Source organism: Neisseria sp. HMSC068C04, from assembly GCF_001810105.1.
Taxonomy (GTDB): domain Bacteria; phylum Pseudomonadota; class Gammaproteobacteria; order Burkholderiales; family Neisseriaceae; genus Neisseria; species Neisseria flavescens_B.
The window spans coordinates 46,602-136,366 of record NZ_KV799980.1 but is presented as its reverse complement, the minus strand read 5'-3'; the positions used below and the strand labels follow the sequence as shown (position 1 = coordinate 136,366).

Below are 89,765 nucleotides of genomic sequence, written 5' to 3'. Positions count from 1 at the left end.
TGACGGTAAAACGGCTGAATCACTTGGTCGGCCAGTTGTTTCAGACGGCCGTCGTTCAACAGCGGAGCCGCAATCTCCGCACCGAAACGCGTAGGCGACAGATTCACAATCGCGTTCAAACTGCTGATGGCTTTGACCACTTCCGGCGCGACGACGATGATGCCGGTGAGCACGCCAGGCAGGCCGATTTTAGACAGGCTGAAGCAGAGGATGATGTTTTCGTGCCAGTTAAGCGTCACATCGCTGTAAATAATATTTGGAAACGGCATTCCGTAAGCGTTGTCGATAATCAGCGGAATCCCGTGTTCTTGCGCCAAAGCGTCCAAACGCGCCATCTCGCCGTCGGTCAACACATTGCCGGTCGGGTTGGTCGGGCGCGAACAGCAAATCGCACCGATTTTGCCCTCTTTCAATTCGGGCAGACTCTCCGGCGCGTCAAAGTCCACGCGGTATTTGAAGAAGCCTGCTTCGCCTTAAAAAAGGCCGTCTGAAACTTTATTTTATGTTTCAGACGGCCTTACGTTTAGTCAGAACAAAGGATTATTTATCCAGTTTGGCTTTGCGTTCTTCCAACCAATGTTCCAAGTAGTGGATGCTGACGCCACCTTTTTGGAAGCCTTGATCACTGAACAAGTCGCGGTGCAGCGGTGTATTGGTTTTGATACCGGTAATCGCCAGCTCGGCAAGGGCTACGTGCATTTTTGCCATGGCTTGGTCGCGGTCTTTACCGACGACGCAGATTTTGCCGATCAGGCTGTCGTAGTAAGGAGGGATGCGGTAGCCTTGGTAGATGTGGCTGTCGACGCGGATGCCGAAGCCGCCGGGCAGGTGGCAGCTTTCAATCAGGCCCGGGCTTGGAATGAAGTTGTACGGGTCTTCGGCATTGATACGGCACTCAAACGCGTGGCCTTCGACTTGAATGTCTTCCTGTTTGTATTGCAAAGGCAGGCCGGATGCGATGCGTAATTGCTCTTGGACGATGTCCACGCCGGTGATGAGCTCGGTAACCGGATGCTCAACCTGAACGCGAGTGTTCATCTCGATAAAGAAGAATTCGCCGTCTTCGTACAGGAATTCAAACGTACCTGCGCCGCGATAGCCGATGCGTTTGCAAGCGTCGGCACAGGCTTTGCCGATTTTGGCGCGTTCTTCTTCAGTGATGAACGGAGCAGGTGCTTCTTCGATGACTTTTTGGTGGCGGCGCTGCATGGAGCAGTCGCGCTCGGCGAGGTAGATGGCGTTGCCGTATTCGTCGGCAATCACTTGGATTTCGACGTGGCGCGGACGTTGCAGGTAGCGCTCCATGTAAACCATCGGGTTGCCGAATGCCGCACCTGCTTCGGCTTTGGTCATCTCGACAGACTGGAGGAGGTCTTCTTTTTTCTCGACGACGCGCATACCGCGACCGCCACCGCCGCCGGAGGCTTTGATAATGACGGGATAACCGACTTTATCGGCGATTTTGAGGATTTCTTCGCCGTCGTCTGGCAATGCGCCTTCAGAGCCGGGAACGCAAGGCACGCCGGCTTCGATCATGGCATGTTTGGCGGATACTTTGTCGCCCATCAGACGGATGGTATCGGCTTTCGGGCCGATGAAGACAAAGCCGGATTGTTCGACTTGTTCGGCAAAATTGGCGTTTTCGGCGAGGAAGCCGTAGCCCGGGTGGATGCCGTCGGCTTCGGTTACTTCGGCGGCTGCGATGATGGCCGGGATGTTGAGGTAGCTTTGTGCGGATGCGGCAGGGCCGATGCACACGGATTCGTCGGCGAGTTTGACGTGCAGGCTGTCTTTGTCGGCTTCGGAATGGACGGCGACGGTGGCGATGCCCATTTCACGGCAGGCTCGCAGGACGCGCAGGGCGATTTCGCCCCGGTTGGCGATCAATACTTTTTTCAGCATGATAATCTTTCCGGATGGTTCAGACGGCCTCAGCGGCCGCCTAATGCGTTGCGGATTTTTTGGTCGGTTTTGTATTGGCTCAAGGCGTAAACCGACCACATGGCTGCCGGTATCCAGCCAACCAGCGTACATTGCAGAATCAGACAGATGATGCCTGCAAACGGACGGCCGATGGTGAAAAACTGCAACCAAGGCAAGAAAATAGCCAAAATCAGACGCATGGTTTGTCCTTAATGAACAGAAAAAGGAATTTCAGACGGCCTCGAAACTGAAGGCCGTCTGAAAAAACGGATTATTCAATGATGAAAAGCGGCTCGCCGTATTCGACCGGAGTACCGTTTTCAACCAGAATTTCTTTAACGACACCGGATTTCTCGGCTTCGATTTCATTCATCAGCTTCATGGCTTCGATGATGCACAAAGTATCGCCGACTTTAACCTGTTGGCCGACTTCGACAAAAGCGGCGGCGTTCGGGCCGGGAGCGCGATAGAACGTACCGACCATAGGTGATTTTTGCGCGTTGGACAAATCGCGAGCGGCAGGGGTGGCGGCTGGAGCGGCTGCGGCCGGAGCAGCAGCAGGGGCGGCAACCGGAGCGGTTGTGGCAGGTGCCGGAGCGGCATAAACAGGAGCTGCGGCGGCAGTGGTACGCGTAATGCGGACTTTTTCTTCGCCTTCGGTAACTTCAATTTCTGCAATGCCTGATTCTTCGACCAAATCAATCAGTTTTTTTAATTTACGCAAATCCATTGCTTTTCCTTTTTAGCGCGGCATAAAGTGCATATTGGGTATGCGCCGCTGTGGTTTTAGATGATTTCCTGAGACGTCGGAAGGCAGGTTTGCCATCCGGCGTTTAAATAATGTCGGAACAGGGCGGAGCCTGAGAAATGAATCTGGTTATTTTCCCGAACTTGTCGGTAAATGTCCAGTAAAAGATAGAAAAAAGGCGTTTTTCGGCGAAAAAAGAAAGGAACGCTGATTTTCGTTAAAAAGTGATTTCCCCAAGAGCGTTTATTCTAATTTATTGGTTTTTCGACAAAACATGCCGTCTGAAAACCCACTTTGCGCGTATAATGGCGCCTGTTTTTTTTAAATTATGCACGACAATGGATATTTCCGATTTTGATTTTGAATTGCCCGAAAAACTGATTGCCCAGCATCCTCCGGAAGTGCGCGGCAGCAGCAGGCTTCTGGTTGCCTTGCCGACATTGCCGATTGAAGACAAACATTTCGGCGATTTACCCGATTATGTCGCACCGGGCGATGTGCTGGTGTTTAACAATACCAAAGTGATGAAGGCACGCCTGTTCGGCCAAAAAGCCAGCGGTGGCAAAATCGAAGCCCTGATTGAGCGGGTATTGGACGCGCATACTGCATTGGCGCATATCCGCTCGTCCAAATCGCCGAAACCGGGTACGGAATTGATTTTTGAAGGCGATATCCGTGCCATCATGATGGAGCGCGCGGAGGAATTGTTTTGCTTGAAATTTGAAGGCGAGCAAACCGTTTACGAACTTTTGGAGCAAAACGGCCATCTGCCCTTGCCGCCTTATATCGAACGCGCGGCCGATGACGAAGACGACAGCCGCTATCAGACCGTGTACGCCAAGTATCAAGGCGCAGTGGCCGCACCGACAGCAGGTTTGCACTTTACCGATGAGTTATTGGGCTGTCTGAAAGCCAAAGGCGTAGAAACTGCGGAAGTGACCCTGCACGTCGGCGCCGGCACATTCCAACCCGTGCGCGTCGATAAAATTGAAGAACACAAAATGCACAGCGAGTGGTTTGACGTACCGGCCGAGACCGTTGCCGCCGTTGAAGCCGCCAAAGCGCGCGGCAATAAAGTGTGGGCAGTGGGCACAACTTCCATGCGCGCCTTGGAATCCGCCGCACGCGAAACAGGCCGTCTGAAAGCCGGTCGCGGCGATACCGATATTTTCATTACGCCGGGTTACCGCTTCAATGTTGCCGACCGATTGATTACCAACTTCCACCTGCCTAAATCAACCTTGCTGATGCTCGTCAGTGCGTTTTCGGGCATGGAGCATATCCGCAGCGTTTACCGTCATGCGGTGGAACAGGAATACCGCTTTTTCAGCTATGGCGATGCGATGATTTTGGGAAAAGCGGAATAAAGCGGAAGCGGATTGGAGCGTTTCAAACTGGTTATTTGGGTTGTCCCGAATCTGAATCAGTTGGAATGCTCTATTAAAATATGCGAATTAAAATAAATGATTAAAGCAAACGCGCGAAGTGGTTGGAATTTGAGTTGTAAGAAATAAAGCACAAAAACAAAAAGGCCGTCTGAAAATCGTTTTTCAGACGGCCTTTTATCTTTCCATGCTTAGGCGTCGATGTTTTGTGCCAGCAGGGCGTTGTTTTCGATGAAGGCACGGCGCGGTTCGACTTCGTCGCCCATCAGGGTGACGAACACTTCGTCGGCGGCGATGGCGTCTTCGATGCGGACTTTCAGGAGACGGCGGACGGTAGGATCCATCGTGGTTTCCCAAAGTTGTTCCGGGTTCATCTCGCCCAAGCCTTTGTATCGTTGGATGGACATGCCTTTTTGGGCAACGCTCATCAAGATGTCTAAAGCGCCTTCAAAGCTGTCGATGTCGTATTCGTTGTCGCCTTTGTAGAGCTTCGCCCCTTTGCCGACCATGCCTTTGAGTGCGGCGGCGGTTTGGGTAAGGGTTTGATAGGCTTTGCTGTTGAGGAACTTAGGCTCGAGGTAGCTCACCATCACATTGCCGTGCAGCTTGCGTATGATTTTGATGAACTGGTGTCCTTCGTGGCCTTCGATACGTTCGAGTGCGACTTCTTTTTCGTCCAAGAGGCCGCTCAATTCGGCAACGGCGCGGTCTGCGCTTTCTGCCGTGCTGAGATCGACCGGTGAAGCGTGCAGCATGGCATGTAGGACGAGTTCGTCAATGATGCGGCTTTCTTGCTCGATGACGGTTTTGGCCAACAGGAATTGTTTGGCGGTATTGGCAAGCTCTTCGCCTTCGATGGTGCGGCCGTCTGAAACGATTTTGGCTTTTTCCAAGGCCAAACCGAGCAGCCATTGGTCTTTTTCCAATTCGTCTTTGAGATAGCGCTCTTGTTTGCCGTATTTGGCTTTGTACAAAGGCGGCTGGGCGATGTAGATGTAGCCGCGTTCGACCAGCTCGGGCATTTGGCGGTAGAAAAAGGTCAGGAGCAGGGTGCGGATGTGCGCGCCGTCCACATCGGCATCGGTCATGATGATGATGCGGTGGTAGCGCAGTTTTTCAGCATTGAATTCTTCTTTGCCGATACCCGCGCCTAGAGCGGTAATCAGCGTGGCGACTTCTTGGCTGGCCAGCATTTTTTCAAAACGTGCTTTTTCGACGTTCAAAATTTTACCTTTGAGCGGCAAAATCGCTTGGAATTTGCGGTCGCGGCCTTGCATGGCGGAGCCGCCTGCGGAGTCGCCCTCGACGAGGTAGAGTTCGGACAGGGCAGGGTCTTTTTCTTGGCAGTCGGCAAGTTTGCCCGGCAGGCCCAAACCGTCCATCACGCCTTTGCGGCGGGTAATTTCACGTGCTTTGCGGGCAGCTTCGCGCGCGCGGGCGGCATCGACGATTTTGCTGGTGATGATTTTGGCTTCGGTCGGGTTTTCTTCAAGGAAGTCGGTCAGTGCTTGGTTAATGACTTCGTTGACGACGGGGCCGATTTCGCTGGAAACCAGTTTGTCTTTGGTTTGCGATGAGAATTTAGGGTCGGGCAGTTTGACGGACAAAACGCAGGTCAGGCCTTCACGCATATCGTCGCCGGCGGTTTCCACTTTGGCTTTTTTAGCCACTTCGTTGGCTTCGATATAGTTGTTGATGGTGCGGGTCATCACTTGGCGCAGCGCGGTCAGATGGGTGCCGCCGTCGCGTTGCGGAATGTTGTTGGTGAAACATTGCACGCTTTCTTGGTAGCTGTCGTTCCATTGCATCGCGCATTCGACGCTCATGCCGTCTTTTTCGCCGAACGCGTAGAAGATTTTTTCGTGTAACGGCGTTTTTTTGCGGTTCATGTATTGCACGAAGCCGGCCACGCCGCCGGAGAGGGCGAAGCTTTCGTGTCTGCCGTCGCGTTCGTCGATCAGCTCGATGTCTACGCCGTTATTGAGGAAGGAAAGTTCGCGGATACGTTTGGCGAGGGTATCGAAGCTGTATTCGACGTTGCCGAAGGTTTCGCTGCTGGCGAGGAAGCGTACGGTCGTGCCTTTTTTGTCGGAATCGCCGACAACCTTCAACGGCTCTTCGGCTTCGCCGCGTACGAAACGGACGAAGTGTTCTTTACCGTCGCGGTAGATGGTCAGCGTTACCCAGTCGGACAGTGCGTTGACGACGGATACGCCTACGCCGTGCAGGCCGCCGGAGATTTTGTAGCTGTTGTTGTCGAATTTGCCGCCTGCGTGCAAGACGGTCATGATGACTTCGGCGGCGGATCGTCCTTCTTTCGGGTGGATGCCGGTCGGCATGCCGCGGCCGTTGTCGGCCACGCTGACGGAATTGTCGGCATGGATGGTTACGGTGATTTTGTTGCAATGTCCGGCGAGCGCTTCGTCAATGGCGTTGTCGAGCACCTCGAACACCATGTGATGCAGGCCGCTGCCGTCCTGCGTGTCGCCGATATACATACCGGGGCGTTTGCGTACCGCTTCCAAGCCTTCCAGCACTTGTATGCTGTCGGCGCCGTATTCTTCGTGTTTTTGGTCAGTCATGGTCTTTTCTTGCTGAATTTCAAGGAATTTTTCCGTGCGCGCAATGAAATGTCAAACGGGCGCGGCGGATGTGTTCCGAAAGGTCAAAATAATAGGCAATTATACCTGATTTTGCTGGAATATTCAGCGTTTTAAGTGCAAAAAGGCCGTCTGAAAGATTAAATTTCAGACGGCCTTTGTATCGGAAAACAGGTTTAGCGTTTGACGCCGCTCAATCGCGCCCAGCCTTCTTCGATTTCGGCAGGCTCGATGTCGAACCATTGGTTGTAAATACCGCTGAGTTCTTCAACTTGTTCGTCCAAAAGGCCGGACAAAACAATGCGGCCGCCTTGTTTGGTACGCGCGGCAAGCATTTCGCCGAGCATACGCAGTGGGTTGGCCAGAATGTTGGCGACAACGACATCAAATTGACCTTGCGGCAGGCCGTCCGGCAGGTAGAACTGCGCGTCGACTTTGTTTTGCGCGGCATTGTCTTTGCTGGCGCGGATGGCTTGTTCGTCAATATCTACGCCAGTGGCCGAGCCTGCGCCGAGTTTGAGGGCGGCAATGGCCAAAATGCCTGAGCCGCAGCCGTAGTCCAATACGCTTTCGCCGCCTTTGAGCTGCGTGTCCAGCCATTTGAGGCAGAGGCGGGTGGTCGGATGGCTGCCTGTGCCGAAGGCAAGGCCCGGGTCGAGTTGCAGGTTGACGGCGTTGCCGTCGGGCGCTTCGTGCCAAGACGGAGTAATCCACAGGCGGTCGGAAATTTGAATCGGGTCGAATTGAGCTTGGGTCAGACGTACCCAGTCTTGATCTTCAAGGATTTCGCCGGTGTATTTCAAATCGTTCAAACCGCATTCCTGCGCGGCGGTTTCGATAATGGAAGCGGCGTCGTCGCTTTCGCCGAAAAGGGCGATGACTTTGCTTTGTTGCCAGATTTGCTCGGTCGGCATGCCCGGCTCGCCGAAAATGGCCTGCTCGTTTTCTGTACCGGCGTAGGCATCTTCAATGGCGGCAGACAATGCGCCGTGTTCCATCAGCGCGTCGGCAAGGCGTTCGGCGACGGCATCGTTGACGTTGATGGTGATTTGTTGATAGGACATGGTGGGGCTTTCTTTTTAATAAGGCCGTCTGAAAATCGACGTTGTGCTTTCAGACGGCCTTGTAAGGTATGAAACCTGATGATGCGGGTTTATCGGTTTTTCAAACCCAGTACGTCTTGCATATCGTACAGGCCTTTTTTGCCGTTTGCCCAAACTGCGGCGCGTACGGCACCGGCGGCAAAAGTCATGCGGCTGCTGGCCTTGTGGGTAATTTCCACGCGCTCGCCGTCAGTGGCGAAGAGGGCTGTGTGGTCGCCGACGATGTCGCCTGCGCGGACGGTGGCAAAACCGATGGTGGATGGATCGCGCGGGCCGGTGTGGCCTTCGCGGCCGTAAACGGCGCATTCTTTGAGGTCGCGGCCGAGGGCGTCGGCAATGACTTCACCCATGCGTAACGCGGTGCCGCTTGGGGCATCGACTTTGTGGCGGTGGTGGCCTTCGATGATTTCGATGTCGTAGCCTTCGTTTAACACGCGGGCGACGGTGTCGAGGATATGGAAGGTCAGGTTGACACCGACGCTGAAGTTGGCTGCGAAGACAACGCCTGTTTTTTCGCCTGCGGCTTGGATGGCGGCTTTGCCTGCGTCGTCAAAACCGGTCGTGCCGATGATGATGTTGACGCCTTTTTCCACGCATTTTTGCAGGTGTTTCAGGGTTGGCTCGGGACGGGTAAAGTCGATGAGGACATCGCTTTGAGCCAGTACGGCATCCACGTCGTCTGAAATGGTGACGCCGGTTTTGAGGCCGGAGGCGAAGCCTGCATCCAACCCCAATACTTCCGAACCGGAATGCTCGAGTGCGCCGGAAAGGACGGCATCGGGATGGTTGTTGACCGCTTCAACCAAAACGCGACCCATGCGGCCGTTGACGCCGGCAATGGCGATTTTCAATGCGCTCATGGGACTTCCTTATTTCGCGTTGGTTTCGGTAGTCGGAACGACGTTTTGTCCGGCTTGAACGGCTTCGATGGATTTTTGAATGGCATCGCCTTCGGCGCGTGCGAGGACGTCGTTTTCAAAGTACAGGGTCAGGTTGCTTTGTTCTTTGATGATGCCGTTGCGGCTGGTGTTGAAAGTGTAATCCCAGCGGTCGGCATGGAAGGCGTCGCGCAGGAGCGGCGTACCGAGCAGCAGTTGGACTTGGTCGCGGGTCATACCTTGGCGCAGGGAAACCACGGCGCGGGGATTGAGCTCGTTACCTTGAATGATTTTGAGTTTGTAGGATGGAAAGTTGGATACGCGCTCGGCACTGCATGAGGCCAGACCTAAAATAGCGGCGATGGCAAGGCATAAGGCTTTATTCACGGGCTTACCTTTCTGTGTCATTTCGGGAAAGATGTTTATCATCGCTTGAATATTTTTAAAAAGCAAACGATAATCATCTTCTTAATTTTTCTTTTCGCCGATTTTCAATTGCAAGACCGGCGGCAGATTGCCGCCCTTTAACGGCCCAATAGTGGGCAAACGGGCGGAAAGTGCGTATTATAACGGTTATTACCTTACAGGGATATTGAATATTATGGAAAAATTCAGCAACATTGCGCAATTGAAAGACAGCGGTTTGAAAGTTACGGGCCCACGTTTGAAAATTTTGGACTTGTTCGAGACTCATGCCGAGGAGCATTTGAGTGCGGAAGATGTGTACCGTATCCTGTTGGAAGAGGGCGTGGAAATCGGCGTGGCGACGATTTACCGTGTGTTGACCCAGTTTGAACAGGCCGGCATTTTGCAACGCCACCATTTTGAAACCGGCAAAGCGGTTTACGAATTGGACAAAGGCGATCACCACGACCACATCGTCTGCGTGAAATGCGGCGAAGTAACCGAATTCCACAATCCGGAAATCGAAGCGCTGCAAGACAAAATCGCCGAAGAAAACGGCTACCGCATCGTCGATCACGCGCTGTATATGTACGGCGTATGCGGCGAATGCCAAACCAAAACCAAACGTTAATCAGTTTGTATGTTGATTTTTCAGACGGCCTTGGGCATTTTCAGCTTGAGGCCGTCTGAAACTTTATGGGCTTTACGATGAAGATTCCTTTTCTTGCGCCACGGGATTATCGTTTCCCCGACCCATCTTACGCTTTGGCAGTGTGTGATGGCTTGGTCGGCGTCAGCGGCGATTTGGATACGGGGCGGCTGTTGTCGGCGTATGGGCAGGGGATTTTTCCGTGGTTTAGCCGCGAGGGTTGGTTTTTCTGGTATGCGGTTGCGCCGCGAGCCGTGATTGTGCCGGAAAACCTGCATATCAGCCGCTCTTTGGCAAAAACTTTGCGCCACAAGCCGTATCGGGTAACGGTCAACCGCTGTTTTGAAAAAGTAATTACCCATTGCGCCAATGTGCCGCGTCCGGAACAGGACGGAACGTGGATAGAACCAGCGTTTCAGACGGCCTATTTGAAGCTGCACCATCAGGGGCATGCGCATTCGTTTGAATGCTGGCTGCCGGACGAACAAGGCGAAATGCAGTTGGCAGGCGGGTTTTACGGCGTGCAAATCGGCTGCGTGTTTTATGGCGAGTCGATGTTTGCTTTGCGTCCCGATGCGTCAAAGATTGCGTTTACCTGCGCCGTCCCGTTTTTGTCGGATTTGGGCGTTGCGCTGATAGACTGTCAGCAGGATACGGAACATATGCGCCGTTTCGGTTCGCAGTTGATGGATTTTGCCGACTTTCAGACGGCCTTGAAGGATTTGAACGCGAAACCGTTAAAGCGGAATATCGAAGGCGGCATGGTGGCTGAAAATCTTCTGCAAAAGATTGGCGGCGAAGATTGATTTATAGACACGGGGTGTCGGCAGAATCGACAGCCTGCATATTGTGATTGGGAAACCGGTTGGAAAATAAATACGATTCAACTCTCTTGAACAGGCCGTCTGAAAATCTTGGCTTAGCCGAAATCCAGCCGTGTAACGCTTAGTGCTAATCATGTTAATAGCTGACGAAATCGCTTTTACATGGCAAAATAACGAGTTAAATATTTGTAATAGGGCGGCCTGAATAGGTTTCAGGCGGCCCTGATCTCTTGAAGGAAGCAACATGTCTTTGCAAAACATCATTGAAACGGCTTTTGAAAACCGTGCCGAAATCAATCCGAATACCGTTACCCCGGAAGTGCGTGAAGCGGTTTTGGAAACCATCCTCCAACTCGATTCCGGCAAACTGCGCGTTGCCGAGCGTTTGGGTGTGGGCGAATGGAAAGTCAACGAATGGGCGAAAAAAGCCGTATTGCTGTCTTTCCGCATTCAGGACAATGAAATCCTTAACGACGGTGTGAACAAATACTTCGACAAAGTGCCGACTAAATTTGCCGATTGGTCTGAAGACGAATTCCGCAGCGCAGGTTTCCGCGCAGTTCCGGGTGCGGTTGCCCGCCGCGGCAGCTTTGTAGCGAAAAATGTCGTGTTGATGCCTTCTTATGTCAATATCGGCGCATACGTTGACGAAGGTGCGATGGTCGATACTTGGGCGACTGTCGGCTCTTGTGCGCAAATCGGTAAAAATGTGCACTTGAGCGGCGGCGTCGGCATCGGCGGCGTACTCGAGCCTCTGCAAGCCAGCCCGACCATTATTGAAGACAACTGCTTCATCGGTGCGCGTTCTGAAATTGTTGAGGGCGTGATTGTCGAAGAAGGCAGCGTGATTTCTATGGGCGTGTTCATCGGTCAATCCACTAAAATCTTTGACCGTACTACCGGCGAAATCTATCAAGGCCGCGTACCGGCCGGTTCGGTTGTCGTATCCGGCAGCATGCCTTCCAAAGACGGCAGCCACAGCCTCTACTGTGCGGTTATCGTTAAACGCGTGGACGCGCAAACCCGTGCGAAAACCAGCGTGAACGAATTGTTGCGCGGTATCTAATCGGATAACGATGACGCCGACCGAGGATGAGTGGCAAAGCCTGCTTTACGGTCGGGTTTGAACACAAAACAGGCAGAATGTTCTGCCTGTTTTTTATGGCTTAAAGGCCGTCTGAAATTGTTTCAGACGGCCTTTTGTTTTTGATGATGGGTTGTTTAAAGATAATTGAAAGGAACGAAAATCCCTGTCTGAAATTATGCTTTCGGCCAGTCGGCGCAATAGTATTGCCAATAGATTTCGATAAAAGGAATCTCGCCGTAATCGCACAACCACGGTTTGGCGCGTGTGGTGTAGTGGATAACGGGTGGGACGGTGTCGGGTTTGGGGAATACTTCGTTGAGGTTTCGTTTTTGGAAGTATTCGACTGCGCCGGTTTGGAAGTTCCAAGATTCTTCTAATTGCAGCCAGTTTTTTTGAAATACGGTGTTTAGAAAGCATTGGTCGCCATAGGGTACGGCTTCGTTGAGGCAGGCAGCGGTTTTCAGCAGTTGCGCCGCGATATTGTGTTCCCGCCATTGCGCCAAGTCGGCCAACAGCATGCCTGAATTGAAATAGGGCGTGGTGTGCAGGCCGGTCGGGTGATTCCATTCGGTACGGGCAAAAAAGGAATCTTGTACCGCCGCAACGGGATAGCCGCGCATATCGAGGTTGAACAAATCGTGTAAGGATTGGGTAACCACCATATCGCTGTCAAGATACAGGGCGCGGTCGACAGGTAGATGTTGCATCATCAGGCGGAAAAATGCGGCATCTGAAATATGGGACAAGCGGCGATATTGGCTGAAATCGACTTCGATTTTGACATCATTCAGGCGGTTGCCGCTGGCCGCGAGCTTTTGGTTGGTATAGTCGATCCATTCCCGCCTGAAGGTATTGTGCATGAGGTAGAAATCGACATTTGTGTTGTGGGTACAGATGGATTTCATCAGGGTATGAACCTGCTCGGCATAGCCGGTATCGGCGGCAAGGACGATAGTGATGTTGCTCATTGGTTAAATTCCCTTTATTTGCAATGTCTTAAATTTTGTCAGGCATTTTCTTGGTCTTGTGCGGTCGGTAAGGTGGCGTGATCTTCGTTTTCTGATACGGCTTTTTCTAATAAATCCCGTTGCAGCTGTTTACCGGCTTTGATGCCCAATTTGCGCAGTTTTTCGGTGCTGCTGATGAGGTTGCCCCTGCCGGAAACCAAGCGGCCATAGGCCGTCTGAAACTGGGATTGTGCCTGACCAAGCGCTTTATTAATGCCGTCCATGCTTTCGACAAAGCCGACAAATTTGTCATAAAGTTTGCTGCCTGCCTCGGCAATGGCCAGCGCGTTTTGGTTTTGCTGCTCATTGCGCCAGATGTTGGCAACGGTGCGCAGGGTAGCGAGCAGGGTACTGGGGCCGGTCAGCATGATGCGTTTGTCGAAACACTCTTGGAAGAGGTTTGGATCGTGTTGCAGGGCGAGGAGGTAGGCCGGTTCGACAGGAACGAACATAAAGACGAAGTCCAACGTTTTGACGCCCTCAAGGTCGGTGTAATCCTTCGCAGCCAAGCTTTTGATGTGGGCGCGGATACTGGCGACGTGGTTGGCAAGCTCGCGTTCTGCTTCTGCGCCGGTGCTTTGCGTATAGCGGACGTAGGCAGTCAGCGATACTTTGGAGTCGATGACGATTTGTTTGTTGTCGGGCAGATTGATGAGGACGTCGGGCTGGAGGCGGCGTTGGGTACCGTCTGCTTCGTGGCGGACGCTGGAAGCTTGAACGATGTATTCGCGGCCTTTTTGCAGGCCGGAGTTTTCCAATACGCTTTCCAAAATCATCTCGCCCCAGTTGCCTTGGGTTTTGTTTTGCGTGCCGGTCAGTGCGGTGGTCAGTGCTTTGGCATCGTGGTGGAGCTGGGTGTTGAGCGTTTGCAGGCGTTTGAGCTCGTTTTCAATGGTCAGGCGTTCTTTGGCTTCTTTTTCATAAGTCTGCTGAACCAGCTCGCTGAAGCCGTGTATGCGTTCGTTGAGCGGATTGAGCAGTTGCTGGAGATGGTCGTGGTTTTGTTCGGTAAAGCGGCGGCTTTTCTCTTCCAGAATAGTGTTGGCGAGGTTTTGGAACTGGTCGCTCAGGTTTTTACGCGCATCTGCCAGCAGGGCCAGCTTTTCTTCGGCAGCCTGACGGTCTTTTTCCGATTGGGTGTTGAGGCGCTCGTTTTGGACTTGAAGCGCGTGGTTTTGCTCCAAAAGGGTGGCGTATTCTTGTTTCAGACGGCCTTTTTCGGCTTCCTGTTGCTGTAAAAGGCTGTTTTTGTCATCGATATTGGCTTTTTCTTGGGTCAGTTGTGTGGAGAGGCGTTCGTTTTGGACTTGCAGCGCATGGTTTTGCTCCAACAGCGTGTCGTAGTCTTGTTTCAGACGGCCTTTTTCCGTTTCCTGTTGTTGCAAAAGCGTATTTTTATCCGCACTCAATGCCTGTTCTTGAACCAGCTGCGTGTTTAGGCGTTCGTTGTTGATTTGCAGGTTTTGCGCGCTTTGCTGCCATTTTGCACATTCGTGTTTTAAAGCTTCGGCTTCGGCCTCGCAATCTTGCAGATAGGCAATCTGTTTTTCGGCTGCGGCAAAGCGGTTGCCCGTTTCCTGCAATTCGTCTTGCAATTCCTGCACGGTATGGCGGCTTTGCGCCAAATCCGCCGCAGTTTGAGCCTGCACCTGTTCGGCAAACTCATGCAGGCGGCGGCTTTCGGCCAATTCTTGCAAAACAATAAAGTGTCGGCTTTGGGCTTGGTAGCGTGTTATCAGCCAAGCAAACAGCGCGCCGATAAAAAATGCGGCCGCGCCGGTCAGGATTAGGGTGTTGTTCATGCTGGAAATAGTCAATACGCAGAATGTTTCACTATATCATATATTTGCAGCGCATTTTATGGTCGGATATGCGCTAGAAACGCGTATTTTCTTTAAAAGAAGCTATCAAAGATATTGATTTTGACTAATCAAAGCTTTGGTTTGCGAAAAAGATAGGTTTATAACATTTTGAATTTAAAATAATATTTAATTTAGAGTGCAATTTTGCAACAAAAAAAGGAGGGATTTTATGGACGCAGCAAGATACGTTTGTAGTGTGTATGTAATTAAGACATCGGTGTCATTGAAAAAGACATCGGTGTCATTTTCAAAAAAAAATATAAATTAACTAAAATCTTTATTATGTATGTTTTTAGTATTTTATCTTTACGAAAAAGTTGTATTAATTAACGATTAACACGGTATGATTCGTCCTGTCGGCAGCGTAGATGCCGGCGAAAAAAATGTGTATGTTGTTAAATAACATTTTGTATCTATGAAAAAGGACTACTTAAAATGGCACATTTAATAACGCTTGCCGCCGCTTATTTAATCGGCATGTCGGGGATACCGGCCTCCGCCCTCGGCGTCGCCTATAATATTGAAACGGTAGTACACAAATAATTCAATTATAAACGAATTGATTACAATACTTCAGAAAACGCAACTTAGGCCGTTTTTCGGCCGACAAACAAGAAAGTGAGATAAACAATGAAAACTTTAATCAAACTGGCAGCAGCCTCTTTAATCGGTATGTCCGGCCTGACTGTTGGCGCAACCAATATCGCCCACAATATGGCTGATGCCGACAAATAAAAATACACAACACACCCTTAAATACACAGAAAAGAGTTAAAATGAAAACATTAATCAAATTGGCCGCGGCTTCTTTGATCGGCATGTCCGGTTTGACAGTTGGTGCAACCAAAATCGCAAAAAATATGGCAGAAGCTGCCAATAAATAAACGCAAGTGAAATTAAGCTTGTTTTGGTGATAAAAAAGGCCGTCTGAACATTCAGACGGCCTTTGTATTTGATGGCAAACCGTTTTATTTGCCGATACAGAAGCGCGAGAAAATCACGCCCAGTAAATCGTCGGCGGTGAATTCGCCGGTGATTTCGCTGCAGGCGTTTTGGGCGAGGCGCAGGTGTTCGGCGAAAAGCTCGATTTGGTTGTTGTTGCAGAGGGCGGCATTTTCCAGCTCGGCTTCGGCTTCGTGCAGGGCGTTGAGGTGGCGGCTGCGGGCGAGGAACAGGCTTTCGCTTTCGCCCTGCCAGCCGACTTCCTGCAACAGCGCGTGTTTGAGCAAATCGAGACCCGCGCCGGTTTTGGCGGACAGGCTGATGACGGTGTCCGCACCGGTTTGCGCGAGGCTGTCTGAACGGACGACGACGGGTTCGCCGGTCAGGTCGGCTTTGTTGTGGATTTCGATTTTTTTCAAACCTTCGGGCAGGCTGTTCAAAATGGCTTGGGTTTTGGCGTTCACGCCTTCGCGCGGGTCAATCAGAATCAGGGTGACATCGGCTTCGGAGACGGCTTTGCGGCTGCGTTCGATGCCGATTTGTTCGACCACGTCGTCGGTTTCGCGCAGGCCGGCGGTGTCGATAATGTGGACGGGCACGCCGTCGAGGGTGATTTGTTCGCGTACGGTGTCGCGGGTGGTACCGGCGATGTCGGTTACGATGGCGATGTCGTCGCCCGCCAAGGCGTTGAGCAGGCTGGATTTGCCGACGTTGGGCGCACCAACGAGGACGACGTTCATGCCTTCGCGCAAAATTGCGCCTTGTTCCGCACTGGCGAGGACGGTTTTCAGACGGCCTTGCAGGGCTTGGAGCTTGCCGCGCGCGTCGGCGGCTTCGAGAAAGTCGATGTCTTCTTCGGGAAAGTCCAGCGTGGCTTCGACCAGCATCCGCAAAGTAATAAGGTCGTCCACCAGCTCGTGTATGTGTTGGGAAAACGCGCCTTTGAGCGAGCGCAACGCCATGCGCGCGGCGGACTTGCTGGAGGCGTCGATGAGGTCGGCGACGCTTTCGGCTTGGGCAAGGTCGAGTTTGTTGTTGAGGAAGGCGCGTTTGGTAAATTCGCCCGGCTCCGCCATGCGCGCACCCAGTTCGAGGCAGCGCGAGAGCAGCATGTCCATCACGACTGGGCCGCCGTGTCCCTGCAATTCAATCACGTCTTCGCCGGTGAAGCTGGCGGGGGCGGCGAAGTAGAGCAGGATGCCGTTGTCTATCGGCTGCCCGTCGCCGCCGAGAAAGTCAGTGTAAAGCGCGGTGCGCGGTTTGGGCGTTTTGCCGCCGCTGAGGGTTTGCGCCAAAGGCAGCAGGTTTTTGCCGGAAAGACGGATCACGCCGACGCCGCCGCGTCCGGGTGCGGTAGCGATGGCGGCGATGGTGGGTTGGGTTGCGGACATGAGAACTCGCGTATAGATAAATTTAATGTGCGTATTATAGCAAAAGGCCGTCTGAAACTTTGGGTTTCAGACGGCCTTTAAATTAAGACGATTAAACAGCGGCGACGGTAAAGCGTTCAAACAAATGCGCTTTGTTTTCCACATCGTCGGCGATGGCGACTGCCAAATCTGCCACGCTGATGCCTGCCGGAATTTCACCGTCCATCAGCAAATCGTCTTTGCCCAAGCGGTATTTGCCGGTTTTGTCTTCGCTGAAACCGCCGGTAACACCCAGTCGTGCCGGAGGGGAAACGAAAGACCAGTTCACGTCGCGGCGCGGCAGGAGTTCTGCCAAAAGATGGCGTGCGGCATTGGCGCCGTCGAAAATTTCTTTCGGGAAGTCAGGCGTATCGATAAGTTGCAAACCGGGTGCCACATACAGGCTGCCTGCGCCGCCGACGATTAAGAGATATGGCACTTGCGCTGCTTTTGCCGCTTCGACAATATTGTTTGCGCCGCGTGTGAAATCCGCGCCGATGTTGGGATTGTTCCAACCCGGGTTGAAGGCGCTGACTACGGCATCAAAACCGGCCAGTTTGTCGGCAAAATCTGCCGCGTTGACATCTGCGGAGACAGCGGCAACATTTTGCGCTTGGAAAACTTTGTCCGTATTGCGGGCGAAAGCAGTTACTTCATGACCGCGACCTGCCAATTCTTGAACGACTGCGTTGCCGACATAACCTGTTGAACCGATAACTGCGATTTTCATGTTTGACTCCTTAGTGGAGTGTGATTGATTTGATGAGTGCATTGTAAGGCCGTCTGAAACGTTTGATAATCCCTGATTTACTGTTATTATTGTGAAGTTGAGCTAAACAATCGAAACAGAATGCAAGACATCAAACCCCTGCTTGTTTTCGCCGCCGTCCTCGAACACGGCAGCATGAACGCCGCTGCGGCCGCGCTGTGCATGACGCCGTCGGCGGTCAGCCAGCACATCAACCGCCTTGAAACCCTGCACGGCATCAAGCTGTTAAATCGCAGCACGCGCAGCCTTGCGCCTACTGATGCCGGCCGCGCATTGGGCGAATACTGCCGCCGCCTCGCCGCCACGCTTGCCGATACGCGTACCGTTATTGACAATCTGAAAACCGAACCCGTCGGCGAATTGCGTATTTCCCTGACTTCTACGGTCATTGAATCCCGCGCTTTTCAGACGGCGTTTTCGCGATTGCAAACCGAGTTCCCTAAAATCCGTCCCATCCTCAATTTCAGCGATACTTTGGACGACCTGCAACACAATCAGACCGACATCGCCATACGCGGCGGCGACCGGGCTTTGGATGATCCCAACTTGGTTGCGCGCCATCTCGTGACTTGGCCGTACATCATTTGCGCCGCGCCCGATTATCTCGACCGGCATCCGCCCATTACCCATCCATCGCAGCTTCATGCACACCGCTGGCTGCATTTTTTACCTGTCCGCACGACCTTGCAAAATGGTGAAGAAAGCTATTTCCTCGACGTCGCCGACAGCATTGCCTGTACGCATCTTGCCGCCGTGTGTAGCCTGACCGAAAGCGGTTTCGGTTTGTCTTTGCAAGTGGGCGGCGAAGTGAAGGAGAAAATTGCACAAGGCCGTCTGAAAGCGGTTTTGCCTGAATGGACATTGCCGCCGGTCAGCCTTTATTTGGTAACGCCTTATCGTGTGCAGTCTGCCAAAACCGAGGTTGCCGTGCGCATTTTTACCGAGAGTTTTGCCAAGGAAGGGGATTTATGAACGCGGAAAATTGGAGCGTTTACCTGATTTTGTGCGAAAACGGCGCGTTTTATTGCGGCATCAGCAACCGTCCGCAAGAGCGATTTGCGGCGCACTTGTCAGGAAAAGGCGCGAAATACACGCGTTTGAACAAGCCTGTCGAGATGCGCATCGTTTTAGACGGCCTGAACAAGAGTGAAGCGCTGAAACAGGAAATCGGCATTAAGAAATTGACGGCAGAGCAGAAGCGGGGATTGTGGGCTGAAGCTGAAACATTGGCAAAAGACTAATGGCGGGACTGAATTAAATTGTAGTCGGGATATGAAAAACTCTATAAACAAGTAGGCCTGCCGGTGTCTTTTGCATGGCCAAGCGGCAAATGTTTATTAACATGATTCAAAAAGGCCGTCTGAAACCTGATTGGGATTCAGACGGCCTTTTTGGGATGGGGATGGCTTTCAGGTTGACGCTACTAATGGAGAAGTCGGTAAAAGTTGAATTCTAAAGGAAACTTTGAAAATAAAATGAGTAACTGCTTGAACAATAAAATGAAAGTTATCGCGCTTCATGACAAATGGGGTGAACTTCTATCCGAGTAGAGAGGTGGTGTCAATATATTTTTCCTGTTTTTGAGACAAAATCTGATTTATACCAATATTTATTATAGTGTAGGTCGAAAGTATTAGTTTCTATGCTAGAATTTTTAAGCTGTTTATATAAAACAGTGATTTAAACTAAAACTAAGGAAAGACCGAACATGAACAAATTACTGATTGCCGTAATGATGATGGCTGGTTTGACAGCTTGTTCCCAAGAGGCTAAACAGGAGACTCAAGAGGCTGCTCAAGCCGTTGCATCTGAAGTTAAAAACGAAGTTGCTTCTGCTGCCGATGCGACTGCGTCTGCCGCTCAAGAAGCTGCCGATAAGGTTGAAGCTGCCGCCAGCAAAGCAGAGGAAGCCGCTAAACCTGAAGAAGCCGCCAAGCCTGAAGAAAAAACTGAAGCGCCTGCTGCTGAAGCCAAACCTGCAGAATCCGCCAAAGTGGACGGCAAAGCTGTTTATGAAGCGAACTGTAAAGCATGTCACAGCGGCTTGATTCCCGGCGCTCCTGCCGTAGGCAAAAAAGAAGACTGGGCGCCTCGCATTAAACAAGGCAAAGACACCTTGCACAAACATGCCCTCGAAGGCTTCCAAGCCATGCCTGCCAAAGGCGGCAACGGCAGCTTGAGCGATGATGAAGTGAAAGCCGCAGTTGACTACATGGCCAACGAATCCGGCGCTAAATTCTAAATCGTACCGATTGAAACGCACCTTGCAACAAGGTGCGTTTTTTATGGGCGGGCGGATGAAAGTTGAAATAGGGCCGATAAACAGGCAAAGGCCGTCTGAAACATTTTATTTTGAAGCGCAATCGGCTAAAATCAGGCGAATTATTTTATGCAGGAGCAAACCATGAGCAATCAACACGACAACGTAGATGCCGGCGAAATCGCCAAGTTCAGCCAAATCGCCGACAAATGGTGGGATAAAAACGGCGAATTCAAGCCCCTGCATGACATCAACCCCTTGCGCCTCGACTATATCGACGGCTATGCCGGATTGGCAGGCAAACGCGTGTTGGATGTAGGCTGCGGCGGCGGTATTTTGTCGGAAAGCATGGCCAAACGCGGCGCAGAACACGTGACCGGCATCGATATGGCGGAAAAATCCCTGCAAACCGCCGCTGCCCATGCGGCCAGCCAACACGTTGCCAATATCGATTACCGCTGCATCCGCGTTGAAGACCTCGCCGCCGAGCAGCCGCACAGCTTCGACGTGGTAACGTGTATGGAAATGATGGAACACGTTCCCGATCCAGCCGCCATCGTTCAAGCCTGTGCGAAACTGGTCAAACCCGACGGCATGGTGTTTTTCTCCACCATCAACCGCAATCCCAAATCTTATCTGCATCTGATTGTCGGTGCGGAATATCTGTTGAAATTCGTCCCCAAAGGCACGCACGACTGGAAAAAATTCATCACGCCGGCAGAACTCGCGCGTATGTGCCGCCAAGCCGGATTGGATACCGTCGGCAGCAAGGGCATGACCTACAATTTGTTGAGCGGCCGTTATTCCTTGTGCGACTCGACCGAGGTCAACTACATGGTGGCCTGCCGTCCGGCGTAAGGTTACACGGATAAAACACACGGGCTTGCCCGATATTTGAAACAGTATGTCAAAAGCAGCTCGATACAAATATCGGTAAGGCAAATCAGGCTGTCTGAAAAGAAAAAAGGCATATGCGATACATGCCTTTTTTGTATGTGTAGAGAGGTTGTCGCCCTTATTCCGTCCAAGACGAATACGGATGTTTGCTTAAATACGCATTGGTGAATTTTCCGTCTGCCGTGATTTCCTTGCCCAGCCAAGACGGTTTGGGAAACTCAGTATCTTCAGACGGCAATTCGATTTCCGCCACAATCAAGGGCGCATTGTCGCCGAAATATTCGTCGATTTCATACACAAAGCCTTCAAATTCGACACGATAGCGGTATTTTTCCATTTTAAACGGGCACATATCCGCCATCATCGCTTGCGCGTGCGCCAGCGGGATTTCGTATTCAAACTCGCTGCGCGTCATGTCGGAAATATAGCCTTTCAGGGTCAGCCATGCTTGCGAATCGATAATCCGCACGCGGATGGTGCGCTCTTTTTCCACGCTCAAATAGCCCTGTTGCAACACCAGCGGCTCGCTTGCGGCTTCGCGCCAACTGTCATCCGCCAGCAAAAAGCGGCGTTCGATTTCGACCGTCATGAATTTTTTCCTTATTTACCAAACAGGCCGTCTGAAGATTAAAACGGCTTGAAAACCACCATATAAAGCGCGGCCACCATCATCAATACGGGGAGTTCGTTGAATACCCGATACCAGCGGTGCGAATACACATTGCTGCCATTTTGAAAACGGCGCAGCAGCAGACCGCAATAAAGCTGGTAAGCCAAGAGCAGCAAGCCGCACAATAATTTAACCGCCAGCCAGCCGTTGCCCCACCAATTGTTTACAAACCCGATGGCCGCGCCGAATATCAGCGTTCCCCAGCCCAAAGGCGACATAAAGCGGTACAGCCGCCGCGACATATCCGTCAGCCGTACATATTCCACGCTGCCGGGCTCTAATTGCGCCAGATTCACATAAATCCGCGGCAGATAAAACAGTCCGGCAAACCAAGAAATTACAAAAAACACATGCAGCAGCTTAAACCACAAATACATTTCAGACGGCCTCAAAACCTAAAACCATTATTTTATCCGCAATACGGCCCGAGCCAAAACAAAATAGTCAAAACAATCCGATTTAGTGCGCCGCAACAATGTGTTGCAGGCATGATTTTACCCAAAAACCAAATTGTAAATTTCGCAACAATATGCAAGTTGAGATATGCACGATGCAAAAAACTTGTTAGAATCCTATGCTATTTAATTATAAAAACATTATGGACGGAAAACATGAAACAATTTGAAATCAGCAACAGCGTCAGGAAAGAGCTTAGCAACTACCTGAATACGCGCAATCTAAACCTCAAAGCCGCCATGGACAATGAAACAACCAATGGCGAAGTCGCGGCCATCGTTCATGCAGGATTGCCGGCGATGATTCGGAAAATCTATTCTTTGGAAAAAATGAAAACCTTTTTCTGGACGAAAAAAGATTTGATGATGGAATTTATCAATATGCGCTTGGATGCCGGCGATAAAAAGGGCAAAAACTAAATTTAGCGTTGAGCAGGGGGAGATAGGGTTTGAAATGCGGACTTCTGTTTTTCTCGAAGTCTTGTTAGGGACAGGGCTTACTCATTGTTCCTAATCAGTTTTGACAACCGAAAGGCCGTCTGAAATTCAAATGATAGGGCATGGGGAACATGCCCTGTTTTTATGAGTGGCTTGTCTGTCTTTGGAAATAAAAGAACTATCTCTTAACTAATCCTTGATAGAATAAGATTATGTTCAAGGTTTGGAATTCTTTTTATCTTGCGCTTCTGCGGCGTTTCTTGCATTTTCGGGCATCAGCTGATAAAGCTCATCTAGTTCTTTCGGTTCGGTAATCGCTTTCTTCACAATGAAATTAATTAAGTCGAACATTTTGGCAGCAGCCCTATCAAAATCTACATCTGAAATTTGACCTGGATGAACGGCATTATTGCCGGTAATCCGCAAAGTATCGGCAACTTGGATGACTTGACCTGAGAATACACCTTTGTTTACTAGTGACCTGATGTCGGCATTGATATTTTTCCCTTCTTCTCCCAAATGAATACACAATTTTTGCAAGCCCAACCGCAATAATGCCGCTGCTCCTCTGGGCGATTGGATGAAAATTCGGGCGGCTTCTTCGTAGTCATTTTTGACATCTTCGGGCATATCTTTGATTGGAAGTGGAGCAGATCCGCAATTTGGGTAGAGCATTTCGCCTTCAGTCGGAAAAGTAAAATGATCATGATCAGTCGCTGTTTGGGTTACTCTCCAAAGGCTATATTTTGAGCAATAAGCACAAGTAGCTTGGAAATAAACAAGATCGTCTCTAGACAACCATTTCATATGAGCAAATGCTCCGCAGTGCGGGCAATTAAAAGCCCCTTTCTTAAACTTAGGTGCTATGTATTCTGTCATTTCTAACATCTCCCTCTCAATGCTAACAAAACAATATTTATTGGTTTCGATAAAGGCCGTCTGAAAAATTTTCAGACGGCCTTTTTATTACGTCAATCTTCCAGTTAAGCTGCGTTGTCGAAACCGCTGTGGCGGAGCAGGGCATCCAGGCTTGGTTCGCGGCCGCGGAAGGCTTTGAAGGATTCGGCTGCGCTGCGCGAACCGCCGACTGCCAGTATTTCTTTCCAGAAGCGGCGGCCGGTTTCGGCAACGTCGTCGCTTTCTTCAAAAGCGGCGTAAGCGTCTGCACTCAAAACTTCCGCCCATGCGTAGCTGTAATAGCCTGCGGCGTAGCCGCCGGCGAAGATGTGGCTGAAGCTCAAGGCAAAGCGGTTGTATGCCGGCGGCTGGGTAACGGCGACTTCTTGACGCACTTTGTCCAAGATTTGCGGCCATTCTTTCAGACGGCCTTCATCTTCCTGATGGTAGATTTCCATGTCGAAGAGGGCAAATTCCATTTGACGGACGAGGAACATACCGCGTTGGAAGTTTTTGGCCGCGTGCATTTTGTCGAACAGCTCTTTCGGCAATACCGCGCCGGTTTCTTCGTGCGAGGACATTTGTGCCAATACGTCGTATTCCCAAACGAAGTTTTCCATGAATTGGCTAGGCAGTTCGACCGCGTCCCATTCGACGCCGTTGATGCCGGATACGCCCACTTCGTCAACTTGGGTCAACAAGTGGTGCAGGCCGTGGCCGGTTTCATGGAAGAGGGTGATGATTTCGTCGTGGCTCAAACGCGCCTCTTTGTCGCCGACCGGAGGGGTGAAGTTGCAGACGAGGTAGGCGGTCGGCAGTTGCAGCGTACCGTCGGCAAAACGGCGGCGACTTTTATAGCCGTCCATCCATGCGCCGCCGCGTTTGCCTTCGCGTGCGTACAAGTCCATGTAAACGCCGCCGATGGTTTGGCCGTCTTGCTTCAGCTCGAAATAGCGCACGTCTTTGTGCCAAACGGGGACGGTTTTTTCAGCCAGCTCGATGCCGTAGAGTTTTTTGATTTGGGCAAATAGGCCAGCCAATACTTTGCTGATAGGGAAGTATTTTTTCACTTCGGTTTCGCTGAAGGCATATTTGGCTTGGCGCAGTTTTTCGGCGGCGTAGCTCAAATCCCAAGATTGCGGATCTTCGATATTCAGGCTCTCGCGTGCAAAGGCTTTGATTTCGGCAAAGTCTTTTTCGGCAAACGGTTTGGCGCGGCGGGCAAGGTCGTGCAGGAAATTCAGAACCTGTTCGGGCGTATCCGCCATTTTGGTTGCCAGCGACAGCTCGGCGTAGGTTTTGAAGCCAAGCAGTTTGGCGGTTTTCAACGCGTTTGCAAGCGTTTGTTCGACGTTGGCCGTGTTGTCGAATTTGCCTTCGTCAGACAATTCGCTGGCACGGGTAACATAGGCGCGGTAGATTTGTTCGCGCAGTTCGCGGTTGTCGGCGTATTGGATAACGGCAAGGTAGTGCGGAATCTGCAGGCCGATTTTGTAGCCTGTTTTGCCTTCGCTTTGCGCGGCGGCGGCAAACATGGCGAGGGAGTCTTCGGGGATGCCGGCAAGCGGCGCGGCATCGTCAAAGTAAATGCCGAAAGCGTCGGTCGCGTCTTGGACGTTTTGTGCGAATTTGGCACCCAGTTGCGCGCCTTCGGTTTGCAGTTGCGCCAGTTCTGCCTGCTGTTCGGGCGGTAATTCGGCACCGCTGAGGACGAAATCGCGCAAGTCGTGGTTGAGCTTGGTTTGCTGCGCAGGGGAGAGGGTGTTGAATTCGGCAGAATTTTTGATGATTTTGAAGCGGTTGTACAACTCGATGTCTTGACCGATTTCGGTGAAGAAAATGGTGATTTCAGGCATCAATTCGTTGTATACGGCACGCAGCTCGGGCGTATCGACCACGGAGTTGAGATGGGAAACCACGCTCCAAATGCGGCCGACGCGTTCGGTAATGTCGGTTAGTTTTTCGACGGTGTTGGCCCAGTCGGTGTGCGTTTGCGCTTTGATGGCGGCGATTTGCTCGCGCGCTTCGGCGATGGCGGTTTGCAGGGCGGGTTTGATGTCTTCGGTTTTGATTTGGTCGAAACGGGGTTCTTCGCCCAAGTGGAGCAGGACGTTGTCGTTCATATGGTTTCTCCTGAATAAGATGGATTCAGACGGCCTTGTGGCCGTCTGAAAAGAAAACGATAGGCGTTATATGGTGGCAGACAGGCAGAATTAAAGTATTCCGCCTGCCTGTCGGCCAATCTTATTCTGCGCCGCGCGGATTGGCGTGCAATGGCGCAGCCAGCTCGAGGCGCATGGTGGTGCCTTCTGGGGCATAAACCGCATTGGCAACATTGGTTTGCAGGGATTCGGCAAACGAGCCGCGATACACTTTTGCGCCTTGGTGGGTCAGGTTGGATTGTACGTCGACGTACACTTCGCCGCCGATTTGACGCCAGAGGTGGCAGAAGGTGTAGTCTTCGGACAGGTAGCGTTTGCTTTCAGGATCGACCATGCAGTCGAAGAAGCGGTAGTGCAGGCCTTTGTTTTCCGGGCTGTAGTCGCTGTCGGAGACGTAGTTCAACTCGGGGTAGGCCTCTATCATTTTTTCAAATACGCTACGTTTGATAACCATGAAGCCGGTTGGCGCGTCATGAACTTTCATGAAGCCTTCTTCATCCACTTTCAGGACGATTTCACCGTTTTCGTTTTTGTCGTTGGTGTTGACGGTGTAAGAAGTGTACATGCGCTCGAAGTCGGCTTGGGTCATGCCGGCCGGAAGGCCTGCTTCAGGCCAATTCTCGCGTTTGAGCGGATAAACGCCGGCTACAACGTCTTTGTCGGCCAAAAGCAGGCGGTAGAATGAATCGGGAGAGAAGCCGATGTCGGAGTCAATCCAAAATAAATGCGTCCATTCTTTGTTTTCCAAAAATCTGGCCACGCAGTTGTTGCGCGCGCGCGTAATCAGGCTTTCGCCGCGCTGCATCATCACTTGAAGCGGCAGGCCGAGGGAGGCGTTGGTGTGGACGATGTTTAGAAGTGAGAGGGTATAGTTGTGGAAATATTTGCCGTCATGGCTGGGGGTCATGATTACAGGGTACATTTCGGCAAGGGCTGATTCGGGCAACATGAGTTTTCCTTATTGTTGATTGTGAATTTGGGTATTGTAAGGGATTTGATAGTATATATAAACTGGGCTATTTTAATTTATTGATTAATCGGCATTGCGTGCGCAAGAATTCGTCCAAAATCGCCTGTTGGATTTCCAAGCGTTTGGCCACGGGCGAGGCAAAGCGCACGATGATGTTGTACACCTTGTCATCATGTGGCACGCGGGATACACGCGGTTGTGCGGCGGGCGTGATAAACAACTTTTGGGTTTGCACGTTTTCCAAATGCTGCTTGATGGCAGGGACATAAGGCTCGCACAAGGGCTCAAGAACGTCTTTCAGACGGCCGATGATTTCGTCCGAATCCAAATGAATCGGCACGGGGATTTCCACTGTATGAATTACATAATCGCCCAAAATATTGTCGCGGCGCACGGGGTGGCTTAGAAGTAAGCTGTTGGGAAACGAGAGCGTTTTGCCGGAAAGCTGGCCAACCAACGGATTTGGGCCTATTTGCATCATCAGCGTGTTCAGCATATTGATATCGACCACCCGTCCGCGCAGGCCGTTGATTTCGATATAATCGCCGATGGAATATTGTTTAGTCACCGAGCGCAGGATGCTGCCGGACAAACACATAATCAATTCTTTGGTTGCCACCACAATCGCTGCGGCTACCGCAAACATCGACAACGCCAACGTTTGAATCTGCGCCGCCCAAATCATCGCCAGCCCGAACAAGAGCAGCAGCATGGTGATGTTGCGGCTGACCACCAGCGAACGGCGTTTGTTTTCAATGCTTAAATCCGGATGGCTGCGAAAATGAGCCGAGAGTAAAATGCTGCGCCCGGCAATGATGGCCACAATCATCAAAGCCGATTTGATGATTTCTTCACTGACAGGCAAAGCGTTTAGCCATTCCTGTATGGTGTTCCACATAATACTGTTTCCTTTCCCTTTTTAAGCCGTCTGAAAACCCACGCGTTCAAAAATTTCTGCCGCACACGCTTCCGATACCGCAAACAAAGTTGCCACACTGCCCAAAGCCCGTTGTGCTGCCACGCTCAAATCGTCGCGACATACTTCGCCCAGCCACTCAACCGGCCGCACCAGCGACATTTTCTCATCGTCCCATTGCGGACAATGTACTGCGCCGCCTGTAATCCTGCCGATCCGATAACGGCGCAGGGCAGGCGAGTAGGTCAGTACGGCATCTCCATCGGCCAACTCGTTGGCAAACCGCCACATCTGAGCCGCACCCGATTGCGCTGTTCTCAATTTCACATCCGGCACGGCCGAACGGTAAATATCCGTCAGTTTCTCACGGCCAAAACCCTTGGCCGCCGCTTCGGCCAGCATGGGCCAGGCCAACGCCGCCACGCCGCGCTCGAAAAATACATCATAAAGCGCACCTTGCGTGCTGCGAACCATATAAAGTCTGGCTTGTTTTCCCATTGCAGTACCTGTTTGTTTGAAGAATCCATCCCTTTGTTTCCATGTTACCTGTTACGGCTGAAAAATTCGATATTTTACATTGCCGGAAGGGTTTGAAGTTCTCGCTGAAAATAAATGAATTATAGATGAAAGGCCGTCTGAAAAATAAAATAGGCTTATATATCAACAGATGATATATCGTAACAATATATTAATAACTGTAAAATTTTTTACGTTTGTATCAAAAAAAAGATAAAATGAAAGAATCAATCGCGAAAGATTGCTATTCACTGAACATTAGGAGAGAAAAAATGACCTGTAAAACCCACGAACATCATGACCACGTCCACGGCGCAAACTGCGGCCACACTGCCATCAAACACGAAGACCACGTCGATTATCTGCACGACGGCCACCTGCACCATGAACACAACGGCCACTACGATGAACACGCCCTGAGCGTCAATGAAACCAATCCTGACGGCTGCCATCCGGTTGACACCTGTCACGGCCACGTTCACGGCGAAGGTTGCGGCCACGAAGCCGTACCGCACGGTGATCACGTTGACTACATTGTCAACGGCCGTTTGCATCACCAACACGGCGACCACTGCGACGACCACGGCCCGGTTGAAATCGTTAAATAAAACTGTTTTTCAGACGGCCTTTGATATGGGGCATCTGTAGGAAAAGGGGGTGTATTTTCACCCCCTTTTCATATATATTGTCGTACCCTACACTAAAACAGCCATTATTATGTTTGACATCATATTTGTATTGGTATTCGGCAGGCTCCAAGCCTCCGGAACACTGAATTTCCCCGATAGGCTTTATCCCATCTGGAAATGGGCGCTAGGCGCAGGCATGCTTTATGCCGCGATAGGGACAATGCTGGAATACGCTTTCTCCGGTTCCTTCTCCCTCGTCAGCTTTTTACTGATTATTGCCTTGTCATCCACCTGGTTCTCCTTGTATTTCAAACTGCTGCGGCTTACCTCCTCAAAAACTGTACTGAATCAATGTATTTACTGGGTGCTTGGCATTGTTTCGGCATTGTCGCTCCCCTTTGTTGTGGGTTATCTTTCCTTCAGATTTGCAGGGTTGTTGAGTTGGCTTTTGGGTAACCCATCAGATTGGGCAGAGGGTTGGACGGCAATATCATGCCGTAGACGAATTGAAGCAGTCCGCCCGCTACCATAGGCCATGTAAATGCCGGAAATATCAGGCTGATGGCGGCAAGTACGATGCTGATTCTGAACATCCATATCGCCGGATAATGCCCTTTTTCGGCATCATTGCACCGCTTTTCAAGCCAAGTGCTTTGATAGTGCAGTAGGCCGTAAAAGGCGATAGCAAAGACATACACGGAGCCTCCGACCTGACGGCTGAGGCTGCATTGATCCAAGCATGATTGGTTTATCCATAGCAATAGTGCGGACACTACACCTATGCCCAGCAAAATAGGCAGGTTTACTGCGGCAAAATGCGTACGGTTGACTCTGCGGTTGTCGAAGGGATCGGGTCTTTCGTCGTACAGGATGAAGCCGTCAGGATCTTCGGGGTATGTGCTCATGATGTGGTGAGTGATGATTTAGTTGTAATGCGGTGTTGTTTTGTGTTTTCAGACGACGTCTTTGAATTGTTTATCAAACGTTGTCTGAAAAACAAAGGTACAGCTTTGCATCTTATTGGCGATGCAGTTTAAGCAGCAGCTTTCCGTCGCTGTTTCAGACGGCCTTTAGTCTTACCAATTCACACGAACAGCCCTACTGCCGAGCAATGTTTCCAGTTCGTCAAACAAGGTGGTGCTTGGCGTTACCATCCATTTTGGCGCAATTTTCAATTTGCCTGATGCTTTGCCGTTGCTGTACGACAGTTGCAGCGGGATGTGCGACGTGTCGGGTAGGCGGTGGGCGGTGAGGATAGCGGCGAGGCGTTCGATGTCGTGGCCGGGGGCGAGGGCGAGACTGAGGCTGCGGGCGTAACGTTCGCGCGCCATTTGCAGGGTCATGACTTGGTTTGCCATGATGCGCAGTCCGTCGCCGCCGCCGTAGTCGTCGCGGCTGACTTTGGATTCGATAATCAGCACTTGGTCGGATTTGAGGTAGTCGGCGCAGTTTTCCAGCGTCTGTCCGCTGACCATGATTTCAATCTGCCCGCTCAAATCTTCGAGGCTGACGAAGGCGATTTTGCCGCGCTTGCCCATCATGGTTCGCACGGCGGTCACGAATCCGGCGAGGCGCACGCTGTCTTGCGGTTTCAGACGGCCTAATTTGGTCGGGGCGATTTGGCGGACTTCTTGCGCATACGGGCCGAAGGGGTGGCCGGACAGGTAAAAACCAATGACGGTTTTTTCTTCGGCGAGTTTTTCCGATTCGCTCCACATGGGTGCATCGATGAGCTGCACCGGTTCGATGGCGTCTTCCATCATGTCAAACAGCCCGCCCTGATTGGCGTTGGCGGCTTTTTGGTCGGCGTTGTTCATGGCGAGGTCGATGTTCGCCAAGAGCATGGCGCGGTTGGGTTCGATACTGTCGAACGCGCCGCCGCGTATCAGGGCTTCGAGGGTGCGGCGGTTCATGTGCTCTTTGCCGACGCGCTCGCAGAAGTCCAAGAGGCCGGTAAATTTGCCGCCGCTTTGCCGCGCGGCGATGATGGATTCGACGGCGGCTTCGCCCGTGCCTTTAATCGCGCCGAGTGCGTAGCGGATTTTCATGTTCGGATACGGCGTGAAGCGGTAGTCGGATTCGTTGATGTCGGGCGGCAGGAACTCGATACCGTTGGCGCGGCAGTCGTCGTAGAAATGCTTGAGCTGGTCGGTGTTGTCCAATTCAGACGACATGGTCGCCGCCATGAATTCGGCGGGATAGTGGGCTTTAAGCCATGCGGTCTGGTAGGAAATCAGGGCGTAGGCGGCGGCGTGGGATTTGTTGAAACCGTAGCCGGCGAATTTTTCCATGTAGTTGAAGATTTCGTCGGATTTTTCGCGCGAAATGCCTTGTTTTGCCGCGCCTTCGGCGAAGATTTCTCGGTGTTTCACCATTTCTTCGGGCTTTTTCTTACCCATGGCGCGACGCAGCAGGTCCGCGCCGCCGAGCGAGTAGCCGCCGATAATCTGCGCCGCCTGCATCACTTGTTCCTGATACACCATAATGCCGTAGGTCGGCGCAAGGATGCCTTCGAGCAGTGGATGGATGTATTGGAATTCCTGTCCCTTCATGCGCGCGACGAAGTCGGGGATGTTGTCCATCGGGCCGGGGCGGTAGAGCGATACGAAGGCGATGAGTTCTTCAAACTTGGTCGTGTGCGCCGTTTTCAGCATTTTTTTCATGCCGGTCGACTCGAACTGGAAGACGGCGGTGGTGTTCGCGTCGCGGAAGATTTGGTAGGTGGCTTGGTCGTCGAGCGGGATTGTGCCGACATCGACAATATCGCCGGTGGTGTTTTTGATGTTGTTCTGCGCCATTTCGATAATGGTCAGGTTGCGCAGCCCCAAAAAGTCGAACTTCACCAAACCCACGTCTTCTACGTCGCCCTTGTCGTACATGGATACGGGCGAGGCGGATTCGTCCGCCTGATACACGGGGCTGTAATCGGAAATCTTGCCCGGCGCAATCAACACGCCGCCTGCGTGCATACCCAAACCGCGCGTCAGGTCTTCCAGCTTTTTCGCCAGCGTAATCAGTTCGTCCGCTTCTTCCGCTTCAATCAATTCCTGAATCTGCGGCTCGGCTTCCATGGCTTTTTCCAAACTCAGGGGTTTGTTGGCTTCCAACGGAATCAGCTTGGACAGTTTGTCGCACAGCATGAACGGCAGTTCCAGCACGCGTCCCACGTCGCGGATCACTGCTTTGGACGACATCGTGCCGAAGGTGACAATCTGGCTGACCGCTTCCGCACCGTATTTCTCGCGCACATATTCAATCACGCGGCCGCGGTTTGCCTGACAGAAGTCCACGTCGAAGTCAGGCATGGAAACGCGTTCAGGGTTTAAGAAACGCTCGAACAGCAGCGCGTATTTCAGCGGATCAAGGTCGGTAATCTTCAATGAATACGCCACCAGCGAACCTGCGCCCGAGCCGCGTCCCGGTCCGACCGGACAGCCGTGCGTTTTCGCCCAGTTGATAAAGTCTTGTACGATAAGGAAATAGCCGGGGAATTTCATCTGGATGATGATGTTCAACTCAAAATCCAAACGTTCCTGATATTCCGGCATTTTTGCCGCACGCTCCGCCTCGTCGGGATAAAGCTGAACCATGCGTTCCTGCAAACCCTCGTTGGACAGTTTCACCAAATAATCATCCAGCGACAGGCCGTCTGGAGTTGGGAATAGCGGCAGGAAGTTTTTGCCCAATGTGATGTGCAGATTGCAGCGTTTGGCAATTTCTACCGTGTTTTCCAAGGCTTCAGGTAAATCGGAGAAACGTTCGGCCATTGTTTCCGGTGGAATGAAAAACTGGCTCGGCGTGAAATCGCGCGGACGTTTTTTGTCTGTCAGTACCCAGCCGCCAGCGATGCATACCCTTGCCTCATGTGCATTGAAATCATCGCTGCTCATAAACTGCGTCGGATGCGTCGCTACCGCCGGCAAACTCAATTCCTCTGCCAGTTTCACGCTGCCGGAAACGCAAGCCTCCCATTCAGGGCGTTCGGGCAGGCGTTGCAGCTCTAAATAAAACGCATCGGGGAACCACGCCGCATATTTCAACGCCGCCGCACGCGCCGCGTCTTCATTGCCGTTCAACAGATTCACGCCCACTTCGCCGTAATGCGCGCCGCTCAAACAAATCAAGCCACTGTTGTCGCCGTTTTCCAGCCATTCGGGATTGAGTTCTGCATGATGGATATTGCGGTCTTTGCCGACATAGGCCTCCGTCAAAAGCTCGCTCAAGCGCAGATAGCCCGCATCGTTGCGGATAATCAGCATGGCACGAAACGGCTTGTCGGGCGCATTCGGATTGCCTATCCACACGTCCGCTGCGCCGATGGGCTTAATCCCTGCACCGCGGCAGGCTTTATAGAATTTCACCAAGCCGAATTCGTTCATCAAATCGCTGATGCCCAAAGCAGGCAAACCGTATTCCTGCGCTTTGGCAATCAGTTTTTTAATCCGCACCATACCGTCGGTAATCGAGAATTCGGTATGCAGGCGCAGGGGGATGTAGGTCGGCTCGGTCATGGCAAAATCGGCGTGAACAATAAAAGGCGTATTGTAGCAGGGTTGGCAGCTAAAGGCCGTCTGAAAACCAAATGTAATGGGTTTGGATAAAGCAAATAAAACAGAAGGGGGCTTTCTTTCAGACGGCCATGTTAAAATATCGCCATTATTGAAAAGGATTAAATGATGGAAGCAACAGTCTATCTTGAAGACAATGAATACATCGCTTTATGCGATCTGTTGAAACTGGCCGGCCTAGCTGAAAGCGGCGGACAGGCAAAAGCATTTATCGCCGAAGGGCTGGTGTTGCGCAACGGCGAAACCGAAACCCGTAAAACCGCCAAAATACGCGGTGGCGAAGTGATTGAATTTGACGGCGCACGCTTGGAAATTGCCGATGGATACGACCCTGAAGAATAAAGCCGAAGCCATCTTGGGCGAATCGCTTTTAGACGAACCTGTCCGTCCCGAATCGTGGGAATGTTGTGGCAGCGAATGCGGCGATGCCTGTATTCAGACAATGTATTGGGTGGAAAAAGCACGCTATGACGCGCAACAGCGGAAGTTGAAAGAAGCTGGTTGGACTGATGGTGAAGATGAGGCAAAGTCCGTCTGAAAAAGGTTTGGTTGAATAAAACCATGTTTTTTAAGAATTTTCACTGATACGTCGTTGTTTTTAGTTTGCGATAAGAAAATAAAAGGCGCAATAAAAAAGGCATGTGCATACATACCCTTTGGAAAAGAGATAGAAAACGGCATTGTGGAAAACAAATGACGGAATAAGATTTGCGGTTGGTCAACTTATCTTATTCCGCCTTGTTTTACAATCACTCAGGCGATGTTTCACCTGCAAGATTCTCGATTTCTTCGCGATGCGCGTCAAACCATGAGCCGACCACTTGATTGACTTCGTCCATGCCTTGTTTTTTCAGGCTGGAGAACAGTTGAACGCTGATTTTTTGACGCTCGGTGTAGGGTTTGAGTGATTTTTTTACCGCCGCCAAAGTTTTAATCTGGTCGTTTTTAGACAGCTTGTCTGCTTTTGACAGCAGGATATGCACAGGACGGCCGGTGATGTGGAAAAAGTCCAGCATTTGAATGTCTAAAGCTTTGAGCGGATGGCGCGAGTCCATAATCAAAATCAGGCCGATCAGTTGGCGGCGTTGTTGCAGGTAGTCGCCCAAGAGTTTGACCCAGTGCGCACGGATGGCCTCCGGTACTTGCGCGTAGCCGTAGCCGGGCAAGTCGACCATGAAATTGCCGTTTTCCAGTTCAAAGAAATTGATGTGTTGGGTGCGGCCCGGTGTTTTGGAAACGTAGGCAAGGCGCACGTGATTGGTTAAGGTATTGATGGCGCTGGATTTGCCGGCATTGCTTCGGCCGACAAAGGCAATCTCGGCCGGCGTGTCGGGCAGGTCTTTCAAATGGTTGACCGTTGTAAAGAATTTGGCGTTTTGAAAAAGGTTCATCAGTATTTCCTTGCATGGAAACAAAACTGCAACATCATAATTTGTATCGGGCATTTATGTTGCAGCAGTTTGGTAATTTGAGTAGTAATTTAATGTAAACTTGGTATAGAATAGCACGTTTATAGAATTATCGGTTTTAATCGGGAAAATTCCCCGGTATTTGAGTATAAAAAAGGCATTGACGCGGTACGCAATGCTGTAATCAGGAGCACTCCATGAAACGATTGACTTTATTGGCCTTGGTATTGGCTGCCGGTGCGGTTTCCGCTGCCCCTAAAGCAGATGCTGAAAAAGGCAAACAGGTAGCGACTACTATCTGTGCGGCGTGTCACGCAGCCGATGGTAACAGCGGTATCGCAACTTATCCTAAACTGGCAGGTCAGGCCGCGGCCTACACCTACGGTCAAACCATGGCCATTAAAGACGGTACCCGTACACACGGTGCTGCCGGCGTGATGAAACCGATGGTGATGAACTTGTCCGAACAAGACATCCGCGACGCTGCCGCCTACTACGCCAAACAACAAGGCAAACCGGGCGAAGCCAATCCTAAAGAAAACCCAGAGCTGGGTGCGAAAATCTATCGCGGCGGCCTGAGCGCTAAAAAACTGCCGGCATGTATGTCTTGCCACGGTCCTAGCGGCGCAGGTATCCCTGGCGGCGGTACTGAAATCCAAGCCTATCCTCGTCTGGGCGGCCAACACAAAGCTTACGTTGTCGAGCAAATGAAAGCTTACCAATCCGGCCAACGCAAAAACGCCATCATGGCCGATATTGCCAACCGCCTGAGCGAAGAAGAGTTGAATGCAGTAGCCAACTTCATCCAAGGTTTGCACTAATTTCGTTTTAAAACGAGCTTATTGATACAGGCCGTCTGAAAGCCCTTCAGACGGCCTTAGCCAATATATGCCGATAAGCCTGATTGTTTTTTTCAAATAGCGACAGCAAGATTTTTACTACAATATGCAGTATTCTTCCTTTCGCATCACACGTCATTGCAGTCCGTTCCATCGATCGGGTTGCCCCAAGCCGACATTTGAGACATGAGTAAATCTTCATCATCCGTCCCACTTATCCGCAGACCATGGTTTGCCTTTTTCAGCTCCATGCGTTTTGCCGTTGCCCTGCTCAGCCTGTTGGGCGTGGCTTCGATTATCGGTACAGTCTTGCAGCAAAACCAGCCACAAGTCGATTATTTGGTGAAATTCGGCCCGTTTTGGTCGCAGATTTTCGGCTTTTTGGGCCTGTACGACGTGTACGCCTCGGCGTGGTTCGTTGTCATCATGATGTTTTTGGTGATTTCCACCGGATTGTGCCTGATTCGCAATGTTCCGCCGTTTTTGCGCGAGATTCGTTCGTTCCGTGAAAACGCGAAGGAAAAATCGCTGGCGGCAATGCGCCATTCCATTGTTTTAGACGGACAGGTGACGCCCGAAGTCGCGCAACGTTATTTGGAAGTGCAGGGCTATGGCTGCAAAACCGTTACGCGTGAAGACGGTTCGGTTTTGGTGGCGGCAAAAAAAGGTGCGATGAACAAATGGGGCTATATCTTTGCCCATGCCGCGCTGATTGTGATTTGTTTGGGCGGTTTGATAGACAGCAATATCCTGCTGAAAATCGGTATGCTTACCGGCCGGATCGTGCCGGACAATACGGCGGTTTACGCCAAAGACTTTAAGCCCGAAAGCGTGTTGGGTGAATCCAACCTGTCGTTTAGGGGCAATGTCAATATTGCGGAAGGGCAGAGCGCGGACGTGGTGTTTCTGAATGCGGATAACGGCATGCTGGTGCAAGACCTGCCGTTTTCGGTCAAATTAAAGAAATTCCATATCGACTTTTACGATACCGGTATGCCGCGTGATTTTGCCAGTGACTTGGAAGTAACGGACAAGGCAACCGGCAAAGTCAGCGAACACACTATCCGCGTCAACCATCCTTTGACGCTGCACGGTATTACGGTTTATCAGGCAAGTTTTGCCGACGGTGGCTCTGACTTGACGTTTAAAGCGTGGAATCTGGCTGATGCCGACCGTACTCCGGTCAAGCTCAAAGCGACTTCCATGCGCGAGTTTCCGCTGGATTTGGGCAAAGCTTCTTATAAACTGGAATTTGACCAGTTTACTTCGATGAACGTCGAAGACATGAGCGAGCCGTCTGAAAAAGAGCAAAACTTGAAATCCGCCATCAATGATGTTCGCTCCGTCCGTCAAGAAGGCAAAAAATACACCAACATCGGCCCGTCTATCGTTTACCGCATCCGCGACAAAGCAGGGCAGGCTGTCGAATATAAAAACTATATGTTGCCGGTAAAACAAGATGAAGACTATTTCTTCATTACCGGCACACGCAGCGGCTTGGCGCAGCAATACCGCTGGTTGCGCATTCCGATGGATAAAAATGGCCAAATCGACACCTTTATGGCTTTGCGTCAATATCTGAAAGACGATGCGGCACGCCGTAAAACCGTTGCCAATGCCGTTAAAGGTGCGCCTGCCGAAATCCGTGAGCAATTCATGGCGGCGGCGGAAAATACCTTGTCGATTTTTGCCAAAGGCGGCTATTTGGCTTTGGACGAATTTGTCACCACCAACATTCCGAAAGAGCAGCAGGAAAAAATGCAGGGCTATTTCTATGAGATGCTCTATGGCGTGATGAATGCCGCTCTGGAAGATACGATCAGCACATACAATCTGCCGGCTTGGCCGCAAGACGAAAAGCGCAACCGCTTCCTGCTGCATGCAATGGACGCGTACACCGGTTTGACCGAATATCCCGCGCCGATGCTGCTGCAACTGGAAAGTTTTACCGAAGTGCGCTCTTCCGGCCTGCAGATGACCCGTTCTCCGGGTGCATTCTTGGTGTATTTGGGTTCGGTATTGCTGGTGTTGGGTACAGTGTTTATGTTCTATATTCGTGAAAAACGTGCTTGGCTGCTGTTTTCAGACGGCCGTATCCGTTTTGCCATGTCTTCCAGCCGCAACGAACGCGACTTGCAGAAAGAATTTCCGCAACACACACGGCAATTGCAGCAGCTTGCCAAGGATTTGAACCATGAATAACAAACATCAGGCCTTGCCCGAGCATGAGCTTCTGACACACAAATCATTTATCCGAAACCTCAACCTTTTCGACTGGGCATTTGCGCTGCTGATTGCAGTCGGTGCGTTTATTGCCCAAACCCAGGCCGGTCTGCACATGGACATCTACGAAATGGTGATTTTGTGGGTGAGTGGCGGTATTGCCGTTTTTCTGGGGTGGTTTTTCAAACCGATGCGCTGGTTTATCCCTTTGGGCGTGTGCTTGGCGTATTTTGCCGTTGATTTGTATGGCGGCGACATCAAACGCGCAGACGGCTTCCTGCTCAAATACCTGTTAAGCAGCCAGTCGGCGATTATGTGGCAATGCGCGTTTGTGTTCTTTGCCTTGTTTGCCTATATCGTCGGCGCGATAGCGGCGGTGCGCAAAAATGTGCAGACCAATACGCTTTTGGGTATGGGTACCGTGTTTGCGTGGATTTCCGCGATGGCGGGCTTTGTCGGTTTGCTGGTACGCTGGCATGAAAGCTATCTGCTGCGTCCCGATGCCGGCCATATTCCGGTTTCCAACCTTTACGAAGTATTCATCTTGTTCTTGGTCATTACGGCGCTGATGTACCTCTATTACGAAGGCCGTTTTGCCGTACAAAAACTGGGCGGCTTCGTCTTCAGCTTTATGGCGATTGTGGTCGGATTTGTCTTGTGGTACAGCGTTTCACGCGAGGCGCATGCCATTCAGCCGCTGATTCCTGCTTTGCAGTCTTGGTGGATGAAAATCCACGTTCCGGCCAACTTTATCGGCTACGGCGCATTTTGTATCGCCGCCATGCTGGGTATTGCCGAACTGCTGGCACTCAGAAAAGAAGATGCGGGCAAAAAATCATGGCTGCCGCAATCTCAAGTCATTGAAGAAGTCATGTATAAAGCGATTGCCGTCGGTTTCCTGTTCTTCACGATTGCCACCATTCTCGGCGCATTGTGGGCGGCCGAAGCGTGGGGCCGCTATTGGAGCTGGGACCCGAAAGAAACTTGGGCATTCATCGTTTGGCTGAATTACGCTATCTGGTTGCATTTGCGGCTGGTGGCAGGCTGGCGCGGCAGGGTATTGGCCTGGTGGGCAGTCATCGGCTTAATCATTACCGCCTTTGCCTTTATCGGCGTGAATATGTTCTTGAGCGGCCTGCATTCTTACGGCACTTTGTAAGCAGTCTATCCCGCACTTTATTTCAGACGGCCTTTTTCCGTTTTCGGAGAAAACGCCGTCTGAATCGTTTTTAATCATTTTTTCAGACGGCCTCAAACCATGTTGGTATTAGGAATTGAATCATCTTGCGACGAAACCGGCGTTGCGCTCTACGATACCGAGCGCGGCCTGTTGGCGCATCATTTGCACACACAAATGGCGATGCACGCCGAGTACGGCGGCGTTGTCCCCGAATTGGCCAGCCGCGACCATATCCGCCGTGTCGTACCGTTGACGCAAGGTTGCTTGAAAGAAGCAGGCGTAGGCTATGCCGACATTGACGCGGTTGCCTTTACGCAAGGCCCGGGTTTGGGCGGCGCATTGCTGGCCGGTTCAGGCTTTGCCAATGCATTGGCGTTTGCCATCGGCAAGCCCGTTATCCCCGTCCACCATCTTGAAGGTCATTTGCTCTCGCCTTTGTTGGCAGACGATAAGCCTGAATTTCCATTTGTTGCTTTGCTGGTGTCGGGAGGACATACGCAATTTATGGCTGTACGCGGTATCGGCGATTACACCTTGCTGGGTGAAAGCGTCGATGATGCGGCAGGCGAGGCGTTCGATAAAACGGCCAAACTTTTAGGTTTGCCTTATCCCGGCGGTGCCAAATTATCCGAGTTGGCCAAACTCGGCACGCCTGATGCTTTCACATTTCCACGCCCCATGCTCCATTCGCACGATTTACAGATGAGCTTTTCCGGTTTGAAAACCGCCGTTTTGACCGCTGTCGAAAAAGTCCGTGCCGAAACCGGCAGCGATGAAATTCCCGAACAAACACGCAACGACATTTGCCGCGCTTTCCAAGATGCGGTAGTTGATGTATTGGCGACCAAAGCCAAAAAAGCGTTGTTGGATACCGGCTTCAGAACTTTGGTGGTTGCCGGCGGTGTGGGTGCAAACTGGAAACTGCGTGATGAGTTTTCACGTTTAACTGTCAAAATGCCGTCTGAAAAAGGCAAACCCAAACCGCAGGAAGAAAAAATCAACGTCTATTTCCCGCCGATGGCATACTGTACCGACAACGGCGCAATGATTGCCTTTGCCGGCGCGATGCGTCTTGCCGAGCGTCAGGCTGTCGGCGCATTCAATGTCAAGCCGCGCTGGCCGCTGTCGGATATTGTGAAACAGGGCTGATGTATTAGACTGCTTCGATGCAATGAAAGGCCGTCTGAAATGACGAATTTATCCAAAGGTTTGCTGGCGGCCATAACGTCCAATGCATTGTTTGCCATGCTGTTTTTGTACGGCATATGGATGCAGTCGATGAGCGGCACGGAAATTTTTGCGTGGCGTATGGTGGCGATGCTGTCGGCTTTATGCGTGCTGATGACGATGGTCAACGGTTGGCAGGCAGCGGCGCGGTTTGCGAACAATATCGGCCGCGATTGGAAGCGGTGGCTGTTGATTGTATTGCCGACGCCGATATTTGCCAGCCAGTTGTGGCTGTTTGTCTGGGGGCCGGTCAACGGGGAAGGGGTAAACATCGCCATGGGTTATTTCCTGTTTCCTTTGGCGATGATACTGGGTGGACGGATTTGGTTTAAAGAGCGTTTAAACCGATTGCAGACGGTTGCCGTTGTGTTGGCCTGTGCAGGCGTGGCATGTGAATTGGTACGGTCGGGTGCGTTTTCGTGGACGACTGTATGGGTGTTCGGTACTTATCCGTTTTATTATCTACTACGCCGAAAACTGGGCGTGCCTTCTTTAATCGGTCTGACCTTTGATTTAATAATGATTACGCCGTTTGCGTTGGCGTATATTTTGCTGGCAACGGATACGCCGGCGATGATTGCGGCCAAACCGGCATTAATCTTTTTTATTGTGTTGCTAGGCTTCAATAGCGCAATATCCATGCATTTGAATTTGAAGGCGAATCAGTTACTTCCGGTTGCGGTGTTCGGTATGTTGAGCTATTTGGAACCTGTATTGCTTTTTATTGTGTCGATTGTGTGGCTGGGCGAGCCGGTGCAAAAAGGCGCATTGATCGGCTATGGTCTGATTTGGTTGGGATTGTGCGTGATGATCGTCAATGGCTTGTTGGGAATGAAGAAAGAAAAGAAATTGGCCAAAGCTTGATGATAAATTAAGGCCGTCTGAAAAATAGGTTGCCCAATATTTTCAGACGGCCTTTGATATTGCAAGGGACGTATCGGATACGCCCCTTTTGTTTTACCAGCTTTGGGCGATACGGTCGGCTTCTTGCAGGCGTTCGACTGTACCGACGTCCAACCAAAGGCCGTTGTGATGTTCGCCGCTGATTTGGCTTTGACTCATGGCTTGACGTAACAGTGGGGCAAGTTTGGCAGCCTGGTGCGCCGGGGTATCTTTAAAAAGCGCAGGATGATAAACGCCCACGCCGCTGAAAGTCAGGGCTTGGCCGTCTGTGGATGACGCGGAAACCAGGCCGTCTGAAAGCAGGCCGAAGTCGCCTTCGGGATGGTGTGGCGGATTGTCCACCAGCCACAAATGGGCGAGAAGATTGTGTTCCTGCATACGCTTGGCAGCCAGCCGTGCAGCTTGGAAATCAATGTCGGTCAATACGTCGCCATTGACGACCAAAAACGGTTCGTCGCCCAAAAGAGGCAGGGCAGTGGCAATGCCGCCGGCGGTTTCCAGGCCTCCGGCGCGCTCTGGAGAATAGGTAATGCGCACGCCGTAGTCCGAACCGTCTTTCAAGGTATCTTCGATTTGTTGACCAAGCCAGGCATGATTGATGACGATTTCAGTGAAACCGGCCTGTTGCAGGCGGCGCAAGTGCCAGCCGATAAGCGGCGTGCCTGCTACTTCGAGTAAGGGTTTGGGCGTGTGGTCGGTTAGGGGGCGCATGCGTTCGCCGCGACCAGCGGCCAGTATCATTGCTTTCATGGGTGTGCCTATAATGTGTGAAACAGAAAAGGTCTCAGGCCGTCTGAAACATCAGTTTCATTTTTCAGACGGTCTGAGACCTTTATTTATGCCAAAGATTTGAATTGCCTACGGAAATACAGCAATGCCGGTGCTTGCGTGTCGGTATTGCGGATTTCGTTGAGCTGAACGAAAAAGACGTAATGCGTGCCGATTTCGCGCTGATCGACAATACTGCCGTGCAGGTGCGCCAGCGCGCCTTCGACTTCGAGCTGCCCGGTTTGCCCTCTATGCCAAATATGGTATTCGAAGCGTTCTTCGGGCGAGAGGTCGGTCAGTCCGGCAAAGTGTTCGGCGACATCCTGCTGGCTGTCGTTGAGCGTGTTGATGCACAAATCACGGTTGCCTTGCAAGATGGGAATGATGGCGGATTGGCGGTTGATGCACAGCATGACCGTCGGCGGCTCGTCGGTAACGGCAGTGACGGCAGTCATAGTAATGCCATAGCGTCCCGCTTCGCCGTCTGTCGTGATAACGTGCACGCCGGCGGCACAGGAGGCCATGGCATCTCGAAATGGTCTCTTGAATGTGTGTGTTGAGTCTGTCATCCGGCTTTCTTTATTTTAATGCCTGTTCGATTTTTGCCAGCTCTGCCAAGAGTTCTTTGAGTTGTGCCATTTTTTCTTTGGACAGAACTTTTTCAATCGCATCGTAGCGTTCGTCAACCAATGCACCGATGGATTCATAGAGTTTCTCACCTTCGGGCGTCAGTTTCAGATAAACACGGCGTTGGTCGTTGGAAGGCTTCAGGCGAACGGCCAAACCTGCTTTTTCCAGGCGGGTCAGAATGCCTGTCAGGCTGGGGCGAAGGATGCAGGCCTGATTGGCCAAATCTTGAAAGTCGAGTGTGCCGTTTTCCGCTAAGAGCCGGATGATACGCCATTGCTGGTCAGTAATATTGGCTTGGTTCAGAATAGGGCGGAATTGGGTCATCAATGCTTCCCGTGCCTGAATCAGACCGATATTGATAGATGCATGTTTAGATTGGTTGGGCATTACTAAGTCTCCGGTGTTATCAAAAATCAAACCGTTGAAGCGTGAGGTAGATTGATAAAGGCGAATATTGCTGTTTTAAGGCTGCCGTCGGCAGCCGGGTTTATGGGAACAAAAGCATCACTGCCACAATATTAGATGAGAATCTCTAACAGTTTGTTTTGATAATAATGTTTCCAATTGTTCTTATGGTTATATCTTAGTCTATTTTCCTTATAATCTCAACAAAATCATATGTTATTGGGAAAGAGATAGTTTATTTATTTATGAAATCGAATTGGTTGAATATATTCAGGTGAAATTGTTCTTTAGATTTTCTATTTTTAGTGGATTTTCAATGAATTTAGCTGAAGATATTTGCCAAGTAAATCCTGATTTTTAATCCGATATAACTGGAAAGTCCGGATGTGTGATGAATCATTTTGCCATCTTTTAATATGATAATGGTTGGTGTGACGGCTATATTCCATTTTTGAGCCATCAGGCCGTCTGAATCGTTGAAGTTTGGAAAGGATAGATTGTTTTGTTGCATATGGTGGGCAATGTCCGTGTCGCTTCCGGAGCGCAAGGCTACGCCCAGTGTTGGGATATTGTCTTGGTGCAGCTTTTCTATGGTTGATGATGTGTATGAACAAATACGACACCAGCTGCCCCAAAAATAAACGACGGCAACCCGATTTTGGCTGAAGGATTGAAGGGAAGTGGTTTGATCATCGGTTAAGGTCAGGGTTTGTGCTGCTGATTGTAAGGGTTGGTCAGGCTTGCGAACCCAGTCGACAATCAGGGATAAGAAGATGAAGATAATCACAGCCTGAAGCAATGATTTGGTGTAGTGGAGTAGGGTTTTCATCATATATTGCGTGGTATTGGATTATTGTTTTATAAATGAAAAAAGCCTTGCAGAGCAAGGCTTTTTGATTCGATTCTGAAAACGTATTAACGTTTGGAGAATTGTTTTGCGCGACGTGCTTTGCGCAAACCTGGTTTTTTACGTTCAACTTCACGAGCATCGCGAGTAACGAAGCCTGCTTGAGACAGAGCTGGTTTCAGGGCTGCGTCGAAGTCGATCAGGGCACGGGTGATGCCGTGACGGATGGCGCCGGATTGGCCGGTTTCGCCACCACCGGTTACGTTAACTTTGATGTCGAAAGATTCGGCATTTTCAGTCAGAACCAGAGGTTGACGTACAACCATGCGGCTGGTTTCACGTGCGAAAAATTCGTCAACGGGACGGCCGTTTACGATGATTTGGCCGGTACCTTTAGTCAAGAATACACGAGCCACTGAACTTTTGCGGCGGCCTGTGCCGTAGTAGTATTTACCGTTCATGTCGTGTCCTTATTATTTCAGTTCCAAAACTTTAGGTTGTTGTGCAGCGTGGCCGTGTTCGGCGCCGGCGTACACTTTCAGTTTTTTGATCATGGCGTAGCCCAGAGGACCTTTAGGCAACATGCCTTTTACGGCTTGTTCCAAAGCGCGGCCTGGGAATTGCTCTTGCATTTCGCGGAAAGTACGCTCGTAGATGCCGCCTGGGAAACCAGAGTGACGGAAGTATTTTTTGTCTTCGAATTTAGCACCGGTCACGCGCAGTTTGTCTGCGTTGATAACGATGATGTAGTCGCCGGTATCAACGTGAGGGGTGTATTCGGGTTTGTGTTTGCCGCGCAGACGGTGTGCGACTTCGGCTGCGACACGACCCAGAACTTTGTCTTCTGCGTCAATGACGAACCATTCGCGCTTCACCTCGTGGGGTTTTGCAGAGAAGGTTTTCATGGTTGGAATCCAGATATATATAGAAAGTTATGGATTTTAAAGAGGAGATTGGCTTTTGTCAATCTTAATTGAGTGTGTTTGATGCATGAATATGCGGTTTTTTCAGACGACCGGAAATCTTTACGAAAGTCTTTACTTAGAAAGGGGAAAGCCACACCTGTCGGTATGGCTTTTTTAGGGAATCCCCACGAGTGCCGTTTAGGCTGAATCCGCTTGAACCTTGCTGACAAGGCGGTCACCTCGGGTAGTTTCGGGTGCGTCCGATAAACGGACGCTCGCGCCCACTACAGCTCCCGGCAACCTAAAGCGAACGTATTGGTTCAAAGGAATATATGCCTTCGCGAACACCGCAGGGAAAAGGGGAAATCAGTTTTGTTCCAAGCGCGCCAGTGCTTTTTGGCACGCGTTGTTCATGTCGGTTATTTTACGCTCAAATTCACCGATTGCCAAATCGTCGTTGAGGGTGGTTTTCAAGAGGTCGTGTACGACGTTGAGGGCTGCCATGACAACGATTTTGTCCGTGCCGACGATGCGGCCGCTTTCTTTAATTGCATCGCTTTTTTTGTTGAGCATTTCAACGGCTTGCAGGAGGGTAGCTTTTTCTTCACTCGGCGTGTTGATGGTGAAGTTGACATTCATGATGTCGAGATTGACTTGTTCGATACTCACGGGGCGTCCTTTTATTGTTGTGTTTCTTGGGGCAATCGGGCAATGAGGCTGCGGATTTGGTCTGCACTTTGAGCCAGCGCGTTGCGGTAGTTTTCTTTTTCGGCAGTCAGGTTGTCAATTTTGCTTTGCAGGTCTTCTTTGAGTTTGCCTACTTGAACCAACAATGCTTCGCTGAGTTCATCAATGGCCGCGTCGTGTTGGCGTTTTTGTTGCTCTTGCTCGAGTTTGAGTCTGTCGATTTCTTCGTTGAGGCGGCGGTTTTCTGAAACCAGCGTTTCAAATTTTTGGACAAGTTGGTAAACGTTGATTTCCAGATTGTTCAGTGATTGGTTCATGTGTTTCCCTTCAGACGGCCTTATGGCCGTCATATTGTGCGTCAGACCGTCTGAATGGTAGACGGCGCAACCGTTTATTCGAAGCGCGCGCTTCGTTCCATCAGTCGTTCAACGACTTGCTGCGGGGTCATTTCTTTGCGGATGAGTTGCAGCAGGGTTTGAGTGATGGGCATATCGATTTGGTATTTGGCGGCGGTGTTGAAGACTTCTTCAATGGTGCTGACGCCTTCGGAAACGTGGCCGATTTCGACAAGCACTTGATGCAACTCTTTGCCTTCTGCGAGACCGAGGCCGACACGGCGGTTGCGCGAGAGTGCGCCGGTACAGGTTAGGATAAGGTCGCCGATGCCTGCCAAGCCCATCATGGTTTTGGGTTGAGCGCCCATGGCGATGGCAAGGCGGGTGATTTCGGCAAGGCCGCGTGTTACTAAGGCTGCGCGTGCATTGAGGCCGTATTCGAGGCCGTCTGAAAGGCCAGTGGCAATCGCCATGACGTTTTTAACGGCACCGCCCACAGCGACACCGATGACATCGGTGCTGCCGTACAGGCGCATCACGGTGGTGTTCAGTTGGGCAGTGGTTTCTTCTACCCAGTCTTTGTTTTCGGAGGCAAGCACGACGGCGCAAGGCAGTTGTGCTGCAAGTTCTTGGGCAAAGCTCGGTCCTGAGAGAACGCCGATTTTTTTATTGTTAGGCAGGACTTCTTTCAGTACTTGGAAAGTCAGGAGGCCGGTATCTTGTTCAAAACCTTTGCAGGCGGCGAGAACAGGAATATCGGCGGCGTTATGCTGTTTGAGCAGTTCGGCGCTGCTTCTGAGGCCGGCTACGGAGGTAACGATCAGGGCAAGTTGGCTGTCTTTCAGCGCTTCGCCCAAATCGGCGTGAACAGTCAGGGACTCAGGGAAAGGGAAGCCGGGCAGGCCGCGTTTGTTTTCGCGATCTGCTTGCAGGGTGCGGATTTGGTCGGGATTGCGTGTCCAAAGGGCAACTTCATTGTTGTGGTGCGCAAAGTGCAACGCGAGAGCTGTACCCCACGAACCTGCGCCGATGACGGTAATTTTCATGTTTCTCTTCCATATGGGAACGGGGCTTACTTTAAAACAAACGGCTTTGGGGTGCAAGGGCGGCGTTTGTGAAAAGTATTTTGTGCCGTTTAAAAAGCCTTAGGCCGTCTGAAAGTTCAGACGGCCTGCTTCGGTTTATGATTTATTGTTACTGGAATGGTAGGCATCGTAGGCGTAGTAGTCGTAGCTGTTGTTGGCTTCGCGCTTCATGCCGTTGAGAACGACACCTTTGATGTTGATGTGGTTTTGTTTGAGGCGTTCGACGCTAGCCTCAAGCTCTCGTGCACGCGTATGTGCATAACGGCTGATCATCAGGACGGTGCCTGCATGTTGGCCGATGATGACGGCGTCGGTCACGGCCAATACGGGCGGCGTGTCCAAGATGACGTAGTCGTAGCGTTGGCTGGCGTGGGCAAGCAACTCGTTGAAACGGTTGTCCATCAAAAGCTCGGACGGATTGCTAGGATAGCTGCCGCTGCTGATGAGGTGGAGGTTTTCAATGCCGGTCTCTTGTACGGCTTTGGCCGGAGCAGCTTTGCCGTTGAGGATGTCAGACAAGCCGAACTCGGGGGTAAGGCCGAAGAGTCGGTCGAGGTAGCCTTTGCGCATATCGGTATCGATAAGCAGAACGCGTTTGCCTGACTGCGCCATTACGGTGGCGAGGTTGGCGGAGATAAAGGATTTACCTGCTTCAGGCGCGGCACCGGTAATCATGAGGACGTTGTTAGGCGCATCCAGCATGGAGAAGTAGATATTGGTGCGCAGGGCGCGGATGGCTTCGACGGCCGTGTCGGCGCGGTCTTCGCTGGCCAGCAGATAGTTGGAACGGCCGCCGGTTTTTTTGAATTTGTTTTTGAAGAAGTCGCGTTTTTGCTGGGTTTTGGAATGCGGAACAAGAGCGACGACTTCCAAATTGAGGTTTTCGATTTCTTCGGATGAAGTAATGCCGTTTTTCATGCGGTTGCGAATCATCAGCCACAAAGCGGTCAATGAACCTGCGGCAAGTGCGCTCAGGAGTGTGATGACGGTTTTACGCGGGGCAACGGGGTTTTCTGGGACATAGGCATAATCGACGATGCGGACATTACCTTGCGCACTGGCTTTCATGATGTTGAGTTCTTGTTGTTTGTTCAACAGTTGGACGTAGGTTGCTTGGTTGGTTTCTACGTCGCGGGTCAGGCGGATAACTTCTTGTTGGGTATTCGGCAACTCGGCAATTTGTTGGTTGATTTTGTTTTTAGCGCGCTCGAGAACGGCAAGTTTGTCCAATACGGCTTTATAGGAAGGGTGTTCCGGCGTGTACAGCTCGGCCAGGCCTGCTTCTTCGGTTTTGAGCAGGGTAATTTGGGTTTCGATGCCGGTCAGGCTTTCCAATGCACCTTTGGACTCGAGCGGAATGTCGAGGGAGCCTGATTGTTGGCGGTAGGCATTGAGTTTGTTTTCAGCGTCTTGCAAGGTTTCTTTCAAGCGTGGCAATTCTTCGCTGATGAAGGCCAAACCGCTGGATGCGACTTGGACGTCGCGTTCGCGGTTTTGCGCAACGTAGTTGTCGGCAATGCTGTTGAGGATGACGCTGGTACGTTTAGGGTCGGTGCCTGTAAAGGTAAGGTTGATGATGGGGCTGGTTTTACCTTTGCTGATGACCGCCAGTTTGTTTTGGATGTTTTCGATGGCGCTGATGCGCGAGAACTTGGTCAACGCAAATTCTTGACCCGGATTGGCCAAGATTTGATCGATTTTGAGGGTGGTTTGATTGTTGATTTTCAGAGGCACGCCGACCTTGCCTTCTACGACGCGTTTGTCAGGCAGGGTAAGGGTATAGGCCTTGTTGCTCTTGGCGGTCAGCGTAAAGGTTTTGTTGAACCATTCGTCTTGTACGGTAAAGCTGCCGACGGTCAGTTTGGGATCGGGGTCGCCGCTGATGTTGTGCATCAGGCTGCCGATAACGGGTGTATATTTGGCTTTGACTTCTTGGTCCAGCTGAAGGTCGTCAACGGTTTTACCCAGCACCAAGCGTGATTGAACCAGCTCGACTTCTGCTTCAGACGGCGTGGTTTGGTTGTTGAAGATGCTGTTGATTTCGGTCAGGATTTGGTTTTGTCGCGTTTCAATTTCCAGCATGGCGTCGGCACGGTATTGCGGAGTGGACGCCAGGCTGAAGGTTGCGCCAAGAATGCCGCCTGCAAGCAGGGCGGCGAGGATTTTGTATTTATTTGTCCAAATTACGCGCAGCTGTTGGCCGAAGTCAATTTCGTCGTTGTCTGCGCTGTAAGGTGTGTAGGTCGTTTTTTTCATTGCTTGCTTTCTTGTTCATGCCGGTTTTATACCGGTTGAGTTTTTCCGTTTAGTTTGGTTTTCCAAGTGTCTGCGGCAGCATTGAGCTGTTCAAAAACGGCTTCAAACATTTCGCTGCTTTGTTTGTATGGGTCAGGTACGGTTTTTTTAGGCAACCATTGGGCAAACAGCATGGTTTTGCTGCGTGCCGGCGGATGGATGTCGGCCACCATGTCGATTTGACTGGGCTCCATGACGAGAATCAAATCGGCCTGTTCGCACATCGGGGCGGTCAGTTGGCGTGCCGTATGGCCTGCAACGATAACGCCGTGTTTGAGTGCGGTTTTAATGGCTTGGAAATCGGCATCCTTACCTGCCAGTGCTTTTATGCCGGCGCTGCTGATTTGATGGCCGGGTAGTTTTTTCTGCATGATCCGCTCTGCTGTGGGGGAGCGGCAGATGTTGCCTAGGCAGACGATGAGTATGTTGTGGTACATGATATTGTTTTCGGTTTATGGTCTGAAAAAAAGCGTGAGTCAGACGATAAGGTACTGCTTTTCCGTTTGTGCGGTGTTTACGGCTTTTGTATGCCGTTTATGTAATTGGTTTGGATTGTGCGTGATTTTGTATCCTGCTGTCAAACAAGGGTCTGACAGCAGGAACCACTGTTTATTTAAACGTATTGTCGAGGGTGTTGACGTTGCTGATGGAGTTGGTAATTTGTGACATTACGCGGTTCCAACGGGTAACCGGGGCGGCGGTAACGTAAACGGTGTCTTCCGAACGCAGTTTGAATTCGCTGCCCAGTGCGTAAGAAGTCGCATCTTTCAGGTTGAGCTGATAGATGTGGATAGGTTTGGCCGCGTCTTCTGGTGCGCGGCGGATCACGAATACGCCGGTTGCATCGGCATAGTTTTGGTTCATGCCGCCGACTTCGCCGAGCGCTTGGGTCAGGTTGAGGCCGTGATTGCCGATTGGCAGGGTGGCTTGTTTGCCGACTTCGCCCATGATGTAGATTTTGTTGTTGCTGCTGTTAGGAACGTAAACGATGTCGCCATGGCTGAGGAGGTGGTTTTGCGACATATCGCCGTATTGCAACATATCTTGCAGGGAGATGGTGCGGTCGACGCCGTTGTGCGTCCATTTGATGTGTTGGGTGTCGGCACTTTGGGTAACGCCGCCTGCTTGGTTGATGGCATCCAAAATGGTCATCGGGATATTGGTAATCGGCAACTGACCTGCTTGGTTGATGGCACCGGATACTGAAATGCGTTGCGAACGGAATTCGGTAACGTTGATGGCTACTTGAGGGTTTTTGATGTAGCGTTTCAGAAGGTTGGTCAGGGTGTTTTGCAATTCATCCAAAGTTTTGCCTTTGGCTTGAATTTTGCCTGCCAGCGGGTAAGTAATATAACCGGCCTCATCTACCCAGGCACCGCGGCTGACTTGGTTGGTTTGCGGGTTGCTTTGCTGGATAGGGGAGTTGAGGTCGGAGTGCGCCCAAACCATGATATTGAGGACGTCGCCGCTGCCGATGCGGTAGCGGTAAGCGCTTTTGCTTTGCTCCAAACCTTGGTTGTTTTGGGAAAGTACAGGCGGCTTGCGCATTTTTTCAATCAGGTTGGGCGTGATGGGGTAAACGGCAACGCGGCTGTCGAGGTTGATATCGGCTGCGGTGTCGGTATCGGTGTAAACAATGGTTTTGGTCCTGGTTTTGATGGTTGAACCAGGAATGACTGTCGTGCTGTTACAGGCAGTCAGTGCGAATAGAGTAAGCAGGGAGAGCGTTTTTTTCATGTAGTAGTCCTTGCGGGATGGTGTCCGGGCCGTCTGAAAATGTTCAGACGGCCTTATTGTTTTGTTGCCAAACCAAGTCACAGATACCGTCTTTGGGTACGAAGCCTGTCGGTGCGCGCAACAGAAGCTGGCGCAGGCTGTCTTGGTCGCTTTTTAGGCAGGCAGTATGGAGTTCCGACAGTATGTCAGATAATTGCGCCCATGGAAGCATTACTTCACTGGCGGTCATAATACGGGGATGAGTGGTTTTTTGTACCTCGTCGCCAATGAGCAGTTCTTCATAAAGTTTCTCACCCGGGCGCAGGCCGGTAATCTTGATTTCGATATCGCCGTGGGGGTGTTGCTCGTCTTTCACTTTGAGGCCGCTGAGGACAATCATTTGACGGGCAAGGTCGATGATTTTGACGGATTCGCCCATGTCGAGGACGAATACGTCGCCACCTTTACCCATTGCGCCGGCTTGGATAACCAGTTGCGCCGCTTCGGGAATGGTCATGAAGTAGCGGGTAATGTCTTGGTGGGTCAGGGTAATCGGGCCGCCTTCGGCAATTTGTTTTTCAAATACAGGGACAACGGAGCCGGACGAACCCAATACATTGCCGAAACGTACCATGCAGAAGCGTGTTTTTTGTTCCGGCTCGGCGGCAAGGGCTTGCAGGCAGAGTTCGGCCATACGTTTACTGGCGCCCATGGTGTTGGTCGGACGGACGGCTTTGTCGGTGGAAATCAAAACAAAGGTGGAAACGCCCGCATCTACGGCGGCCTGTGCGCAGCAGAGTGTGCCGAACACGTTGTTTTGAATGCCTTCGATGGTGTTGAACTCGACCATAGGGACGTGTTTGTAGGCCGCGGCATGATAAACGGTGTCGACGTGATAGGCCTTCATGATGCTGCTAAGGCGTTCTTTGTTTTGCACCGAGCCCAAAAGCGGTACGACTTCGACTTGGCTGCCTTGCGCGGCTTGGGTTTCGCGCAATTCTTTGTCTATGCTGTACAGGGCAAATTCGGACAATTCAAACAACAGCAGTTTGGTCGGACGGCAGTTGAGAATCTGACGGCAAAGTTCGGAGCCGATAGAGCCGCCTGCGCCGGTCACCATCACGACTTTGTCGCTGATGTCGGCGCTCATCAATTCAGGGCGCGGTGCCACAGGGGCGCGGCCGAGCAAATCGACCACAGAGATTTTTTTCAATGAGCTGACATTGATTTTCCCGTCGACCAAATCTTTCATGCCCGGAATGGTCAGGACTTCGCATTTGTATGCTTCGAGGCGGCGGATGATGTCTTTGCGTTCTTCCGGCGTAGAACTTGGAATCGCCAGCAGAATTTTGCGGACGCCGTAGCGGCTGATCAGCATCGGGATTTCATTGGGGTTGTAGACGGCAAGATCATAGATGACGGTACGTTGGATTTTCGGGTTGTCATCGACAAAGGCAATGGCCGAGTATTCGTTAACCTGTTTGATGGCTTCCAACAACTGGCGGCCGGATTGGCCTGCGCCGTAGATGATGACGGGTGTCATCTGTTTGCGGTGATGGTCGGTCAGAATCGCGCGCAGGATCATGCGCGAGCTGGTGACACCGACCACTAAGACCAAGAAATAGACGATGGGCAGGGCAAGGTGCAGTTTTTGTTCAAAAATCAGGGTGGTTAGGCAGAACAAGACCGCTGAAATGATGCTGCCGAATGCGGCGGCGGTCAGGACGCGGATGCTGACGAAGCGCGTAACGGCGCGATAGAGGCCGATACGGATGAAAAGGATGATGGTCAGCACAGCGGTGCTGCCGAAAGCCAGCCAGTTGGCGATACTCAACCATTCGTCGGAATATTGCACTTTGAGGCTTTGAGCAAACCAAAACGCCACAAATATCATCAAGATATCGTGGATGACGAAGAAGGTTTTTTTAAGGTTGCGCGGCAGAGCCAGCAGGGTTTCCAAGTTCATTTTATATTTCTTGTGTCTGAGTGTTGTAATGTGGCTTGGTACGGATTGTTTGAAGCAGGCTGTTTTATTTTTTCAGACGGCCTGAAGTTGCAGGCCGTCTGAAAATGATTATGCCGTGGCTTCAGTCAATACGGCTTCGATGTTTTCTTTGCAGAACGCAATTTCTTCATCGGTCAGGGTTGGGTGCACCAAGAACATCAGGCTGGTGTCGCCCAACTCGACAGCGTTTTTCAAACGCTCTTTCGGACGCCAAGGCGTGTTGTCGAAAGCTTTTTCCAAATATACTTCGGAGCAGCTGCCTTGATAGCATGGGACTTTGCGTGCGTTCAGTTCGTTGACGATGCGGTCGCGCGTCCAGCCGTTTTTTAGGTGTTCGGGTTTGACGAAAACATAGAACTTGTATTGCGCGTGTTCGATGTAGTCGGCAACTTCAACCAAACGGATGCTGGCAAATTTGCCCAAGCTTTCAGCCAGTTTGGCGGCGTGCGCTTGACGGCGGGCAGTCCATTCGGGCATACGTTTGAGCTGGATGCGGCCGATGACAGCCTGCATTTCCATCATGCGCCAGTTGGTGCCGAAACTTTCGTGCAGCCAGCGGAAACCGGGTGCATGTTCGCGGTGGTACACGGCATCGTAGCTTTTGCCGTGGTCTTTGTACGACCACATTTTGCTCCACAGCTCTTTGTCGTTGGTGGTTACCATGCCGCCTTCGCCGCCGGTGGTCATGATTTTGTCTTGGCAGAACGACCAAGCGCCGACGTGGCCGATGGAGCCGACGGATTTGCCTTTGTATTTCGCACCGTGCGCTTGGGCGCAGTCTTCGATAACCCACAAGTTATGTTCTTTGGCCAAAGCCATGATGTCGTCCATTTCGGCAGGCATACCGGCAAGGTGAACCACGATGATGGCTTTTGTGTTTGGCGTCAAAGCGGCTTTGATGGTTTCGGCGCTGATGTTTTGGCTGTTCAAATCGACATCGGCGAAAACCGGATTTGCACCGGCGGTCACGATACATGACGCGGAAGCCAAGAAAGTGCGCGAAGTGACAATCACATCATCGCCTTGGCCGATGCCCATTGCTTTGAGGGCTACGTCCAAAGCCAACGTACCGTTGGAAAGGGCGACGGCGTATTGTGTGCCGACAAAGGCAGCAAATTCTTTTTCAAATTCGCGACATTCCGTACCTGTCCAGTAGTTGACTTTGTTGGACAGCAGGACTTTGGAAACGGCATCGGCTTCTTCTTGAGTAAAGCTTGGCCATGGGGAGAGTGATGTATTAAGCATTTGTTTTTCCTGCGAAAAGACTGGTTGAGCCTTTGGGGGCGATTTCTTCCAGCAGTTGGCGGTTGATCAGGGTGTATTTCTGACCGTTGATTTCGACGTATGCGCCGTCGTAAGGAGGGAACCAGAAGGCGCGGATTTTCTTCTCGATATTGTCGCCGTCGCGGATTTGCTTCATGGCTTCCATTTCGTCACGGCTGACATAGCGGCCACCGATGTTTGGTGTGGTCGGCAATTTGGTTTTTGACTCGATGGCGCGGGTGATGATGCGTCGTGCGAAATCTTCCAATGCCTGCATGGTTTTGCGTTCGAGCGATTGGGCGGTTTCTGTTTCAGCGTCGATAGGGAAGCGGTCCACTTCGATGATTTCGCCGGTATCGATGGAAGCATCGACGTAGTGGGCGGTATTGCCCCATTCGTTCAGCTCGTCCATGATGGCCAGGTTGTAGCCGCCAGTGCCTTTGTATTCGGGCAACAGCGCAGGGTGGAAGTTGATCGTGCCTAAAGTCGGAATGCTCAGGAATTTATCACGCAGCTTGCGCCAGTAAAGGACGGACAAGCCCAAATCGTATTTCAGACGGCCTTCTCGCATTGCTTCCAAAGCCGTATCGAAGGTGTACAGGGGCAAGCCCAATTCCTGCGCGGCGGCCGTGGTCGGCGAGCCTTGCAGATGGCTGTCGGTCAAGACACCGACGATTTCGATATGGTCTTGTTTGGTCAAAAAACGAAGCAGGTTGGCGGAAACCTGTTTGCGACCCATAAATAAGATTTTCATGGAGAAATGTCCCTTATGCATTTGCTTTTTCGGTGGCGGAAGTTGTCAGTGTAGTCAGTTCTTCCAGGGTGTTTATCCAAAGGGTGGGCTGGTATTCACGACCGTATTGCTCGGGCTCGGCTTGATGAATATTGTGCGGCTTAGGCATGATGCCTATGGAGAGCCAACCCAGTTTGTTGGGTGCGACAAAATCTTTTTTGATGTTGTCGCCGATGTAGATGAAACGTTTTGCAGCCGGATATTTGTTTTGCAGGAAGACAAAACGCTTATCGTCGGGTTTTTCCGATTGCATGGCTTCCGAAATCAAAATGTCGTCAAACAAATCGGTCAAACCCAAGGCCTGTATTTTCAAACGCTGTGTCAGACTGCGGCCGTCTGTAATCAGGGCGCGTGCGGCAAAAGGGCGCATCAGCTTCCGTAAAAAAGACGGTTCGACATAGGGTCGGATAACAGGCCTATGTAGTCGATATTGCCACAAAAGTGATTGTTTCTCTAGTTCGTTTAATTTGCAATGATGACACAAATTGTTGAGCCAGTCTTTACTTTTATTGTCTGCAATTTCATTTAGTACGCTGGCATCGTATTGCGGGTAAAGTGACGTAATTATCCCTACAACTGCCTGTATTCCGGAGCATTTGTAGTCATACTCAGAGTAAAGCGTATCGTCAAGATCGAAGACGATGACGGATTCTTCCGGCTTAATCATGTTCTCTTACCAAAACCTTAGCATCGTAACGAAGCATGATTAAATTGTTTTCCCAGTCGTCGGAGAAAGGGACGTCTTGGCCGCCGATGTATTCTTGAATCAGCCAGCCCGGATAGTTGCCGCCTGCGGCGTAAGTCAGTGGGAAACCGCCGCCGAAACGCGGGTTGATTTCCACGCCGTAGGTCGTGCTGTCGGTTTTGCTGACGAAGAATTGCGCGGTAATGCAGCCGCGTGCGCCTTCCAATACGGCCATTTTTTCAACCAGCTCTTCATACAGGGCATTGCGTCGGGTTGCGCCTTTGCTGACTTCGCCGGTGCGCACTTCCAAACGTTCGCGAGGGATGGCGCATTTCAGACGGCCTTGACGGTCGTAATACATATCGACGGTAAACTCGGAGAAAGTATTCTCAATATCGATGTATTGGGCGAACATCATTTTCGGGTCTTCGGTAATGTCGACAGTCAAATCAGCCGGTGTGTTGATTTTTTTCGCACCGATGGCGCGGCTGCCGTCATAAGGCTTGGCAAAACATGGGAAAACCAAGCGGTCACGTTCGTAAATTTCAGGCGAACGGATGCCGTATTGTGCAAACAGGCCAGCGGTCAGGCGCTTGTCGCGGCACAGGGTAATCAGTTTTGCATCGGAAATGACAATATGTATTCCTTCAGCTTCAAAACGGTCACGTGCTTCGGCCAGTTTGAGCAGCTCGGTATCGATGGTTGGCACAATCAGACCGATGTCGTGTTGTTTGGCCAGCTCTAAAATGCTGTCAATGTATTCGGCTGCATCGATGCGCGGCACGCTGAAAGCGCGGTCGGCAACATGGCAGGCAGAAGACATGTGGGGGTTGAGGTCAGTGGCAAAAACGCCGATGCCGTCTGAAAAACGTGTGGCTTCGGTTTGGAAGTCCTGCACCAATTCGACACGGCGACCTGCCGACAGAATCAGTATGTTATTTTTTTTCATCAGTTTTATTACCCGTGAAATAAGGCATGGTGGCTTCTCCTTCGGCTGAGATGCCTTCTTTGACGAAGACTTTTTTAACCGTCAGGAACAAAATTTTGATATCCAGCCAAAAGCTGAAGTTGTCGATGTACCAAACATCGTGGGCGAATTTTTCATCCCATGAAATGGCGTTGCGGCCATTGACTTGCGCCCAACCGGTCACGCCCGGTTTCATTTCGTGGCGGCGGTTTTGGAAGTCGTTGTACAACGGTAGGTAGTGCATCAGCAGCGGACGAGGGCCAACTAGACTCATCTCGCCTTTTAAGACATTCCATAATTCAGGAAGTTCGTCCAAACTGGTGGCACGTAATTTTTTGCCGAAATCGGTCAGGCGTTCGCTGTCCGGTAGCGGGTTGCCGTCTTTATCGATTGCATCGCGCATGGAGCGGAATTTAATCATTTTAAACGGCTTGCCATCCTTGCCCGGCCGCTCTTGGATGAAGAACACAGGCGAGCCTAAGTTTTTGCGGATGAGGTACACCAAAATCAAAAACACAGGCGACAGGATAATCAGCCCTGAAGCGGAGGCAACAATGTCAAACAGGCGTTTGAAAAATTTATTCATGAGCTAATCTTTCAATCAGATTGACGATTTTTTGATAGGCAACGTCGCGTTTGAAGCGGCGGACGATTTCTTCGGACTGAACAGGATCGTTTTTGCGCTTCAAAATATCTTTGGCGGCTTGAACGAAACCGTCCACATCGCCGGAACGGTAGTTCGCATGCGGCAGCAGGGTAAGGACTTCGGCAACTTCGTCGTTGACCTGGCTGTTCAGAATCGGTTTTTGCAAAGCCATATAGTCGGAGAGTTTGTTGGTAATCGACTGCATGGCGTAAGAGTGGATGGCGTTGACGGAAATGTCGCAGCCCTTGGCGACCGACATCATTTCGGCGTAAGGAATGTAGCCGTAAAACTTGATGCCGTCGCAGGCATATTGTTTGAGCCTGTCCAAATCGGGGCCTCCGCCCATGATGTGCAATTCGACGTTTTCGCCGGCGTCCAACAGTTTGCGAACGCCTTTGCACACGGTTTCCACGTCATAGCTGTAACTGAGTGTGCCCAAGTAGAAAAAGCGGGTTTTGTCGTCGCCAAAATCTTTGGCAGGCGCGGCATCCAGTTTGGGAAAGTCGGCACCGATATAGACGACTTCGCCGGGTACGTTCGGATTGGCTTCTTTGGCGCGGTCGAGATAAGTCTGCGATACGGCAACCAGCGCGTCGGCGTAGCGGTAGGCTTGGTTGGCGCGTGAAGCAAAGGGCAGCAGGTTGTGCGGTACTTTTTTCAAAAACGGTACGACTGAGGAGAAAGATTCCGGCCATACGTCCTGCACATCGACAATCAGTTTGTAACCCAAACGCGCTTTGTGTTTGCCCAACAGCAGGTTGGTAGCAATCAGCGGATAGGCGGAAAAGACGACATCTTGTTCGCCCGGACGGCAGTTTTCCAACCATTTCTCAAAATGTTTGACGAAGCGGTGATGGCTGGTCACTCGTTCTAAAGACACGTTTTTGCTGTATCCGCTTTCTTCCAACAGCATGACTTTCAGACGGCCTTGTGAGGCGGCCTCGGCATCTTCGGGCCGTCTGAAAGATTTGTCGTAGTGCTTGAAGTTGCTGGTAATCAGCAATACGTCATGCGACTGCGACAACAGCTCGGCAAGATACCAGAAGCGGTTGAAATGCGGCTCGGAAGGCAGCGAGCAATAAGGGGCGACGATGGTAATATTCATGTTTCAGACGGCCTTACATTTCGTACGCAGCCATGGTGGTACGGTAGATTTCGTCGTCGGAGCATAAGGTTTCGACGTGTTTGTGCAGGGCTTTACCCATTTGACCACGCAACTCTGGATGCTTGATGAGTGTATCGACGGCTTCGATAAACGCTTCGTCATCGCCGAAAGGAATGCAGTAGCCGGTTTGGCCGGTGATGACCATTTCGGAAATGCCCGCCATGTTGTAGGTCACGACAGGCGTGTCGTAAAGGCCGGCTTCCAAAATATTGTTGCCGACACCTGCACCGTGGTCACCCACGCAATGCGGCGTGTTCACCAAAATATCGACTTCTTTGAAGTAGCCGGTCAAGTCGCGGACGCCGCCGAGGAAGGTGACTTTGTCTTCAATGCCCAAACGTTTGGCTTGGGCTTTGAGGTTGTCCATTTCTTCGCCGATACCTGCAACGTTGAGGCGTACAGGCATACCGCGGTCAATCATTTTCTTCAAAATATCCAACATCAGATGCACGGCGCGGACGGTGTCCAAACGGGAAAGTGTACCCAGTTGGACATAGTCTTTGACTGTTTTTTCAGGAACGAAATCTGCTTTGTGCAGGGCGTTGTAAGTGTAGGTGATGCGGTTGGCAGGAAAACCGTAACGGATGAGTTTTTCGCGTTCGTGTTTGCAGTTTCCGATGATGTACACGCCCAGCTTGTCGAAAAGCTTGGCAATTTTTGGATAAGTTTCCGGATCAAGGCCGCGAGCGTGGTAGAACACTTTGGTTTTCGGCGAGGCAAACTTGGCCGCAATGGCGCAGGCCGGGACGATACGCGCCATTTGGCAGTGAATCACATCAGGTTTCTCTTTTTTCAGCAGTTTCATATAGGCAAACATGCCTTTGACGTAACCCAAAAGACCGCCTTGGTAAAAATCAATCGGCTGCCAACGGATGCCCAATGCTTGCGCTTCCTGAATCAAAGGGCCGTCTGAAGAGGCCAATACGATATCGTGTCCGCGTTGTTTGAGCAGGCGGCCGAGGCGGAAAGTGGCGTTTTCAGTGCCACCGAGGCCGGACATGGAGGTAGTCAGGATGATTTTCATGATGGTTTCTTCGTATCGTATAGTGTTTCGTTGTATGCGTAAGCGGCCATATCTTTCAGCTTGGGCGCAACAAATACGCTGTAAATAAAAATCAGCAGGCAGGGCAGCCAGATAAACGGCATACGCAAAATGGTGGACGGAATAAAACCGGCCAGCAGGAAAATACCCAAGGCAACCCAAGCTAAAACGCGCGATTTGCCGGTTACTGCGCGGTTTGAGGCGATGTAAAGGAAATAAAACGCCGCAAAAGCAATAAAGCCAAGTAAGGAAATCATGCCGAAACCCAAATACAGCTCGATGATGAAGCTGTGCGGGTTTTCAAAGCCCAAGCTGCCGCTCAAATGGCCGCCGAAATATTCGCGGAAGTTTTTAGGGCCATAGCCGGTCAGCAGCAGGGGCGGATTATTCCAAAAGTAGTTGTAAATCTCTTGACGGTAGGACACGGAGTTGTCGCTGCCCAAGTCGTACAGGAAGAGGTACACGCGGCTGGAAAAGCGTTCTAAGAACTGGTTGCCGTTGAGCGACAGCAAAAATTCCGCAATCGCGCGTGACGGAATCATCGACAACACCAAAGCCAGCAAACCAGCTACGCCGACAGTAATAAAACCGTTTTTGCGATAGGCTGTATAAACCAGCAAAATCAACAGGTAACAGCCGATGGCGGTACGCGATACGCTGGCGAAAATGGCCATGCCCAACAGCAGGAACAAACCCCAGCCCAGTAATTTTTCTTTGTGTTTCCGTCCTTGGAGTTGGAAGAAAAACAAAATGGCAGGCGCAAGGCAGACTGCGGTGGCGGCAAGGTTGTTCGGGTTAAAGAACAAGCCTTTGAGCGAGCCTTCATCAATAGCCAACTCATCGCTGGCACTCACAAACTGAATACCGGTGGCCAACTCTGCAAACGGCGGTACGGCGATAAACAGTGTAAATACGATGAGGAACTTCTGAATTGTCCTCAAAGGGTCTTCGGCACGTTTCAATACTTGGTAAAACAAGTAGAAGAAAGCCGGAACCGCCATAAAAAACAAAATATCCATGTACTGCGTCGGTGTCAGCGACGTAATGCCCATATGGATGGCAGGCCAGATGCACATAGCGGTCAGGGCGCAGAGCATGGCAAAAATCTTGCGCGGAATATGCTTGCTTTCCAGAAAAAATACGACAAAACCAAGCAGTACAAATATCAGGGTCAGCGGGTTGTCGATACGCGGCACGCCGACCTTAAAGGACAGCGCAGGACCCAGCATATAGGCTGCGAGCATGATGTATAGGATGTAAGTGTATAAGTTCAGACGTTTTATTTTCATGGTCATTCTGTTGTTATCGTAGAGACGTGGATCTCAGGTTGGCTATTTTGCCGAACGGTTTAATTTGGCTTTGATTTTTTCGGTCGCGGCAAATAGTGCGTGTTTGTATTTTAGGAACAGGAAACCCAGTCCGACTGCCCATGCCAGCGCAAACCAAATGTAGTTGTCGCGCGTACCCAGCCAAGTGTAGGCAAGGCAGATTATCAGGCAGAGCGTTGAGTTGGTATAAATCTTCAGGCGCGGCAAAGGTTGCCATAGGCGTGAAGAGAATTCGGTTTTAAAGATAAAAAACAGCCAAAAAGCCGTTGCGCTGGCCATAGCCGCACCTTTTGCACCGAATTTCGGCACCAGCAGATAGAGCAGGGCGGTATTGGCGATAAAGGCAACGATGTTGATGACGGTAATCAGCCAAGTCGAGCGGACGACGTTCAAACCGATGCCGCTGACTTCGGTCAGCGTGTAAAACAGGGGGAAGAGCATACACGAGAGCAGGATAAATTGGACCTGCGTGTATTTTTCCGGCAGTATCCAAGTCGCCATCGGCGAGAAAATCCCGATGAGGCAAATCATTGCGCTGATGAGGACGGTCATGGAAAGCGTGATGTCGCCGATTTTGTCCAGATTGGTTTTTTCTTCTACCCATTTGAACACCAAAGGCGCCCAAATAGTGGAAAACACGCTTTGGAAAATCAGGGCGACAGCGCCGAAACTGACCGCCATCGAGTAAATGCCCAATTCGTCCAAACCCGAGATGTTTTTGAGGACGAAGCGGTCAATCGAAGTCAGCCCCCAATAGGCCAAGTTGCCGAATGCCAGCGGCAGGCCGTAGCGCAGGCCGTCTCGATGTAGCTCGGACGACCATTTCGCATGGGAAATGGCTTGCAGGTCTCTGCGCAACTGATATATCAACAGTACAACGGTCAGCACTTGGGCCGCGGTGTAGGCAAAAACCAGCGAAGTAGTATTGGCAGGCAAACCGGAGGCAATCACGGCAAAAACCAACACCAAAATCAAGAATTTCGGCGCAAGCTGGCTGACGGAAAAAGCCAATGCCTGCTCTTTCATCCGCAAAATCAGGGCTAAAAAACGGGTAATCAGCGTGGTGGCCAAGAAAATCAGAAAGAGAATCCCCAAATTTGCACTGGGGATGTCAAAAATGATTTCAGACGGCCATGATGCGTTTATCAATAACACTAAAACCACAACCGCCACAGTCAGAATCAATGGCGATAAAAAAACGGATTTGAACAGCGCGGCCTTGTCTTTAACGGCGTAATAGTCGCGAATATAGGATTGGTCCAGCCCCAAGCCCAAGAGCAGAATGCTCAGTCCGGCAATGGTCTGCAAGAGTACGATACGGCCGATGTCTTCCGCAGGGAAGTACCATGAGATAAGTGGCAGGGAAAGCAGGCTGAAAGCGGCGCTTCCTACCGGGCCCAATGCGTAGCCGAGGATTTTTTTCGCGTTCATATTATTTGTTTTCAGACGGCCAGAAGTTCGAGCTGAGCGTTTTTCGTAAGGTATGTGTTGTTACCGTTGCCGGTTTGCCAAGGCCGTCTGAAAAACAAATGGCCTTGGGAAACCGGCCGCCGTCCCGGTTGGGGAAACCGGAGGCAGCCGGATGCGTCTGAAGCAAGATTATGCTTTGATGACTTTAGGATTTTTCACTGGGAATTTGCCGCGTGTATCGACAATCAGCTTGGCATGTTCGGTAATCATGTCATAGTCGAATTTGTCGTGATCGGTGGTCAGAACCACGCAATCGTATTGGGCGACAGTTTCAGGGGTCAGCGCTTCGCTCTTCAGGTCGAAGTAGTGGTGGCCGGGGATGTGCGGGAACTCTGGAACGTGCGGGTCAGAGTAGGAAACCACTGCGCCCAGTTTGTGCAGGCGGTCCATCACTTCTACAGACGGGCTTTCGCGCATATCGTCCACGTTTTTCTTGTAGGCGATACCCAATACCAAGATTTTGCTGTCCTTGATAGAACGGTTGTGGTCATTTAAAGCCAGGCCGACTTTTTCGATAACGTAGTCGGGCATATGGGAGTTCACTTCGCCGGCCAATTCGATGAAACGGGTGTTTACGCCGTATTCGCGTGCTTTCCAAGTCAGGTAGAACGGGTCGATAGGGATACAGTGGCCGCCCAAGCCAGGGCCCGGGTAATAAGCAACGAAGCCGAACGGTTTGGTTGCAGCGGCATTGATGACTTCGTGAATGTCGATGCCCATTTTGTCGGCAACGATTTTCATCTCGTTCACCAAGCCGATGTTTACGGCGCGGTGGATGTTTTCCAGAAGTTTGGTCAGCTCGGCCGCTTTGGTGGAGCTTACTGGAACAACTTTATCGATGGCAGGTTGGTACAGCGCAAGGCCGACTTCCAAACAAGCAGGGGTATGGCCGCCGATAACTTTTGGAATGGTACGGGTTTCAAAGTTAGGGTTACCCGGGTCTTCACGCTCAGGAGAGTAAACCAAGAACACGTCTTGACCGACTTTCAAGCCGCCTTCTTCCATGCGCGGCAGCAATTCTTCTTCGGTAGTGCCGGGGTAGGTGGTGGATTCCAAAGACAACACTTGACCGGCGCGAAGGTAAGGTTTTACCGCATCGGTAGTGTCAATCACAAAGCTCATGTCCGGCTCGCGGTATTTGTTCAGCGGAGTCGGTACGCACAAAATGACGGCTTCTACTTCGCCGATGCGGGAGAAGTCGGTCGTTGCTTCAAACAGGCTGTTGGAAGCAGCGGCAATTTTGTCGGAAGGGATATGCTCAATGTAGCTTTCGCCTTTATTGAGCTTGTCGACTTTGTTGGTGTCAATGTCGAAACCCAAAACTTGGTAACCGATATCCACATAGCGCAACATCAGTGGTAAACCGACGTAGCCTAAGCCAACGATGCCGATTTTTGCGGTCTTATCGGCAAATTTTTGTATCGTAATGTTTTTCATGATGTCTTTCGTGTAATGAATGAGTAAATCGGGAGTGTTTGCCCGATGCCTGAGTTGTTTGCTGCAACCGCATAGCCATAGCCGGCTGCCGTATCGTGTGAAGCCTTAAAAACCATACTTATAATTACATTAGACAAAATCATAAGCACTTATCTGATTCGTCTCAATCGAAAAAGTTTAACGGTCGTTCAGACGGCCTCTGTGGTATGGAAACGGTATTTTTGAATACTTTATTTTTAGAAGTTGCATTCAACTACATGTTTTAATTTTAGATATTGCTTTGTCAAATTCATGGTTCATGAAATAAAACTACCGTTTATGCCGTTTAAAACCCTTCTAGAATAAAAACTTTTAATAAATTTTCGTGGCTTAACTTATCTTAATAATCCATTATTTCGTGATGAAAAAAAGGAAAATTTGTCGACAATCAGCTTGAGGATAGTTAACTCAAGTCAAAGTTTTAAATTGGAATACGCTATAGTCATTATAATATATCGATGAAAAAAGCACATTTATTGCTATATAAATGATAGATAAATTCTATTGAAATGGTTTAATTTTTAAGTTGAGGCAATTAGACGGATTTTTTCCGGAGAACCCATTTAATGTCCTGCCCGATGATTTCTACCGATTGACTTTGCCAAGGGCCGTCTGAAAGTAGGACGGCCGGATTTTCAGGAAGGGAGAAAAGAGGTTTGCCTGCGCCTAATAGTTTCGGCGCTTGGTAGAGGACGATTTCATCCACCAAGTCATCCTTCAGAAAGGCTGAAGCAAGTGTTGAGCCTGCTTCTACCAGAACTTCGCCAAAGCCAAGCTCTGCCAGTTGCGGCATGAGGGAAAGAAGATTGATGCGGCCGTTGATGTGTTCAGACGGCCTGATGATGCGGATATGTTCAAATGCGCTTAGAGCCTGCAAACGTTGTTCGTCTGAGGAAAGGGTAACGATAACGGTCGGGCTTTCAGTATCGGTAACGAGGCGGCAGTCCAAAGGGATTTGCAGTTGGCTGTCCAAGACGATACGCGCAGGTTGGCGCAGGGTGGGGAAGCTGCGGACGTTGAGTTTCGGGTTGTCGGCAAGTACAGTACCGATACCGGTCAAAACGGCGCAACTTTCGGCACGGAGAATTTGTACGTCTTCGCGTGCTGCTTCGCCGGTAATCCAAAAGCTGCGGCCGTCTGAAAGGGCGGTTTTACCGTCCAAACTGGCGGCGCATTTGAGGCGGACAAACGGTCTGCCACGTTCGATACGCGACAGAAAACCGCGGTTGAGTTCGCGCGCCTGCGCTTCTAACAAACCGCTTTCGGTACGGATTCCGGCGGCTTCCAACATAGACAAGCCTTTGCCTGCGACCAACGGGTTAGGGTCGGTCATAGCGGCGACCACGCGCGTTACGCCGGAATGAACGAGCGCTTCGGCACATGGCGGCGTGCGGCCGTAATGGCTGCAAGGTTCCAGCGTGACATAGGCTGTTGCGCCTTTTGCCGCCATTCCAGCCTGCCTCAACGCATGAACTTCAGCGTGCGGTTCGCCTGCTTTGATGTGGAAACCTTGTCCGACGATTTGTGCGCCGTGTGCAATCACGCAACCGACGCGGGGATTGGGGGAAGTAGAAAACCGCCCAAGCTTGGCCAGCTCGAGGGCGGTTTGCATCATTTGGGTATCAAGTGCGGAAAACATGGTTTCAGACGGCCTTATTTGGCTTTACATTCGGCGATGACTTGGGTGAATTCGGAAACGTCTTTAAAGCTTTTATAGACGGATGCGAAGCGGACATAAGCGACTTGGTCGATTTTTGCCAGCTCTTCCATCGCCATTTCGCCGACGATGCGCGAGGCGACTTCTTTTTTGCCCAAACGGTAGAGGCGTTGTTCGATAAGGGCAACGGTTTCATCGATTTGTTCTTGAGTGACAGGGCGTTTGTGCAGCGCGCGCTCAAGGCTGGTCTGCAGTTTGTGCGGATTGAAGGGAACCCGTGTGCCGTTGGATTTGATGACTTGCGGCATCCGCATTTCAACGGTTTCAAAAGTGCTGAAGCGTTGTCCGCATTCCAAGCATTTGCGACGGCGACGGATGCTGTTGGTGTCTTCCAACCATCGCGAGTCGGTTACTTGTGTGTTGGGGTGTTGGCAAAACGGGCACTTCATCGGGTTTCCTTGTCATACGCTCGGCAAGGTCGCTAAGCAATTGAATTTATTGTTTGTGAACTATTATTGTAGCGGATTGCGTTATTTTCGTATAGTAAACGCTTTGACTATGGATTAAGTATAAAAAGGCCGTCTGAAAGGGCAACTTGAGCGAAGTTGATCTTTTCAGACGGCCTTGAGTTTTTCAGTCAATCAACCGTTAAACCGATACGCCGACGGCGCGGGCGATTTCCAAACCTTCTTCCGCACTCATATAAACCGGATTTTCGGGGCGGTCGCTGCGGACGATATCGCCGTCTTGAAACATCACCAATTCATTGACTGCCAACTGCGACCAAGTTTCATCGCGCGTCAGGGGCAGGGTGGCGATGACGGAGACCTTGTCGTTTGGCGTGGTCACTGTGGAAAAATCGACCATCACATCATCGTCCAGTAGGCGAGCTTTGCCAAACGGGGCTTTGCGTACGATGTAGTGCAGCAAGGTACTGGCATGGGCAAACAGGCAGTCGCCGTTGGACATCACGAAGTTGAACAAGCCGTAGCGGCGGATTTCATGAGTCAGGCCGGCGATGGCGTCAAACAAAACTTCAGGTTCGGGTTTGGTGGCAAAGCGGCTGCGCAGGCGGTTGAGGATAAAGCAGAACGCGCGTTCGGAATCGGTCGTGCCGACCGCGTGGTAGTACTCTCCCTGCTCGGGGAAAAAATCAATCAAATGGCCGTTGTGTGCAAACAGCCAATATTCGCCCCACATCTCGCGCATGAAGGGGTGAGTGTTCGCCAACGAGGTCTGGCCTTGTGAGGCCTTGCGGATATGGGCGATAACGTTTTCAGATTTGATTTGGTAGGCGCGCACCAAGTCGGCAACGGGAGAGTTGGCGCTGGGCTTGTCGTCGTGAAACAAGCGCACGCCTTTGCCTTCAAAGAAACCGATACCGAAGCCGTCGGCATGGTGGTCGGTAATGCCGCCACGGCGGCGGAAGCCTTCAAAAGAAAACATGATGTCTGTGGGAGTGTTGCAATTCATGCCGAGCAGTTGGCACATGGCGTTAACCTTTGTTTTGGGTATTTATAGGGTCATTATGGTGTATCGGGCAGGCAGTTTCAATATATAGAGTGTGATATGTTTATAACTGTCTCATACTTGGCGGGCCGTCTGAAAAATTGCTGTCAAAAATTCAGACGGCCTTAAAGTGTTTCCAGACAGGGCGGCATTGTTCGGGTAAGTCGGGACAGGCGCCGAGTATGCCGCCGCTAAAGTCGTTGGGGCGGTGGAAGTCGCTGCCTGCGCTGGCGAGAAAGTCGAAGCGGTCGGCAAGCAGGGCATAGTTGAGGCGGTCGTTTTTACAGCAGTTGCCGCTGTGCACTTCAATTCCTGCGCCGCCGAGGTTTTTAAATTCTTGAAACAGGTTTCGTTTGGCGGTGGCGGATAATTCATAGCGCATCGGGTGGGCGATAATGGCCATGCCGCCCGCGCCTGTAATCGCGGCTACGCAGTCTTCCAGTGTGGTCCATTCATGTCTGACGGAACAGGATTTGCCGTCACCCAGATATTTGGTAAATGCCTGCTGTTTGTTTTTGACATGGCCTTCGCGAATGAGGAATTCGGCAATGTGGGTGCGGCTGGCCATTTCTTTATTGGCAGCCAATGCCAGCGCGCCTTCATACGCGCCTGTGATGCCTTTTTTCTCCAGTTTGGCCGCAATGGCTTCCAATCGTTTCAGACGGCCTTTGCGGACTTCAGCAAGCAGGTTTTGCAGGGTTTCGTTGTGTTCGTCAAAGTCCAAGCCGACAACGTGGATGGTGCGGCCGCGCCAAGTGACGGATATTTCCACGCCGTTGACGAAGGGGAGGCCGAGGGTATCGGCTTCGGCGCGTGCTTCGGCAAGTCCGCCGGTGTGGTCGTGGTCGGTCAGGGCGAGCAGGGTGCAACCGTTTTGACGGGCGAGTCGGACAACTTCGGTTGGGGACAGCATGCCGTCTGAAACGGTCGAATGGCAGTGTAAATCAATCATGGTTTTGCTTTGAATTTTCTCAAAAAAGGCCGTCTGAACGTTTCAGACGGCCTTGCTTTAGAACATTAGAACAGAGAGTCCAGTTGTTGTCTGTTGTTGCCGGTATTGCTTGGCAGAACTGGGGTTTCGTCTGATTCTTCGCGGGCTGGCGCAGTGTTGCCCTCGGCACGGCGGCGATTTTCATTCGGAACGGCACGACGGGCAGGTTGGGCAGGGCGCGGAGCAACGCCGCTGTTGTCCAAAGCCAGGTCGGAGCTGGTGGTCATGCGTTCGCGCATGTACACTTCGCCGCCGTTTGCAACCACGCCATCAGGCGCTTTCATTGGTTTCACGTTGGTGCCTTTCAGGGCGAAGCGCATGTATTCTACCCAAACCGGTACGGCGATTGTACCACCGTAGCCTGCACGGCCCATGCTGCGCGGTTTGTCAAAGCCGATATAGACGGCAGTCACAACGCTAGGGTTGAAGCCGACAAACCATGCGTCTTTGTTGTCGTTGGTGGTACCGGTTTTACCGGCGATGTCGGAGCGGCCGAGTGCGGCTGCACCGCGTGCGGTACCGACACGGACAACGTCCTGCATGATTTTGTACATGATGTAGGCGTTGCGCGGGTCAATGGCTTGAGGTGCGTTTTCACCGGCTACCAAAGGTTGCATTTGCGCCTTCAGACGGCCTTGGCTGTCATAGATTTTGTCGATGACGTGGGCAGATACTTTGTAACCGCCGTTGGCAAAGACGCTGTAACCTTCTGCAATACGCAACGGCGTGGTTTCGCCTGTACCTAAAGCCATAGACAGGCTGGCAGGGATTTCAGACGGCTTGAAGCCGAAGCGTTGGATGTATTGTTGCGCGTAGCCGATGCCGATAGACATCAGGATACGGATGGACACCATGTTTTTCGACGCGGTCAAAGCCTGACGCAGCGTGATGTAACCGGCATAGCGGCCGTCAGAGTTTTTCGGGTTCCATGCTTTACCATTTGCACCTTTACCCGGCAGGGAAATCGGCGCATCGTTAATCATGGTGGAGGCAGTCATGCCTTTTGCCAAAGCGGCGGAATAAACGAACGGTTTGAACGTCGAGCCGGGTTGGCGCATGGCTTGAGTTGCGCGGTTGAAGGTTTTGCTGTGGTAGTCGTAGCCGCCGACCAATGCACGGACTGCACCGGTTTTCGCATCTAAAGACACCAATGCGCCTTGCAACAAAGGTTCTTGAACGACGGTAAAAGTATCGCCACTGCCTTTAACGCGAATGACGGAGCCGCGGCGGATGCGGTCTTCGCCCATTTTTTCGTTATTGACGGCACGGGCGGCAAAGCCTAAAGCGTGGCTGTTCAGCGTGACTTTACGGCCGCTCGGCAACTGAATCTGTACACCTTTGCGTGAGGCTTCCAATACAACCGCAGGAATCATTTTATCGACGGTGTAAAGTGTAGAAAGATATTGGCTGACGGTTTCTTCTACGTTGTCGCTTTTACTCAGGTCGATGTAGTTTTCTGCACCACGGTAGCTGCTGCCGCGGTCGAAATTGCGCAGAACTTTACGCAGGGCTTCGGTGGCCACGCGCTGGTGTGCGGTATCGACGGTGGTATATACCTTGAAGCCTTGTGTGTAGGCATCTTCGCCGTATTTTTCAAACAGCTCTTGACGCACCATCTCGGCAACATACAGGGCATTTTGGTCGATGTTTTGTACAAAACGCTCGTAATGCAACTCTTCTTTCAAAGCCTGATCGCGTTGCTGCAGGGTAATCATGCCTTCTTCCAGCATATTGTTCAGAATATAAGTCTGACGCAGTTTGGCACGCTCAGGGTTCACAATCGGATTGTAGGCGGAAGGTGCTTTAGGCAAGCCGGCCAACATGGCGGCTTCGGCCAATGTTAAATCATTAACATTTTTATTGAAATAAATTTGGGCGGCGGAGGCAAAACCATAAGCGCGTTGACCCAAATAGATTTGGTTGAAGTACAGCTCCAAAATCTTGTCTTTGCTCAAAGACTGCTCGATTTTGTAGGCCAGCAGGGCTTCGTTGAATTTACGGGTGAATGAACGCTCGCTGCTCAGGTAGAAGTTTTTGGCAACCTGTTGCGTAATCGTACTGGCACCGGATTGAACGCCGCCGGCCATGACGTTGCCGATCGCGGCACGCGCCACGCCCCAAACGTCCACACCCCAGTGGTCGTAGAAGCGTTTGTCTTCGGCGGCAATCACGGCGTCTTTCAAAATTTTCGGGAAGTCGCCGATTTTGGTAAATTCACGCCGTTGTTCGCCGTAAACGCCAATGACTTGGCCGTCTGAAGAATAAATCGTCAGCGGCATTTTTGGTTTGTAGTGTTGTAAAGAGTCCAAAGACGGCAGTTTTGGATAGGTTACCAAAATTGCAATTGCAATCAGACCTACACCGAAAAGAGCCAGTCCTAATAAGAGACCCATGCAGGTCGTTATAATCTTTTTAATCATGACTAAGTAATAATTTTGCCATTAATGGCGATAAATAAAGTAAAATGGGAAACGATTTCTATCAGCCACAGTCAATACTGTGTAAAGAATAAGAAGTCCTTTACGGATAACGAAACAGTTACTCACTCCTAAATGATACAGGGAAGTCAAATCATGCGCTTATTTAAAAGCACGAAGGATACCAAAACAGGCAAGGCTTCTAGCGGATTGAACAACCGCTCTGCCATCGGCGTCGACATCGGCCAACATGCCATTAAGATGGTACAACTGACAGGCCGTAGTTTAAACCAAATCCAGCTGGAAAAATACGTTATTACCAAATTGCCTAAAAATATTGTCAAAGGCAACAAAATTCAAGACTACGATCAGCTTGCTACTTACATCCAACATACTTACACACAATTACGCAGTTCTTGCAAAAATATTGTTGCGGCTGTGCCACAAAATTTGGCGACAGTCGAGCAAATTATTTACAACCCGCGTGATACCGATTTGGACTTGGAAGAGTTTGTCGAGGCGGAAGTCGGCCAATTTGCGCCTATTGAAGAAATGAACTACGACTTTCAAGCCGAGGAAGTCGGTTCAGGCCAGCATGTTTTAGCTGTTGCAGCCAAAAAAGACGATGTGGAGCCGCGCATTGAAATGTTTGAAAATGCGGGCCTGCCTTTGTCTGCTTTGGATTTGGACTTGTTGGCACAACGCAATGCCTTTGTTTATTGGATGAATACGCATGCTCCCGAAATGGCAGAGGAAAAAGTTGCCGTGTTCGGCATTCATGCGACGCAAATGTATGCACTGATTTTGCAAAACGGCCGCATTCTCTATAAACAAGAAACACCGGTTAGCACTGAGCAGCTCAATCAGCTGATTCAGCGTACTTATCAGGTGACGGAAGAAAAAGCCGCGCAAATGATGGCTTCTCAAAACAAGCCTTCCGACTACCAGTCTCAGATTGCCGACCGTTTTAATGTACAGGTTGCGCAAGAAGTTCAGCGTGTTTTGCAATTTTACTATACCACGCAGGCCACTGATTCTTTCGCCAATATCAAACACATCCTGCTGACCGGCTTTACAGCGCAACAGGCAGGTTTGGCAGAAAGCATTTTCTCGCAAACCAATACGGCAACAGAATATCTGCATCCGATTTCATATGTGGAACGCAGTGCAAAAGTAGAATTGCCGCAGTTTCAAATTGATGCGCCGTCACTGACTTTGGCGTTCGGATTGGCATTAAGGGGACTTTGAGAACATGATTGAATTAACCAGAATCAACCTTCTTCCGTATCGGGAAGAGATTAAACAGCGCAAGCAGCAGCAATTCAAAATATTGATGCTTGGTGCTTTTGCAGTGGGTTTGGGCTTGGTGGCCGCTACCTATCTCGGTATTGATAGCGCTATAAGCAATCAAGAAGGCCGCAACAACTTCCTGCAAACCGAAATTGACAGACTTGATAGAGAATTAGGCGAAATCGATAAACTTCAGCAAGAAAAAGAAGCCTTCTTGGCTAAAAAGCTGAAAGTTGAAGAGTTGCAGGAAAAACGCTATCAAGCGGCTTATATCCTTGATTCTTTGAATGCGCTTACGCCCGATAATACTTATTTGACTGCGTTGGAAGCAGAAAGCCCGACCAGCTATAAAATCAGCGGCCATGCCATCAGCGACAATAAAATCGCCGTTATGATGCGCTCCCTGCCAAGTACAGGTATTTTCTTGCAGCCTGAATTGTTGAGCATTAAAAAAGTAGATAGCTACCAAGAATTTACTTTGAAATCTTCAATCAACCAAGTAAATACGCCGGCTCCTGCACCGACTGCCCAAAGCAGCGATGAAACGGCCGAACCTGTGGTAGAACCTGCTCCGGAGGCTCAATAATGGCATCTAAAAACCTGAAACAATTGGACGTACAAAACCTGTACCTGCTCAATATGCCTTCAAAACTTTTGCTGGCAGGTTTATTGATTGTCGGTATGTTGGCTTTGGGCTATGTCGGCGTATTTAAAGGTCAGATTGAAACCCTGAATACGCAGGAAGCCAAAGAAGAAGAGTTGAAGGAAACCTTTACGCGGAAAAGCATTCAGGCGGCAAGTTTGAACAATCTAAAGGCTGAATTGGCTTCGATCCGTTCTGCATTTGATGTTTTGTTGAAACAATTGCCGACCGACGCGGAAATTCCGAATCTGATTCAAGAGCTGCATCAGGCAGGTTCAACCAACGGACTACGTTTGGACAGCGTTGCACCGCTCCAACCTGAAAACGATGGTCCGATTCAAAAACTGCCGTATCAGATTTCCATCACAGGCAAATACTCTCAGATCAGCCAATTTACCCGTGATGTAGGCGATTTGTCGCGCATTATTACGTTAGATTCCTTGAAACTCGTGAACGCAGGCGAGGATAAAGAGGGCAAAGGCAATAAAGGCGAGTTGACATTGAGCGCGATTGCGACGACTTACAAAGCACGTCCGGCCGAAGAGATTGCTGCCGAATTGGCTGCGCAACAGGCACAAGAAGAAGGCAAACCTGCCGAGAATGAGCAAAAATAAAAGAATAGGGAAATCATGAAAAAAATCATCTTACTCTTAAGTCTTCTTCCCTTGGCAGCCTGTACGCAAAGCTATGAAGATTTGACTCAATGGATGACGCAAACCCGTCAGGAAGCAAAATCCAAGATTATTCCGTTTGAAGAGCCGACGGTTGCATTGCCTAAGCCGTATAGCCCGCCGAACTTTAAAGGTATGAATGCGTTTGATTCACGCCGTTTGGACACTGCGCCTAAAGGCGGCAATGCGCCGGATGTGAACCGTCCGAAAGAAACATTGGAAGCCTTCAGTTTGGAAAACATGGCCTTCGTCGGAACGCTGCAAAGCGGCGGCAAAGTTTCCGGATTTATCAAGGTCAACGACCATGTTTATACCGTTTATCCCGGAAACTACATCGGTCAGAATTACGGCAGAATCCAAAGTATTACCGAAGATAAAATTATCTTGACCGAGCAAGTTGAAGACAGCTACGGCAACTGGGTGTACCGGAAGGCCGAATTGCCATTGAGCAGTAAAGAGGCGGATTCTTCCAATAGCTCAGATAGTTCGAATTCAAATTAATTTAGGGGTCTCACTCGATTATGAAAACCAAGCACATGACAAAATTATTTGCCGGCTTCAGCGTTGCCCTCGCTGTTCAGACGGCCTTTGCAGGCAATATTACCGATATCAACGTTTCCACTTTGCCTGACAACCAAAAAATCATCAAAATCCGTTTCGACAAAGACGTCACTACACCTCATGGTTTTGTAACATCTACTCCGGCGCGTATTGCATTGGATTTTGCCAATACCAATATCCGTTTGCCTCAACCTGTTTTGGAATATGCCGACCCATTGCTGAATCAAATTACTGCGGCGCAAAACAATGACCGTGCACGCGTGGTTTTGGGTTTGAACAAAATCAGCCAATACAATACTGAGATTCGCGGCAACGAAGTTTGGGTATTTGTAAACGAATCTACTGACCAAACCAATGCGGCCGTTGCAAATGAACGTGCGGCTACGCCGTCTACCGCGCGCGCTGCTCAGACTTATCAAGCTGTTTCAGCAGCCAATATCGATTTTCGCAAAGGCGCACGCAATTCCGGCATTATTGAATTGTCCGCCCCTGGTTTCAGCGGACAGCCGGACATTAAACAGCAGCGCGACCGCGTGGTTGTGACATTGAAAAACCATACGCTGCCGACACAAGCGCAACGCAGTTTGGATGTGGCTGACTTCAACACTCCTGTACAAAACGTTACGCTCAAGCGTATCGGCAATTCTACCCAGCTCATTATCCGCAACAATAATGCGAATTGGGACATCAATACCAAAGCTTCTTCCGGCCGTTTTGTATTTGAAGTATCGCCTAAAGCCGCCAATACCGAATCCGGTGGCTTGAACCAAAATGTAAACAAATCGTTCAAAGGCCGTAAAATTTCTTTGGATTTCCAAGATGTAGAAGTTCGTACCATCTTGCAGATTTTGGCAAAAGAATCCGGCGTGAATATTGTTGCCAGCGATACTGTCAAAGGCACCATGACTTTGTCCTTGAAAGATGTACCTTGGGATCAGGCTTTAGACTTGGTTATGCAGGCGCGTAATTTGGATATGCGCCGTCAAGGCAACATCATTAATATTGCGCCTCGCGATGAATTGTTGGCAAAAGACAAAGCCTTCTTGCAGGCTGAAAAAGAGATTGCCGAATTGGGTCCGCTGTATTCTCAAACTTTCCAGTTGAAATACAAAAACGTGGAAGAATTCCGCAAAATTCTGCGTTTGGAAGAATACGACAGCAATAATTCCAACACCCGCAATACTCTGTTGAGCAACCGAGGCAGCGCCTTAATCGATCCGGCCACCAATACACTGATCGTGACCGACAACCGCGGCGTGATTGAGAAATTCCGCAAACTGATTGATGAATTGGACGTTCCAACCCGTCAAGTGATGGTGGAAGCGCGTATTGTGGAAGCAGAAGATACCTTCTTCCGCAACTTGGGCGTTAAATTCGGTTCCGGTGGTGCAAGTGGCCGTAACGCATGGGGCAGCAACTGGAGCAATGCACAAACCAACTACAATACCAATGCCTCATTTAACCGTGGCGACGTAGGCTACCGCACATGGACTTTGGACCCGAACGTCAGTCTGCCGACCGCAGCCGCAGTCAACAGCATTGCGCTGGTGCGTGCGTTCTCGTCCGGCGCATTGGGTTTGGAAATCAGCGCGTCTGAAGAACAAGGTAAGAGCAAAACCATTTCCAATCCGCGCGTGCTGACACAAGACCGCAAAGAAGCCAAAATTGAATCCGGTACGGAAATTCCTTACCAAGAGGCTTCTTCCAGCGGTGCGACTTCGATTACCTTCAAGAAAGCCGTTTTGGGCTTGACCGTAACGCCGAACATTACGCCTGACGGTCAAATCATCATGACTGTGAAGATTAATCGCGATACCCCGATCGACTGTACCGTGGATTCTCTGACAACCAAGTGTATCAATACCAAGCACTTGAATACCCAAGCCATGGTTGAAGATGGCGGCACGCTGATTGTCGGCGGTATTTACGAAGAAGAAAGTACTAATGCAGTGAACAAAGTCCCTGTTTTGGGCGATATTCCTGTTGTCGGCAATCTGTTCAAATCACGTGGCAAACGTGAAAACCGCCGTGAGCTGTTGATCTTCATCACGCCGCGCATCATGGATAATGTGGGTAACAATCTGCGTTACTGATTTTTAAAATGACAAACAGGCATATCTGCAAAGGTATGCCTGTTTTGGTTTTCAGACGGCCTGAGATGAAAAGGCCGTCTGAAAAACGACGAACTTTTCCACGAAACCACCATATCGTATAAAATGACCCTCATGGAAAAAATCAACGGTAATTTAATCTTAATCGGGCTGATGGGCGCGGGCAAAACCACTTTGGGCAAGCAGCTTGCCCAAATGTTTGAATGCCCGTTTTACGACAGCGACTACGAAATCTGCACTTCTTCAGGCGTATCCATTCCGACCATTTTTGAGATGGAAGGGGAGGAAGGCTTCCGCAACCGCGAAACCAATATGCTGAAGAAGCTCGCTTCCCGGCGCAATATTGTTTTATCGACCGGTGGCGGCTCAGTATTGCGCAGTGAAAACAGACAGATTTTGCGCCAAAACGGCACGGTTGTTTATCTGCATGCCAGCCCCGAAACCTTGCTGGAACGTACCCGTTACGACAGCAACCGGCCGCTGTTGCAAGTTGCCGACCCTTTGGCCAAACTGCAAGAGCTGTATGACCAACGCGATACGTTGTACCGTCAAACCGCCCATCTCGTCATCGAATCCGACAGCTGTCACAAAACGCTCAAACGCCTGATACAGGCTTTAGGCGAATAAACACGCTTTGCAAAGGAACACCATGCGCACCCTGACTGTCCAAACCCCGTCCCATCAATACCCCATCTTTATCGGGCATAAACTGATTGAGCAGGCCGATACGCTGCTTCAGCCCTATTTAGGCAAAAAAGCAGCCATCATTACCAACGAAACCGTTGCGCCGCTTTATCTCAAACAGCTTCAGACGGCCTTAGACAGACTGGGCGTGCCGCATTTCAGCATCATCCTTCCCGACGGCGAAGAATATAAAAACTGGCAGACGCTTAACCTGATTTACGATGGCCTGATGCAAAACCGTGCCGAACGCAAAACCACTTTAATCGCTTTGGGCGGCGGCGTGATAGGCGATATGGTCGGCTTTGCCGCGGCGACTTATCAGCGTGGCGCACCTTTTATCCAAGTGCCGACCACATTGCTCAGCCAGGTCGATTCCTCGGTCGGCGGTAAAACCGCCATCAACCATCCGCTCGGTAAAAACATGATTGGCGCGTTCTACCAGCCGCAAGCCGTGCTGGCCGATTTGACCGCCCTGCAAACGCTGCCGCAACGCGAACTTTCCGCAGGCATGGCCGAAGTCATCAAATACGGCGCATTGGGCGATGCTGAATTTTTTGCTTGGTTGGAAGAAAATATGGCCGACCTGATGGCGCAACATCAAGAAAAAATGGCAGAAGCCGTTTATCATTGCTGCAAAATGAAGGCCGATATTGTTGCCCAAGACGAAACCGAGCAGGGCATCCGCGCATGGCTTAATCTCGGCCACACTTTCGGCCATGCCATCGAAGCTGAAATGGGCTACGGCGTATGGTTGCACGGCGAGGCTGTTGCCGCCGGTTGCGTCCTTGCTTCCCGTTTGTCGCAAATCTTGGGCAAAACCCAACAAGCTGATACCGACCGAATTGCCGCTTTAATGGAAGCCGCCTCCCTCCCGTCTGCGCCGCCTGTTTTCTCATTTGAAAAATGGATTGAACACATGAGCCACGATAAAAAAGTCAGCAGCGGCATCATGCATTTTGTCGGTTTGGAATACTTGGGCAAAGCCAATATCACTGAAATTACCGATATGGAAATCCTCCGCCAAACCTTGCAGCCGTATTTGTGAGGAATGAATGAGGTTTGCTTTAAAATATAAAAAGGCCGTCTGAAAGGTATTTTCAGACGGCCTTTGGTTTTTTAAGCGTTTTGATTTATCGGATTAAAGCTAGATAAACCAATTTGAGCGGGTCGATTATTTAAAGCGTCTTTTTATCCAACTCGGCAATAATCAGCAAGCCGCTGTCAAAGCGTCGGCTGTCGGCCAGTTTCAGACGGCCTTGATGGCGTTTGACAATGGTGTTTGCGATGGAAAGCCCCAGGCCGGTGCCTTGTTGTTCGGTGCCGAGAATGCGGTAGAAGGGGTCGATAACGCGTTGGCGTTCGCTTGGGGGAATGCCGGGGCCGTCGTCTTCCACCCAGATGTTGAGGTATTCGGCGGTTTCGTCAAAGCCCAAATCGATGCAGCCGCCTTTGGGGGTGTAGCGGATGGCGTTGTCGGTAAAGGTTTTGATGAGGGTGTAGATTTCGGTGTCGTCGGCGTGGATTTGGCAGTCGTTTTCAACGGCGACGCCGATGTCTTGACCTTTGGCCAGCGCCAGCGGCATGAGTTCCTGCAAGACGCGGCGGAACTGGTTTTGCAGGCTGATCAGGGTTTTGGGGCGTTGGGTTTCGGGTGCTTGGGCGCGTGCGAGGGAGAGGAGTTGCTCGAGCAGGTGGCGGTTGCGCTGTATGCTTTGTTGCAACAGGGCGGACTGCTCGCGCGCTTCGGCGGACAGCTGCATATTGTTGAGCCGTTCTGCCTGAAGGGAAAGGGCGGTCATGGGGCTACGCAATTCGTGTGCGGCATCGGCGATAAAGCGTTGCTGTTGGCGGACGTTTTCGTCGGTACGTCGCAACAGGTTGTTGATGGCGACGACAAAGCCTTGGATTTCGCTGGGAATGTCTTGCGTGTCCATCGGCGAGAGGTCGTTGATTTGGCGCTGTTCCAAATCGTTGGACAGGGTTTTGACGGAACGCATGGCGCGATGGGTAATCCAGACGGTGAGCAGGATAATCAGGGGCAGGGCGAGGAGCATGGGGAGGATGCTCTGCACGGCGGCCATTTCGGCCAGCTCTTCGCGATAGTCGCTTTCCTGCATGACGGCGATGCGGCCTTGCTTGGTATTACGGGTATAAACGCGGTAGTAATCGTCGTCGTCATCGGCCTGAATGGTGTGCAGGCCGTCTGAAATCTGCTCAGGCAGGCTGACAATGGGGTTGGGCGTATTGGGAAATTGAACGGAAATCTTGTTGTCGTTGTCGAGCGAGTGATTTTCGTCATCGGCATTGCTCGGGTCGAGATAGTTCGCGACTTGGCGCAACAGGTCGTCTTGAACCTCTTGGGTCTCGTGATAAGTATCGTAATATGAAAATATGCCTGCAAGAATGGAGAGGGGCAGGAGCATGCAGATCAGGGCGAGGCTGATCCGGACTTGCAGGGATTGTTTGATGGTGTGGATAAGGCGTTGCATGGTTTGTGTGTTGGTGTTGTTTTGGTTTTTCAGACGGCCTGGTTGTTTTGTGCAACCAGCCAGCCGACCCCGCGGACGTTTTGAATCGCTTCTTTGCCGAGTTTTTTGCGTAAGGCGTGAATCAGGAAGTCAACGGCGTTGCTTTCGACTTCTTCACCCCAGCCGTAGATTTTATCTTCCAAATCGCTGCGCGACAGAATCATGCCCGGACGCAGTAGCAGGGCTTGGAGGACGGCAAATTCTTTGTTGCTGAGCATGATGGCCTGTTCCTGCCCGACCACTTCCGCCTGATGGGTGGAAGGGTTGAGTGTGATGATGCCGTTGCTCAGCAGCGTTTGCGCCTGTCCGCCGTGTCGGCGCAATACGGCGCGCATACGGGCTTGCAGTTCCGCCATGTCGAAGGGTTTGACGATGTAGTCGTCTGCGCCGCCGTCTAGGCCGTTGAGGCGGCTGTGCAAATCGTCGCGCGCGGTCACGATTAAGACGGGAACGGTACAGCCGCCGTTGCGGATTTGCGCCAATACGTCCAAACCGTCTTTGCCGGGCAAACCTAAATCTAAGAGCAGCAAATCGTATGCCTGCGCCGCCACTGCTGCGGCAACTTCCGAACCGCGGCTGACCCAATCGACAGCGTAGCCGGTGTCTTTCAGGTTGGCACTGACGGCTTGGGCAATCATGGCATCGTCTTCAACCAATAATACACGCATGGAAGTTCTCCGGAGGATGGGCGGATAGTGATTATAACCGCACACAATTAGTAAAAATTTAGGAACTGTCGAAAAACTGATTTTTTGCAAAAGATGAGGCCGTCTGAAAATTCGTTTTTCAGACGGCCTGTATGCTCCAATCCCGATTATTTAGGGTTTTTCTCAATCAAGGCAACCAATTGGTCGATATAGCCTTGAACAAATCCGCGTGCAGATTCGATGAGCTGGCCGTTGTCGTCAAACAGGGTAGGCGAGTTGCCGAGGAACACTTCCGGCTGGCCGGTCAGCGGCATATCGAAATACGAAAGGGCAAGGCGCAGATTTTTTTGCGCACTATAGCCGCCCATTTTGCCGACTGAATGGCTGATGATGCCGGCCGGTGTTTTTTTCCAGGCAACATCGGCATTGGGTTTGGAACCGATGTCGATGGCGTTTTTCAGGCAGGCCGGGACGGTGCGGTTGTTTTCGGAAGTCACGAACAATACGCCGGCAGAGGCTTTGATGGTTTCACGGAATTCGGTATAGCTAGACGGAGTAGGGACGTCGGTAACGGCAGGGTCGTCGTAGTCGAAGTTGTATAAAGGCAAATGGCCGATTTCGACGATTTGCGCTTCGTAACCTTCGGGGAACATGGAAATGACGTTTTGTGCGATTTTTCGTGCAAACGAGCCTTTACGCAGACTGCCGACCAAGATGCTGACTTTCTTTGACATGTTTTTCTCCTGTTTAATAATAAAAATGAAAACAATTCTAAATTTTAGTGTTATCTGGGGAAGCGGTCAAGGTTTCAGACGGCCTGTCAAAAAGGTTTATGCTAAAATAACGGTTTCGCTGATATTTCAAATTATTATGCACGCTTCTGATTCGCAAGAGGACGCAACGGCACACGAATACTTCGCCGACAATCCCGACTTTCCTGCTAAAACCATTGTCGCCACCTTATTCATCGGCGCATTTTTCGGCTATCTCAACGATACACTACTGAATGTCGCGCTCACGCCGATTATGAAAGATTTCGGTGTCGATAAGACCACGGTTCAATGGCTGACGACGGGCTTTTTACTGGTTATGGGGGCATTTACGCCGATTACGGCAGGCGTGATCCAATGGTTTGAAACGCGCAAAATGGTGCTGTTTACGCAGGCAACGTTTTTAGCAGGCTCACTGATTTGCGCGTTTGCACCGACGTTTGGCGTATTGGTGGTCGGGCGTATGGTGCAGGCAGTGTCTGCCGCGTTTTTTGTGCCGCTTCTGTTTAACGGCGTGTTGTCGATTTTCCCGCCCAACAAGCGCGGAACGGCGATGGGCGTGATTACCATGATGTTTACCGCCGCGCCTGCAATGGGGCCGACGCTGTCGGGCATCATCATCGACCATACGCATTGGCGTGTGCTGTTCGGCTTTACCGCGCCGTTTATGTTGGCGGCGATGGTGCTGGTGGGCAAATATTTGACGGTCAATTTGAGCAACATCAGCCGTCCGAAAATCGATATGTTGTCGGCAGTTTTGTCGATTGCGGGCTTCGGCGGGCTGGTTTATGCGAGCAGTAATTTTGCCCATATGCCGCTGGTGGAATTTATCCTGCTCTTTGCCGCTTCCGTTGTGCTGGTGGGTTGGTTTGCGCACCGTCAGTTCCGTTTGGCTACGCCGTTGTTGAACCTTCGTGCGTTTGAATACAAGCAGTTCAGATATTGCGTTGTGATTTTAGCCGGTGCGATATTCCTGTTCTTGGGCTTGGAACTGATGGTGCCGATGTACACGCAGCAAGTGTTGATGCTGACCGGTACGGCAACCGGTCTGATTCTGATGCCTGCCAGTATTGCCCAAGCGGTTGCCGCACCTTTGTTCGGCAAATTGTTGGACAAAAAGGGCGGACGCTTTGTCGTCTTGCCGGCAACAGTGATGCTGGTGGTATCGCTGGCGGTATTGTGGCTGTTTTTACGGATTGATACGCAAGTGGTGATGTTGACGGCGATGTTTACGCTGTTGGCGCTTTCCGTATCTGCTTGTGTAACCGGCGAAACCCATGGTCTGAACGCGTTGCCGAAAACGCTCAATCCGCACGGTGCGGCGATTCTGACCACCATCAACCCGATTGCCGGTGCCATCGGCGCGGCGTTTTTTGTCGGTGCAACCAATATCGGCGAGAAACTTTCTAGCGCAGATATGCCGCAACAGGCAATGCTGGACGGTATCCATTTGGCGATGGGTTGCGCTTTGGTTGTCGGTGTTGTGGTCGTCATGTTTGCTTTGCGTTTGAAAGCGCATCAGAAATAAATAAAAAGGCCGTCTGAAACGTTCAGACGGCCTAAGTACCTCGTAAGAATTTATAAGATTTTGTAACACAATGAAGTTAAAAAGTATTTTATCAATCAGCCTGATGATGGCGGTTTGTCCGTCATGGGCTTTGGATTTCGGGCGTATTCCTGAAAACGAGATTTCTGTTTATGTGCAGGAATTGGACAGCGGCAAAGTGATTGCCGAACACCGTGCCGATGAATTGCGCAATCCTGCTTCGACCATGAAGCTGGTAACGGCGTTTACCGCGTTTCGTATGTTGGGCGGCGATTATCGTTGGAAAACTGAGTTTAAAACCAACGGCTCAATCAAAGGCGATACATTGAAAGGCAACGTGTATTGGGTGGGGAGTGGCGATCCTGTGTTTGACCAGCATGATTTGGTGCAAATGCAGCAACAGATGCGCGATAAGGGCATACGCCATATTGACGGACATCTGATACTTGACCGCAGCCTGTGGGGCGATGTGAAGAATCCGGATGATTTTGCTTCCGATTCTGCCGAAAGCTTTATGACGCCGCCCGACCCCAATATGTTGGCGTATAAAACCGTTGAACTCCGAGCTGAAAAAGAAGAAGACGGAAGCTTGGTCATCCGTACCAATCCGCCTCTGCCGAATCTGAACATTCAAAACAAATTGACGCTTGAGAATAAAGAAGGGAAATGTGGTGTTTTAAAAAACCATATGAAGACTTCCTATAAAAACAATACGCTGACTGTATCGGGCAAGCTGCCGGAAAGCTGCTTGGGACGAGAACTGTATCTGAATATGTACAGCATGAAAGAATATGTCGGCAAAAGTTTTGTGAACCAATGGCGTCAACAAGACGGCACGGTTTCAGACGGCCTGATGACAGGTGTCGCGCCTCATGATGCGCATGTGTTGGCAAGTCATCTATCCAAACCGCTTACCGATATCCTCACCGATATGAACAAGCATTCCAATAACCTGATTGCCCGTTCGGTTTTCCTTAAATTTGCCGGAAACATGCCTGATTACAAGCTGGCGCAGACTAAGGCCGCGTCTATCGTAAAAAGCGAGCTGGCGGTTGCCGGTATCAATACGGAAGGGCTGGTGTTGGAAAACGGCTCAGGCCTGTCCCGAGTAGAACGGCTCAATGCGCGAATGATGGCGCAAATGTTGGAAAAAGCCTACTTCAGTCCGTTTAAAAACGAGTTTATCAGTACGCTGCCGATTGCCGGTAAAGACGGTACGCTTAAAACACGCTTGAAACAGCCCGGTGAAAACCTGCGCCTCAAAACCGGTACGCTTAAAGATGTCCGCGCACTGGCAGGGTATTGGTTGGGCGAAAAGCCGTTGTTGGTTGTCGTGATTATCAACAGCCAAAAATCAACCGATTATTTACGCGACTTGGATAAGTTGGTGTCTAAAATTGTTCAGCCCGGTGGAGAACATTGGATTGATGCTAAAGCTTCTTGCATGATTAGGTATCAGGCTTGATAAGCTAAAAAGGGCCGTCTGAAAATGTATTGACGTTTTCAGACGGCCTTTGTGTAAGAAGAGGAGGCAAGTATTGATGTCTATTTTAAAAGATGATTTAGGGATTTGATGAATAAGCGTTTGGTGTGAAGCAGCTTGAGATGGATGCTCTTTCAGGATTCAAGCCATATGTCTTTCAGCCTTATTGTTTTGTTCTGCTTTATATTATCTAAAGCTGGACTTTGTATAAAAGGCATAGGGTACAGACGAAAAAAATACCGGTAAAAACCGGTATTTTTATTTTTAACTTGATGGCGCGGCGGACGGGGCTCGAACCCGCGACCCCCGGCGTGACAGGCCGGTACTCTAACCAACTGAGCTACCACCGCGCATCCATTGTCAGGGACAATGAAAAGGAAAGTGGTGGGTGATGACGGAGTCGAACCGCCGACATTCTGCTTGTAAGGCAGACGCTCTACCAACTGAGCTAATCACCCGAAAAAGGGAGATACTGAAGAATCAGTATTTTAAAATAATGGCGCGGCGGACGGGGCTCGAACCCGCGACCCCCGGCGTGACAGGCCGGTACTCTAACCAACTGAGCTACCACCGCGCATCCACTGTCAAAGACAATGAAAGGAAACTTGGTGGGTGATGACGGAGTCGAACCGCCGACATTCTGCTTGTAAGGCAGACGCTCTACCAACTGAGCTAATCACCCGATAAGCCGACATTAAATCAAAAAATCAGACCATGCGCAAGGTTTTTATTTAAATAAAAATATATCCCATTGAAAGAATATAGAATATTTTATTTAGCCACAAAAATCACCGTTATGCCTATCCATCAATCAAAAATCAAATGTCCCAATTTATCCGCTTTAGTATGCAGATAACGTTCATTTTCCACATTTTCGCCGACATGTAATGCAATCCGTTCGACCACATTAATGCCGGAATCTTTCAATGTTTGGATTTTTTCAGGATTATTGGTCAACAACTTGACTTCACGAATATGCAGATAATCATAAATCTGCTTAGCCAAAGTAAAGTCGCGTGCATCAACAGGAAGGCCGAGTGCAACATTGGCTTCGACCGTATCCAAGCCCTGATCTTGCAGACGATAAGCACGGATTTTGTTTATCAAACCAATGCCCCTGCCTTCTTGGCGCAAATATACGATAACGCCACGCCCTTCTTTCTGAACGGCCTGCATCGCCGCTTGAAGCTGAGGGCCGCAATCACATTTCACCGAAAATAAAGCATCGCCGGTCAAGCACTCGGAATGAATACGCGACAACACAGGCAGGCCGTCTGAAACATCGCCCATCGTCAATGCGACATGCTCCTGACCACCCTCTTCTTCAAAGCCGTGCATGGTAAATTCGCCCCATTCCGTAGGCAAACGGCATGACGCGACAAACTTCAAGGCGTTACTCATTTTCCGCTTCCTCGCTTTCAGTCACGCCCAAGAGGTTTTTCAAAGGTTCCGCCAAGGCTAATGCAAGGGCAATCCAAGACACCAATACTTCGTCTGGCGCGCCGTCTTTGACATCAAACTCGGCATGCACCACACCTAAAACCGCACCGCTGGGCATACAGACAGGAACAGAAATCTGACTCAAACCGGGATGATTGCGTTCGGCCGACAATTCACCAATTTCCTGCCAATACGCCACATTCTGACAAACATTCATCCAACCGCTTTGCGCCGTACGCACAGCCAAAAAAGCCTGTCCGGCCTGCTCGTCGATTGGAATTACATTTTCCAACGGCACGCCCCAACGGCTCAGTCGAACCAGCGACAACGCGCCATCTTTCGGAAACGCTGTATAAACCGCTGCGCTTTTCAAATGCTCAGTGCGCTCGGCAACCGAATCCAAAGCCATAAAAATCTGTTTCAGCAACAATTCATGTTCGGCATCAACATAATCCACCAACTGCCAACCGTCTTCAGACGGCCACAAAATCGAACGCTCAACCGAAGCATTGCCCATTTTAATCACAGCCTGGGTAGTCAAATAAGCAACATGTATCTCATCCGCAGGCAACTTCAAACCTTGCGTCTGCAAAAAATCTTTAATCAATAAAGCAGGCATCTGCCCTTCCTCACCAAATAGTAAAGTTGAGGCCGTCTGAAAACAAACCCTGCTTTCAGACGGCCAGAATAAACCATTATATAAGGGATAAACCGAAAAATTCAAGCAAACAAGACTTTGCGCCCCCATTAATCTTGTGTATAATCCACGATTCAAATTAGTGCGGACGTGGCGAAATTGGTAGACGCACCAGATTTAGGTTCTGGCGCCGCAAGGTGTGAGAGTTCGAGTCTCTCCGTCCGCACCACCCAACCCCTTTTAGGGGCTTTTTTTTCGTCTAATCAAATCTAACGCAGTAATCAAGATTCAATACTGGCAAGGCTTTCAGGCCAATATACCCCTTGCCAAGTGTCTAAATACCCCCAATGCCGTTTAATTGAATAAAGCAAAATATGGGGGTATGATTCGGGGTATCTGACAATACCCCTAAAAAACATACCCCCAATGCCCCTAAACGACCGCCAAATTAAAGCCGCTAAGCCGTCTGATACTGGAAAGAAAGTTAAGTTATTTGACGGAAATGGCCTGTATCTTGAAGTTACCCCAGCGGGCGGAAAAGTATTCCGTCTGAAATATCGTTTTGCCGGTAAAGAGAAAACTCTCACTATCGGGAAATATCCGGCCGTTTCACTGGTAGAAGCCCGCCAAGCCACTGAAAACGCCCGCCGCATGATTGCACAAGGGCAAGACCCCAACAAAGCCAAGCAAAAAGACAAAGCAGCCCGACAAGCCGCCTTGTTAAATACTTTTGAGCATTTGGCCAAGCAATGGCACAAGGACAATTTGCCCCGCTGGAAAGAACATCACGCCGAGCGAATCATGCGTTACTTGAAAAATGACGTTTTCCCAGTCATTGGAGAAATCCCCGTTAATGAAATCAAGGTAACCCACATCAAAACCCTGCTTGATTCCGTGATGGCGCGAGGCGTTACTGATACCGCCGACAAAATCAGGGGCTGGATAGGGGCGATTTTTGACTATTCCGCCATGCTGGAAATTTCAGAAAACAACCCAGCCCGCCTGTTGAAAAATCACATCCCCAACTTACCCACCAAACACAAACCCGCCCTGCCCCGTGAAGAATTGCCGGAGTTTTACCGCCGCCTGATACTGGCAACCAATATAGAGCGGCAAAACAAAATTGCCATCATGCTGACCATGCTGGTGTTTGTGAGAAATAACGAATTACGCGGCGGCCAGTGGGAAGAAGTGGACTTTAAAACCAAGCGTTGGATTATTCCCGCCGAAAGAATGAAGCATGAAAAGATGAAGCCCAAGCCCGCTTTATGTGTTCCTCTTTCTGATTGGGCGATAGAGCTGCTACAAGAGTTACACACGCTGACAGGGCATAGCCGGTTTATGTTTCCAAGTAGAACCAACGTAAACCGCCATATCAGCGAAAACACGCTAGGAAAAATCATTAACGAGAAGCTAGGCTACAAGGGCAAGGCCACGCCGCATGGCTTCAGAGCAGTAGCAAGCAGTCTGCTTTATGAAAACAACTTCAACGGCGGCGCAATCGAGATTCAGCTTGCCCACGTTGAAGAAGACAAAACAAAGGATTCATACGCCTACATGGCCGAGTATATGCCCCAGCGTATCGAGTTTATGCAATGGTATAGTGACTATTTGCGGGAGCGATACAACCAGGCATTACAGATGATTCAAGAGAGCAAGGCAGATTAAAAATTCCCTATGCGCGTGAGTAAATATACTGGTTACACTGGTTACCACAAATCTTTACAGATATAACTATATGAATATAAATATAAATACAAAGAAAAAGCGGTAACCAGTTAACGTAAATTTACTGGTTACCAACTGGTTACCACTGGTTACCATTTATACAAGTTTGATATTCCGGAATATTTTTTAGTTTTAGAGGTATTACATGGTTTCTATCGCATATCCAAGAAACGCTGCAGCATATAACCCAAAATATGCAGCTATATTCAATATTACTAATAGCCCTGAATTTGAGGACGCACTAGGGGTTTTTAGCTGGCAAGCCCAAAGGGTGTTGACTAGAACATTTCAAAGCCTTGAAAAATTTGAGCATGGGGTGTCGCTATGGAGTTATAAGGAAACTTACAAAGTTTCTTTAGTTGAGGAACAAGTTAATAACGCGTTAGAAAAGTATCAGGAGCAACACGGCGGACTAATTGATTATGCAAAATATTTTTATCCCGTAATAGAAGAGTTGAACTTTGGGCAAAGTTTTGAAATGCTTTTAGAAATGCAGTATTTCATTACAACAAAGGCCATTTATGAGTATGTTTCAAACTTCAAAGACAAGCCATTGCAAGAAAATTTTAATCAATTCAAAACAATAGCAAACTTAATTACAACATCAATAGAGTTTATGTCTTTGGAGTTGAGAAAAGACCAGATTAGCATAGAGGCAATAACAGAAAACGCCAAAAAAGCAGGCAAAGCCAAGCAAAGCCGTTATGAAAAAGCGGGAACGATAGCAGCCGTAAATCAGTTATTGGAGGAAAGAAAGGACAAGTTAAATCAAAGAGGAGGAAAAGCTGAATTAATCAGCCTGATTATCCGCAAAATTAATGACGATGAAATCCCCGCCCCTGATGTTCCAACAGAAAGAACGGTTGTAGAGTGGATAAAAAAATTTGAGCAAAACATGAAATCAACTAGCTGACTTCATGAAATCAACACGCTATTTCATGAAATCAACACGCTACTGCCTAAACAGCCGCCCACAGGGGCGGCTATTATTTTGCTTGTCATCTAACCCGTTATAAGAAAGGCAACCAATGAATAACACTGTATTAAGAGTAAACGATACCGCCCGCGTTATGGGTGTTTCACGAGCCACTATTTGGAATTGGGCAAACCCGAAGAGCCGCCATTACCGCCCTGATTTTCCCAAGCCTATCAAACTTTCCGCAAATATTACCGGCTGGATTTCCAGTGAGATTGAAGAGTATATCGGCAAACTGGCCGCCAAACGCGAAGAATAGGAGTTTTCGGAGCAATACGCGCGCGCGAAGCATAAACGGGAATATATCCCTTTAGTCAAAATAAAACCGCCTGAACGGACATTCAGACGGCCAAACAAATTAAGAGGTAAAAAAATTATGGATAACCATTCTATCAGTATTAAGCCCAAAACGCCAAGCCAAAGAGAGCGAGTTTTAGCCCGATTGAGAAAAGGAAGCGCCACGTCATGGGAGCTTTCACAGATGGGCATACTTAGCTACAACACACGCATTATGGAGCTTCGCAGGGCGGGGCATGAAATCATAACCGTGATGGAAGAAGTAACAAACCAATTTGGGGAAACCGTGAAGCGTGGACGGTTTGTATTAATCAATTAAATCAGGAGCTTTAAACATGAATGTTACATACGTAAAAACAGTTTTTGCAACCCGTCAAAAATTACTGAAAGAGGAAGAGGACAAATGCAGTGAACTGACCGCCTAAATTGAAGCGGCTGAAGCCGGCGTTTCAGAGGCGGAAGCGGTGATCAATGAATTTGCGGGACTAAGAAGCAAGCGCAAAGGAATATTTGCCGATTTATTGAAGATGGGCAAACCCACAAACACCGAAGAAGCCAAAGAGCTTGATTCAGAGATTGCCGCCAAGCGAGAAGAGGCAGACCGCGCCGCCGACGTGCTGGAAGTACAAAAAGAACTGTTGGAAAGCCTCTTTAATGACCGCCGCCAACATCTGAACCGTATTTCAGAGCTTCGCAATTTGCTGGCCGTTTCCCGCTATGAAATGTTTATTGCTGGTATTGAAGAGACCCACTTGCCTGAATATTTGGAGGCCGCCCGCGCCTACGCCAAAGCCGCCGCGAAACTGGCAGGAATCGGCAAGGCCGCCATTGAAATGAGAACGAATCTTCAGGAAAACGGTTTGCGGCCTGATTGCCGAAACTATGGGGAATCTATGCCGAATCGAATAATTGATTTACGTTTGCCGGGCTTCTTCAACATGATGGACAACACCGGCGGGGAAGAAAACGCTATTTTCGACATCTTTAAAGACATGGAGAAAGAAAAAGAAGCGGTTTTCAATAGCTTGAAGTAGCAACACCCAAACAGCCGCCCAAAGGCAGAAAACAGCTATTGTGCGGCTTTTTGAAAGGATTAAGACATGACACCAAAGCAAGAACAGTTTGCCCGCCTGTATGTAGAAACGGGCAATGCAAGCGAAGCATACCGGCAAGCCTACAACACCGACAACATGAAGCCCGAAACGGTAACGAATGAAGCCTATAAGCTGCTACAAGCCCCCGATATTTCCGCGATGGTAGATAACCTCAAGGCAGAGGCACGGCAACGCCACGCGGTAACAGTGGACGACCTGTTACACGAACTGGAGCAAGCGCGGGAGGCGGCACTGACAGCCCCTACCCCGCAAAGCAGCGCGGCAGTATCGGCCACGATGGGCAAGGCTAAAATGCTTGGCTTATTAGTGGATAAAGCGGAAATCAAGGCAGAGGCGGAAATACAGGAAAAGCCGAAAAGTTATGTTTCTTCGATTGCGGAATCACTCACAGAGGAAGAGAAAAAAGCAATCTTGGACTTAGCCCTTAAGACACATAGGGGCAAATGGGAGGCAGTAACACTTGCAGACATTGCCGCCGTTACAGGTAAAGACACTGACAAGACGTGCTATGCCGTCATTCTTATTACGGCATTGGACAGAATCTAATGTTAAATCGCCCAATCCTGTAAAAAACCATTTGACAGATTGAGCTTTGAGAAGCAGAATTTAGTTTCTCTCTCAAATCGTATAGCCCAAATCAGCAGGGTAAACGCTGATTTTTTATCGCCATTTCCCCTATGGTGTTTGAAGCCTATCCACAGGCTTTGGACGGCATATCAAAGTTTATGGCGGTGTGTGGTAACGGTAACGTCCACGCCTGACTATACGCAGGAGAGAGCACCGCCCCCTATTTTGGGCATT

Annotated in this window: 86 protein-coding genes, 5 tRNA genes, 1 other RNA gene and 1 pseudogene; 33 read left to right on the top strand and 60 right to left on the bottom strand. The window is 50.4% G+C overall.

All coding sequences use genetic code 11. From position 1 onward, the window contains the following. The 4 genes and pseudogenes from HMPREF2700_RS08675 to accB all read right to left on the bottom strand — a co-directional run. Positions 1-473, bottom strand: a pseudogene (locus tag HMPREF2700_RS08675) (aminotransferase class I/II-fold pyridoxal phosphate-dependent enzyme); the annotation flags it as partial. Positions 474-540: 67 nt separating this feature from the next. Then, positions 541-1,902, bottom strand: coding sequence for an acetyl-CoA carboxylase biotin carboxylase subunit (gene accC / locus HMPREF2700_RS08670; RefSeq protein ID WP_070591566.1), 1,362 nt, complete (start codon positions 1,900-1,902; stop codon positions 541-543). A 29-nt stretch (positions 1,903-1,931) separates the two neighbouring features. Beyond that, entirely contained in the window at positions 1,932-2,123 is a 192-nt protein-coding gene (locus tag HMPREF2700_RS08665) for a YqaE/Pmp3 family membrane protein (protein WP_003680299.1), read from the bottom strand. 71 nt (positions 2,124-2,194) lie between these two features. Further along, positions 2,195-2,653 (bottom strand): acetyl-CoA carboxylase biotin carboxyl carrier protein, encoded by a 459-nt coding sequence (accB, locus tag HMPREF2700_RS08660; protein WP_070591565.1) that lies wholly within the window; start codon positions 2,651-2,653, stop codon positions 2,195-2,197. Between the two features lie 356 nt (positions 2,654-3,009). Between accB and queA the strand changes: the two genes are divergently transcribed. After that, positions 3,010-4,038 (top strand): tRNA preQ1(34) S-adenosylmethionine ribosyltransferase-isomerase QueA, encoded by a 1,029-nt coding sequence (gene queA, locus HMPREF2700_RS08655; protein ID WP_070591562.1) that lies wholly within the window; start codon positions 3,010-3,012, stop codon positions 4,036-4,038. Between the two features lie 209 nt (positions 4,039-4,247). On the opposite strand, the gene gyrB is transcribed toward queA, so the two are convergent. The 4 genes from gyrB to HMPREF2700_RS08635 all read right to left on the bottom strand — a co-directional run bounded on the left by gyrB (position 4,248) and on the right by HMPREF2700_RS08635 (position 9,024). Next, complete coding sequence (gene gyrB, locus HMPREF2700_RS08650) at positions 4,248-6,638, bottom strand: DNA topoisomerase (ATP-hydrolyzing) subunit B (protein ID WP_070591560.1); 2,391 nt, start codon at positions 6,636-6,638, stop codon at positions 4,248-4,250. Positions 6,639-6,832: 194 nt separating this feature from the next. Then, entirely contained in the window at positions 6,833-7,720 is an 888-nt protein-coding gene (prmA, locus tag HMPREF2700_RS08645; RefSeq protein WP_070591559.1) for a 50S ribosomal protein L11 methyltransferase, read from the bottom strand. Between the two features lie 89 nt (positions 7,721-7,809). Beyond that, entirely contained in the window at positions 7,810-8,619 is an 810-nt protein-coding gene (dapB, locus tag HMPREF2700_RS08640; protein ID WP_070591557.1) for a 4-hydroxy-tetrahydrodipicolinate reductase, read from the bottom strand. A 9-nt stretch (positions 8,620-8,628) separates the two neighbouring features. Further along, positions 8,629-9,024, bottom strand: a complete 396-nt coding sequence (locus tag HMPREF2700_RS08635; RefSeq protein ID WP_039862532.1) for an outer membrane protein assembly factor BamE — start codon at positions 9,022-9,024, stop codon at positions 8,629-8,631. 151 nt (positions 9,025-9,175) lie between these two features. Between HMPREF2700_RS08635 and fur the strand changes: the two genes are divergently transcribed. From fur to dapD, 3 genes are all read left to right on the top strand, one after another. After that, positions 9,176-9,673 carry a ferric iron uptake transcriptional regulator gene (gene fur, locus HMPREF2700_RS08630; protein ID WP_003682812.1) on the top strand — a complete coding sequence of 166 codons (498 nt, stop codon included), beginning with the start codon at positions 9,176-9,178 and terminating at the stop codon, positions 9,671-9,673. Positions 9,674-9,750: 77 nt separating this feature from the next. Further along, positions 9,751-10,497 carry a leucyl/phenylalanyl-tRNA--protein transferase gene (gene aat, locus HMPREF2700_RS08625; protein WP_070591622.1) on the top strand — a complete coding sequence of 249 codons (747 nt, stop codon included), beginning with the start codon at positions 9,751-9,753 and terminating at the stop codon, positions 10,495-10,497. A gap of 262 nt (positions 10,498-10,759) precedes the next feature. Beyond that, the gene (gene dapD / locus HMPREF2700_RS08620; protein ID WP_070591555.1) at positions 10,760-11,581 is read left to right on the top strand and encodes a 2,3,4,5-tetrahydropyridine-2,6-dicarboxylate N-succinyltransferase; all 822 of its coding nucleotides are present in this window, start codon (positions 10,760-10,762) and stop codon (positions 11,579-11,581) included. A gap of 194 nt (positions 11,582-11,775) precedes the next feature. Here the strand turns inward: dapD and HMPREF2700_RS08615 are convergent, their stop codons facing one another. The 4 genes from HMPREF2700_RS08615 to HMPREF2700_RS08600 form a co-directional block, all read right to left on the bottom strand. Continuing rightward, positions 11,776-12,570: a glycosyltransferase family 8 protein gene (locus HMPREF2700_RS08615; RefSeq protein ID WP_070591554.1), complete on the bottom strand. Its 795-nt coding sequence runs from the start codon at positions 12,568-12,570 to the stop codon at positions 11,776-11,778. Between the two features lie 38 nt (positions 12,571-12,608). Then, the gene (rmuC, locus tag HMPREF2700_RS08610) at positions 12,609-14,411 is read right to left on the bottom strand and encodes a DNA recombination protein RmuC (RefSeq protein WP_070591552.1); all 1,803 of its coding nucleotides are present in this window, start codon (positions 14,409-14,411) and stop codon (positions 12,609-12,611) included. Positions 14,412-15,439: 1,028 nt separating this feature from the next. After that, the gene (gene mnmE, locus HMPREF2700_RS08605; protein WP_070591551.1) at positions 15,440-16,804 is read right to left on the bottom strand and encodes a tRNA uridine-5-carboxymethylaminomethyl(34) synthesis GTPase MnmE; all 1,365 of its coding nucleotides are present in this window, start codon (positions 16,802-16,804) and stop codon (positions 15,440-15,442) included. A 91-nt stretch (positions 16,805-16,895) separates the two neighbouring features. Further along, positions 16,896-17,552 (bottom strand): NAD(P)-dependent oxidoreductase, encoded by a 657-nt coding sequence (locus tag HMPREF2700_RS08600; RefSeq protein ID WP_070591549.1) that lies wholly within the window; start codon positions 17,550-17,552, stop codon positions 16,896-16,898. 120 nt (positions 17,553-17,672) lie between these two features. Between HMPREF2700_RS08600 and HMPREF2700_RS08595 the strand changes: the two genes are divergently transcribed. The 4 genes from HMPREF2700_RS08595 (at position 17,673) to ubiG (ending at position 20,709) form a co-directional block, all read left to right on the top strand. Then, entirely contained in the window at positions 17,673-18,563 is an 891-nt protein-coding gene (locus HMPREF2700_RS08595) for a LysR family transcriptional regulator (RefSeq protein ID WP_070591548.1), read from the top strand. Continuing rightward, positions 18,560-18,832, top strand: coding sequence for a GIY-YIG nuclease family protein (locus tag HMPREF2700_RS08590; protein ID WP_070591547.1), 273 nt, complete (start codon positions 18,560-18,562; stop codon positions 18,830-18,832). Before HMPREF2700_RS08595 ends, HMPREF2700_RS08590 begins: the two co-directional genes overlap by 4 nt. 467 nt (positions 18,833-19,299) lie before the next feature. Continuing rightward, positions 19,300-19,833, top strand: coding sequence for a c-type cytochrome (locus HMPREF2700_RS08585; RefSeq protein WP_070591545.1), 534 nt, complete (start codon positions 19,300-19,302; stop codon positions 19,831-19,833). Between the two features lie 162 nt (positions 19,834-19,995). Further along, positions 19,996-20,709, top strand: a complete 714-nt coding sequence (gene ubiG / locus HMPREF2700_RS08580; RefSeq protein WP_003749057.1) for a bifunctional 2-polyprenyl-6-hydroxyphenol methylase/3-demethylubiquinol 3-O-methyltransferase UbiG — start codon at positions 19,996-19,998, stop codon at positions 20,707-20,709. A 157-nt stretch (positions 20,710-20,866) separates the two neighbouring features. On the opposite strand, the gene HMPREF2700_RS08575 is transcribed toward ubiG, so the two are convergent. Further along, positions 20,867-21,337 carry a CYTH domain-containing protein gene (locus tag HMPREF2700_RS08575; RefSeq protein WP_070591544.1) on the bottom strand — a complete coding sequence of 157 codons (471 nt, stop codon included), beginning with the start codon at positions 21,335-21,337 and terminating at the stop codon, positions 20,867-20,869. A 38-nt stretch (positions 21,338-21,375) separates the two neighbouring features. Beyond that, positions 21,376-21,795: a CopD family protein gene (locus HMPREF2700_RS08570; protein ID WP_003681587.1), complete on the bottom strand. Its 420-nt coding sequence runs from the start codon at positions 21,793-21,795 to the stop codon at positions 21,376-21,378. A 234-nt stretch (positions 21,796-22,029) separates the two neighbouring features. Here HMPREF2700_RS08570 and HMPREF2700_RS08565 point away from each other — a divergent pair, with 234 nt between their 5' ends. Beyond that, positions 22,030-22,293 carry a hypothetical protein gene (locus HMPREF2700_RS08565; RefSeq protein ID WP_070584656.1) on the top strand — a complete coding sequence of 88 codons (264 nt, stop codon included), beginning with the start codon at positions 22,030-22,032 and terminating at the stop codon, positions 22,291-22,293. Between the two features lie 234 nt (positions 22,294-22,527). Here the strand turns inward: HMPREF2700_RS08565 and HMPREF2700_RS08560 are convergent, their stop codons facing one another. The 5 genes from HMPREF2700_RS08560 to HMPREF2700_RS08540 all read right to left on the bottom strand — a co-directional run bounded on the left by HMPREF2700_RS08560 (position 22,528) and on the right by HMPREF2700_RS08540 (position 27,754). Next, positions 22,528-23,199: a DUF4145 domain-containing protein gene (locus HMPREF2700_RS08560; protein WP_283129700.1), complete on the bottom strand. Its 672-nt coding sequence runs from the start codon at positions 23,197-23,199 to the stop codon at positions 22,528-22,530. Between the two features lie 95 nt (positions 23,200-23,294). Next, complete coding sequence (locus tag HMPREF2700_RS08555) at positions 23,295-25,331, bottom strand: M3 family metallopeptidase (RefSeq protein WP_070591541.1); 2,037 nt, start codon at positions 25,329-25,331, stop codon at positions 23,295-23,297. Positions 25,332-25,452: 121 nt separating this feature from the next. Then, entirely contained in the window at positions 25,453-26,319 is an 867-nt protein-coding gene (locus tag HMPREF2700_RS08550; protein WP_070591539.1) for a trafficking protein particle complex subunit, read from the bottom strand. 67 nt (positions 26,320-26,386) lie between these two features. Then, entirely contained in the window at positions 26,387-27,238 is an 852-nt protein-coding gene (locus HMPREF2700_RS08545) for a mechanosensitive ion channel family protein (protein WP_070591537.1), read from the bottom strand. 21 nt (positions 27,239-27,259) lie between these two features. Further along, positions 27,260-27,754: a restriction endonuclease gene (locus tag HMPREF2700_RS08540; RefSeq protein ID WP_070591536.1), complete on the bottom strand. Its 495-nt coding sequence runs from the start codon at positions 27,752-27,754 to the stop codon at positions 27,260-27,262. Between the two features lie 290 nt (positions 27,755-28,044). Here HMPREF2700_RS08540 and HMPREF2700_RS08535 point away from each other — a divergent pair, with 290 nt between their 5' ends. Beyond that, positions 28,045-28,380: a hypothetical protein gene (locus HMPREF2700_RS08535; protein WP_063076601.1), complete on the top strand. Its 336-nt coding sequence runs from the start codon at positions 28,045-28,047 to the stop codon at positions 28,378-28,380. 440 nt (positions 28,381-28,820) lie between these two features. On the opposite strand, the gene HMPREF2700_RS08530 is transcribed toward HMPREF2700_RS08535, so the two are convergent. Both HMPREF2700_RS08530 and dnaE read right to left on the bottom strand, forming a co-directional pair. Further along, entirely contained in the window at positions 28,821-29,306 is a 486-nt protein-coding gene (locus HMPREF2700_RS08530) for a cytosine permease (protein ID WP_070591535.1), read from the bottom strand. Between the two features lie 171 nt (positions 29,307-29,477). Beyond that, a complete protein-coding gene (dnaE, locus tag HMPREF2700_RS08525; RefSeq protein ID WP_070591534.1) occupies positions 29,478-32,912 on the bottom strand; it encodes a DNA polymerase III subunit alpha in 3,435 nt (1,144 codons plus the stop codon). Positions 32,913-33,077: 165 nt separating this feature from the next. Between dnaE and HMPREF2700_RS08520 the strand changes: the two genes are divergently transcribed. Further along, entirely contained in the window at positions 33,078-33,311 is a 234-nt protein-coding gene (locus HMPREF2700_RS08520) for an RNA-binding S4 domain-containing protein (protein WP_002221492.1), read from the top strand. Next, on the top strand, positions 33,289-33,507 hold the full coding sequence (locus HMPREF2700_RS08515; RefSeq protein WP_070591533.1) for a hypothetical protein: 219 nt from the start codon (positions 33,289-33,291) through the stop codon (positions 33,505-33,507). Before HMPREF2700_RS08520 ends, HMPREF2700_RS08515 begins: the two co-directional genes overlap by 23 nt. Positions 33,508-33,718: 211 nt before the next feature. Here the strand turns inward: HMPREF2700_RS08515 and yihA are convergent, their stop codons facing one another. Beyond that, entirely contained in the window at positions 33,719-34,360 is a 642-nt protein-coding gene (gene yihA / locus HMPREF2700_RS08510) for a ribosome biogenesis GTP-binding protein YihA/YsxC (RefSeq protein WP_049336942.1), read from the bottom strand. Between the two features lie 215 nt (positions 34,361-34,575). On the opposite strand from yihA, the gene HMPREF2700_RS08505 reads away from it, so the two are divergent. From HMPREF2700_RS08505 to rarD, 5 genes are all read left to right on the top strand, one after another. Then, the gene (locus HMPREF2700_RS08505; RefSeq protein WP_003684518.1) at positions 34,576-35,199 is read left to right on the top strand and encodes a c-type cytochrome; all 624 of its coding nucleotides are present in this window, start codon (positions 34,576-34,578) and stop codon (positions 35,197-35,199) included. 267 nt (positions 35,200-35,466) lie between these two features. Next, on the top strand, positions 35,467-37,419 hold the full coding sequence (locus tag HMPREF2700_RS08500; protein ID WP_070591531.1) for a cytochrome c biogenesis protein ResB: 1,953 nt from the start codon (positions 35,467-35,469) through the stop codon (positions 37,417-37,419). Continuing rightward, positions 37,412-38,599: a c-type cytochrome biogenesis protein CcsB gene (gene ccsB / locus HMPREF2700_RS08495; protein WP_070591530.1), complete on the top strand. Its 1,188-nt coding sequence runs from the start codon at positions 37,412-37,414 to the stop codon at positions 38,597-38,599. The genes HMPREF2700_RS08500 and ccsB overlap by 8 nt, the downstream gene beginning before the upstream one ends. A gap of 99 nt (positions 38,600-38,698) precedes the next feature. Beyond that, a complete protein-coding gene (tsaD, locus tag HMPREF2700_RS08490) occupies positions 38,699-39,769 on the top strand; it encodes a tRNA (adenosine(37)-N6)-threonylcarbamoyltransferase complex transferase subunit TsaD (protein WP_070591529.1) in 1,071 nt (356 codons plus the stop codon). 39 nt (positions 39,770-39,808) lie between these two features. Beyond that, the gene (gene rarD / locus HMPREF2700_RS08485; RefSeq protein ID WP_070591527.1) at positions 39,809-40,711 is read left to right on the top strand and encodes an EamA family transporter RarD; all 903 of its coding nucleotides are present in this window, start codon (positions 39,809-39,811) and stop codon (positions 40,709-40,711) included. A 93-nt stretch (positions 40,712-40,804) separates the two neighbouring features. Here rarD and murU read toward each other — a convergent pair whose 3' ends face one another. From murU to HMPREF2700_RS08340, 29 genes are all read right to left on the bottom strand, one after another. Then, positions 40,805-41,500 carry an N-acetylmuramate alpha-1-phosphate uridylyltransferase MurU gene (gene murU / locus HMPREF2700_RS08480; protein WP_070591525.1) on the bottom strand — a complete coding sequence of 232 codons (696 nt, stop codon included), beginning with the start codon at positions 41,498-41,500 and terminating at the stop codon, positions 40,805-40,807. 86 nt (positions 41,501-41,586) lie between these two features. Then, positions 41,587-42,087: a 4-hydroxyphenylacetate 3-monooxygenase, reductase component gene (hpaC, locus tag HMPREF2700_RS08475; protein ID WP_070591523.1), complete on the bottom strand. Its 501-nt coding sequence runs from the start codon at positions 42,085-42,087 to the stop codon at positions 41,587-41,589. Positions 42,088-42,097: 10 nt separating this feature from the next. Beyond that, on the bottom strand, positions 42,098-42,535 hold the full coding sequence (hpaR, locus tag HMPREF2700_RS08470; protein ID WP_003684610.1) for a homoprotocatechuate degradation operon regulator HpaR: 438 nt from the start codon (positions 42,533-42,535) through the stop codon (positions 42,098-42,100). Positions 42,536-42,875: 340 nt separating this feature from the next. Continuing rightward, positions 42,876-43,382 carry a protein disulfide oxidoreductase gene (locus HMPREF2700_RS08465; RefSeq protein ID WP_070591522.1) on the bottom strand — a complete coding sequence of 169 codons (507 nt, stop codon included), beginning with the start codon at positions 43,380-43,382 and terminating at the stop codon, positions 42,876-42,878. 86 nt (positions 43,383-43,468) lie between these two features. Continuing rightward, the gene (gene rpsI / locus HMPREF2700_RS08460) at positions 43,469-43,861 is read right to left on the bottom strand and encodes a 30S ribosomal protein S9 (RefSeq protein WP_003681515.1); all 393 of its coding nucleotides are present in this window, start codon (positions 43,859-43,861) and stop codon (positions 43,469-43,471) included. 12 nt (positions 43,862-43,873) lie between these two features. Continuing rightward, positions 43,874-44,305 (bottom strand): 50S ribosomal protein L13, encoded by a 432-nt coding sequence (gene rplM / locus HMPREF2700_RS08455; RefSeq protein ID WP_003684605.1) that lies wholly within the window; start codon positions 44,303-44,305, stop codon positions 43,874-43,876. 178 nt (positions 44,306-44,483) lie between these two features. Continuing rightward, a non-coding RNA gene (gene ssrS, locus HMPREF2700_RS08450) (6S RNA) lies at positions 44,484-44,664 on the bottom strand. A 7-nt stretch (positions 44,665-44,671) separates the two neighbouring features. Further along, positions 44,672-44,974, bottom strand: a complete 303-nt coding sequence (gene zapA / locus HMPREF2700_RS08445) for a cell division protein ZapA (protein ID WP_003681511.1) — start codon at positions 44,972-44,974, stop codon at positions 44,672-44,674. A gap of 11 nt (positions 44,975-44,985) precedes the next feature. Continuing rightward, positions 44,986-45,309, bottom strand: coding sequence for a hypothetical protein (locus tag HMPREF2700_RS08440; RefSeq protein WP_036494022.1), 324 nt, complete (start codon positions 45,307-45,309; stop codon positions 44,986-44,988). 74 nt (positions 45,310-45,383) lie between these two features. Then, complete coding sequence (locus HMPREF2700_RS08435; RefSeq protein WP_070591521.1) at positions 45,384-46,373, bottom strand: NAD(P)H-dependent glycerol-3-phosphate dehydrogenase; 990 nt, start codon at positions 46,371-46,373, stop codon at positions 45,384-45,386. Between the two features lie 135 nt (positions 46,374-46,508). Beyond that, the gene (locus tag HMPREF2700_RS08430) at positions 46,509-48,668 is read right to left on the bottom strand and encodes a polysaccharide biosynthesis tyrosine autokinase (protein ID WP_070591519.1); all 2,160 of its coding nucleotides are present in this window, start codon (positions 48,666-48,668) and stop codon (positions 46,509-46,511) included. A gap of 26 nt (positions 48,669-48,694) precedes the next feature. Then, a complete protein-coding gene (locus HMPREF2700_RS08425) occupies positions 48,695-49,144 on the bottom strand; it encodes a low molecular weight protein-tyrosine-phosphatase (RefSeq protein ID WP_063076616.1) in 450 nt (149 codons plus the stop codon). A gap of 172 nt (positions 49,145-49,316) precedes the next feature. Beyond that, complete coding sequence (locus tag HMPREF2700_RS08420) at positions 49,317-50,444, bottom strand: polysaccharide export protein (protein WP_070591518.1); 1,128 nt, start codon at positions 50,442-50,444, stop codon at positions 49,317-49,319. A 43-nt stretch (positions 50,445-50,487) separates the two neighbouring features. Beyond that, positions 50,488-52,389 (bottom strand): polysaccharide biosynthesis protein, encoded by a 1,902-nt coding sequence (locus HMPREF2700_RS08415; RefSeq protein ID WP_070591516.1) that lies wholly within the window; start codon positions 52,387-52,389, stop codon positions 50,488-50,490. Between the two features lie 108 nt (positions 52,390-52,497). Beyond that, positions 52,498-53,673, bottom strand: coding sequence for a DegT/DnrJ/EryC1/StrS family aminotransferase (locus HMPREF2700_RS08410; protein WP_070591515.1), 1,176 nt, complete (start codon positions 53,671-53,673; stop codon positions 52,498-52,500). Then, positions 53,666-54,445 carry a methionyl-tRNA formyltransferase gene (locus HMPREF2700_RS08405; protein WP_070591513.1) on the bottom strand — a complete coding sequence of 260 codons (780 nt, stop codon included), beginning with the start codon at positions 54,443-54,445 and terminating at the stop codon, positions 53,666-53,668. Before HMPREF2700_RS08405 ends, HMPREF2700_RS08410 begins: the two co-directional genes overlap by 8 nt. A 13-nt stretch (positions 54,446-54,458) precedes the next feature. Then, positions 54,459-55,151 carry an HAD family hydrolase gene (locus tag HMPREF2700_RS08400; protein WP_070591511.1) on the bottom strand — a complete coding sequence of 231 codons (693 nt, stop codon included), beginning with the start codon at positions 55,149-55,151 and terminating at the stop codon, positions 54,459-54,461. Continuing rightward, positions 55,144-56,118 (bottom strand): ATP-grasp domain-containing protein, encoded by a 975-nt coding sequence (locus HMPREF2700_RS08395; RefSeq protein ID WP_070591509.1) that lies wholly within the window; start codon positions 56,116-56,118, stop codon positions 55,144-55,146. Before HMPREF2700_RS08395 ends, HMPREF2700_RS08400 begins: the two co-directional genes overlap by 8 nt. Beyond that, positions 56,105-56,722 (bottom strand): sugar transferase, encoded by a 618-nt coding sequence (locus HMPREF2700_RS08390; RefSeq protein WP_049333552.1) that lies wholly within the window; start codon positions 56,720-56,722, stop codon positions 56,105-56,107. Before HMPREF2700_RS08390 ends, HMPREF2700_RS08395 begins: the two co-directional genes overlap by 14 nt. Further along, entirely contained in the window at positions 56,715-57,887 is a 1,173-nt protein-coding gene (locus HMPREF2700_RS08385) for a glycosyltransferase (RefSeq protein ID WP_070591508.1), read from the bottom strand. The genes HMPREF2700_RS08390 and HMPREF2700_RS08385 overlap by 8 nt, the downstream gene beginning before the upstream one ends. A 13-nt stretch (positions 57,888-57,900) precedes the next feature. Further along, positions 57,901-58,971 (bottom strand): glycosyltransferase family 4 protein, encoded by a 1,071-nt coding sequence (locus tag HMPREF2700_RS08380; RefSeq protein WP_063076623.1) that lies wholly within the window; start codon positions 58,969-58,971, stop codon positions 57,901-57,903. Beyond that, entirely contained in the window at positions 58,968-60,278 is a 1,311-nt protein-coding gene (locus HMPREF2700_RS08375) for an O-antigen ligase family protein (protein WP_070591507.1), read from the bottom strand. Before HMPREF2700_RS08375 ends, HMPREF2700_RS08380 begins: the two co-directional genes overlap by 4 nt. 42 nt (positions 60,279-60,320) lie before the next feature. Then, on the bottom strand, positions 60,321-61,748 hold the full coding sequence (locus HMPREF2700_RS08370; protein WP_070591506.1) for an oligosaccharide flippase family protein: 1,428 nt from the start codon (positions 61,746-61,748) through the stop codon (positions 60,321-60,323). A gap of 168 nt (positions 61,749-61,916) precedes the next feature. Next, on the bottom strand, positions 61,917-63,224 hold the full coding sequence (locus HMPREF2700_RS08365; RefSeq protein ID WP_004520865.1) for a nucleotide sugar dehydrogenase: 1,308 nt from the start codon (positions 63,222-63,224) through the stop codon (positions 61,917-61,919). A gap of 574 nt (positions 63,225-63,798) precedes the next feature. Further along, a complete protein-coding gene (gene ribD, locus HMPREF2700_RS08360; RefSeq protein ID WP_070591504.1) occupies positions 63,799-64,902 on the bottom strand; it encodes a bifunctional diaminohydroxyphosphoribosylaminopyrimidine deaminase/5-amino-6-(5-phosphoribosylamino)uracil reductase RibD in 1,104 nt (367 codons plus the stop codon). A 14-nt stretch (positions 64,903-64,916) separates the two neighbouring features. Beyond that, positions 64,917-65,369 (bottom strand): transcriptional regulator NrdR, encoded by a 453-nt coding sequence (gene nrdR, locus HMPREF2700_RS08355; protein WP_003748978.1) that lies wholly within the window; start codon positions 65,367-65,369, stop codon positions 64,917-64,919. 199 nt (positions 65,370-65,568) lie between these two features. Continuing rightward, positions 65,569-66,411, bottom strand: coding sequence for a class II glutamine amidotransferase (locus HMPREF2700_RS08350; protein ID WP_070591503.1), 843 nt, complete (start codon positions 66,409-66,411; stop codon positions 65,569-65,571). A 133-nt stretch (positions 66,412-66,544) separates the two neighbouring features. Beyond that, positions 66,545-67,381, bottom strand: coding sequence for a PHP domain-containing protein (locus HMPREF2700_RS08345; RefSeq protein WP_070591501.1), 837 nt, complete (start codon positions 67,379-67,381; stop codon positions 66,545-66,547). A 65-nt stretch (positions 67,382-67,446) separates the two neighbouring features. Then, positions 67,447-69,840 carry a penicillin-binding protein 1A gene (locus HMPREF2700_RS08340; protein WP_070591500.1) on the bottom strand — a complete coding sequence of 798 codons (2,394 nt, stop codon included), beginning with the start codon at positions 69,838-69,840 and terminating at the stop codon, positions 67,447-67,449. A gap of 153 nt (positions 69,841-69,993) precedes the next feature. Between HMPREF2700_RS08340 and pilM the strand changes: the two genes are divergently transcribed. The 7 genes from pilM (at position 69,994) to aroB (ending at position 76,842) form a co-directional block, all read left to right on the top strand. After that, positions 69,994-71,085, top strand: coding sequence for a type IV pilus assembly protein PilM (gene pilM, locus HMPREF2700_RS08335; RefSeq protein WP_070591498.1), 1,092 nt, complete (start codon positions 69,994-69,996; stop codon positions 71,083-71,085). A gap of 4 nt (positions 71,086-71,089) precedes the next feature. Continuing rightward, a complete protein-coding gene (locus HMPREF2700_RS08330) occupies positions 71,090-71,713 on the top strand; it encodes a PilN domain-containing protein (RefSeq protein ID WP_070591497.1) in 624 nt (207 codons plus the stop codon). Continuing rightward, the gene (gene pilO, locus HMPREF2700_RS08325) at positions 71,713-72,384 is read left to right on the top strand and encodes a type IV pilus inner membrane component PilO (protein ID WP_070591495.1); all 672 of its coding nucleotides are present in this window, start codon (positions 71,713-71,715) and stop codon (positions 72,382-72,384) included. The genes HMPREF2700_RS08330 and pilO overlap by 1 nt, the downstream gene beginning before the upstream one ends. A 15-nt stretch (positions 72,385-72,399) precedes the next feature. Next, entirely contained in the window at positions 72,400-72,942 is a 543-nt protein-coding gene (locus HMPREF2700_RS08320; RefSeq protein WP_070591494.1) for a pilus assembly protein PilP, read from the top strand. A gap of 20 nt (positions 72,943-72,962) precedes the next feature. Next, positions 72,963-75,095, top strand: a complete 2,133-nt coding sequence (gene pilQ / locus HMPREF2700_RS08315; protein ID WP_070591492.1) for a type IV pilus secretin PilQ — start codon at positions 72,963-72,965, stop codon at positions 75,093-75,095. Between the two features lie 132 nt (positions 75,096-75,227). Beyond that, positions 75,228-75,740, top strand: a complete 513-nt coding sequence (locus HMPREF2700_RS08310) for a shikimate kinase (protein ID WP_049333679.1) — start codon at positions 75,228-75,230, stop codon at positions 75,738-75,740. A 22-nt stretch (positions 75,741-75,762) separates the two neighbouring features. Further along, a complete protein-coding gene (gene aroB, locus HMPREF2700_RS08305) occupies positions 75,763-76,842 on the top strand; it encodes a 3-dehydroquinate synthase (protein ID WP_070591490.1) in 1,080 nt (359 codons plus the stop codon). Between the two features lie 130 nt (positions 76,843-76,972). Here aroB and HMPREF2700_RS08300 read toward each other — a convergent pair whose 3' ends face one another. The 3 genes from HMPREF2700_RS08300 to HMPREF2700_RS08290 all read right to left on the bottom strand — a co-directional run bounded on the left by HMPREF2700_RS08300 (position 76,973) and on the right by HMPREF2700_RS08290 (position 79,706). After that, a complete protein-coding gene (locus HMPREF2700_RS08300) occupies positions 76,973-78,286 on the bottom strand; it encodes a sensor histidine kinase (protein WP_070591488.1) in 1,314 nt (437 codons plus the stop codon). Positions 78,287-78,315: 29 nt separating this feature from the next. Further along, positions 78,316-78,993, bottom strand: a complete 678-nt coding sequence (locus tag HMPREF2700_RS08295; RefSeq protein WP_070460434.1) for a response regulator — start codon at positions 78,991-78,993, stop codon at positions 78,316-78,318. A gap of 146 nt (positions 78,994-79,139) precedes the next feature. Further along, a complete protein-coding gene (locus tag HMPREF2700_RS08290; RefSeq protein ID WP_070591487.1) occupies positions 79,140-79,706 on the bottom strand; it encodes an NADPH-dependent FMN reductase in 567 nt (188 codons plus the stop codon). 136 nt (positions 79,707-79,842) lie between these two features. On the opposite strand from HMPREF2700_RS08290, the gene HMPREF2700_RS08285 reads away from it, so the two are divergent. Both HMPREF2700_RS08285 and dacB read left to right on the top strand, forming a co-directional pair. Beyond that, positions 79,843-81,270: an MFS transporter gene (locus HMPREF2700_RS08285; RefSeq protein WP_070591485.1), complete on the top strand. Its 1,428-nt coding sequence runs from the start codon at positions 79,843-79,845 to the stop codon at positions 81,268-81,270. 70 nt (positions 81,271-81,340) lie between these two features. Beyond that, positions 81,341-82,753 carry a D-alanyl-D-alanine carboxypeptidase/D-alanyl-D-alanine endopeptidase gene (gene dacB, locus HMPREF2700_RS08280; protein ID WP_070591483.1) on the top strand — a complete coding sequence of 471 codons (1,413 nt, stop codon included), beginning with the start codon at positions 81,341-81,343 and terminating at the stop codon, positions 82,751-82,753. A gap of 291 nt (positions 82,754-83,044) precedes the next feature. Here the strand turns inward: dacB and HMPREF2700_RS08275 are convergent. The 6 genes from HMPREF2700_RS08275 to HMPREF2700_RS08250 all read right to left on the bottom strand — a co-directional run bounded on the left by HMPREF2700_RS08275 (position 83,045) and on the right by HMPREF2700_RS08250 (position 84,830). Next, positions 83,045-83,121: transfer RNA gene (locus HMPREF2700_RS08275), tRNA-Asp, on the bottom strand. Between the two features lie 32 nt (positions 83,122-83,153). After that, a tRNA-Val gene (locus tag HMPREF2700_RS08270) sits at positions 83,154-83,229 on the bottom strand. Positions 83,230-83,268: 39 nt separating this feature from the next. Beyond that, positions 83,269-83,345 (bottom strand) — tRNA-Asp (locus HMPREF2700_RS08265). Positions 83,346-83,377: 32 nt separating this feature from the next. Beyond that, a tRNA-Val gene (locus HMPREF2700_RS08260) sits at positions 83,378-83,453 on the bottom strand. Between the two features lie 125 nt (positions 83,454-83,578). Then, entirely contained in the window at positions 83,579-84,172 is a 594-nt protein-coding gene (ribA, locus tag HMPREF2700_RS08255) for a GTP cyclohydrolase II (RefSeq protein WP_063068903.1), read from the bottom strand. After that, positions 84,165-84,830, bottom strand: coding sequence for a hypothetical protein (locus HMPREF2700_RS08250; protein WP_070461982.1), 666 nt, complete (start codon positions 84,828-84,830; stop codon positions 84,165-84,167). Before HMPREF2700_RS08250 ends, ribA begins: the two co-directional genes overlap by 8 nt. A 162-nt stretch (positions 84,831-84,992) precedes the next feature. Here HMPREF2700_RS08250 and HMPREF2700_RS08245 point away from each other — a divergent pair. From HMPREF2700_RS08245 to HMPREF2700_RS08215, 7 genes are all read left to right on the top strand, one after another. Beyond that, positions 84,993-85,077: transfer RNA gene (locus HMPREF2700_RS08245), tRNA-Leu, on the top strand. A 197-nt stretch (positions 85,078-85,274) separates the two neighbouring features. Next, a complete protein-coding gene (locus HMPREF2700_RS08240) occupies positions 85,275-86,516 on the top strand; it encodes a tyrosine-type recombinase/integrase (RefSeq protein ID WP_070591482.1) in 1,242 nt (413 codons plus the stop codon). Positions 86,517-86,721: 205 nt separating this feature from the next. After that, a complete protein-coding gene (locus HMPREF2700_RS08235; protein ID WP_070591480.1) occupies positions 86,722-87,489 on the top strand; it encodes a hypothetical protein in 768 nt (255 codons plus the stop codon). Positions 87,490-87,604: 115 nt separating this feature from the next. Continuing rightward, a complete protein-coding gene (locus HMPREF2700_RS08230) occupies positions 87,605-87,811 on the top strand; it encodes a helix-turn-helix transcriptional regulator (RefSeq protein ID WP_070591479.1) in 207 nt (68 codons plus the stop codon). Positions 87,812-87,928: 117 nt separating this feature from the next. Next, complete coding sequence (locus tag HMPREF2700_RS08225) at positions 87,929-88,168, top strand: helix-turn-helix domain-containing protein (protein WP_070591477.1); 240 nt, start codon at positions 87,929-87,931, stop codon at positions 88,166-88,168. A 208-nt stretch (positions 88,169-88,376) separates the two neighbouring features. Further along, positions 88,377-88,883, top strand: coding sequence for a hypothetical protein (locus tag HMPREF2700_RS08220; protein WP_283129699.1), 507 nt, complete (start codon positions 88,377-88,379; stop codon positions 88,881-88,883). Positions 88,884-88,949: 66 nt separating this feature from the next. Further along, a complete protein-coding gene (locus HMPREF2700_RS08215) occupies positions 88,950-89,510 on the top strand; it encodes a terminase small subunit (protein WP_070591476.1) in 561 nt (186 codons plus the stop codon). Positions 89,511-89,765: the final 255 nt, after the last annotated feature.

Excerpts from the sequence above, each read along its gene's own strand:
- accC (WP_070591566.1), bottom strand. The coding sequence starts at position 1,902 with ATGCTGAAAAAAGTATTGATCGCCAACCGGGGCGAAATCGCCCTGCGC.
- HMPREF2700_RS08665 (WP_003680299.1), bottom strand. The coding sequence starts at position 2,123 with ATGCGTCTGATTTTGGCTATTTTCTTGCCTTGGTTGCAGTTTTTCACC.
- accB (WP_070591565.1), bottom strand. The coding sequence starts at position 2,653 with ATGGATTTGCGTAAATTAAAAAAACTGATTGATTTGGTCGAAGAATCA.
- queA (WP_070591562.1), top strand. The coding sequence starts at position 3,010 with ATGGATATTTCCGATTTTGATTTTGAATTGCCCGAAAAACTGATTGCC.
- gyrB (WP_070591560.1), bottom strand. The coding sequence starts at position 6,638 with ATGACTGACCAAAAACACGAAGAATACGGCGCCGACAGCATACAAGTG.
- prmA (WP_070591559.1), bottom strand. The coding sequence starts at position 7,720 with ATGTCCTATCAACAAATCACCATCAACGTCAACGATGCCGTCGCCGAA.
- dapB (WP_070591557.1), bottom strand. The coding sequence starts at position 8,619 with ATGAGCGCATTGAAAATCGCCATTGCCGGCGTCAACGGCCGCATGGGT.
- aat (WP_070591622.1), top strand. The coding sequence starts at position 9,751 with ATGAAGATTCCTTTTCTTGCGCCACGGGATTATCGTTTCCCCGACCCA.
- dapD (WP_070591555.1), top strand. The coding sequence starts at position 10,760 with ATGTCTTTGCAAAACATCATTGAAACGGCTTTTGAAAACCGTGCCGAA.
- HMPREF2700_RS08615 (WP_070591554.1), bottom strand. The coding sequence starts at position 12,570 with ATGAGCAACATCACTATCGTCCTTGCCGCCGATACCGGCTATGCCGAG.
- rmuC (WP_070591552.1), bottom strand. The coding sequence starts at position 14,411 with ATGAACAACACCCTAATCCTGACCGGCGCGGCCGCATTTTTTATCGGC.
- mnmE (WP_070591551.1), bottom strand. The coding sequence starts at position 16,804 with ATGTCCGCAACCCAACCCACCATCGCCGCCATCGCTACCGCACCCGGA.
- HMPREF2700_RS08600 (WP_070591549.1), bottom strand. The coding sequence starts at position 17,552 with ATGAAAATCGCAGTTATCGGTTCAACAGGTTATGTCGGCAACGCAGTC.
- HMPREF2700_RS08595 (WP_070591548.1), top strand. The coding sequence starts at position 17,673 with ATGCAAGACATCAAACCCCTGCTTGTTTTCGCCGCCGTCCTCGAACAC.
- HMPREF2700_RS08590 (WP_070591547.1), top strand. The coding sequence starts at position 18,560 with ATGAACGCGGAAAATTGGAGCGTTTACCTGATTTTGTGCGAAAACGGC.
- HMPREF2700_RS08585 (WP_070591545.1), top strand. The coding sequence starts at position 19,300 with ATGAACAAATTACTGATTGCCGTAATGATGATGGCTGGTTTGACAGCT.
- ubiG (WP_003749057.1), top strand. The coding sequence starts at position 19,996 with ATGAGCAATCAACACGACAACGTAGATGCCGGCGAAATCGCCAAGTTC.
- HMPREF2700_RS08575 (WP_070591544.1), bottom strand. The coding sequence starts at position 21,337 with ATGACGGTCGAAATCGAACGCCGCTTTTTGCTGGCGGATGACAGTTGG.
- HMPREF2700_RS08570 (WP_003681587.1), bottom strand. The coding sequence starts at position 21,795 with ATGTATTTGTGGTTTAAGCTGCTGCATGTGTTTTTTGTAATTTCTTGG.
- HMPREF2700_RS08565 (WP_070584656.1), top strand. The coding sequence starts at position 22,030 with ATGAAACAATTTGAAATCAGCAACAGCGTCAGGAAAGAGCTTAGCAAC.
- HMPREF2700_RS08560 (WP_283129700.1), bottom strand. The coding sequence starts at position 23,199 with ATGTTAGAAATGACAGAATACATAGCACCTAAGTTTAAGAAAGGGGCT.
- HMPREF2700_RS08555 (WP_070591541.1), bottom strand. The coding sequence starts at position 25,331 with ATGAACGACAACGTCCTGCTCCACTTGGGCGAAGAACCCCGTTTCGAC.
- HMPREF2700_RS08550 (WP_070591539.1), bottom strand. The coding sequence starts at position 26,319 with ATGTTGCCCGAATCAGCCCTTGCCGAAATGTACCCTGTAATCATGACC.
- HMPREF2700_RS08545 (WP_070591537.1), bottom strand. The coding sequence starts at position 27,238 with ATGTGGAACACCATACAGGAATGGCTAAACGCTTTGCCTGTCAGTGAA.
- HMPREF2700_RS08540 (WP_070591536.1), bottom strand. The coding sequence starts at position 27,754 with ATGGGAAAACAAGCCAGACTTTATATGGTTCGCAGCACGCAAGGTGCG.
- HMPREF2700_RS08535 (WP_063076601.1), top strand. The coding sequence starts at position 28,045 with ATGACCTGTAAAACCCACGAACATCATGACCACGTCCACGGCGCAAAC.
- HMPREF2700_RS08530 (WP_070591535.1), bottom strand. The coding sequence starts at position 29,306 with ATGAGCACATACCCCGAAGATCCTGACGGCTTCATCCTGTACGACGAA.
- dnaE (WP_070591534.1), bottom strand. The coding sequence starts at position 32,912 with ATGACCGAGCCGACCTACATCCCCCTGCGCCTGCATACCGAATTCTCG.
- HMPREF2700_RS08520 (WP_002221492.1), top strand. The coding sequence starts at position 33,078 with ATGGAAGCAACAGTCTATCTTGAAGACAATGAATACATCGCTTTATGC.
- HMPREF2700_RS08515 (WP_070591533.1), top strand. The coding sequence starts at position 33,289 with ATGGATACGACCCTGAAGAATAAAGCCGAAGCCATCTTGGGCGAATCG.
- yihA (WP_049336942.1), bottom strand. The coding sequence starts at position 34,360 with ATGAACCTTTTTCAAAACGCCAAATTCTTTACAACGGTCAACCATTTG.
- HMPREF2700_RS08505 (WP_003684518.1), top strand. The coding sequence starts at position 34,576 with ATGAAACGATTGACTTTATTGGCCTTGGTATTGGCTGCCGGTGCGGTT.
- HMPREF2700_RS08500 (WP_070591531.1), top strand. The coding sequence starts at position 35,467 with ATGCGTTTTGCCGTTGCCCTGCTCAGCCTGTTGGGCGTGGCTTCGATT.
- ccsB (WP_070591530.1), top strand. The coding sequence starts at position 37,412 with ATGAATAACAAACATCAGGCCTTGCCCGAGCATGAGCTTCTGACACAC.
- tsaD (WP_070591529.1), top strand. The coding sequence starts at position 38,699 with ATGTTGGTATTAGGAATTGAATCATCTTGCGACGAAACCGGCGTTGCG.
- rarD (WP_070591527.1), top strand. The coding sequence starts at position 39,809 with ATGACGAATTTATCCAAAGGTTTGCTGGCGGCCATAACGTCCAATGCA.
- murU (WP_070591525.1), bottom strand. The coding sequence starts at position 41,500 with ATGAAAGCAATGATACTGGCCGCTGGTCGCGGCGAACGCATGCGCCCC.
- hpaC (WP_070591523.1), bottom strand. The coding sequence starts at position 42,087 with ATGACAGACTCAACACACACATTCAAGAGACCATTTCGAGATGCCATG.
- hpaR (WP_003684610.1), bottom strand. The coding sequence starts at position 42,535 with ATGCCCAACCAATCTAAACATGCATCTATCAATATCGGTCTGATTCAG.
- HMPREF2700_RS08465 (WP_070591522.1), bottom strand. The coding sequence starts at position 43,382 with ATGAAAACCCTACTCCACTACACCAAATCATTGCTTCAGGCTGTGATT.
- rpsI (WP_003681515.1), bottom strand. The coding sequence starts at position 43,861 with ATGAACGGTAAATACTACTACGGCACAGGCCGCCGCAAAAGTTCAGTG.
- rplM (WP_003684605.1), bottom strand. The coding sequence starts at position 44,305 with ATGAAAACCTTCTCTGCAAAACCCCACGAGGTGAAGCGCGAATGGTTC.
- HMPREF2700_RS08440 (WP_036494022.1), bottom strand. The coding sequence starts at position 45,309 with ATGAACCAATCACTGAACAATCTGGAAATCAACGTTTACCAACTTGTC.
- HMPREF2700_RS08435 (WP_070591521.1), bottom strand. The coding sequence starts at position 46,373 with ATGAAAATTACCGTCATCGGCGCAGGTTCGTGGGGTACAGCTCTCGCG.
- HMPREF2700_RS08430 (WP_070591519.1), bottom strand. The coding sequence starts at position 48,668 with ATGAAAAAAACGACCTACACACCTTACAGCGCAGACAACGACGAAATT.
- HMPREF2700_RS08425 (WP_063076616.1), bottom strand. The coding sequence starts at position 49,144 with ATGTACCACAACATACTCATCGTCTGCCTAGGCAACATCTGCCGCTCC.
- HMPREF2700_RS08420 (WP_070591518.1), bottom strand. The coding sequence starts at position 50,444 with ATGAAAAAAACGCTCTCCCTGCTTACTCTATTCGCACTGACTGCCTGT.
- HMPREF2700_RS08415 (WP_070591516.1), bottom strand. The coding sequence starts at position 52,389 with ATGAACTTGGAAACCCTGCTGGCTCTGCCGCGCAACCTTAAAAAAACC.
- HMPREF2700_RS08410 (WP_070591515.1), bottom strand. The coding sequence starts at position 53,673 with ATGCTTAATACATCACTCTCCCCATGGCCAAGCTTTACTCAAGAAGAA.
- HMPREF2700_RS08405 (WP_070591513.1), bottom strand. The coding sequence starts at position 54,445 with ATGAAAATCTTATTTATGGGTCGCAAACAGGTTTCCGCCAACCTGCTT.
- HMPREF2700_RS08400 (WP_070591511.1), bottom strand. The coding sequence starts at position 55,151 with ATGATTAAGCCGGAAGAATCCGTCATCGTCTTCGATCTTGACGATACG.
- HMPREF2700_RS08395 (WP_070591509.1), bottom strand. The coding sequence starts at position 56,118 with ATGAAAAAAAATAACATACTGATTCTGTCGGCAGGTCGCCGTGTCGAA.
- HMPREF2700_RS08390 (WP_049333552.1), bottom strand. The coding sequence starts at position 56,722 with ATGAATAAATTTTTCAAACGCCTGTTTGACATTGTTGCCTCCGCTTCA.
- HMPREF2700_RS08385 (WP_070591508.1), bottom strand. The coding sequence starts at position 57,887 with ATGAATATTACCATCGTCGCCCCTTATTGCTCGCTGCCTTCCGAGCCG.
- HMPREF2700_RS08380 (WP_063076623.1), bottom strand. The coding sequence starts at position 58,971 with ATGAAAATCATCCTGACTACCTCCATGTCCGGCCTCGGTGGCACTGAA.
- HMPREF2700_RS08375 (WP_070591507.1), bottom strand. The coding sequence starts at position 60,278 with ATGAAAATAAAACGTCTGAACTTATACACTTACATCCTATACATCATG.
- HMPREF2700_RS08370 (WP_070591506.1), bottom strand. The coding sequence starts at position 61,748 with ATGAACGCGAAAAAAATCCTCGGCTACGCATTGGGCCCGGTAGGAAGC.
- HMPREF2700_RS08365 (WP_004520865.1), bottom strand. The coding sequence starts at position 63,224 with ATGAAAAACATTACGATACAAAAATTTGCCGATAAGACCGCAAAAATC.
- ribD (WP_070591504.1), bottom strand. The coding sequence starts at position 64,902 with ATGTTTTCCGCACTTGATACCCAAATGATGCAAACCGCCCTCGAGCTG.
- nrdR (WP_003748978.1), bottom strand. The coding sequence starts at position 65,369 with ATGAAGTGCCCGTTTTGCCAACACCCCAACACACAAGTAACCGACTCG.
- HMPREF2700_RS08350 (WP_070591503.1), bottom strand. The coding sequence starts at position 66,411 with ATGTGCCAACTGCTCGGCATGAATTGCAACACTCCCACAGACATCATG.
- HMPREF2700_RS08345 (WP_070591501.1), bottom strand. The coding sequence starts at position 67,381 with ATGATTGATTTACACTGCCATTCGACCGTTTCAGACGGCATGCTGTCC.
- HMPREF2700_RS08340 (WP_070591500.1), bottom strand. The coding sequence starts at position 69,840 with ATGATTAAAAAGATTATAACGACCTGCATGGGTCTCTTATTAGGACTG.
- pilM (WP_070591498.1), top strand. The coding sequence starts at position 69,994 with ATGCGCTTATTTAAAAGCACGAAGGATACCAAAACAGGCAAGGCTTCT.
- HMPREF2700_RS08330 (WP_070591497.1), top strand. The coding sequence starts at position 71,090 with ATGATTGAATTAACCAGAATCAACCTTCTTCCGTATCGGGAAGAGATT.
- pilO (WP_070591495.1), top strand. The coding sequence starts at position 71,713 with ATGGCATCTAAAAACCTGAAACAATTGGACGTACAAAACCTGTACCTG.
- HMPREF2700_RS08320 (WP_070591494.1), top strand. The coding sequence starts at position 72,400 with ATGAAAAAAATCATCTTACTCTTAAGTCTTCTTCCCTTGGCAGCCTGT.
- pilQ (WP_070591492.1), top strand. The coding sequence starts at position 72,963 with ATGAAAACCAAGCACATGACAAAATTATTTGCCGGCTTCAGCGTTGCC.
- HMPREF2700_RS08310 (WP_049333679.1), top strand. The coding sequence starts at position 75,228 with ATGGAAAAAATCAACGGTAATTTAATCTTAATCGGGCTGATGGGCGCG.
- aroB (WP_070591490.1), top strand. The coding sequence starts at position 75,763 with ATGCGCACCCTGACTGTCCAAACCCCGTCCCATCAATACCCCATCTTT.
- HMPREF2700_RS08300 (WP_070591488.1), bottom strand. The coding sequence starts at position 78,286 with ATGCAACGCCTTATCCACACCATCAAACAATCCCTGCAAGTCCGGATC.
- HMPREF2700_RS08295 (WP_070460434.1), bottom strand. The coding sequence starts at position 78,993 with ATGCGTGTATTATTGGTTGAAGACGATGCCATGATTGCCCAAGCCGTC.
- HMPREF2700_RS08290 (WP_070591487.1), bottom strand. The coding sequence starts at position 79,706 with ATGTCAAAGAAAGTCAGCATCTTGGTCGGCAGTCTGCGTAAAGGCTCG.
- HMPREF2700_RS08285 (WP_070591485.1), top strand. The coding sequence starts at position 79,843 with ATGCACGCTTCTGATTCGCAAGAGGACGCAACGGCACACGAATACTTC.
- dacB (WP_070591483.1), top strand. The coding sequence starts at position 81,341 with ATGAAGTTAAAAAGTATTTTATCAATCAGCCTGATGATGGCGGTTTGT.
- ribA (WP_063068903.1), bottom strand. The coding sequence starts at position 84,172 with ATGAGTAACGCCTTGAAGTTTGTCGCGTCATGCCGTTTGCCTACGGAA.
- HMPREF2700_RS08250 (WP_070461982.1), bottom strand. The coding sequence starts at position 84,830 with ATGCCTGCTTTATTGATTAAAGATTTTTTGCAGACGCAAGGTTTGAAG.
- HMPREF2700_RS08240 (WP_070591482.1), top strand. The coding sequence starts at position 85,275 with ATGCCCCTAAACGACCGCCAAATTAAAGCCGCTAAGCCGTCTGATACT.
- HMPREF2700_RS08235 (WP_070591480.1), top strand. The coding sequence starts at position 86,722 with ATGGTTTCTATCGCATATCCAAGAAACGCTGCAGCATATAACCCAAAA.
- HMPREF2700_RS08230 (WP_070591479.1), top strand. The coding sequence starts at position 87,605 with ATGAATAACACTGTATTAAGAGTAAACGATACCGCCCGCGTTATGGGT.
- HMPREF2700_RS08225 (WP_070591477.1), top strand. The coding sequence starts at position 87,929 with ATGGATAACCATTCTATCAGTATTAAGCCCAAAACGCCAAGCCAAAGA.
- HMPREF2700_RS08220 (WP_283129699.1), top strand. The coding sequence starts at position 88,377 with ATGGGCAAACCCACAAACACCGAAGAAGCCAAAGAGCTTGATTCAGAG.
- HMPREF2700_RS08215 (WP_070591476.1), top strand. The coding sequence starts at position 88,950 with ATGACACCAAAGCAAGAACAGTTTGCCCGCCTGTATGTAGAAACGGGC.